The organism is Streptomyces sp. NPDC059743, assembly GCF_042732975.1.
Classification (GTDB): domain Bacteria; phylum Actinomycetota; class Actinomycetes; order Streptomycetales; family Streptomycetaceae; genus Streptomyces.
Window position 1 is genome coordinate 112595 of the sequence record NZ_JBHWGS010000002.1, and the last position, 112741, is coordinate 225335.

General features: G+C 69.7%; 103 protein-coding genes and 2 pseudogenes (2 of these 105 cut by a window edge). 47 read left to right on the plus strand and 58 right to left on the minus strand.

Features of this window, described 5'->3' with window-relative positions:
• The 3 genes and pseudogenes from ACFV6H_RS03630 to ACFV6H_RS03640 form a co-directional block, all read right to left on the minus strand.
• Positions 1-725, minus strand: partial view of an aldo/keto reductase gene (locus tag ACFV6H_RS03630; protein ID WP_093600813.1) — the 5' portion only. It extends 271 nt beyond the left edge of the window; only the first 725 of its 996 coding nucleotides appear in the window; its start codon is at positions 723-725; the stop codon falls past the left edge of the window.
• A gap of 354 nt (positions 726-1079) precedes the next feature.
• Positions 1080-1763 (minus strand): annotated as a pseudogene (locus ACFV6H_RS03635) (alpha/beta fold hydrolase); the annotation flags it as partial.
• A gap of 56 nt (positions 1764-1819) precedes the next feature.
• Entirely contained in the window at positions 1820-2509 is a 690-nt protein-coding gene (locus tag ACFV6H_RS03640) for a GDSL-type esterase/lipase family protein (protein ID WP_385538184.1), read from the minus strand.
• A gap of 155 nt (positions 2510-2664) precedes the next feature.
• Here ACFV6H_RS03640 and ACFV6H_RS03645 point away from each other — a divergent pair, with 155 nt between their 5' ends.
• A complete protein-coding gene (locus ACFV6H_RS03645; RefSeq protein WP_385538187.1) occupies positions 2665-3714 on the plus strand; it encodes a WD40 repeat domain-containing protein in 1050 nt (349 codons plus the stop codon).
• Between the two features lie 3 nt (positions 3715-3717).
• Here the strand turns inward: ACFV6H_RS03645 and ACFV6H_RS03650 are convergent, their stop codons facing one another.
• From ACFV6H_RS03650 to ACFV6H_RS03660, 3 genes are all read right to left on the minus strand, one after another.
• Complete coding sequence (locus ACFV6H_RS03650) at positions 3718-4203, minus strand: hypothetical protein (protein ID WP_385538190.1); 486 nt, start codon at positions 4201-4203, stop codon at positions 3718-3720.
• Positions 4204-4376: 173 nt separating this feature from the next.
• Entirely contained in the window at positions 4377-4604 is a 228-nt protein-coding gene (locus ACFV6H_RS03655; protein WP_385538193.1) for a DUF397 domain-containing protein, read from the minus strand.
• A 6-nt stretch (positions 4605-4610) separates the two neighbouring features.
• Positions 4611-5495, minus strand: coding sequence for a helix-turn-helix domain-containing protein (locus ACFV6H_RS03660; protein ID WP_385538197.1), 885 nt, complete (start codon positions 5493-5495; stop codon positions 4611-4613).
• 204 nt (positions 5496-5699) lie between these two features.
• On the opposite strand from ACFV6H_RS03660, the gene ACFV6H_RS03665 reads away from it, so the two are divergent.
• Together ACFV6H_RS03665 and ACFV6H_RS03670 are read left to right on the plus strand one after the other, a co-directional pair.
• Positions 5700-6134 carry an ATP-binding protein gene (locus ACFV6H_RS03665; protein ID WP_385538200.1) on the plus strand — a complete coding sequence of 145 codons (435 nt, stop codon included), beginning with the start codon at positions 5700-5702 and terminating at the stop codon, positions 6132-6134.
• Positions 6135-6670: 536 nt separating this feature from the next.
• Complete coding sequence (locus ACFV6H_RS03670; protein WP_385538203.1) at positions 6671-6961, plus strand: hypothetical protein; 291 nt, start codon at positions 6671-6673, stop codon at positions 6959-6961.
• An 85-nt stretch (positions 6962-7046) separates the two neighbouring features.
• Here ACFV6H_RS03670 and serC read toward each other — a convergent pair whose 3' ends face one another.
• Both serC and ACFV6H_RS03680 read right to left on the minus strand, forming a co-directional pair.
• Entirely contained in the window at positions 7047-8165 is a 1119-nt protein-coding gene (gene serC / locus ACFV6H_RS03675; protein ID WP_384982483.1) for a phosphoserine transaminase, read from the minus strand.
• Between the two features lie 176 nt (positions 8166-8341).
• Positions 8342-8977: an ATP/GTP-binding protein gene (locus ACFV6H_RS03680; protein ID WP_093600821.1), complete on the minus strand. Its 636-nt coding sequence runs from the start codon at positions 8975-8977 to the stop codon at positions 8342-8344.
• Positions 8978-9630: 653 nt separating this feature from the next.
• Here ACFV6H_RS03680 and ACFV6H_RS03685 point away from each other — a divergent pair.
• A complete protein-coding gene (locus tag ACFV6H_RS03685; protein WP_385538206.1) occupies positions 9631-12564 on the plus strand; it encodes an FAD-binding and (Fe-S)-binding domain-containing protein in 2934 nt (977 codons plus the stop codon).
• Between the two features lie 86 nt (positions 12565-12650).
• Here ACFV6H_RS03685 and ACFV6H_RS03690 read toward each other — a convergent pair whose 3' ends face one another.
• Positions 12651-13757, minus strand: coding sequence for an alpha/beta fold hydrolase (locus tag ACFV6H_RS03690; RefSeq protein WP_385538209.1), 1107 nt, complete (start codon positions 13755-13757; stop codon positions 12651-12653).
• Between the two features lie 223 nt (positions 13758-13980).
• Positions 13981-14856, minus strand: coding sequence for a LysR family transcriptional regulator (locus ACFV6H_RS03695; RefSeq protein ID WP_385538212.1), 876 nt, complete (start codon positions 14854-14856; stop codon positions 13981-13983).
• A 186-nt stretch (positions 14857-15042) separates the two neighbouring features.
• Here ACFV6H_RS03695 and ACFV6H_RS03700 point away from each other — a divergent pair, with 186 nt between their 5' ends.
• The 6 genes from ACFV6H_RS03700 to ACFV6H_RS03725 all read left to right on the plus strand — a co-directional run bounded on the left by ACFV6H_RS03700 (position 15043) and on the right by ACFV6H_RS03725 (position 23779).
• A complete protein-coding gene (locus ACFV6H_RS03700) occupies positions 15043-16062 on the plus strand; it encodes a DMT family transporter (protein WP_385538936.1) in 1020 nt (339 codons plus the stop codon).
• Between the two features lie 150 nt (positions 16063-16212).
• Positions 16213-17004 carry a TIGR03084 family metal-binding protein gene (locus tag ACFV6H_RS03705; RefSeq protein ID WP_385538938.1) on the plus strand — a complete coding sequence of 264 codons (792 nt, stop codon included), beginning with the start codon at positions 16213-16215 and terminating at the stop codon, positions 17002-17004.
• The gene (locus tag ACFV6H_RS03710; RefSeq protein ID WP_385538215.1) at positions 17001-18881 is read left to right on the plus strand and encodes an acyclic terpene utilization AtuA family protein; all 1881 of its coding nucleotides are present in this window, start codon (positions 17001-17003) and stop codon (positions 18879-18881) included. Before ACFV6H_RS03705 ends, ACFV6H_RS03710 begins: the two co-directional genes overlap by 4 nt.
• An 88-nt stretch (positions 18882-18969) precedes the next feature.
• Positions 18970-20568, plus strand: coding sequence for an acyl-CoA carboxylase subunit beta (locus ACFV6H_RS03715; RefSeq protein WP_385538218.1), 1599 nt, complete (start codon positions 18970-18972; stop codon positions 20566-20568).
• 23 nt (positions 20569-20591) lie between these two features.
• Complete coding sequence (locus tag ACFV6H_RS03720; RefSeq protein WP_385538221.1) at positions 20592-22643, plus strand: acetyl/propionyl/methylcrotonyl-CoA carboxylase subunit alpha; 2052 nt, start codon at positions 20592-20594, stop codon at positions 22641-22643.
• On the plus strand, positions 22640-23779 hold the full coding sequence (locus ACFV6H_RS03725; RefSeq protein WP_385538225.1) for an acyl-CoA dehydrogenase family protein: 1140 nt from the start codon (positions 22640-22642) through the stop codon (positions 23777-23779). The genes ACFV6H_RS03720 and ACFV6H_RS03725 overlap by 4 nt, the downstream gene beginning before the upstream one ends.
• A gap of 116 nt (positions 23780-23895) precedes the next feature.
• Here ACFV6H_RS03725 and alaS read toward each other — a convergent pair whose 3' ends face one another.
• The 6 genes from alaS to ACFV6H_RS03755 all read right to left on the minus strand — a co-directional run bounded on the left by alaS (position 23896) and on the right by ACFV6H_RS03755 (position 30359).
• Positions 23896-26553: an alanine--tRNA ligase gene (gene alaS, locus ACFV6H_RS03730; RefSeq protein ID WP_385538229.1), complete on the minus strand. Its 2658-nt coding sequence runs from the start codon at positions 26551-26553 to the stop codon at positions 23896-23898.
• A gap of 237 nt (positions 26554-26790) precedes the next feature.
• A complete protein-coding gene (locus ACFV6H_RS03735; protein ID WP_385538232.1) occupies positions 26791-27468 on the minus strand; it encodes an HAD family hydrolase in 678 nt (225 codons plus the stop codon).
• Complete coding sequence (locus ACFV6H_RS03740; protein WP_385538235.1) at positions 27465-28007, minus strand: phosphoribosyltransferase family protein; 543 nt, start codon at positions 28005-28007, stop codon at positions 27465-27467. Before ACFV6H_RS03740 ends, ACFV6H_RS03735 begins: the two co-directional genes overlap by 4 nt.
• Positions 28004-28579, minus strand: coding sequence for an LOG family protein (locus ACFV6H_RS03745; RefSeq protein ID WP_385538237.1), 576 nt, complete (start codon positions 28577-28579; stop codon positions 28004-28006). The genes ACFV6H_RS03740 and ACFV6H_RS03745 overlap by 4 nt, the downstream gene beginning before the upstream one ends.
• Complete coding sequence (locus ACFV6H_RS03750) at positions 28576-29472, minus strand: hypothetical protein (RefSeq protein WP_385538241.1); 897 nt, start codon at positions 29470-29472, stop codon at positions 28576-28578. The genes ACFV6H_RS03745 and ACFV6H_RS03750 overlap by 4 nt, the downstream gene beginning before the upstream one ends.
• Positions 29473-29519: 47 nt before the next feature.
• Positions 29520-30359: an aspartyl/asparaginyl beta-hydroxylase domain-containing protein gene (locus ACFV6H_RS03755; RefSeq protein ID WP_384982452.1), complete on the minus strand. Its 840-nt coding sequence runs from the start codon at positions 30357-30359 to the stop codon at positions 29520-29522.
• 339 nt (positions 30360-30698) lie between these two features.
• Here ACFV6H_RS03755 and ACFV6H_RS03760 point away from each other — a divergent pair, with 339 nt between their 5' ends.
• From ACFV6H_RS03760 to ACFV6H_RS03770, 3 genes are all read left to right on the plus strand, one after another.
• Positions 30699-32297, plus strand: a complete 1599-nt coding sequence (locus ACFV6H_RS03760; RefSeq protein ID WP_385538244.1) for a tetratricopeptide repeat protein — start codon at positions 30699-30701, stop codon at positions 32295-32297.
• Between the two features lie 12 nt (positions 32298-32309).
• A complete protein-coding gene (locus tag ACFV6H_RS03765; protein ID WP_384982446.1) occupies positions 32310-32669 on the plus strand; it encodes an ASCH domain-containing protein in 360 nt (119 codons plus the stop codon).
• Positions 32670-33475: 806 nt separating this feature from the next.
• On the plus strand, positions 33476-34012 hold the full coding sequence (locus ACFV6H_RS03770) for a hypothetical protein (protein ID WP_385538248.1): 537 nt from the start codon (positions 33476-33478) through the stop codon (positions 34010-34012).
• Here ACFV6H_RS03770 and ACFV6H_RS03775 read toward each other — a convergent pair.
• The 5 genes and pseudogenes from ACFV6H_RS03775 to ACFV6H_RS03795 all read right to left on the minus strand — a co-directional run bounded on the left by ACFV6H_RS03775 (position 33969) and on the right by ACFV6H_RS03795 (position 38008).
• The gene (locus ACFV6H_RS03775) at positions 33969-34172 is read right to left on the minus strand and encodes a hypothetical protein (protein WP_385538251.1); all 204 of its coding nucleotides are present in this window, start codon (positions 34170-34172) and stop codon (positions 33969-33971) included. The genes ACFV6H_RS03770 and ACFV6H_RS03775 overlap by 44 nt on opposite strands.
• A gap of 105 nt (positions 34173-34277) precedes the next feature.
• Entirely contained in the window at positions 34278-34889 is a 612-nt protein-coding gene (locus tag ACFV6H_RS03780) for an IS5 family transposase (RefSeq protein WP_385538254.1), read from the minus strand.
• A 207-nt stretch (positions 34890-35096) separates the two neighbouring features.
• The gene (locus ACFV6H_RS03785; RefSeq protein WP_385538259.1) at positions 35097-35567 is read right to left on the minus strand and encodes a hypothetical protein; all 471 of its coding nucleotides are present in this window, start codon (positions 35565-35567) and stop codon (positions 35097-35099) included.
• Positions 35568-35574: 7 nt separating this feature from the next.
• A pseudogene (locus tag ACFV6H_RS03790) lies at positions 35575-37082 on the minus strand (NF041680 family putative transposase).
• A gap of 242 nt (positions 37083-37324) precedes the next feature.
• The gene (locus tag ACFV6H_RS03795; protein ID WP_385538262.1) at positions 37325-38008 is read right to left on the minus strand and encodes a TetR/AcrR family transcriptional regulator; all 684 of its coding nucleotides are present in this window, start codon (positions 38006-38008) and stop codon (positions 37325-37327) included.
• Positions 38009-38168: 160 nt separating this feature from the next.
• Between ACFV6H_RS03795 and ACFV6H_RS03800 the strand changes: the two genes are divergently transcribed.
• Complete coding sequence (locus ACFV6H_RS03800) at positions 38169-38867, plus strand: MBL fold metallo-hydrolase (RefSeq protein WP_384976902.1); 699 nt, start codon at positions 38169-38171, stop codon at positions 38865-38867.
• Between the two features lie 239 nt (positions 38868-39106).
• Positions 39107-39961 carry a helix-turn-helix domain-containing protein gene (locus tag ACFV6H_RS03805; RefSeq protein ID WP_385538265.1) on the plus strand — a complete coding sequence of 285 codons (855 nt, stop codon included), beginning with the start codon at positions 39107-39109 and terminating at the stop codon, positions 39959-39961.
• A gap of 64 nt (positions 39962-40025) precedes the next feature.
• Here ACFV6H_RS03805 and ACFV6H_RS03810 read toward each other — a convergent pair whose 3' ends face one another.
• The 5 genes from ACFV6H_RS03810 to ACFV6H_RS03830 all read right to left on the minus strand — a co-directional run bounded on the left by ACFV6H_RS03810 (position 40026) and on the right by ACFV6H_RS03830 (position 42787).
• Positions 40026-40541 carry a 4-oxalocrotonate tautomerase family protein gene (locus ACFV6H_RS03810; RefSeq protein WP_384976913.1) on the minus strand — a complete coding sequence of 172 codons (516 nt, stop codon included), beginning with the start codon at positions 40539-40541 and terminating at the stop codon, positions 40026-40028.
• Positions 40542-40837: 296 nt separating this feature from the next.
• Positions 40838-41056 (minus strand): DUF397 domain-containing protein, encoded by a 219-nt coding sequence (locus ACFV6H_RS03815; protein ID WP_385538270.1) that lies wholly within the window; start codon positions 41054-41056, stop codon positions 40838-40840.
• A gap of 48 nt (positions 41057-41104) precedes the next feature.
• Positions 41105-41608 carry a GNAT family N-acetyltransferase gene (locus ACFV6H_RS03820; protein ID WP_385538273.1) on the minus strand — a complete coding sequence of 168 codons (504 nt, stop codon included), beginning with the start codon at positions 41606-41608 and terminating at the stop codon, positions 41105-41107.
• Between the two features lie 127 nt (positions 41609-41735).
• Positions 41736-41954: a DUF397 domain-containing protein gene (locus tag ACFV6H_RS03825; RefSeq protein WP_385538276.1), complete on the minus strand. Its 219-nt coding sequence runs from the start codon at positions 41952-41954 to the stop codon at positions 41736-41738.
• Complete coding sequence (locus ACFV6H_RS03830; RefSeq protein WP_385538940.1) at positions 41951-42787, minus strand: Scr1 family TA system antitoxin-like transcriptional regulator; 837 nt, start codon at positions 42785-42787, stop codon at positions 41951-41953. Before ACFV6H_RS03830 ends, ACFV6H_RS03825 begins: the two co-directional genes overlap by 4 nt.
• Before the next feature lie 194 nt (positions 42788-42981).
• Between ACFV6H_RS03830 and ACFV6H_RS03835 the strand changes: the two genes are divergently transcribed.
• The 6 genes from ACFV6H_RS03835 to ACFV6H_RS03860 all read left to right on the plus strand — a co-directional run bounded on the left by ACFV6H_RS03835 (position 42982) and on the right by ACFV6H_RS03860 (position 48878).
• On the plus strand, positions 42982-43443 hold the full coding sequence (locus ACFV6H_RS03835; RefSeq protein WP_385538279.1) for an ATP-binding protein: 462 nt from the start codon (positions 42982-42984) through the stop codon (positions 43441-43443).
• A gap of 568 nt (positions 43444-44011) precedes the next feature.
• Complete coding sequence (locus ACFV6H_RS03840; RefSeq protein ID WP_385538281.1) at positions 44012-45118, plus strand: hypothetical protein; 1107 nt, start codon at positions 44012-44014, stop codon at positions 45116-45118.
• 100 nt (positions 45119-45218) lie between these two features.
• Positions 45219-45602, plus strand: coding sequence for a hypothetical protein (locus ACFV6H_RS03845; RefSeq protein WP_385538284.1), 384 nt, complete (start codon positions 45219-45221; stop codon positions 45600-45602).
• A 186-nt stretch (positions 45603-45788) separates the two neighbouring features.
• Positions 45789-47531 (plus strand): AMP-binding protein, encoded by a 1743-nt coding sequence (locus ACFV6H_RS03850; protein ID WP_385538287.1) that lies wholly within the window; start codon positions 45789-45791, stop codon positions 47529-47531.
• A 16-nt stretch (positions 47532-47547) separates the two neighbouring features.
• Positions 47548-48294 carry an enoyl-CoA hydratase family protein gene (locus tag ACFV6H_RS03855; RefSeq protein ID WP_384976928.1) on the plus strand — a complete coding sequence of 249 codons (747 nt, stop codon included), beginning with the start codon at positions 47548-47550 and terminating at the stop codon, positions 48292-48294.
• Entirely contained in the window at positions 48282-48878 is a 597-nt protein-coding gene (locus ACFV6H_RS03860; protein WP_385538291.1) for a TetR/AcrR family transcriptional regulator, read from the plus strand. The genes ACFV6H_RS03855 and ACFV6H_RS03860 overlap by 13 nt, the downstream gene beginning before the upstream one ends.
• 130 nt (positions 48879-49008) lie before the next feature.
• On the opposite strand, the gene ACFV6H_RS03865 is transcribed toward ACFV6H_RS03860, so the two are convergent.
• The gene (locus ACFV6H_RS03865) at positions 49009-50121 is read right to left on the minus strand and encodes a citrate synthase 2 (protein WP_384976932.1); all 1113 of its coding nucleotides are present in this window, start codon (positions 50119-50121) and stop codon (positions 49009-49011) included.
• Between the two features lie 310 nt (positions 50122-50431).
• Between ACFV6H_RS03865 and pdxH the strand changes: the two genes are divergently transcribed.
• Together pdxH and ACFV6H_RS03875 are read left to right on the plus strand one after the other, a co-directional pair.
• Positions 50432-51073: a pyridoxamine 5'-phosphate oxidase gene (pdxH, locus tag ACFV6H_RS03870; RefSeq protein ID WP_385538942.1), complete on the plus strand. Its 642-nt coding sequence runs from the start codon at positions 50432-50434 to the stop codon at positions 51071-51073.
• Positions 51074-51572: 499 nt separating this feature from the next.
• Complete coding sequence (locus ACFV6H_RS03875; RefSeq protein ID WP_385538295.1) at positions 51573-53018, plus strand: PAS domain-containing protein; 1446 nt, start codon at positions 51573-51575, stop codon at positions 53016-53018.
• Between the two features lie 91 nt (positions 53019-53109).
• Here ACFV6H_RS03875 and ACFV6H_RS03880 read toward each other — a convergent pair whose 3' ends face one another.
• The 3 genes from ACFV6H_RS03880 to ACFV6H_RS03890 form a co-directional block, all read right to left on the minus strand.
• Positions 53110-54585, minus strand: coding sequence for a SulP family inorganic anion transporter (locus ACFV6H_RS03880; RefSeq protein ID WP_384976935.1), 1476 nt, complete (start codon positions 54583-54585; stop codon positions 53110-53112).
• 73 nt (positions 54586-54658) lie between these two features.
• Complete coding sequence (locus ACFV6H_RS03885; protein ID WP_093590194.1) at positions 54659-55246, minus strand: carbonic anhydrase; 588 nt, start codon at positions 55244-55246, stop codon at positions 54659-54661.
• Between the two features lie 686 nt (positions 55247-55932).
• Positions 55933-56685, minus strand: coding sequence for an SIS domain-containing protein (locus ACFV6H_RS03890; protein ID WP_385538300.1), 753 nt, complete (start codon positions 56683-56685; stop codon positions 55933-55935).
• A 335-nt stretch (positions 56686-57020) separates the two neighbouring features.
• On the opposite strand from ACFV6H_RS03890, the gene ACFV6H_RS03895 reads away from it, so the two are divergent.
• Entirely contained in the window at positions 57021-57713 is a 693-nt protein-coding gene (locus ACFV6H_RS03895; RefSeq protein WP_093590200.1) for a metal-dependent transcriptional regulator, read from the plus strand.
• Between the two features lie 740 nt (positions 57714-58453).
• Complete coding sequence (locus tag ACFV6H_RS03900; RefSeq protein ID WP_384976940.1) at positions 58454-59323, plus strand: alpha/beta fold hydrolase; 870 nt, start codon at positions 58454-58456, stop codon at positions 59321-59323.
• Between the two features lie 138 nt (positions 59324-59461).
• Here the strand turns inward: ACFV6H_RS03900 and ACFV6H_RS03905 are convergent, their stop codons facing one another.
• The 3 genes from ACFV6H_RS03905 to ACFV6H_RS03915 all read right to left on the minus strand — a co-directional run bounded on the left by ACFV6H_RS03905 (position 59462) and on the right by ACFV6H_RS03915 (position 62915).
• Positions 59462-61159 (minus strand): transporter, encoded by a 1698-nt coding sequence (locus ACFV6H_RS03905; RefSeq protein WP_385538304.1) that lies wholly within the window; start codon positions 61157-61159, stop codon positions 59462-59464.
• A complete protein-coding gene (locus tag ACFV6H_RS03910) occupies positions 61156-62142 on the minus strand; it encodes an ABC transporter ATP-binding protein (protein ID WP_385538307.1) in 987 nt (328 codons plus the stop codon). Before ACFV6H_RS03910 ends, ACFV6H_RS03905 begins: the two co-directional genes overlap by 4 nt.
• An 86-nt stretch (positions 62143-62228) precedes the next feature.
• Entirely contained in the window at positions 62229-62915 is a 687-nt protein-coding gene (locus ACFV6H_RS03915; protein WP_385538944.1) for a bifunctional DNA primase/polymerase, read from the minus strand.
• 325 nt (positions 62916-63240) lie between these two features.
• Here ACFV6H_RS03915 and ACFV6H_RS03920 point away from each other — a divergent pair, with 325 nt between their 5' ends.
• Positions 63241-64623, plus strand: a complete 1383-nt coding sequence (locus ACFV6H_RS03920; RefSeq protein ID WP_384976945.1) for a transcriptional regulator — start codon at positions 63241-63243, stop codon at positions 64621-64623.
• Positions 64624-64949: 326 nt separating this feature from the next.
• On the plus strand, positions 64950-66707 hold the full coding sequence (locus ACFV6H_RS03925) for a hypothetical protein (RefSeq protein WP_385538311.1): 1758 nt from the start codon (positions 64950-64952) through the stop codon (positions 66705-66707).
• A 38-nt stretch (positions 66708-66745) separates the two neighbouring features.
• On the opposite strand, the gene ACFV6H_RS03930 is transcribed toward ACFV6H_RS03925, so the two are convergent.
• The 6 genes from ACFV6H_RS03930 to ACFV6H_RS03955 form a co-directional block, all read right to left on the minus strand.
• A complete protein-coding gene (locus tag ACFV6H_RS03930; protein WP_385538314.1) occupies positions 66746-67174 on the minus strand; it encodes a VOC family protein in 429 nt (142 codons plus the stop codon).
• A gap of 269 nt (positions 67175-67443) precedes the next feature.
• On the minus strand, positions 67444-67701 hold the full coding sequence (locus tag ACFV6H_RS03935) for a hypothetical protein (protein WP_384779332.1): 258 nt from the start codon (positions 67699-67701) through the stop codon (positions 67444-67446).
• Between the two features lie 135 nt (positions 67702-67836).
• Complete coding sequence (locus ACFV6H_RS03940) at positions 67837-68406, minus strand: DinB family protein (RefSeq protein WP_385538946.1); 570 nt, start codon at positions 68404-68406, stop codon at positions 67837-67839.
• A gap of 110 nt (positions 68407-68516) precedes the next feature.
• Entirely contained in the window at positions 68517-69056 is a 540-nt protein-coding gene (locus ACFV6H_RS03945; RefSeq protein WP_385538317.1) for a GNAT family N-acetyltransferase, read from the minus strand.
• Between the two features lie 64 nt (positions 69057-69120).
• Entirely contained in the window at positions 69121-69660 is a 540-nt protein-coding gene (locus ACFV6H_RS03950) for a GNAT family N-acetyltransferase (RefSeq protein WP_384976954.1), read from the minus strand.
• Complete coding sequence (locus ACFV6H_RS03955) at positions 69645-70913, minus strand: XRE family transcriptional regulator (protein ID WP_385538321.1); 1269 nt, start codon at positions 70911-70913, stop codon at positions 69645-69647. The genes ACFV6H_RS03950 and ACFV6H_RS03955 overlap by 16 nt, the downstream gene beginning before the upstream one ends.
• Positions 70914-70972: 59 nt before the next feature.
• Between ACFV6H_RS03955 and ACFV6H_RS03960 the strand changes: the two genes are divergently transcribed.
• Positions 70973-71227 carry an ATP-binding protein gene (locus ACFV6H_RS03960; RefSeq protein WP_385538324.1) on the plus strand — a complete coding sequence of 85 codons (255 nt, stop codon included), beginning with the start codon at positions 70973-70975 and terminating at the stop codon, positions 71225-71227.
• Between the two features lie 119 nt (positions 71228-71346).
• Here the strand turns inward: ACFV6H_RS03960 and ACFV6H_RS03965 are convergent, their stop codons facing one another.
• Entirely contained in the window at positions 71347-72621 is a 1275-nt protein-coding gene (locus ACFV6H_RS03965; protein ID WP_385538326.1) for an ABC transporter substrate-binding protein, read from the minus strand.
• Between the two features lie 172 nt (positions 72622-72793).
• On the opposite strand from ACFV6H_RS03965, the gene ACFV6H_RS03970 reads away from it, so the two are divergent.
• Positions 72794-73240 carry a hypothetical protein gene (locus tag ACFV6H_RS03970; protein ID WP_093601953.1) on the plus strand — a complete coding sequence of 149 codons (447 nt, stop codon included), beginning with the start codon at positions 72794-72796 and terminating at the stop codon, positions 73238-73240.
• A 51-nt stretch (positions 73241-73291) separates the two neighbouring features.
• Complete coding sequence (purU, locus tag ACFV6H_RS03975; RefSeq protein ID WP_385538329.1) at positions 73292-74203, plus strand: formyltetrahydrofolate deformylase; 912 nt, start codon at positions 73292-73294, stop codon at positions 74201-74203.
• Between the two features lie 140 nt (positions 74204-74343).
• On the opposite strand, the gene ACFV6H_RS03980 is transcribed toward purU, so the two are convergent.
• Together ACFV6H_RS03980 and ACFV6H_RS03985 are read right to left on the minus strand one after the other, a co-directional pair.
• Positions 74344-75741 (minus strand): zf-HC2 domain-containing protein, encoded by a 1398-nt coding sequence (locus ACFV6H_RS03980; protein ID WP_385538332.1) that lies wholly within the window; start codon positions 75739-75741, stop codon positions 74344-74346.
• Positions 75738-76328 carry a sigma-70 family RNA polymerase sigma factor gene (locus ACFV6H_RS03985; RefSeq protein WP_384976966.1) on the minus strand — a complete coding sequence of 197 codons (591 nt, stop codon included), beginning with the start codon at positions 76326-76328 and terminating at the stop codon, positions 75738-75740. The genes ACFV6H_RS03980 and ACFV6H_RS03985 overlap by 4 nt, the downstream gene beginning before the upstream one ends.
• 251 nt (positions 76329-76579) lie before the next feature.
• Between ACFV6H_RS03985 and ACFV6H_RS03990 the strand changes: the two genes are divergently transcribed.
• Both ACFV6H_RS03990 and ACFV6H_RS03995 read left to right on the plus strand, forming a co-directional pair.
• Positions 76580-77092, plus strand: a complete 513-nt coding sequence (locus ACFV6H_RS03990; protein WP_093601947.1) for an EF-hand domain-containing protein — start codon at positions 76580-76582, stop codon at positions 77090-77092.
• 691 nt (positions 77093-77783) lie between these two features.
• The gene (locus ACFV6H_RS03995; RefSeq protein WP_385538338.1) at positions 77784-78317 is read left to right on the plus strand and encodes an ATP-binding protein; all 534 of its coding nucleotides are present in this window, start codon (positions 77784-77786) and stop codon (positions 78315-78317) included.
• Here the strand turns inward: ACFV6H_RS03995 and ACFV6H_RS04000 are convergent.
• A complete protein-coding gene (locus ACFV6H_RS04000) occupies positions 78281-79435 on the minus strand; it encodes a GlxA family transcriptional regulator (protein WP_385538341.1) in 1155 nt (384 codons plus the stop codon). The two genes, ACFV6H_RS03995 and ACFV6H_RS04000, sit on opposite strands and share 37 nt — an antisense overlap.
• An 82-nt stretch (positions 79436-79517) precedes the next feature.
• Here ACFV6H_RS04000 and ACFV6H_RS04005 point away from each other — a divergent pair, with 82 nt between their 5' ends.
• Both ACFV6H_RS04005 and ACFV6H_RS04010 read left to right on the plus strand, forming a co-directional pair.
• Positions 79518-80822, plus strand: a complete 1305-nt coding sequence (locus ACFV6H_RS04005; protein ID WP_385538344.1) for an MFS transporter — start codon at positions 79518-79520, stop codon at positions 80820-80822.
• Between the two features lie 90 nt (positions 80823-80912).
• Positions 80913-82289 (plus strand): MFS transporter, encoded by a 1377-nt coding sequence (locus ACFV6H_RS04010; RefSeq protein ID WP_385538948.1) that lies wholly within the window; start codon positions 80913-80915, stop codon positions 82287-82289.
• Here the strand turns inward: ACFV6H_RS04010 and ACFV6H_RS04015 are convergent.
• Positions 82243-82881 (minus strand): TetR/AcrR family transcriptional regulator, encoded by a 639-nt coding sequence (locus ACFV6H_RS04015; RefSeq protein WP_385538347.1) that lies wholly within the window; start codon positions 82879-82881, stop codon positions 82243-82245. The genes ACFV6H_RS04010 and ACFV6H_RS04015 overlap by 47 nt on opposite strands.
• A 132-nt stretch (positions 82882-83013) precedes the next feature.
• On the opposite strand from ACFV6H_RS04015, the gene ACFV6H_RS04020 reads away from it, so the two are divergent.
• Entirely contained in the window at positions 83014-83976 is a 963-nt protein-coding gene (locus ACFV6H_RS04020; RefSeq protein WP_385538350.1) for a zinc-binding dehydrogenase, read from the plus strand.
• Positions 83977-84098: 122 nt separating this feature from the next.
• Here the strand turns inward: ACFV6H_RS04020 and ACFV6H_RS04025 are convergent, their stop codons facing one another.
• The 4 genes from ACFV6H_RS04025 to ACFV6H_RS04040 form a co-directional block, all read right to left on the minus strand.
• Positions 84099-84398 carry a helix-turn-helix domain-containing protein gene (locus ACFV6H_RS04025; RefSeq protein WP_385538353.1) on the minus strand — a complete coding sequence of 100 codons (300 nt, stop codon included), beginning with the start codon at positions 84396-84398 and terminating at the stop codon, positions 84099-84101.
• A gap of 12 nt (positions 84399-84410) precedes the next feature.
• A complete protein-coding gene (locus ACFV6H_RS04030; RefSeq protein WP_385538355.1) occupies positions 84411-85586 on the minus strand; it encodes a flavin-containing monooxygenase in 1176 nt (391 codons plus the stop codon).
• A 136-nt stretch (positions 85587-85722) separates the two neighbouring features.
• Complete coding sequence (locus ACFV6H_RS04035; protein WP_385538950.1) at positions 85723-86334, minus strand: pyridoxal 5'-phosphate synthase; 612 nt, start codon at positions 86332-86334, stop codon at positions 85723-85725.
• 232 nt (positions 86335-86566) lie between these two features.
• A complete protein-coding gene (locus tag ACFV6H_RS04040) occupies positions 86567-87214 on the minus strand; it encodes a TetR family transcriptional regulator (RefSeq protein WP_384779399.1) in 648 nt (215 codons plus the stop codon).
• A 316-nt stretch (positions 87215-87530) separates the two neighbouring features.
• Here ACFV6H_RS04040 and ACFV6H_RS04045 point away from each other — a divergent pair, with 316 nt between their 5' ends.
• Complete coding sequence (locus ACFV6H_RS04045; protein WP_385538359.1) at positions 87531-88421, plus strand: VOC family protein; 891 nt, start codon at positions 87531-87533, stop codon at positions 88419-88421.
• Between the two features lie 159 nt (positions 88422-88580).
• Positions 88581-91211, plus strand: coding sequence for a PQQ-binding-like beta-propeller repeat protein (locus ACFV6H_RS04050; protein WP_385538362.1), 2631 nt, complete (start codon positions 88581-88583; stop codon positions 91209-91211).
• A gap of 57 nt (positions 91212-91268) precedes the next feature.
• Here the strand turns inward: ACFV6H_RS04050 and ACFV6H_RS04055 are convergent, their stop codons facing one another.
• A complete protein-coding gene (locus ACFV6H_RS04055; protein ID WP_385538365.1) occupies positions 91269-92039 on the minus strand; it encodes a hypothetical protein in 771 nt (256 codons plus the stop codon).
• Positions 92040-92245: 206 nt separating this feature from the next.
• On the opposite strand from ACFV6H_RS04055, the gene ACFV6H_RS04060 reads away from it, so the two are divergent.
• A complete protein-coding gene (locus tag ACFV6H_RS04060; RefSeq protein WP_385538368.1) occupies positions 92246-92788 on the plus strand; it encodes a hypothetical protein in 543 nt (180 codons plus the stop codon).
• A 184-nt stretch (positions 92789-92972) separates the two neighbouring features.
• On the opposite strand, the gene ACFV6H_RS04065 is transcribed toward ACFV6H_RS04060, so the two are convergent.
• The 3 genes from ACFV6H_RS04065 to ACFV6H_RS04075 form a co-directional block, all read right to left on the minus strand.
• Entirely contained in the window at positions 92973-93206 is a 234-nt protein-coding gene (locus ACFV6H_RS04065; RefSeq protein ID WP_385538371.1) for a hypothetical protein, read from the minus strand.
• 207 nt (positions 93207-93413) lie between these two features.
• Complete coding sequence (locus tag ACFV6H_RS04070; RefSeq protein WP_385538375.1) at positions 93414-96362, minus strand: BTAD domain-containing putative transcriptional regulator; 2949 nt, start codon at positions 96360-96362, stop codon at positions 93414-93416.
• A gap of 260 nt (positions 96363-96622) precedes the next feature.
• Positions 96623-97294, minus strand: coding sequence for a hypothetical protein (locus tag ACFV6H_RS04075; RefSeq protein ID WP_385538379.1), 672 nt, complete (start codon positions 97292-97294; stop codon positions 96623-96625).
• A 177-nt stretch (positions 97295-97471) separates the two neighbouring features.
• Here ACFV6H_RS04075 and ACFV6H_RS04080 point away from each other — a divergent pair, with 177 nt between their 5' ends.
• The 3 genes from ACFV6H_RS04080 (at position 97472) to ACFV6H_RS04090 (ending at position 102094) form a co-directional block, all read left to right on the plus strand.
• The gene (locus tag ACFV6H_RS04080; protein ID WP_385538382.1) at positions 97472-98686 is read left to right on the plus strand and encodes a HupE/UreJ family protein; all 1215 of its coding nucleotides are present in this window, start codon (positions 97472-97474) and stop codon (positions 98684-98686) included.
• Positions 98687-98906: 220 nt separating this feature from the next.
• Positions 98907-100883: a fibronectin type III domain-containing protein gene (locus ACFV6H_RS04085; RefSeq protein ID WP_385538385.1), complete on the plus strand. Its 1977-nt coding sequence runs from the start codon at positions 98907-98909 to the stop codon at positions 100881-100883.
• A 131-nt stretch (positions 100884-101014) separates the two neighbouring features.
• Positions 101015-102094: a WxL protein peptidoglycan domain-containing protein gene (locus ACFV6H_RS04090; RefSeq protein WP_385538388.1), complete on the plus strand. Its 1080-nt coding sequence runs from the start codon at positions 101015-101017 to the stop codon at positions 102092-102094.
• Positions 102095-102153: 59 nt separating this feature from the next.
• Here the strand turns inward: ACFV6H_RS04090 and ACFV6H_RS04095 are convergent, their stop codons facing one another.
• From ACFV6H_RS04095 to ACFV6H_RS04105, 3 genes are all read right to left on the minus strand, one after another.
• The gene (locus tag ACFV6H_RS04095) at positions 102154-102702 is read right to left on the minus strand and encodes a class IV adenylate cyclase (RefSeq protein WP_385538391.1); all 549 of its coding nucleotides are present in this window, start codon (positions 102700-102702) and stop codon (positions 102154-102156) included.
• Between the two features lie 27 nt (positions 102703-102729).
• Positions 102730-103824 carry a radical SAM protein gene (locus ACFV6H_RS04100; RefSeq protein WP_385538394.1) on the minus strand — a complete coding sequence of 365 codons (1095 nt, stop codon included), beginning with the start codon at positions 103822-103824 and terminating at the stop codon, positions 102730-102732.
• Between the two features lie 131 nt (positions 103825-103955).
• Positions 103956-104351, minus strand: a complete 396-nt coding sequence (locus tag ACFV6H_RS04105; protein ID WP_385538397.1) for an ATP-binding protein — start codon at positions 104349-104351, stop codon at positions 103956-103958.
• A 197-nt stretch (positions 104352-104548) separates the two neighbouring features.
• Here ACFV6H_RS04105 and ACFV6H_RS04110 point away from each other — a divergent pair, with 197 nt between their 5' ends.
• On the plus strand, positions 104549-105877 hold the full coding sequence (locus tag ACFV6H_RS04110) for a helix-turn-helix domain-containing protein (protein WP_385538400.1): 1329 nt from the start codon (positions 104549-104551) through the stop codon (positions 105875-105877).
• Here the strand turns inward: ACFV6H_RS04110 and ACFV6H_RS04115 are convergent.
• Positions 105874-106416, minus strand: coding sequence for an NUDIX hydrolase (locus tag ACFV6H_RS04115; RefSeq protein WP_093597109.1), 543 nt, complete (start codon positions 106414-106416; stop codon positions 105874-105876). The genes ACFV6H_RS04110 and ACFV6H_RS04115 overlap by 4 nt on opposite strands.
• A gap of 564 nt (positions 106417-106980) precedes the next feature.
• Here ACFV6H_RS04115 and ACFV6H_RS04120 point away from each other — a divergent pair.
• From ACFV6H_RS04120 to ACFV6H_RS04135, 4 genes are all read left to right on the plus strand, one after another.
• Complete coding sequence (locus ACFV6H_RS04120; RefSeq protein WP_385538403.1) at positions 106981-107847, plus strand: helix-turn-helix domain-containing protein; 867 nt, start codon at positions 106981-106983, stop codon at positions 107845-107847.
• A gap of 15 nt (positions 107848-107862) precedes the next feature.
• Positions 107863-108702: a helix-turn-helix domain-containing protein gene (locus ACFV6H_RS04125; RefSeq protein WP_385538406.1), complete on the plus strand. Its 840-nt coding sequence runs from the start codon at positions 107863-107865 to the stop codon at positions 108700-108702.
• Positions 108686-108901, plus strand: coding sequence for a DUF397 domain-containing protein (locus tag ACFV6H_RS04130; RefSeq protein ID WP_385538409.1), 216 nt, complete (start codon positions 108686-108688; stop codon positions 108899-108901). The genes ACFV6H_RS04125 and ACFV6H_RS04130 overlap by 17 nt, the downstream gene beginning before the upstream one ends.
• 105 nt (positions 108902-109006) lie before the next feature.
• Positions 109007-109480: a GNAT family N-acetyltransferase gene (locus tag ACFV6H_RS04135; protein WP_385538412.1), complete on the plus strand. Its 474-nt coding sequence runs from the start codon at positions 109007-109009 to the stop codon at positions 109478-109480.
• Here ACFV6H_RS04135 and ACFV6H_RS04140 read toward each other — a convergent pair.
• On the minus strand, positions 109452-111020 hold the full coding sequence (locus ACFV6H_RS04140; protein WP_385538952.1) for a CehA/McbA family metallohydrolase: 1569 nt from the start codon (positions 111018-111020) through the stop codon (positions 109452-109454). The genes ACFV6H_RS04135 and ACFV6H_RS04140 overlap by 29 nt on opposite strands.
• A gap of 177 nt (positions 111021-111197) precedes the next feature.
• Positions 111198-111428: an antitoxin gene (locus tag ACFV6H_RS04145; RefSeq protein ID WP_384977007.1), complete on the minus strand. Its 231-nt coding sequence runs from the start codon at positions 111426-111428 to the stop codon at positions 111198-111200.
• 178 nt (positions 111429-111606) lie between these two features.
• Between ACFV6H_RS04145 and ACFV6H_RS04150 the strand changes: the two genes are divergently transcribed.
• Positions 111607-112741 carry the 5' end (the start) of a bifunctional FO biosynthesis protein CofGH gene (locus ACFV6H_RS04150; protein ID WP_385538416.1) on the plus strand. 1637 nt of this gene lie beyond the right edge of the window, so 1135 of the gene's 2772 nt are visible here — the first part of the coding sequence; its start codon is at positions 111607-111609; its stop codon lies off the right edge, out of view.

Genomic DNA, 112741 nt, shown 5'->3' on the forward strand with positions numbered 1-112741 from the left:
GAACGGCCGGCGGTGGTACGGGAGCCGCCGCCCTCGCGCTCCTTGCGGATCGCGCCGCCCAGCAGACCACCGCTCAGCGGCGACCACGGGATGATCCCGAGGCCGTACTCCTGTGCGGCCGGGATGACCTCCATCTCGGCGCGGCGCTCGGCCAGGTTGTACAGACACTGCTCGCTGACCAGTCCGAACGAACCGAGCCGGCGGGCGGTCTCATTGGTCTGGGCGATCTTCCAGCCGGGGAAGTTGGAGGAGCCCGCGTAGAGGATCTTGCCCTGCTGGATCAGGGTGTCGATGGCCTGCCAGATCTCGTCGACCGGGGTGCTGCGGTCGATGTGGTGGAACTGGTAGAGATCGATGTGATCGGTCTGGAGCCGCTTGAGGCTGGCGTCGACCGCACGGCGGATATTGAGGGCCGAGAGCTTGTCGTGGTTCGGCCAGGCCGGATCGTCCGCGGCCATGTTCCCGTAGACCTTGGTGGCGAGGACGACCTTGTCACGGCGGTCGCCGCCCTTGGCGAACCAGGTGCCGAGGATCTCCTCCGTACGGCCCTTGTTCTCGCCCCAGCCGTAGACATTGGCGGTGTCGAAGAAATTGATGCCCGCGTCGAGCGCGGCGTCCATGATGGTGTGACTGTCGGCCTCGTTGGTGAGAGGACCGAAGTTCATCGTCCCGAGGACGAGTCGGCTTACCTTGAGTCCGGAGCGTCCGAGCTGCGTGTACTTCATGACTCCACAGCCAACGCGTTCGAGCGCACTCAAGGCAAGCCCGAATCGGCCTTGTGGCGGTCGGACCGCCCTCGTCGCTCCGGAAGCGGCGGATCCGCTGGCCCGCAGCCGGACCATCACCTCCCTCACCTACCGGGAGCGGTGGACCCACCGGCCTGCGGAGGGCGTGCGGCGGGAGGGGGTCGGGGTCGGAGGAGGTGCGTGTTCGGACACTAAAGCGTGATTTGTGCCGCACGCGAAGCCCGCACCCGACAACCGGCCCGCACGCGGCGTAAATCATGCCGTCCGGACATGTACCTCCGGAGGCCCCGGCACCCGCACCCACCACTGGCCCCGCGCCGCGAGGCGCACACCGCGCCCAGGCGCACTCGCGCCGTGCGGCTCCTGGGAGAGTACGGCGTCCTCCCAGGCGCACCAGTCGGCCGTGGCCCGTTCCCGTACGGCGGGGTCGGGGCTCTCCGTCAGCCGGGCGTAGGCCGCGACGAGATCGCCGTCGCGCTCGCTCTCCGGGACGCCCGCGCGGAAGCGGTCCCATGCCTCGGGAAAGATCCGTCCGGCGCCCTGGTACAGCCAGTCGATCTCGGAGCGCCGGGTCGTCGTGACTCCGGCGATGACGATCTCCGAGACACGCTCCCGGTGCCGTTCGGCGTACGCGAGGATCAGCGTCGATCCCCAGGAGCCGCCGTACAGCAGCCAGCGGTCGACTCCGAGACGGCTGCGCAGCCGTTCCATGTCGGCGATGAGACGCGCGGTGGTGTTGTGGCGCATGTCGGCGGCGGGATCGCTTGCGTGCGGAGTGCTGCGTCCGCAGTTGCGCTGGTCGAAGAGGACGATCCGGTAGCGCTCGGGGTCGAAGTACCGCCGGGCGTACGGCGAACGGCCGGAGCCGGGCCCGCCGTGGACGACGAGGGCGGGCTTGCCGCGTGGGTTGCCGCACACCTCCCAGTGGACGAGATTGCCGTCGCCGACGTCGAGCATCCCTTGCTCGTACGGTTCTATGGCCGGATAGAGCGGGTAGGGCGGATCGTCGTGGTCCATGGCGGTCATGGCGGTTTCCTCGCACGCGGTACGGACTTACGGGGTGTTGCCGGGCTTCAGCCGTGTGGCTCGTACGGTGCGCCCAGGCCCCAGGCCTGATGCATGGCGTCGGCGAACGCGGCGGCGAGTTTGTGTTCGCCCGAGGGCGCCGGGTGGGTGCCGTCGTAGGTGTCGCGGTGGATGTCGTACGTCGGCGGGCGCGAGGCGAGCAGCAGAGGCGAGGACGGCCGGTCGAGATCGGCGACGGCCTTGCCGAGCAGTTCGTTGAAGCGGTCGACCTCGGCGGCGAAGGCGCGGTCGGACTCGGCCCGGACATTCGGGATGACGGGCAGGAGCACGGCCCGTACGCGTGGGTTGGCCGCGCGGGCCTCGGCGATGAACGCGCGGGCGCTGCGCGCGGTCTGCGTACTGTCCGTATAGAAACCGAGGTCGATCAGGCCCAGCAAGATCAGCAGAATGTCGGCCTTCCCGGCCCGGACCGCCTCGCCGATCAGCGGACTCATGTGCTGCCACCCCACACCCCAGCCCGCGAGATGGTGGCGCGCATGGGCCGGGAAGCCGGGACCGGCGGCGTAGTCGTACGAGACGGGCGCGTCGGCCTCGCTGTCGTACAGCCCGGACCGTGGGCCGACGACCCGGAACGGGACGCCGAAGGACGCGTCGAGGTGCTGCCACATCCGATAGCGCCAGGTGAAGTCGCCGGCGCGCCCGATCGTCATGGAGTCACCGACGAAGAGGAAACGCATCGGGCCATCATGGCCGACGGCAGGTTCGGGCAGGAGCCGGGACACGGCAGGCGCGGGGTGTGACGACGCTCGGCCCGGACATGCCGGGCCCGGACATGCGTACGCATACGCGTACGGATACGTGACGCGCGCGGGCGGGATGGCAGGCTGGTGACATGCGTTCGCTTCCGCGCCATCTCGGCCTGCGTCTTTCCGGTGCCGTCACCGCCCTCGCCGCCGCCGTACTGCTGAGCGTGCCGACGTCCGTGGCCGGGGCTGTCGCCGCCGACGGAACACCCGACCAGACCTTTACGATCAAGGATCCCCGGATCGTCGAGTCCAGCGGGCTGGCCGCGAGCCGTCTCCACCCGGGCATCTACTGGACGCACAACGACAGCGACGATGGGCCCTATGTCTTCGCCGTGGACTCCAGGACCGGCGAGACGGTGGCGACGATCACCATGGAGGGCGTCGGTGAGCCCCGAGACGTAGAGGCCATCTCCATTGGTTCCGATGGAAATGTGTATGTCGGCGACATTGGCGACAACCTCGACGGGAGCTGGGACCATGTGTGGATCTACCGCTTCCCGGAGCCCAAGGAGCTCAAGGACATGAGGGTGCGGGCGACGCAGTTCACCGTCAAATACGCGGACGGTGCGCGCAACGCCGAGGCGCTCATGGTCGATCCCAAGACGGGCCGCGTCTATATCGCCTCGAAGAACGACAACGGCGGCGGACTCTACGAGGGCCCGGCGCGACTGACCTCGTCGGGCACGAATGTCTTCCGGCGGATCGGCGAGGTGCCCTGGGTGACGGACGGTGCCTTCTCGCCCGACGGCACGGAACTGGTACTGCGCTCGTACTTCAGCGCCCGGGCCTACGTATGGAAGAACGGCCGCCTGGGCGAGGACCACGCGGTCCAGGCACCGTTCCAGGGCCAGGCCGAGTCCGTGACGTACACGGCGGACGGCAGCGCGCTGATGTTCGGCTCGGAAGGCAAGGAAAGCCAGGTCGTACGCGAGGACCTGGAAAACGGCAAGGGCGAGGACAAGGCCAAGGACTCCGGCAACTCCCCATCGGACAGCGGCAGTTCCTCAACCGACCCCAACGGAGCCAGCACAGCCGACGGCACCGCCACCAAGGGCAACGCCACCCTGGGCGCGTTCATCCTCATCGGCGGCGCGGTGCTCTTCTTCGGCTTCAAACGCCTACGAAGCAAGCCCTGACAATCAGTCCCGCCGCGCGGCACCGTCCGGCCACACCACATCGACGGGCAGACCGGCCTCCCGCGCCTCGACCACAACGTCCGCCGTGCCGCCGCCCTTGCCCGACGGTGGCTCGCCGTTCCATACCGCGACCAGCCGGTCGGCCCGCGTCAGCAACTCGGCGTTGGCAGCCTCGTAGGCGGCCCGGTTCGCCGTCCCGTGCGGCATCACAAGGACCTCGACCGCCGCCTGCACCAAGCGGTCGAAGACCGGCGCGTGATCCGGCTTCACCTTCGTCTCCCGGTAGTCCTGCGAAGGGATCACCACCACCAGCCGGCCACCGATCGCGGTGACTTCCTCCGCGAACAGGCTGTCCGCTCCGGCCGCGATGCACGACACCCCGGTCAGGTCCTCCCGATAAGGCTCCAGCACCTCACGCAGCGCGGCCCGCACCAGCGGCACGGTCTCCTCGGACAGGTCCATGTGCCCGGTCACGGCCAGCGTCGTCATATGTCCACCCCTCAGCTCGACAGCAGATCGCGGATACTATCCCGCCAATTGATGGCCAAGCCAGGAAAGCGGTCGGCTCGGACCTTAAGCCCCGGAGCGCACACCAAAGGCGGACAGCAGAAGGGCCCCTCAGCCTTACCGAGGGGCCCTTCTGCTTGCTGTGACTTGCGAGCCTAGCGTGTCAGGTGATCGAACTCTCCGCTCTTGGCGCCGTCCAACCATGCAGCTATCTCGTCCCTGGTGAAGATCAGGGCCGGACCGTTGGGGACCTTGCTGTGACGAACCGCAATACCATCCCCGTGGGTCGCAACTTCGACACAGTTCCCGTCCCCGGTCGACGCGGAAGATTTCTGCCATTCCACGTCTAGCGTGGACGCGTCCGGAATGACAAGCTGAGACATTCCTACCTACCCTTTACGAATTTCGTCGAGATGATGCTGAATTAGCTCGATCGATTCGGGACCCCTTAGTGAGTCCGTCATCATCAATCTCCGGAAGAGTCGGCTGTATGCTATCACCTCCCATTCCTCTTCAAGAAACCTGTTGCCGGTCAAGCCGTCCAGATAGACGATGTCGGGTTCCCATCGTTTTTGAAACGAAAGAACGACGAAAGAGCTGAACAGTCCAGCATGTGAAGGCGAACCTTCCGGCAGTACGTGAATGTTGACGATGTGCGGGTATTGCTTGGACAGTGCCAGCAAGTGCTCAAGCTGTGCGGTCATGACGTCGGGTCCACCGATGATGTGACGGAATGCCGACTCTGATATAACACCCCAGAACACCAGCGGATTCGGCCGCTCGAACGCCTCTTGTCGCTTCGCTCGAATGCTGAGTCTCTCCCGTCTTTCTTCCTCTCCGATGTCCGGCATGTGCTGATCGAGAATCGCCGCCGCATAGTCGTGCGTCTGCAACAGGCCAGGGATCAGGACGGTTTCAGCGTTGTACGCCTCCAACGCATCGCCCTCGTACCCGATGTAGTCGGCGTACACGGCACTCACGACCGAGCGAATGTCGCTCTCCCATCCGCGCACGGCTCCCCGGGCCCGCAGGTCCAACACGTAGGCGCGGAGCGCGGCTTCTTCAACTCCGTATCGGTCCATCAGCCGGATGAGGTCTCGCTCCGAAATGCCGATGCGCCCGGACTCGATCCGGTTGAGCTTCGCTTCCGACCAGCCGAGTGCGTGCGCCGACGTCTCTTGACTGCCGCCCTGCGCTTGCTCTCTGAAGCCCCGAAGGATGCTTCCGAGCCGTACCTGACGTGCCGTCGGCTGATCAATGCGGCGTGCGGCCATGGCGCCCACCCCTCTCCTGTCCCTGCCTGCGTACCAGGATGCGCGGGGTGTCGCCCCCTGGACAAGCGACCCCTGCACTCGAACGGGCGAAGTTGGCGTGCAGGGTTGCATGTTCACCGCTGGAGAGTGCAGGGTTGCATCCCCGGAAGCGTCCGCAGGTGGGCGCCGGCCGTACTCCCTGGACGCCCAAAGGGGTTGTTCGCCATGCCCGACAACACAGTTCGACACCACTACCCCATGACTCCCGCTTCGGTCGGCCGAGCACGGCACGACTGCGAACGGACTCTGGAAGCGTGGGGATTATCCGCCGCTGACCCATCGGCGAGTGACGTCGTTCTCATGGTCAGTGAACTGGTGACCAATGCGATCACGCACGGCAGGGTCCCGCATTCCATCGGCAGACCTGTTGGTCTCGTCATGGAGCGCGACAACGACACCGTGCGCGTTGAAGTGACTGACATGCAGTCGGACAAGGTGCCTGAGCTTCACTCGGCCGGTCTCTCGGACACGGGCGGGCGAGGCTTGTGGATGGTCGCTGAACTGGCCGACCAATGGGGATGGCGCAGGAACTTCCTTGGAAAGGCGGTACGGGTTGAAAAGAAGATGAACGGAGGGGAGGAATCATGCCCTTCGCTTTGACATGGGGGCGCTGCCCTTATCGAAAGCGGAGCATCACAGAGAAAAGCCCTGGACCGGTCGGCCAACCGGTCCAGGGCGACGTCCACAGCTAGAAGGAGCCGGCGAGCATGAGCAACCCTATCGCCCAACTACTCGCATGGGTGATGGCACTGCTGTCCATTGCCCTGTTACTCGCATGGGTGAGGACGCTGTTGACCACGCGACCGCGACGCAAGCACGCGAAGCGTGGCGGATCGCGTGCGGTGCCTCGCCGACGTCCGGCCACTCCCGTATCAGCGGCCCCAGACTTGACAGCTTCCCTTGAAACTGCGCGATTCCGCAGCAGAGCGCCTCAGGGCGCGAACCCCGATGGCTGCCATACCGGGCAACGGCTGTGAACCACCACAAGAGCAGCCCCGTCCCTGGTGGACGGGCCCGCCCACCCCAAGCGAAAGACTTCGATGCACTGGCACGGTTACGCATGGACCGGCCCTCAATGTCTGCCCGGAGGTCTCCGGTTTCCCAAGGCGAACGCTCAGCCTCTCGGCTATGAGGAGGTGAAGAAGAGGGATGCCGAGACCGCATATGTGCTCACGACGTACCACGCCGCATGCGACGCGTACGCCTGGCTGGAGGCCACGGTCGAGGAGTACCCGCCGGTCTCGACGCACCTGCTGCCGGACGAACTGCTTGCCGCGGCGCGTCGACGGCTCGACAGTGGTGGGGAAGTGGACTGGTTCTACTACTCCTCACGCCGGCGCTACCTCACCCGCACCCTGGAGATCTGTCACGGCTCCAGACCTACGGAAAGATGTTCGCGGCCCTGCATCTGCCCGCAAGAACCATGAACGGGCCCGGGGCCGTGAACGACGAAAACGCCCCCTTGGGACCCAGGATCGGCTTGGGTCCCAAGGGGGCGTAAGGCCCGAGTGGTCAGAGGCGTTCGATTACGTAGTCGATGCATTCCGTCAGGGCCGCGACGTCTGTTGGGTCGACGGCCGGGAACATGGCTACGCGGAGCTGGTTGCGGCCGAGTTTGCGGTAGGGCTCGGTGTCGACGATGCCGTTGGCGCGCAGGGCCTTGGCGACTGCCGCCGCGTCGATCTCGTCCGCGAAGTCGATCGTGCCGATGACCTGCGAGCGCTTCGCCGGGTCGACCACGAACGGTGTTGCGTACTTGGAGGCCTCGGCCCAGCCGTACAGCGTGCGCGAGGAGGTGGCCGTGCGGCGGACCGACCAGTCGAGGCCGCCCTGCGAGTTGAGCCAGTTGAGCTGCTCGTTCAGCAGGAAGAGAGTGGCCAGCGCCGGAGTGTTGTACGTCTGGTTCTTCAGCGAGTTGTCGATCGCGGTCGGCAGCGAGAAGAACTCCGGCACATGGCGTCCGGAGCCGTGCACGCGGGCGGCGCGCTCCAGCGCGGCCGGCGAGAAGACACCGATCCACAGGCCGCCGTCGGAGGCGAAGGACTTTTGCGGAGCGAAGTAGTAGACGTCCGTCTCGGTGATGTCGACCGGCAGGCCGCCCGCGCCCGACGTCGCGTCGACCAGGACCAGCGCGCCCTCGTCGGCGCCCGCGACCCGCTCGACCGGCGCCGCGACACCGGTGGAGGTCTCGTTGTGCGTGAAGGCGTAGACATCGACGCCCGCCTCCGCGACCGGGTCCGGGTGCGTACCGGCGTCGCTGGTGATGACGGTCGGCTCGGCCAGCCAGGGCGCGAGCTTCGCCGCCTTGGCGAACTTGGAGGAGAACTCGCCGAAGGAGAGGTGCTGCGACTTGTTCTCGATCAGACCGTGCGTCGCGATGTCCCAGAAGGCGGTGGAGCCGCCGTTGCCCAGGATCACCTCGTATCCCTCGGGCAGCTCGAAGAGGCTCCGTACGCCGTCGCGCACCGAGCCGACCAGGTTCTTGACCGGGGCCTGGCGATGGGACGTGCCGAGCAGGGAGGTACCGGTGGCGGCCAGCGCGTCCACCGCCTCCGTCCGCACTTTGGAGGGACCTGCGCCGAAACGGCCGTCGGCGGGCTTGATGTCAGCGGGAATCTGGATATCGGCCACGGGCCGGAGCCTAGTCCCTTCCGATACACGGCGGGCAACGGTGTCCGTCGGATGAGACACCGCTTCCGGCCCCGGGAGGCGCTGGCAGCAGAGGAATGGAGGCCTCCGCCGTGGGCGCCTTGGCTTCACTCGATTGGAGGATGCCGCTACCTGGTGTGATGGCCGCCGTCTCTCAGTCAGCCGTCGCCCGGCTCCTCGGCCTTCTCGTTCTCCGCCGCCCGCTTCGACGCCAGCTCGTACAGATACTCCACCAGCGTGATCAGCACGTACTTGCTGGACGACCGGTCCCGCGCGTCGCACTCCACCAGTGGTACGTCCGGGGCCAGCGCCAGCGCCGTACGGATCTGGTCCACCGCGTGGAAGGGCCCGCCGAAGTCGTTGCAGGCCACGATGAAGGGCGTGCCGTGGTGTTCCAGCCGGTCCAGCGCGTACCAGGAGTCCGAGAGACGGCGGGTGTCGACCAGGACGACCGCGCCCAGCGTCCCGGAGAAGAGCCGTTCCCAGAGGAACCAGAAGCGCTCCTGGCCCGGCGCGCCGAAGAGATAGAGGACGGACTTCTCGTCCAGCGAGATCCGGCCGAAGTCGAAGGCGACGGTGGTCGAGGTCTTTCTTCGCAGTCCCTCCAGATCGGCGACCACGTCGATGTCCTCGCCCGCCCGGGACAGCGTCTCCTCGGTGTTGAGAGGACGGATCTCGCTGACGGAACGGACCATGGTCGTCTTGCCGACACCGAAGCCGCCGACGATGACGATCTTCAGACCGTTCTCGACGGTGCTGGCCAGCGAGGGCCCGTCCGAGGACCGCTGATCCACAGACGCGACGGCCGCGACGGCCGTGGTCGGGACGGCCATGGCCGCGCCCGTGGACCGGTCGGCGGGCGTTCCGGGGGGCCGTTCAGAGGTTGCGGAGTCCAACGCGCACCTGCTTCGGGAGGTCGGGATCGGGAAGTCGCGGAGCCGTACGGGCCGTACGAGGACGACGGGCGCCCCGGGAAGGTTCCCGGGGTCGGCCGGTTCATGCCCGTGCCCGTGGGCCGCTCTGTCCGTGTGCGTGTGCGGTGGTGTGCGAGGGAACGGGAGTGCCGGTTGTGGTGCCGGTCGTGGTGCCCGTCGTGGTGCCGGTCGTGGTCATCGTGGATCGCCTTCCGGATGTGTGGGGGTGGCCGGGTGCGGTGGAGCGGTTGGTACGACCTGCCGGAAGGCGCTGAACCGGGCTGCCGGTGGGGCGGCGGCGGGCACGGCGGGGATGGGGGCCCCGCGTCGCCCAACTCGGATGAGTCAGAGATGGTCCGGAGGTGACAGGCTCGGAATCTGTTGAATATTGCTCAAACGGTGGCCACTATATGAGATTTGACGATCAGTTTGGGAGCTTCCTGTTCGGTTTTCTTCCGTGCGCCGAGTGTGGTCGGCGGCGAAAAGCCTGGGTTGTGCCTGGGTTGTGCTGATGGCCGGGGCATCCTGGGCTCATGGCTGAGTCGGATACGTCGGATACGAAGGCACTCACGTCGGATACGAAGGCGCTCGCGCGGGCGCTGAGAGCGGCCGTGCGCGGCGAGGTGGAGTTCGACGCGGCGGCACGCGCGCTGACGACCATGGACGCGTCCAACTACCGGCGCGTCCCGGTGGGCGTCGTCGCACCGCGCGACGCGGCGGATGTGGCGGCGGCGCTGGCGGTCTGCCGGGAGTACGGCGTACCGGTGGTGCCGCGCGGCGCCGGGACCTCGATCGCCGGGAACGCGACCGGCGTGGGCGTGGTGCTCGATCTCACCCGCCATCTGCGGTCCATCGTGTCCGTGGACGCCCGGGCGCGCACGGCCGTCGTCCAGCCCGGTGTCGTCCTGGACGATCTGCGCGCCGCCGTACGCCCGCACGGACTGACCTTCGGGCCCGATCCGTCCACGCACAGCCGCTGCACGCTCGGCGGGATGATCGGCAACAACGCGTGCGGATCGCACTCCGTGGCCTGGGGCACGACCGCCGACAACATCCATGAGCTGTCGGTCCTGACGTACGGCGGTGACACGCTGCGCCTCGGCCGCGGCTGGGACGGCGCTCCCGTCGGACTGCGTGAGCTGGTCGACCGTCATCTCGCGCCGCTGCGCACGGGCTTTCCGGCCGGGCTGCCCAGGCTGATCTCCGGTTACGCGCTGCCCGCGCTGCTGCCGGAGGCGGGCCCTGACCTCGCCCGTGCCTTCTGCGGCAGCGAGGGCACGCTCGGTGTCGTCACCGAAGCGACCGTACGGCTGGTCGAGGCACCGGCCGCGCGGGCGCTCGCCGTACTCGGCTATCCGGACGAGAGTGCCGCCGCCGAGGCCGCGTCCGGGCTGTTGCCGTACGGTCCGCTGACCGTCGAGGGCATGTCCGAGGACCTCGTACGGGTACGCGAACGAAGCGGCGGCAGGGGCGCAGGCGGAGGCAGAGGCGGCCGTGGAGGGCCCGAGCTGCCGCTCGGCGGCGCCTGGCTCTTCGTGGAGACCGGTGGCGCGACGCCCGCCGAGGCACGGGCCGCCGCCCTGGAGATCCTCCGCGTGGCCGACCCGCTGGACGGCCTGGTGGTGGACGATCCGGCCGCGCAGCGGGCCCTGTGGCGGGTACGGGAGGACGCGGCGGGCACCGCGACCCGTATGGCGGACGGCAGCGAGGCATGGCCCGGCTGGGAGGACTGCGCGGTGCCGCCCGCCCGGCTCGGCGCGTACCTGCGCGACTTCCGCGCCCTGCTGGCCGAACACGGTCTGCGCGGCACACCGTACGGGCACTTCGGCGACGGCTGTATCCATGTCCGTATCGACTTCGACCTGCTGAGCGAGGACGGCGTACGGCGCTTCCGCCGCTTCTCCGAGGAGGCGGCAGCGCTGGTGGTCGCGCACGGCGGCTCGCTGTCGGGCGAGCACGGCGACGGGCTGGCGCGCTCCGAGCTGCTGTCGAAGATGTACGGAGACGAACTGGTCGGGCTCTTCCGGCAGTTCAAGGACGTCTGGGACCCGGCGGGCGGTATGAATCCGGGCGTGCTCGCCCGGCCCGCCAGGCTCGACGAGAACCTCCGCTTCTCCGTACTGCCGCGCGAGCGCGTCGACGTCGCCTTCGGCTATCCGCACGACGGACCGGGCGGCGGCGACTTCTCGGCGGCCGTACGCAGATGCGTCGGAGTGGCGAAGTGCCGTGTGGCGGGGCCGAGTTCGGGGCCGGGCGTGATGTGCCCCTCGTTCCGTGCGACGGGCGAGGAACAGCACTCCACGCGCGGGCGCGCCCGGCTGCTCCACGAGATGCTCGCGGGCGAGGTGGTCACGGACGGCTGGCGCTCGGCGGAGGTGCGGGACGCGCTCGATCTCTGTCTGTCCTGCAAGGGCTGCCGCAGCGACTGTCCGGTGGGCGTGGACATGGCCACCTACAAGGCGGAGTTCCTGTACCACCACTACCGTGGACGGCGGCGGCCCGCCGCGCACTACGCGATGGGCCGGCTGCCGGTCTGGCTCAGGGCGGCGGCGCCGTTCGCGCCGGTCCTGAACGCGGCGGCGCGGGTCCCGCTGCTGGCGGGCCTGGCCAAGCGGCTGGCCGGCATCGCTCCGGAACGTACGGTTCCACGGCTCGCGCCCGAGACCTTCGGACGGTGGCTGAGGCGCCGTATGAAGGGCAGGGCCGAGGTGTTCGACCACGGCCGTACGGTGATCCTGTGGCCCGACACCTTCACCGAGCACCTCGCGCCGTCGGTCGGACGGGCGGCGGTACGGGTACTGGAGGCGGCCGGTGTCGGGATCGTGGTGCCGCCGGGCGAGCGCGGCGGCCAGCGCGGGCGCGGCGGCCGGGTGTGCTGCGGGCTGACGTATGTCTCGACGGGCCAGCTCGATCAGGCCCGTACGGTGATGCGCCGCACGCTGGACCGGCTGGAACCGCTGCTCGACCTGGAGCTGCCGGTGCTTGTCCTGGAACCGAGCTGCGCCGCCACGCTCACGACCGATGTGCCGGAGCTGCTGCGCGGCGATCCGCGCGCGGCGCGGCTGGCCGCGTCCGTACGCACCTTCGCCCAGGCGCTGGAGGAGTGCGCGCCGGAGTGGGAGCCGCCTCGGCTGGACCGCCCGGTCGCCGGCCAGACCCACTGCCACCAGCACGCGGTCCTCGGTGACGCGGCGGACCGGCGGTTGCGTGAACGGGCGGGTCTGACCGGCGAATTGAGCGGAGGCTGCTGCGGTCTCGCGGGCAACTTCGGTTTCGAACGCGGCCACTACGAGGTGTCGGTGGCCTGTGCGGAGGACCAGCTCCTGCCCTCGGTGAGGGCTGCGGGGCCGGAGGCGGAGGTTCTCGCGGACGGTTTCTCGTGCCGTACGCAGCTCGACCAGCTGGGCGGGCACCGGGCACGGCATATGGCGGAGGTGCTGGGGGAGGCGTTGGGGGAGGCACCGTAGGGGCCGGGGGAGACACCGGGGGAGGGTCCGGCAAACGGTCCGGGCGCGGCGCGGTGACGGTGGGTCAGCTCGCCGTCAGCTTTCGGTCAGCTTTCCGTAGGACGGCGTCTGCGGACCACCGAGACCATGCCCGCGCCGGCGACGACGGCCGCACCGGCCGCACCGGCGGTGATCGGTGCCGTAGGGCCCGTAGAGCCGGTGGAGGCTGTAGAGCCCGTGGAGCCTACGGAGCCCGTCGCTGCCAGGGCCGTTCTGGACTGCTCCCTGATGGACGACCGGGATCCGGCCGCGTCCAGGATCAGATCTGTGACCGCCTTCGGATGAGCGAGCATCGCGACATGCGGCGAGTCGATCTCCACGGTGTGGGAGCGGGCCCGTCGGGCCTCGAAGCGCTGCAACTCCGGTGGGACGGCCCGGTCCTGGCGCGAGACCATGGCCCAGGACGGGATGGTCCGCCAGGCGACGGGACCGGCCGCGTCGCTGAACGCCCGGGCGTTGATGGGCCGTTGAGAGGCCGCGAGCACCGCTGTGGTGGCGAGCGGGAGCGAGGCGGCGAACACCGGGCGGTACAGCTCGGGCTTGACATAGAGATCGGTGCCGACGGATCCGTCCGGCCCGGTGAACGGCACCGACGTCAGTGCCGGAGTGAGTTCGCTGCCGGGAAACCTGTCGGTCAGGACCGAGAGGACCTCGCCCGTGTCGGGCACCAGCGCGTTGATGTACACGAGCGCCTTGACCTGGGGATTGCCGACCGCCGCGCCGCTGATCACCGCGCCGGCGTAGGAGTGGCCGACCAGGACGATCGGGCCTTCGATGCTTCTGAGGACGCTCGCGATGTACGCCGTGTCACCCGCCAGGCCCCGGAGCGGATTGGCGGGCGCCATGACGCGGTAGCCGTCGCTCTGGAGGCGCGGGACGATCTCGCGCCAGCTCGACGCGTCGGCGAAGGCGCCGTGCACCAGCACGATCGTCGGCCGGGCGGTGCCGCCGCCACGGTTCGTCGGCGCGATGGCCGCGGCGCCGACGGCGGGTACGGCGCTGGCCAGCGTGGTCGCGGTGAGCATCGCGGCGAGTGCGTAGCCACGGCGCGAACGTATCCGCGGGCCCGTACGCGGCCCTTTCCCGGGACCGGTACGCGAACGTATCCACGGGCCGGGAACGGAGGGCGAGCCAGGATCGGAGGGCATGGCCATGTCTCTCTCCTCTGACGGTCGGACGAGAACGGCATCAGTGTGGTCAACGCCCGGCGGCAGGGCGCGCGGCGAGAGCCATGCGGGTGAACGGAACCGCCATTCGAGTAGCGATACGCGCACAGAGGGTGAGTGCGCTTGCGTGGGTGTTGTGGGTCCATCTCGTGCCGGTGCCGCTCCTCGTGCCGGGACCGGTCCTCGTATCCCTACTCGTCCCTACTCGTCCCTACTCGGGCTTCCGCACTCGGGCTTCCGCTGCCAGTTCGTGTGCCAGGGCCGCGAGCCGAGGGATCGCCGGGTGTGCGGTGCCTTCGCGCCAGACCAGGAAGACCGGGAGCGGCGGAGCGTCGGAGAGCGGGCGGTAGGCGACGCCCGGGTGCGGATGGACGACGGGCGTCGAGGCGCCCGTGACACCGATACCGCGCGCCGCGGCGATCGCCGTCAGCCAGTCGTCGGTGTTGGTGACCGTGACGGTGGTCACGGGACCGGACTGCGGCGGCCACAGCGCCGGACTCGTCGTGCCCGAGACCCGGTTGACGATCAGCGGTTCCGACGCCAGGTCCGCCAGTGTGAGCGACGTACGCGCGGCCAGCGGTCCGTCGGCCGGTACGGCCGCCACCCGGCCCTCCGTGAACAGCAGCTCCTTGACCAGCCCAGGGATCTCCACCGGCCCGCGCAGCAGCGCCGCGTCGACCTCGCCACGGGTCAGCCCGGCCGTACGGTCGTCGATCCTGAGCAGCTCCAGCGGAGTCCCCGGCTGCTCGCGCTGCCAGCGCCGCAGCAGAGGTGTGGTGTACGGGCCGAAGGCCGACCACGGATGGCCGAGCCGCAGCGGCCGGCGGCGCAGCCGTCCCGCGTCGAGTGCCTCGTCGAACGCGGCCACCGCCGCGGCGGCCTTGTCACGGAAGGCGCGCCCTTCCGCGGTGAGCGCGAGATGGTGGGTGGAGCGCTCCGCGAGCCGTGTGCCGAGATGCTTCTCCAGCGCCGCCAGCGTGCGGGAGACGGCGGGCTGGGTGAGGTGCAGCCGGACTGCCGCCCTCGTCAGATTGGACTCTTCGGCGATGGCGAGGAAGCAGCGGAGATGACGCATCTCAATGCTCATGCGTCCGGAGCATAACGGCAGCGCAATCGGCATTTCACTGGGTGAGATACCGGGCCGTACGGTGAGCGGTGGAGCGGGCGGATGGAGTACGGTGTATTGGACTTCGAGTCCATTGAAGTGAACCGTGTGCGACTGTGTGCGTATGTGCGTCAGGAGAGAATTCCGGTGGAAGAGCCGCGTACCGCTATGGCCGAGGGCGTCTCGACGGCTGTGACCTCCGGCGTCCCTGTTCCTGTCCCCGCGTCCGCGTCCGTCCCTGTCCCCGTCTCCGATACCGCCCCCGAGGCCGGTGGCGGTGACGGTGGCAGCCCGGCCGGAGCCGGCCGGGCGCTGGGCCCGGTCGCGCTGGTCGTCGCCGGCGGGCTGTCCGTACAGTTCGGCTCGGCCGTCGCCGTGCTGCTCATGCCGCGCACCGGCGCCCTCGGTGTGGTCTCGATACGGCTCGTGCTCGCCGCGATCGTCCTGCTCGTGGTGTGCCGGCCCACACTGCGCGGCCACTCGCGGGCCGACTGGGGAACGGTCGTCGCCTTCGGCACGGTGCTGGCCGCCATGAACGGGCTCTTCTACCAGTCGGCGGACCGTATCCCGCTGGGCGCGGCCGTCACTCTCGAAGTCCTCGGCCCGCTCACGCTCTCCGTGATCGTCTCCCGGCGGCTGGTCAATGTGCTCTGGGCCGTGCTGGCGCTCGGCGGAGTGCTGCTGCTCAGCGGCGGCGGTTTCGACCGGCTCGATCCGGTGGGCGCGGCCTTCGCGCTCTCGGCGGGCGCCATGTGGGCGGCCTACATAATCTTCAGCGCGCGGACCGGCCGGCGTTTTCCGCAGGCCGACGGACTGGCGCTGGCCATGGCGGTGGGCGCGCTGCTCGCGCTGCCGCTCGGTGTCGCCGAATCGGGAACGAAGCTGCTGGTGCCGTCGACGCTGGGGCTGGGACTCGCGGTGGCGCTGATGTCCTCCGTCCTTCCCTACACGCTCGAACTGCTCGCCCTGCGGCGGCTGCCCTCCTCGACCTTCGCCGTGCTGATGAGTCTGGAGCCCGCCATCGCGGCGGCGGCCGGATTCCTGGTACTGAGCCAGGCGCTCTCCGGCACCGACGCGCTGGCGATCGCGCTGGTCATCGTGGCGAGCATGGGCGCGGTGCGGACTCAGGTGGGCGGGAGGAGCGCGCGAGCGGGCCGACGGGTGGACGCGCAGGCCGGCCGGCAGTAAAGCAAGCACGCTTGCTTGTTTCTGCCGGCGCTGCCATGCTCCGGGGCACGCACACCGCCGTGTCCCGAGGGGAGCGCACCTGTGTCCGCATCCGGTTCCGTACCTGACTCGGCGTCCGGTGCCGCGTCCGGTTCCGCTTCGGTGCTCGGGCTGCTCGGGCTGCTCGGGCTGCTCGGCGATCTGCGTGCCGAGAGCGAGGAACTCGACGCGCTGGTGGCTCCTCTCGACTCCGAGGGCTGGGCCCTCGCGACTCCTTCGCCCGGATGGTCCATCGCCCACCAGATCGCCCATCTCATCTGGACCGACCGGGCCGCGCTGCTCGCCGTAACCGATCCGGAGGCCTTCGCCGAGGAGTCGGAGAAGGCCCGCGCCGCGCGTGACTCCTTTGTGGACGAGGGCGCGGCGGCCGGCGCGTCGCTTCCGCCCGCCGAACTGCTCGCCCGCTGGCGCGACGGCCGCGTACGGCTCGGGAACGCCTTGCACGCGGCACCGCCCGGCGCCCGTTTTCCCTGGTACGGACCGCCGATGAGCGCCGCCTCGCTGGCCACCGCGCGGCTGATGGAGACCTGGGCGCACGGCCAGGATGTCGCGGACGCGCTCGGTGCCCGGCGTGAGCCGACCGCGCGGCTGCGGCATGTGGCGTGGATCGGCGTACGGGCCCGGGACTACGCGTATCTGGTCCGCGAGGAACGGCCGCCCGCCGAGCCCTTCCGGGTCGAACTGACCGGCCCTGGCGGCGAGTTGTGGACGTACGGTCCCGAGGGCGCGGCCCAGCGGGTGACCGGGCCCGCGCTCGACTTCTGTCTGCTGGCCACCCAGCGGGCGCACCGCGCGGATCTCGCCGTACGGGCCGAGGGCGCCGATGCCGACCACTGGCTGGACATCGCACAGGCCTTCGCGGGCCCGGCGGGCGCGGGCCGCGCGCCCAAGGAGGCCCGATGAGCGCTGCCACCGCACGGGGTGGACCTGGTGTGCCGGGTGTGCCCAGTGCGCAGGGTGTGACGGGTGTACCGCGCGTACCCGGTGTGCTGCGGATCGGGAACGCCTCCGGCTTCTACGGCGACCGCTTCGACGCGCTGCGCGAGATGCTCACGGGCGGTCCGCTCGACGTTCTCACCGGGGACTATCTCGCCGAGCTGACCATGCTCATCCTCGGCAGGGACCGGATGAAGAACCCGGACGCCGGCTATGCGAAGACCTTTCTGCGCCAGTTGGAGGAGGGCCTCGGGCTCGCCCATGACCGTGGCGTGAAGATCGTCGCCAACGCGGGCGGACTGAATCCGGCCGGGCTCGCCACCGCCGTACGCGAGCTGGCCGAGCGGGTGGGCGTACCGGTACGGGTCGCCCATGTCGAGGGCGACGATCTGCTGGCAGGCGATCCGTCGCCCCGTGCGGCTTGGGGCGAGGGCGTCCTCACCGCCAACGCGTATCTCGGCGGCGCCGGGATCGCCGCGTGTCTGCGCGCCGGAGCCGATGTGGTGATCACCGGCCGCGTCACCGACGCGGCGCTGGTGACCGGACCGGCCGCCGCCCACTTCGGCTGGGACCTCCGGGACGCCCTTGGCGCGGACGATCCCGAAAGCTCCGGAAGCCTCGAAAGCTCCGCGGGCCCCGACAGCCCCGACGGCGCGCACAGCCTGCACGCTCTCGCCGGCGCCGTCGTTGCCGGGCACGTCCTGGAGTGCGGCACCCAGGCGACCGGCGGCAACTACTCCTTCTTCACGCACTTCACGCACCACGACATACGCCGCCCGGGCTTCCCGCTCGCCGAGATCCACGCCGACGGCTCGGCGGTCATCACCAAGCATCCCGGTACGGGCGGGACCGTCGATGTGGGCACCGTCACCGCGCAGTTGCTGTACGAGACCGGCGGCGCCCGGTACGCGGGCCCCGATGTGACCGCCCGGCTCGACACCGTACGGCTGGCCCAGGACGGGCCCGACCGCGTCAGGATCACCGGCGTACGCGGCGAGCCGCCGCCTCCCACGCTCAAGGCCGGACTCACCCGGATCGGCGGCTGGCGCAACGAGGTCGTCTTCGTCCTCACCGGTCTCGACATCGACGCCAAGGCCCGGCTGGTGCGCGAGCAGTTGGCGGACGCGCTCGCGAAACGCCGTCCGGAGCAGGTGAGTTGGGAGCTGGCCCGTACGGACCGGCCGGACGCCGACACCGAGGAGACCGCCAGCGCCCTGCTGCGGCTCGTCGTACGGGACAGCGATCCCGAGGCGGTGGGCCGAGCGGTCGGCACGGCGGCCGTCGAGCTCGCGCTCGCCAGCTATCCCGGTTTCCATGTCACCGCGCCACCGGGCAAGGGCGCGCCGTACGGAGTCTTCGAGGCGGTGTACCTCGACGCGGCCGAGGTCACACAGGTGGCCGTACTGCCGGACGGACAGCGGATGACGGTGCCGCATTCCGTCCGTACCAAGGCACTTGAGCCGGTTCCGGAGACGGCCGAGCAGCTTCCGGAGCCGCTTCCCGACGGACTGCCGACGCGGCGCGCGGCTCTCGGCCTTGTCGTCGGCGCCCGTAGCGGTGACAAGGGCGGCGACGCCAATGTCGGTTTGTGGGCGAGGGAAGAGGACGGCTGGCGCTGGCTGGCCCATGAGCTGACCGTCGAGCGCTTCCGGCAACTGATCCCCGAGAGCCGGGAGTTGACGGTCGTCCGCCATCTCCTGCCCAATCTCCGCGCCCTGAACTTCACCGTAGAGGGACTGCTCGGCGAGGGCGTCGCGGCCCAGGCCCGGTTCGATCCTCAGGCCAAGGCCCTCGGCGAGTGGCTGCGCGCCCGGCACCTGGACATCCCGGAGGTACTGCTGTGACCGTGGAGGCGCTGGTGACGGTGGAAGCGCTGGTGACCATGCAGGTGCTCGTGACTGTGGAGGCGCTCGTGACCGTGGAGGTACTGCTGTGACCGTGCTCCCTTCGGCCCTCGACACCGCGTCGCCCGACTACGGCGCCCACCGCGAGGCCATGCTCAGCAAACTCGCCGAGCTGGATGCCGAGCACGCCAAGGCCCTGGCAGGCGGCGGTGAGAAGTATGTGGCCCGCCACCGTGCGCGCGGCAAACTCCTTGCCCGAGAGCGGATCGAGCTGCTCCTCGACCAGGACACGCCCTTCCTTGAGCTGTCGCCGCTCGCCGCCTGGGGCAGTGACCATCCCGTCGGCGCGTCCATGGTCACCGGTATCGGTGTGGTCGAAGGCGTCGAGTGCCTGATCACCGCCAACGATCCGACCGTACGCGGCGGCGCCTCCAACCCGTGGACGCTGAAAAAGGCACTGCGCGCCAACGAGATCGCGTTCGCCAACCGGCTGCCCGTCATCAGTCTGGTCGAGTCAGGCGGCGCCGATCTCCCTTCCCAGAAGGAGATCTTCATCCCTGGCGGAGCGCTCTTCCGCGATCTCACCCGGCTTTCCGCCGCCGGAATACCCACCGTCGCCGTCGTCTTCGGCAACTCCACGGCGGGCGGAGCGTATGTGCCAGGGATGTCCGACCACACCGTCATGATCAAGGAGCGGTCGAAGGTCTTTCTCGGCGGGCCGCCGCTGGTGAAGATGGCCACGGGCGAGGAGAGCGACGACGAGTCGCTCGGCGGCGCCGAGATGCACGCCCGTACGTCGGGGCTCGCGGACCACTACGCGCTGGACGAACAGGACGCGGTCCGTACGGCGCGGCGGATCGTCGCGCGTCTCAACTGGCGCAAGGCGCACGCCGATCCGGGTCCCGCGGAGCCGCCGAAGTACGACGAGGAAGAGTTGCTCGGTATCGTCCCGGGCGATCTGAAGATCCCTTTCGATCCGCGTGAGGTCATCGCACGCGTCGTGGACGGCTCGGACTTCGACGAGTTCAAGCCGCTGTACGGGCCGAGCCTGGTGACGGGCTGGGCCCGGCTGCACGGCTATCCGGTGGGCGTGCTGGCGAACGCGCAGGGCGTACTGTTCTCCGCCGAGTCGCAGAAGGCCGCGCAGTTCATCCAGCTCGCCAACCAGCGTGACATTCCGCTGGTGTTCCTCCACAACACCACCGGATACATGGTCGGCAGGGAGTACGAGCAGGGCGGGATCATCAAGCACGGCGCGATGATGATCAACGCGGTGGCGAATTCCCGAGTGCCGCATCTGTCGGTGCTGATGGGAGCGTCGTACGGGGCCGGGCACTACGGTATGTGCGGCCGGGCCTACGATCCGCGTTTCCTCTTCGCCTGGCCGAGCGCCAAGTCCGCGGTGATGGGCCCGCAGCAACTCGCCGGAGTGCTGTCGATCGTGGTGCGTGCGTCGGCGACGGCGAAGGGACAGGTTTACGACGAGGACGGTGACGCGGCGCTGCGGGCGATGGTGGAGCGGCAGATCGAGTCCGAGTCGCTGCCGATGTTTCTGTCGGGACGGCTGTACGACGACGGAGTCATCGATCCGCGCGACACCCGTACCGTGCTCGGGCTGTGTCTGTCCGCGATCCATTCGGCTCCGGTCGAGGGTGTGCGCGGCGGCTTCGGCGTCTTCCGTATGTGACCTGTATATGAGCGGTGAGGGACATGTTGATCACTTCTGTTCTGGTCGCCAACAGAGGCGAGATCGCCTTCCGTGTCTTCCGGACCTGCCGTGAGCGCGGGATCGCGACGGTCGCGGTGTACTCCGACGCGGACGCGGGCGCGCTGCATGTACGGGAGGCCGACGCGGCGGTACGGCTGCCGGGAGCCGCGCCCGCCGACACCTATCTGCGCGGCGATCTGATCGTGAAGGCGGCGCTGGCGGCGGGCGCGGACGCCGTGCATCCCGGCTATGGATTCCTGTCCGAGAACGCGGAGTTCGCGCGCGCCGTGCAGGACGCAGGGCTGGTGTGGATCGGGCCGCCGCCGGGCGCGATCGAGGCGATGGCGTCGAAGACACGGGCGAAGGAGCTGATGGGAGCGGCCGGTGTGCCGCTGCTCGCGCCGGTGGATCCGGCCTCGGCCACGGAGTCGGATCTGCCGCTGCTGCTGAAGGCGGCGGCGGGCGGCGGTGGGCGCGGAATGCGGATCGTCCGCGAACTCGCCGCGCTCGGCGATGAGTTGACGGCAGCGTCGGCGGAGGCGCGGTCGGCCTTCGGTGACGGTGAGGTCTTCGCGGAGCCGTACGTGGAGCGCGGCCGTCATGTCGAGGTGCAGATCCTCGGCGACACGCAGGGCACGGTCTGGGCGCTGGGCACCCGGGACTGCTCCCTCCAGCGCCGTCACCAGAAGGTCATCGAGGAGTGCCCGGCGCCCGGTCTGCCGGCCGCGCTCCGTACGGTCCTGCACGAGGCGGCGGTCACGGCGGCGCGGGCGGTCGGCTATGCGGGCGCGGGCACGGTCGAGTTCCTGGTCTCCGCCGAGGGCCGTCCGTACTTTCTGGAGATGAACACGCGCCTCCAGGTCGAACACCCGGTGACGGAGGAGGTGTTCGGGCTGGACCTGGTGGCGCTGCAACTGTCGGTCGCGGAGGGCGCGGCGCTCCCGGCCGAGCCGCCGCCCGCGTACGGCCACGCGGTGGAGGCTCGTCTCTACGCGGAGGACCCGTCCCGGGCGTGGGCGCCGCAGACGGGCACGCTGCACGCCCTGGAGTTCCCGTACGGCCCGCAGGCGGGCATCGGGGGCATCGCGGGCAGTGAGGGCATCGCGGACGCCACTGCGCCACGGCTGCGCGTCGACACCGGTTACGCCGGCGGCGACACCATCGGTGTGCACTACGACGCGCTGCTCGCCAAGGCCGTCGTCTGGGCGCCCACCCGGGACGCGGCGCTGCGCGCCCTGCGGTACACCCTGCGGCGGGCGCGGGTGCATGGGCCCGGGACCAACCGGGAGCTTCTCGTACGGTCGTTGGAGCATCCGGACTTCACGGGCGGGCGGTTCGACACCGGGTTCTACGAGCGCCATCTCGACGCCCTGACCGGGCCCGCGCCAGGGCCCGCGCCCGGCGAGCGGCACGCCGCCATCGCCGCCGCGCTGGCCGACGCGGCGGCCAGAGGGACCGGCTCCACGCTTCCCGCCCGGCTCGGCGGCTGGCGCAATGTCGGCGCGGGCACACAGAGCAAGACGTACGGCGAGCACGAGATCCGCTACCGGACCGGCCGGCACGGCTTCGCTGTCGAGGGCGACGAGGTACGGGTCGTCGCCGCCGGACCTCACCGCGTCAGCCTCGAAATCGAAGGCGTCGTACGGCACTTCGAGATCACCGCGTACGGCGACGAGGCCGACGCCGAGGTCCATGTGGACAGCGCCCACGGCGCGTACCATCTCACCACCCGGCCGCGCTTCGCCGATCCCAGCCGGCACACCGAGCCCGGCTCGCTGCTTGCGCCCATGCCCGGCACCGTCGTACGGATCGCGGACGGAGTCGCCGAAGGCGCCCATGTCACCGCCGGGCAGCCGCTGATCTGGCTGGAGGCGATGAAGATGGAACACCGGATCACCGCGCCCGCCTCCGGCACGCTCACCGCACTCCATGCCGCGCCCGGCCGCCAGGTCGAGGTAGGCGCCCTGCTAGCAGTGGTCACCGATACAGCACAGGCCGCACGTACCGAACAGACCGCACAGGCCGAACGGACCGCACAGGAGGGACCATCATGAGCGGCAGCTTCCTGATCGAGACCGAGGAGCAGAGCGCGCTGCGCGCCGCCGTCGCTGCCCTCGGCCGCCGCCACGGCCGTGGCTACGACCGCGAGAGCCTCTGGCGCGAGGCCGGAAAGCTCGGTTACCTCGGAGTCAATCTGCCGGAGGAGTACGGCGGCGGAGGCGGCGGGATCGCCGAACTCTCCCTCGTACTGGAGGAGTTGGGCAGCGCCGGCTGTCCGCTGCTGCTGATGATCGTCTCGCCCGCCATCTGCGGCACGGTGATCGCCCGCTTCGGTACGGACGAACAGAGGCGGCGCTGGCTGCCCGGCCTCTCCGACGGCTCCCTCACCATGGCCTTCGGCATCACCGAGCCCGACGCGGGATCCAACTCACACCGGCTCACCACCACCGCCCGCAAGGACGGCGACGACTGGGTGCTGAACGGGCGCAAGGTCTTCATCTCCGGTGTCGACATCGCCGACGCCACGCTGATCGTCGGCCGCACCGAGGACGCGCGCACCGGCCGGCTCAAGCCCTGTCTCTTCATCGTGCCCAGGGACGCGGAAGGTTTCCACCGCTCGCCGATCGACATGGAACTCACCGCCGTGGAGAAGCAGTTCGAGCTGGTCATCGACAACGTACGGCTGCCCGCCGACGCACTCGTCGGCGACGAGGACGCCGGACTGCTCCAACTCTTCGCCGGACTCAACCCGGAACGCATCATGACCGCTGCCTTCGCCCTCGGCATGGGCCGCTACGCCGTGGACCGGGCCGTCGAGTACGCCAAGACACGCCAGGTCTGGAAGGAACCGATAGGCGCCCACCAGGCTATCGCCCACCCGCTCGCCCAGGCCCACATCGAACTCGAACTCGCCGCCCTGATGATGCGCAAGGCCGCACACCTCTACGACGCGGGCGACGACACCGCCGCAGGCGAGGCCGCCAACATGGCCAAATACGCCGCCGCCGAAGCCTGCGTACACGCCGTGGACCAGGCCGTCCACACACTGGGCGGCAACGGCCTCACCCACGAATACGGCCTGGCGTCCCTGATCACCGCCGCCCGCGTGGCCCGCATCGCGCCCGTCAGCCGCGAGATGATCCTGAACTACGTATCCCACCAGTCCCTGGGCCTCCCCAAGTCGTACTGAACCCGTCACCTGCGGCGGCAAGAAGCCCTGTGGTGCTTGCCGGCGCCGAAGATGTCGGGTCTTCGCGAGCGGAGAGGGCCCGCCCGGGGTTCGGGGCGGGCTCATCGATCCTTCCGTTATCGGTCGTTGAGCAGAGTGGTGGCGTCCTCGGCCGCGAGGGCGATGGCCTGGTCAAGGTGTTCGGGGAGGCGTCCGCCGGCGCTGGCGAGGGCCCCAGTGCCACCGCCTCCGCCGCCCACCGCCTTCGCGGCGCGGCTGATGACCTGGACGGCCTGGACACCATGGCTGAGCAGGTCCGGGGAGACGGCTGCGACGAGGAGGGCCTTGTCGGCGTGTTCCAGGGCAAGGACCACGATCGCCGGGCCGGAGTGGATGCGGCCGACGGTATCGGCGGCCAGCTGCCGCAGCTCGTCCGGCGTGATGCCGGTGACCTTCTCGGCGACGACCTGTCCGCCGCTGACTTGGCGGCCTTTGTCGGCGAGCTGGGCGGCCCGGGAACGAAGTTCGGCGGCCCGCATCCGTCCTAGTTCCGCTTGGGCGGTGGCAAGAGCGTCCAGCCGCTTGCGCAGAGCGTCAGGGGCGTCGGCGGGGCGGGCACCGAGCAGTCCGGCGACCTCGTTCAGCAGACGCCGTTCAGTGTTGGTGTGGCCGAGGGTGCCGTGACCGGTGAGGGCTTCGACACGGCGGAGGCTGGAGCCGATCGAGGACTCGGACAGCAGCCGGAAGGCACCGACCTGGGAGCCGTGGGCGACGTGGGTGCCGCCACACAGTTCGCGGGAGAAGTCGCCGATGTCGACGATGCGGACGGTGTCGCCGTACTTCTCGCCGAACAGGGCGATGGCGCCCGCCGCTTCGGCCTCGGCCCGGTCGGCGTACCAGGCTCGTACACCGGGGTCGTCCAGGATGTGGCCGTTGACGGCCTGCTCGATCTGGCTGAGCTGGTCGGGGGTGAGGGCGGCGAAGTGCGCGAAGTCGAAGCGGAGCCGGTCCGGTTCGACCAGGGAGCCCTGCTGGGAGGCGTGGTCGCCAAGGGTGGCGCGTACGACAGCGTGCAGGATGTGGGTGGCGGAGTGGGAGCGCATCAGGCCCTTGCGGCGGTTGCCGTCGACGGCGGCTTCGCCGCCGGCGCCAGTGCTCAGTTCGCCTTCGAGGACGCGGGCGGAGTGGACGCGGAAGCCTTCCAGCCCATAGCGGGTATCAGTGATCCGCACGCGGGTGCCGTCACTCGTGGTCAGCGTGCCGGTGTCGCCGATCTGGCCGCCGGCCTCGGCATAGAACGGCGAGCGGTCCAGCACCAGCTCGACCTCCGTACCCTCTCCGGCGGTGGTGACGACCGTGCCGCCGGAGATGAGCCCGGTGACGGTGGTCTCGGCGATCAGGTGCTCGTAGCCGAGGAACTCGGTGCGGGGCAGGCGGGCAGCCAGCTCGCGGTAGGTGTCCATCTTCTTGAGAGCCTCGGCGGTTTTGGCCCTTCCACCCGTCTTCGCGCGCTTCTTCTGCTCGTCCAGCAGGGCGGCGAACCGGTCCTCATCGACGGTCAGGCCCGCGCCGCGGGCAGCCTCGACGGTCAGTTCCAGGGGGAAGCCGTAGGTGTCGGCGAGCTCGAAAGCCGTCTCGCCGGGCAGCGCGGCCGATCCGCCGCTCTGGGTGCGGCTGATCGCGGCGTCCAGCAGCCGGGTGCCCTGGGCCAGAGTGCGGGTGAAGGACTCCTCCTCGGCGGTGACGACCTGCTCGATCAGGGTGGCCTGGGCCGTCAGCTCCGGCCAGACGCTGCCGAGGTTGGTGATCACGCTGGCGGTCGCGGCGGGCAGCACGGAGCCGTCGATGCCGAGCAGACGGGCATGGCGGATCGCGCGGCGCATCAGGCGCCGCAGGATGTAGCCGCGGCCGTCCTTGGCGGGCAGGACGCCGTCGGCGATCAGGAAAGCGATGGAGCGTGCGTGCTCGGTGACGACCTGGAAGGACACCTTCTCCTCGCCTTCGCTGGGGCAGGCACGTCCAGCCAGGTCCTGGACGGCGTGGAAGGTGGGCAGCAGCAGGTCGGTGGTGCAGACGTTCTGGGCATCCTGGAGGATTGCGGCGAGCCGGTCCAGACCGAGGCCGGTGTCGATGCTCTTGTTCGCGAGCTCGCCAAGGATGGGGAGGTTGCCCTTCTTGTCGCCCTCACCGCGCTGGAACTGCATGAAAACCAGGTTCCAGATCTCGACGTAGCGTTCGCCGTCGATGGCTGGGCCGCCCTCCTTGCCGAAGGCGGGGCCGCGGTCGTAGTTGACCTCCGAGCAAGGCCCGCAGGGGCCGGGTACGCCCATGGACCAGTAGTTGTCTTCCATGCCGAGCCGTTGGATGCGGGAGGCGGGGACGCCGATGCGGCGCCAGAGGTGCTCGGCCTCGTCGTCGTCCTCGAAGACGGTGATCCAGAGCTTGTCCTTCTCCAGCCCGTAGCCCTGGGTCAGGAGTTCCCAGGCGAAGGCGATGGCGTCTTCCTTGAAGTAGTCACCGAAGGAGAAGTTGCCCATCATCTCGAAGAACGTCGCGTGCCGGTTGGTGCGGCCGACGTTGTCGATGTCCGAGGTGCGAGCGCACTTCTGGATACTGGTGGCACGGGGGAAAGGCGGGCTGGTCTCACCCAGGAAGTAGGGCTTGAACTGATTCATCCCGGCGTTCGCCAGCAGCAGGGTGGGGTCGTCCGGGATCAACGGGCTGGACGGGACCGGCTGGTGGCCCCGGGAGGTGAAGAAGTCGGTAAACATCTCGCGGATCTGCGTCGAGCGCATGGCGGCATGGCCTCACGGAAGAGTCGTGGAAGGTGGGGGAAGATCACACGCCGAGCCGGGCCGAGAACAGGGACTGAGGTGTTCTCAGTTCTCCAGCTCGACGCAGATAGCTCGCGCCCCCACGGTGAAGACCATGACTCCAGATCCGTTGATCACATCGGTGGCGCAGCAGACCATCAGAACTGCTGTCCTGGACTGCTGCACCACCGACTGTAGCGGGTCCGGCGTCAAGATCGCTTAGCGTGTACGCGTGGTTGCCGTGAGCCCGGACGGCGGACAGGATGCGAAGTCCAGCAGGCCAGGCCCGATCAGGGCCGCATCGTTCAGGACGGCCGCGGCGCCGGCCGCCTTCAAGGCGGCGGGTCCGGCATAGCCCCAGCCCGCTCCGAGCGGGGCGACCCCGGCCGCGCGGGCGGCGGCGATGTCACCCGGGGTGTCGCCGAGAAACACCGCCTTGAACGGGGCGGCGCCGAGCTTGGCCAGGGCGAGCAGGAGCCCATCCGGGGCCGGTTTGGGCTCCGCGTCCTCGCGGCAGACGGTGACGTCCAGCAGCGCAAGGGCGGCCGGAGGCAGCAGCCAGGGCAGCCGGGCCCGGGTCTGCAGGGTGACCAGGCCCGTCGAGATCCCGGCGTCCTTGATCGCCATCAGTCCGTCCAGCACCCCGGGGAACAGGGCGGTGCCGGCTGCGGTGGCCAGGGCCGGATCCCACCACACCTCGCAGAGCTCGTCCGGCTCGGCAACCCCGAGCCTGGTCAGCACCTCGGCCCTCGGGGTCGTCGCGGCGTCCGGCGGCAGGTCGGTGACGGTGACCCGCCGGCTCAGCGATGCGGTGGCGATGCCGGCGAGGGTGGCCAGCATCGCGTCCCGGCTGTCCAGCAGCACCCCGTCCAGGTCGAACAGCACCGCACCGCTCACGACGTCACCTCCGGGGCGGGAAGATCGGCCTCGGCCAGTAGCGGCCGCAGGACAACGCCGTGATCGTCCAACAGCAGCCGCCCGCCGAGCGGTCGTTCCAGCACGCAGAGTGCGTCGGTGACCGAGGCCCCGGCGACCCGCAGTATCCGCGTCATAGCCACAAGCTGCCCGCCCGAGCGGACCACGTCGTCGACCAGGACGACGCGCCGCCCTTCGACGCTTATGCCCTCGATCTGCCGCCTGGAGCCGTAGCGCTTGGGCAGACGCCGAAGGAACGCGGCCGACAACCCGGTTGCCGCCGACAGGGCGACGACCAGCGGGACCCCGCCCAACTCGATTCCGGCCAGCACCTCGGCGCCCTCGGGGACGAGGGCGGCCATCGCGTCGGTGACGTCGTACAGCAGCTGCGGGTCGGCGGCCAGCCGGTACTCGTCGAAGTATGAGTCCAACACCCGGCCGTCGGCCAGCGCGAACGCATCGGTGACGCAGGCCGCTTCGGCGAGCCGGGCCGCCAAGGTCGTCGTGGTGGTGACGGTCATGCGTCGGCCTCCTTCTTGTCGGTCAGGTCGCGGAGCTGGGCTGCGAACGCCGCCGCCGACGCGATCGGGCTGAGGAATTCCAGCGGCCGGGTCGGCGTCTCCAACAGCCACCTCTCCCGTCGTAGGAAGGTCAGCAGCCCAAGCGCGGTGGTGCCGGTGATCCAGACCGGGACAGGGCGGATGTTGCCCGCGTAGTAGATGGCGGCGGTCAGCTCGTGCAGGGTGCCGACCCCGCCGGCCATCACGACCACCAGGTCCGCATGGCCGAGATAGTGGTTGAGGCGGGCGCCGAGGTCAGGCAGGTGAACCTCGTCGGTGACGTACCGGTTGAAGTCGCCCCACTCCTGGTGCTTGTCGGCGAGGGTGACCGCAGTGACCATGCCGCCCTTGGAGGCCGCTCCGCGGGCACAGGCTTCCATCAGCCCGTTGTAGCCGCCGTGAAGCAGTGTGAACCCGGCCCCGGCCAGGGCCATGCCGACCTCCTCGGCGAGCCGTTCCTCATCAGGTGAGGCCGGGACGACACCGCCGAAGAACACCGCCGTCCTCGCCAAGGTGCGGCACTGGGGCTTCACGCCAGCTCCAGGTAGGTGCGGTAGGCGGTGATGGCGTCCGCCAGGCCGTCCAGGGCATACGGGCAGGCCCGCTCGGTCAGCGCAACCACCCGGTCCAGGGCGGCCTCGACGTCAGCGGCGTCGGGGACGGCCGGGGAGGTGATCGCCGCGTCCAGGTCGGCCAGGCAGGCCCGGCCGATCGGGGTGAGCGCGATCTCCTCGCGCAGCTGATACCAGCCCCAGAACCGGGAGGCCGGCGCGAGGGCGGTCTTGATCAGGTCCTTCGTCGCGGTGTGCAGCATGTGCCATTCGGCGTAGGCGACGAACCGCTGACCGCGCTGAATGCGCTTGTGCAGGAGGACAGCCAGCACCAGGTGCTCGATCAGCAGCTCGGTGCACGACCTCGGCCGGGCCAGCAGCCCGGCGACGTGGGACCGGGCATGTTCGATCTGCGACGTGGTGATCTCGGCCGGAGGCCGATCCAGCAGCACCTTGCCCGCCACCTTCCGGCGGACGATGGTCATCTGCGAGGCAGGCGCGAGGTAGAGGTCGACCTGCCGGAGCTTGCCCTCGTGCTGGACGAGGAAAACGAACCCGATGCCGCCCAGGTCCGCGACGATGGTGTCGCGCCAGCCCGGCAGCAGAGCCCCGCCCTCAACCGTCATCAGGTCGTCCTGGGCCGCGACGAATGCGGGCAGGTCGCGGTCGTGGACGCCGACGACGAAGTCCACGTCCGAGAGGCGGTCGGCGGTGCCGGAGGCGAGCGAGCCGCGGACCAGCAGGTGGGTGACCGCCCTGGAGGCGGAGAGCAGTTCGGCGACGTGAGTGAGAAGCGGCAGCTGGGCGGGCCGGTTGGCCTCGGTGAGCTCGGCCAGGTGCAGTTCGGCCGGGGCCAGGGACACTGCGGCGGGCATGTGCAGTCCTTCCGGGCTGGGAGTAGCGCGAACAGAGGCGGGCGACATCAGGAGACGAGGGCGAGGAGCTTGGACTTTGCGGCCGTCCAGCGCTCGCCCGCCTCGCTGTCGCCGAGCGCGGTGTGCAGGCCGACGATCAGGTCATAGGCGGTGCCCTCGGGAAGGGCGAAGGAGTAGAACAGCCGCAGCAGCAAGCCTTCGGCCGCGTCGATGTAGCCGAGGTCGGCCAGGCGCCGGGCGGCGGCGAGCCGCTCGGCCAGCACCGCCTCCGACGCCTGCGGCAGCGGTTCGGCGGCCGAGGGATGCGGCTGGGTCCGCCCGGCGAGGCGGTCGTAGGCGTCGTCCGCGTAGACGTCCGCGATCAGGTGGATCCGGTCCGGCCCGAGCAGGTTGCAGACCCCGTGCGCGTAGGTCGGGGTGAGTCGCCAGATCCGCCCGCCGGTCATGTGGACCTTGGTGCCGCCGGTGACCAGGAACGCGGAGGAGTTGGTGTGCAGCGGGATGTGCAGGCGGTGGCGTTCGACCTGGTCGAGCTCGTCGTAGTCGCGGTGTTCCCAGAGGAACGCGTTCGCCTCCAGGCGGGCGAGTCGAACCCACATGTAGGACAGCCCGAGGTCGGCCAGCAGCCCGGCGGTGGCGGGCATGTGTCCCAGCAGGGCGGTAGGGCGGGCGGTGCCGTCGGTGATCCTGACGTCGCCCGCCTCGCCGGAGGCATTCATCAGCGACGTGGTCCACCAGCCGCCGGACTGAAATTCACCGTACTCGGCCTTCCAGGGCGCCGGAGCGGTCAGGGCCTCGTGCCGCATCCGCTCGATCAACTGCCCGTCCAGCCGGTCCAGCTGGGCGATCTGCCCGGACAGGGCATTGAGCGGCTGTGCTTCTTCCATGGTGTCCCTCTCGATCTCTCGCCCCGGGACAGGCCCGGGAGAGTACGGACGGGGGTGGAGGCGCGACGCGTCCGGCCGGAGGCCCTCGCTTCGCGTGGGGGAGTCGGCCGACATCGAAGGGTCCATCGGCCGGACGCGGCGCCGTCATCAGAGTGATCCGCCGGCGTTCTCGCAGGTAGTGAGAGGTGCCCGCCCGCAGTGGGCGGCGGCGCCGCCCATGGAGGGCGGCCATCCCGCCCCCGGACGGGGGGTTTGATCCCGTCCTGGGACAGGCAGGCAATCTTCGGCAGCACGGACTGCGCATCCGGCGCCGAGTTCGTGACTTTGGGGGAGGCACCCGTGAGCATCCAGGCGACCAAGCGTTCAAGAACGGTGCACGACGTCTCCTGCGGCCGGGCCCTGCGTGAACGCGCCCTCGGCCAGGCCGGCTCACCCGATCCCGTGCCGATGGCGCTCATCGCGCCGATCGCCGCGACGATCGCAGAACACTGCGGCCACCGGCTCCTCAAGTGCCGCCGCCTGGCGATGGGCTGGACCGTCGCCCAGGCCGTCAGGTCCGTCCACGATCTCGTCGAGGCCGAACAGCTGGGCAAGGTCGGGCTGAGCGAACGCTCCTGGAAGGACTGGGAATCAGGCGTCCTGCCCAGCCCTGACTACCAGGACCTGCTGTGCCGCCTGTTCACCACCAACCCCGTCGGTCTCGGGTTCGCCCACGACTACTCACTCCCCGCCGAGGCGGACGAGGGTGGTCCGCTTTGGAGCGCGGGGCAGGGCGGTGGAAGACTTCGGGAAGGAGAAGCGGCCGGCGCCGGTACGAGGCCGTGGACCTTCACGGAGGTGGAGGAGACGAAGCGTCGCGATGCGGTGAAGCTCGCCGGACTGGCCGTGGCCTCCCCGGCCGCCGCAGCACAGATCCTTCAGCAGGCAGCCGCCGAGGCCATGGAGTTCACGCGGCAGGCCGAGGCGACCTCACTCGGCTCCGGCACCCTCGACCACCTCGATCTCGCGATCACCGAGTTCAACCACGCGTACTCGCTCAAGCCTCCCAAAGCGGTCTTCGACTCCGTGCTGGACTACCGGCGCAAGGTCGACGCCCTTCTGAAGGCCAGACACACCCACGGTCAGGAACGCGAGCTGTTCGCGTTCGCCGGGTGGATGTCCGAACTGCTGGCCTGGCTCGCTCACGACCTCGGCAATGCCCGCACCGGCCTCGCGTTCGCCACTGACGCGTTCGTCCACGGCCAGCAGGCCGGACACGGACAGCAGGCCGGACACGGACAGCTGTGCGCGTGGGCGATGGACGCCGCTGCCTCCATCAACCTGTATGAACAACGGCCCGCCAAGGCCCGCGAAGCCGCCCTCAAAGGCCTGAGCGAGGCCCCTGCCGAGCACCCGCTGACCGTGCGGCTGCATGCCCAGGCCGCCCGCGCTGCCGCCGCCGACGGCGACGCCGAAGGGTTCACCGCCGCCTTCAGAGCCGCCGAGGACGCCCATCGGCGCCTCCCGCCTCGTTCAGCCCGCCGGTTCGGCATGGACGTACTGCCACTCGCGGACTACGCGCTCACCTCCTATCCGGCCACCTCCTTCATCTGGCTCGGGCAGGCCGAAGCCGCCCGTCGGCACGCGGAACACGCGCTGGCGACCTATCAGTCGGCCCCCGAGGCATCCCGCTCACCCAGCCGGGAGGCCATCGCCCGCATCGACCTGGCCCTCGCCCATGCCCAGCTCGGCGACCCCGACGACGCCGTCACCCTCGGCCACCAGGCCCTCGACTCCGCCCGCGTCGTCGACTCCGTACTGGGCCGGGCCGGCGACCTCACCTCGTTCCTGACCCGCCGCTATCCTCGCCAGGCAGCCGTCGAGGGCCTGCGCGAACGCCTGAGTGCGGCGAACGACGCCGCTCACCCGGCCCTCCCCGCAGCCCCGCCCGGAGCGTGAAGGAGATCCGTGATGACCACTCAGCAGCCGCCGTCCGGCGAGCACTCACTCAACATCCGCAGGCCCTACTTCGACCTGATCGCGGCCGGCGGCAAGACCATCGAGATCCGAGTCGGCTATGCCAAGATCCGCAAGATGGCTGCCGGGGACGGCCTGCGGTTCAACTCAGGTGACAACTCCCTGCTCACCCGCATCACCATGGTCAAGGAGTACAAGTCCTTCGAGGACATGCTGGACGCCGAGGACAACACGGCCATCGGCGAACCAGGCATGACCCGCGACCAACTGCTGACCGCCTGCCGCGACATCTACCCGCCCGAGAAGGAAGCCCTCGGCGTCTTCGCCATCCATCTCGCACCACAGCCGCAGTGACCGGACCGTACGTTCTTGCACGGGGTAGCGAAGAGCCCCGCCGACTGAAAGAAAGGAAGGGCGGGGCTCAGCGCAGAGGCGCGCGGATCACGCGTCGAGGGTACGGCCGAGCTCGCCTGCCTTCATACCCAGCACGGGCGTGCCCAGATGGAGCGTCACGACTGGAACACCCCCGCCTGCGCGGGGACCACGCCTCCCGGCCCTTCGCCTCCCTGGTGAGCCTCGGAACACCCCCGCCTGCGCGGGGACCACCCTTCCTGAGCTGCGGCGTCAGAGGGGCTTTGCCATTGCTTGACCGAAGCTCGTGCGCATACCTCCATGGTGTAAGAGGCATGCGGTGAAGTCCCCGTCACTGGGAGAACGGATCGGTGCGGGTGGAATGGTGTTCCCCGCAGTCGAGGGCTGAACCGAGCGTCTGCCGGATCACACGCCAGCCAGTCGGTCTGGTCCGGTCGGGAGAGATGCCGCGTTGTCGGCGGAGCCAAGCGGCCTGGTCAGAGCGGCAGTTTGCGTGAGCGGTGCGTTAGCGGATGGGGTGGCACGGGGTGTTCGGGCGCGTACCTCGCGTCAGTTTGATGTGCCTTGAACAGGCAGTCCTGGACAGCGATCACCACAGGGAGCCGTCTGCCACGGCCTAACAGGGTCTTTTAATCCGTTGGTTGTGGGTTCGAGTCCCACGCGACCTTACCCCTAAGAAGCTGTTGTCTTTTCGGGCGTGATCGGTGCGTTTCCGCTGGTCGGGGATAGCAGTGGTGATTCCGTGGGAGTTGTGGCCTGTCGGGTCGTCGCTTCCCGGGAGGTCATGAATGCCGTCAGTCGTCGGGCTGCTGGAACAGCACGAGCTCGCCGCTCGCCGTCGGGTCGACGGGCTGCGGGAGGAGGCCGACCGTATCCAGGTCGAACTGGCGGCGGCCGAGCAGGAGTGGCAGGAGTGGGCGATTGCTCGCAGGCGGGTCGGCACGGTGCTGGCTTCGGACGACGGCAACACCGCCGGCACGGAGGTCGCTGAGGATCTGCGGGATGCGGACGCATCGCCGGAACCCCGGGATGCGGCGAAGCCGAAGTCGCAGGTGCCGGTGTGGCGTGAGGGGCTGGCCTGGGCGGTGCTGTCGGTGGACTACCAGCGCATCCTTACCGCGCTCGCGGACCGGCAGCGGCTCCGTCAAGGGGCGCTGATCTGCCAGGAGTTGGCCGTGATGTCCGGCCTGGACGCGGTGCCGGCGAAGGTGGAGGCGCTGCGGTCGAAGGCGAAGCGCCTGGTCGCGCGGGGCCGGCTGGCCGGGCAGCAGCCGGGCCGGTTCACTCTCGCCCCGGGGCTGGCCGGGCAGGACGGCGCGTCATGAGCAGGGTCATCGGCCAGTAGACCATCGCTTCGGCGCTGGCGGTGCGGCGTTCGAAGTCGCGCACCGGACGGCGGCTTCGCATCAGGTGGGCGAAGAGGCGCCCGACGATCCACCGCTTGGGCAGCACCGTGAAGCCGCGCATGTCGTCGTTGCGTTTCACAATCGCCAGGACCAGCGCGAGCGTGGTGAGGCAGTGGGCGACGAGGCTGCCGGTGCAGCCGCCGCCGGCCCAGACCAGCTACAGCCGGTGGTGCACGTCGGCGACCTACCCGAGCAGCACGCGAGCGGCAGTTCGGTCGCCGGTGTCCGCAGCGGTGACCATCACGCCCAGCAGCAGGCCGAGCGTGTCGACCACCACGTGCCGCTTGCGGCCGTTGACGAGTTTGCCGCCGTCGAAGCCGCGGCTGTCCGTTCCGACGACGGCGTCTGCCTTGACCGACTGCGAGTCGATCACACCGGCCGTCGGCTCCGCATCCCGCCCCAGCTCCTTGCGGACCCGGCCGCGCAACCGGTCGTGGAACTCCTTGACCAGGGAGTTGTCGCGCCAGCGGCGGAAGAATGCGTAGATGCGGTCCCATGGCGGGAAGTCGGCAGGCATTGCCCGCCACTTGATCCCGTTGTCCACGAGATACCGGATTGCATCGAGCATGGCCCGGTGGCAGTACCCCTCCGGCCGGCCGCCCCGGCCACGCATCCAGCCCGGCACCGGAAGCAGCGGGCGGACCACGGCCCACTCCCCGTCCGTCATGTCCGTCCGGTGGCGAGGCTGCCGCGTCCCGTTGTCGGCGGCGTTTCCGAACCGGTGAGCCAGACAGTCACACTCCCAGGTGACCGCACTGGACTGCCCGGCCATCGGCACGCAAGACTGCTGCACCACGGCCTCCTGCTGCTCGGTGATTCGACACCAACGAGCTGTTCAGGAGGCCCTGTTCGTATGCGCCCAGCGCCCCGCGACCACCCGACTCGGGACTCCCGTTCGACGCGCATCTCTCAAAATCGGAAAAGACAACAACTTCTTAGCTAGACGTTTAACCAGTTGTCTTCAGGCTGGCATCATCGGCGCACGGTTTCCGCTGTCGGTGGCTCAGCGGAGATGCGCTCGTTCGTCAACACGGTGTGTCGGGGTGCCCAGGAACACTTCGGGTGACGCGGGACAGTAGGCGACATTGAACGTGTCGAGCCGATAGGACCAAGGCCCACCCCATGTGCCTACGAACCGGTAGTTGATCTGCCACTGCAGCCATTGCCCGGGAGCGAGTCGGACGGCTGGCGGGCGTCGGTTGCGCCGGGGCATGCTGAAGATCGTCATTTCCGGCCTGTGCACTCGCAGTAGGCCGTCCGACTCCCTGAACACCAGCCCGGGATCCGACAGATCCCGCACGTTCATGTACGGCACGAAGAAGTCCGACTCCTGCATGGAGACATCGTGCAGGGCCGATGTCAGGCCGGTGGGCAGTATGAACGTGGTGGGAGCCGCGTTGCGCATCGCGGCCCCGGCGCCGCCCCGCGACGCCCTGGTCCACGATGTGCGCACGCGCTGGACGACGACTCTCATGGATTGATCATCGGTTACTTGGCCGTGACGTGGCCATCGTGTTTGTGCTGACTGCAGCTGGGCTTGCCCTCCGCGGCTTGGTTGCGTGCCGGTGGTGGGCAGGGCGGGCGTATGCCTCGCCGGTTGCAAGAACCCTGCCGACGTCGTGACGGGGTGCCAGGTGGCGGTTCTTGGAGCCGGGCGGTCGGCCGGGGCCGGGCTGGGTCGGTTTCGGTGCACCGGCCGGGGAGCCGGCCTTCGTGCACAGGTTTCTGAACCCTCTCCGGACGCGGGCAGGGGTGAGCTTGTTCGGCTCGGCCGGCTTCTCCCAGGGGCGCCGGAGGTCGGTGGCCAGCGGGCGGGCGAGCCGGAGCTGGGCATAGGCGGCAATCACCAGCCAGGTCCACCGGTCGGCATCTTCCGAGCTGCGAAGCCGGGGCTTGGTCCACCCGAGGGTCTGCTTGAACAGGCGGAATGTGTGCTCGATGTCGAAGCGACGGAGGAAGGACTGCCGGCATCGGTCGACGTCTGCCGCGGTGGCGCCGGTGCCCGACCACCACAGCCAGACCGGCTTGTTCACCTCGCTGCTGGGCAGTTTCTCCACGACCAGGCGGATGACGGTTCCCTCGATGATGGGCAGTGGCCCTTCGTGGTCGAGCCAGGCCGCCCGGCGGGTCAGCCGCGGGTGAAGTCGGTCCCAAGCCTGCGCGCTCGCCTGCCCGTAGAGCCGGGTGTCCGTGGTCGTCACAGCCTGCTCGACGCCCCAGGTTCCGGGGGCGCCGAAGACGAACTCGCCGCCGTGCTCGGGCGGTCGGCCGCCCTTGGGGTCGTGGATCTGTGGCGGCGTCGGCCGACGCATCACGCGATCCGAACGGAGCCGGCCGAGGATCTCGACAGGCAGACCGTCCAGCAGGTGGGCGATGCGCGGGGCGTCATATCCGGCGTCCAACACCACCAGGACCTCCGGGTCGCCCTCCTGCCACTGGCCAGCGGCCACCAGCCGCTCGACGGCCTCGCGAATCTGCACCGTGGTCACCGCGGCGACGTCGGCGCCGGGCGGACCGCGTCCAGCACCGCAGTCCAGGACGTGCGGCCGGTTTCCAGTGCGGCCACCATCGAGTACGGCCAGCCGGGCACCATCTGGTGTTTGCCCTCACCACGGCCGAACGTGTGGCAAAAGGCCCGATCCGCACAGGTGTTGGCATCCGGCCGCAGCCACGGCGAGACATCCACAGCCAACACCAGCCGGCCATCGGCCGCCCTCGGCAATGGCACCCCCGCCAGCGCGCGACGCAGACGGACAACATCGATCCGCCCCCGGTTCAGCCCGCCATACAGAGCACCGTGACCACGGCGGTGTTCAGGCGCAAGAGCGAGCTCAACCAGTCTCCGCACCGGACCCTCCGTGCACAACAAAGCGTCGCACAGCTCGAACAACGCGTCGCCCCGTGCTGTCATGCACGCGTACAGCTCCGCCCGGAAGTGTGACACTTCCGCGAACGCATCCCGCAGGACGCCCTGACGCACCAAACTCACGACCACGGCCTTCGCGCTGATCCACTCTGTGACGGAGCACAGGATCAGACGAAGGCGGCCTACATGTCCGCTGAACTGCGAAAGCACTGATCAAGTTCGAGTCACGTTCGACGCCGGACGATAAATGACAAGCTTAGAGAAAGTTCCTTGCCCGTCGTCCTGCCCTCGGCTCACCTGTGCGTCCCGCTGCGGCCCAACGAATCCGGCCCTGACGATCTGGCAGCGTCGCGCCGAGCAAGCGGTCATCTGGGTGCAGGGCCGTGCGGGAATGCGAGCCGGCTGATGATCTCCTCCTCCAGCGGACCGGGTGGCGGCCATGGGAATCGGGGAATGTGGGCGCGGAGCAGGATGAGGCCGTGCAGGGCCGCCCAGAGAGCGGTCGCCGTGGCGAGAGCATCCTCTGCACGGGACGTGCCGTCGTGCATCGCATCGGCGACGTCGCGCAGAAGTATCGAGAATGCTTCGGCGGGAGCGAGCTGACTCGCGATGGGCTCGCCGACAATGGGCGCGAGCCGGCGTACCGCCTGGTCAACCTGTTCTTCTGTGGTGCTGCTGCCCCTGGGCCGCGGCCGGGAGAACAGAAGGGCGTAGAGCTCGGGCTGCTCGGCACCGAAGACGAGATAGGCGTGGCAGTCGGCCAGAAGTCGTTCACGCGCGCCTTCTGCTCCCGCCCGGGCGGTCTCAAGATGACGCACCAGGAGTGAGCGGGTTTCGGTGACCACGGCCTCCACGATCTGGTCGGGTGTGTCGAAGTGCGCGTAGATCGACGGTGGCGCGATGCCGACCTTGCGGGCGATCGCCCGCAAGGTCACCGCGCTGTCCGATCCGGTCTCGACCAGCAGCTCGCGGGCTGCGGTCACGATCTCGTCGCGGAGTTGCGCTCCCTGACCTCGGGGGTTGCGTCTCCGTGCTGCCGCTGGAGCCATGACAAAGACTTTACAGGCGTAAGTTCTCATGCTCTACTTACGGCCGTAAGGTTACAGGGATGACGCGAGAGAAGATGATCATGGACGTTTCCGTTCGTATACGCACAGTCGACGGCCGCATGAACGTCGGTGCCGGCGCCGAAGCGTCGCGGTGCACCGCATGAGCACCACGACCGTCACCCCACTTTCCATGGGCCGCAGCAACGCCTACCTCCTGCGTGGCGAGCAGGCGATCCTCGTGGACGCGGGCGGACCGGAGGACGGCGACCGCCTGCGCGACGCGCTGTCCGCGCAGGGCCTTCAGCCTCGCGACATCGCCCTGGTCCTCCTGACCCACGGCCACAATGACCACAGCGGCACGGCGGCGTCGTTCGCGGATGCCGGCGTTCCGATCGCGGTCGGCCTGGGTGACGAACAACTCCTGCGTACCGGACGCATCGGCGTACTCCCGATCAGTCATCCAGCCGGTGCGATGTTGAGGCCCCTGGTGCTCCGCGCGAGGGCCCAGCCGGTCGAAGCCGACATCCTGGTGGAGGACAAGTTCGACCTGAGTCCCTATGGCGTCGACGCGCACGCCGAGCGGTTCGGCGGCCACACCCCCGGGTCGCTCGTCGTCCGCGTCGGCGACGACACGCTCGTCGGCGACCTGGTCCGCGGTGGCGTGCTGCGCCCCCAGAGCCCGAAGCGCCATTTCTTCACCGAGGACGCCGCCGGAGTGCGCAGGGCACTCATGACCGAGCTCGACCGCCGTCCGCAGCGCCTGCTCCCCGGCCACGGCGGGCCCCTCGACGCGGACGAGACCCGACGACGCCTCGACAAGGTCGCTCCGGTGCCCAGTCGGCTCGCAGCATCCGGGTGAGGCAGGTGGTGCTACGGTCCGCGTCCCGTTGTCGGCGGTGTTTCCGAACCGGTGAGCCAGACAGTCACACTCCCAGGTGACCGCACTGGACTGCCCGGCCATCGGCACGCAAGACTGCTGCACCACGGCCTCCTGCTGCTCGGTGATTCGACACCAACGAGCTGTTCAGGAGGCCCTGTTCGTATGCGGAACGGGCCATCCGGCACGACGAATACGAGATCAGGTAGCCCACCCCACCCATGCCCCTCTCACCATCGTCCAGCGCGCATCAGGCACGGGCAGCTCTCGCGGAGCGTCTGCGGGAGCTGCGTCTGGACGCCGGGATCACGGGCAAGGAACTGGCGGCACGCTGTGGTTGGTCCGTCGCCAAGTCGTCCCGCATAGAGAACTCCCGAACGGCCCCTTCGGACGCCGATATCCGAGCCTGGTGCACGGCGTGCGGGGCGGATGCGCAGGCACCTGATCTGGTGGCCGCGAATCGGCAAGCCGACTCCGCGTACGTACAGTGGAAGCGGCTCCAGCGCAGCGGCCTCAAGCGTCTCCAGGAGTCGAGCATCCCACTGTGGGAGCGAACTCGCCTGTTCCGCACCTACTGCTCCCATGTGGTGCCAGGCATCCTTCAGACGCCCGGCTACGCCACGGCGATGCTGGGCACCATTGCGCACTTCCGGGGCACCCCTGACGACGTAACCGAAGCCGTTGACGCCCGCATGCGACGCACACATGTGATGCGCGAAGGAGACCACGTCTTCGCACTGCTCATCCAGGAGTCCGTACTCCAATACCGCCTCGGGAACACGGACGTCATGGTCGGCCAGATGGGTAACCTGCTTGCGGCGATGTCGCTGCCGTCCGTATCGCTGGGCGTCATCCCTTCCACTGCCGCCCGCGAGCAGGTCATGTGGCCGTTGGAGGCGTTCACCATCTTCGATCACGACCAGGTCCAAGTGGAGCTGCTCTCTGCATCGGTGACGGTTACCGCTCCGGGCGAAATCGAGCTCTATGTGCGGGCATTCGAGGAACTGCGGAGCATGGCCGTGCACGGGGCCGAGGCCCGGGCGCTGATCGTGAGGGCCATCGACGCCCTGTCCTGACCCCGGGCATGACGAAGAGCCCCGCCGCTCCGAACGGCGTCACCTGGTCGCTGGCCTCATCAAGCTATGAGGCGCGCCACGTCGCTGCCGTGTGACGCCCGGGCCCGTAAATCTGGGCCAGTGCCTCATCGGCTTTTTCCGGGCTGCCGGCACGCAGGAGGGCCCGGAAGCCCTCCCAGTCGGGAACGCGGCCGTCCTGTCCCCACTGATCGTTCGGGATGGTGTAGACGTGCACCCACGGCCCGTGTGCCGGCAGCGGACCAGAACCGAACACCGATCGCACGGCTTCGGCAGACTTGATCAGCATGGCACGGGTGTCTTCGGGCGTGGGGAGAAGTTTCTGAGGCGCAATCACGTCGAGTTGAACTCGGGAGTTGGGATCCGCACCGGCGACATTGGCCGGTGCGTACCAGTTCTCGGGCTCAAACTCGTAGAACTGCACCCAAGAGGTCTCCTTGTGAGTCTGGTTGTTGACCAGGTCCTCGACGTCAGCCACGGCCTGAATGAGTTTCGCGCCGAGTTCCTCCTTCTGCGCGGCACTCAGATGGCCCTTCATTGCATGCACGCGAACGAAAACCATGTGTGTGGGTCCTTCCCAGTCGCTGGTCGACGGCCAACCCTGAGCCGGAAAGGCGGCCGGTCTCAACAGGCACGCTGGCCCGTGGCCATCCATCACCTGAGCGGGCGAGGCGGTGCCGGTTCAAGCAGGCGCGTCGACCGGCCGGGCGACGTCGCATGTGCGGGCCAGAAAGGGGGCGAACTTACAGGTCCTGCCGGGCCAGGTCGAGATAGCCGTCCGCCCGTGACCGCGGGTACGACGAAGAGCCCCGCCGCTCCGAAGGGGAGGTGGCGGGGCTCAGCGCTGGGGCGCGCGGGTCACGCGTCGAAGGTACGGGTGAACTCGCCTGCCTTGACGCCCTCCACGAACGAGGCGAACGCACCGGCAGGGAGGTCCAGAACCGGACCGCTCGGGTTCTTGGAGTCACGGACGGGAACCACGCCGCGCGTGGCGACGAGGTTGGCGGCCACCTCGATGCACTGACCGCCGTTCTGGCTGTAGGAGGACGTGAACCAACGGGGGGACTCGGTCGTCACGGGATGCCCTTTCGTAACTGCTCAATCATGGCCACAGATGCCGCCTGCTCACAGTTTTCGGACCATGACGGCATACAGCGGGGAGTCGTCGGAGGGCTTTGCCTCGCCTGCCTTGCTGTAGTTCCAACGCTCGTACAAAGCCTGGACTCTGGGGTGTTCAGTGTCTACCAGGAGCGTAACCATGTGGGCCGACACCGATCTGAGTAGCGCGTCGTGGATCTGCTGCGCGCGTCCAGTGCCGCGCCATTTGGGAATCACCATGAGTTCGGACAAAGCAAACACGGGGCCCCTGAGGTCGGAGGGACGCCGGTGCCCCTTCCACCAGCCACCCGGCTTGAACATCGAGCCGTACGCATAGCCAACGGGGCCACCCTCCTCCCAGCCGGAAACGCACTGCCAGTCTTCTCGTGAGGACCAGAGGTCAACGAAGTAGGAGAAGCGCTCACGCAAGTGGAACGGGTCCGGATCGTCGGCGTATGCCTCGTCGTGGATGTCCAGTAGCAGCGAACGCACGTCCCGTGCGTCTGCGTGCGTGTAGCGCTTCAGATCCATTGGGCGGATTCCTCAGTCCACTTGGCGTCTTCGCCATCCGTCTCGCACCGCAGCCGCAGTAACCAGTAGCGAAGAGCCCCGCCGCTCCGAAGGGGAGGTGGCGGGGCTCAGCGCTGGGGCGCGCGGGTCACGCGCCGAGGGTACGGGTGAACTCGTCTGCCTTGACGCCCTCTACGAACGAGGTGAACGCGTCGGCGGGGATGTTCAGAACTGGGCCGCTCGGGTTCTTGGAGTCACGGACGGGGACCACGCCGCGCGAAGTGGCGAGGTTTGCGGCGACCTCGATGCACTGGCCGCCGTTTTCGCTGTACGAGGACGTGAACCAACGGGGGGACTCGGTCGTCACAGTGTGCCCTTTCGTAACTGCTCAATCATGGCCACGGATGCCGACTGGGAGAGTGCTTCGGCCTGTAGCTGATGGTAGGCCGTCAGTATGGGCAGTACAGACTTGCTGTCCCGTTCGAGATGGCCCCGCTGCGCAGACTCGGCGTACGACATGAGTGAGCGGTCCTGCATCGTCAGCACGGTGATAGGCAGCGTGATCGGGCGACGGTGGCCCATGGTGAACTCCGCGATCTGAAAGACGGTGTTCGGCAGCTCGGCGAACTCGACCAGTCGCGCCAACTGTGCGTCCATGACAGCGGGCTCACCGATGGGCCGACGGATGCAGCTCTCGTCCAGCACCACAAACATCATGGGTGCGCGTTGCCGCTTTAGTGCCTGCTGCCGCTCCGCCCGGACTGATAGTTGCTCGGTCGCTTGCTCGGGTGTGATCGCCCCCCGCTGTACGGCGTTGTCCGCCAACACCTGTGCGTACTCCACCGTCTGAAGCAGGCCGTGAATAACGCCCACTTCGTACAGCCGGATCTCCGCCGCCCGTGCCTCATGTCCGACGTATTCGGGGAACCCCTCCAGCAGGCTGCCGTGCCGGATCTTGCGCCACTCGCGCTCGAACGAGTCTGCCGTGCCTTCGGTGCCGAGGGCACGGTCGGCACTGCGCGCAAATCGCAGAGTCGGAGGCTTGCGACCAGTTTCCACGGCCGAAATATGGACACTGGAATATCCCATGCGCCCCGCCAGCTCGTCCTGCGTCCAACCGCGCTTCTCCCGTGAGCTGCGGAGACGTGCCCCGAAGGCCGCTTGAGGTCCGCTGTCGGGATGTAACTCCTTGCGATTCAAAGGGGTTTCACCCACCCTTCCTTCGCTGCTGAAACGTTGAAGACGTCCCAACTCTACGCCACCCTGAGTGCCCCCGGTAGTCGTTTCGCTACGGAGAGGAGTCGGCCTTGCCCTGGAAGCGCACTCCCCTCAAGTCCCGTAGCGACACAGCCGAGTTGGCCGAAAGCGAAATGGGCGGATGGAGGGCGTGTGACATGTACGGGAATCGCAGGCCGGACTCAACGGAGTGCAGCGTTGTGCTGCGGTGGAGCAGTCACCCGAGGTGCGTGGCGCTGGCGCGGCTGGAGTTGCGTAAGGCGCTGGCCGGTTGGGGGCTGTCGGAGCTGGAGGACTCGGCGGTCCTGATCGTGTCGGAGCTGCTCAGTAATGCCGGCCTGCATGCGAAGGTGACGCCGGAGCAGATCATCGAGACGCGTTATTTCCGCAGCTCGGGTGCTCTGCGGATCGAGGTTCACGACGGTTCGTCGGACCGCCCGCAGCCGCGTACGCCGGACCCGGAGGCGCCGGACGGGCGGGGGCTGCTCCTGGTCGACGCGTTGGCGGACGAATGGGGAGTGGCCGACCGGGCCGGGCCGGGGAAGATGATCTGGGCAGCGTTGTCGTTGCGGGGCGCGGCGGAGCGTAATGCGCCGGACGGCGGGCGCGGGCGTGGCTGAGCCGTCGATGAGCCCACGCATCGCCTTTCATGACGGGACGCCACGCTGCTACGCGTGCCACTGGCCCGTAAAACCGGATGAACCTCAGCGCAAGGCGTACTGGGATGCTCCGTCCGGTACCGGATCGTATGCATCCGTGCATGAAGGCTGCTTCAACGCGATGGGACGCGAGCAGCGTCGCGTATTCCTGGGAAGGAGCGGCTATGAGACCGATCCGTGAATTCCCTTGGGTGTCCTTCGTGCTCGGCGTTGCTGCCCTGAGTCTCTGGGTTGTCGCACTCGCGTCCACCGGCAGTTTGTGAACGGTCTCCTGGCTGTCCGGATGCCGACGCCTGCACCGACGGCTATGAACGCAGAGCCGAACACTTCCTCGCCTTCGTCGGCATAGCCGCAGCGCTCATCTGCTGGCGCAGACTCCGCAGACTCACCAACTGGAACGACGTCTTAGGATCACTGGGCCGACGGCCCGAGCGGTGACGATCACCGGATCAGGCCGAGCGGTACTGCGATGGCGTACGAGACAAGCTCGACCCCGGACGGGGCCGGTTGGGGAAGAGGGGGGGCCAGCATGGGCAAGGGTGGGGAGTCCATACCGGACGAGGAGTGGGAGCGCTTCCTGCGTGAGGCCGAGGCCGGGGACAAGGCCGCGCCCAAGGAGCCGTCCGCACGCGCCCGGATGGTGACACAGCGGCTCCAGGAGGAGGGCGGCCGACCGGAGCCATGGCGGAGTCACCAACCGCCCCGGCGTCGGGTGGGCAAGGGCTGGTACGTGGTCGGCCTGCTGGCCCTGGCCGCCCTGCTGGTCGTGGCGCTGGATCCCGGACGGGTCACCGGATGGTTCGGGGGCGGAGACGGAAGCGCGGACGGCGCAGGCGCGCCGCTCGCCGCGGAGTCGCGGCGTCCGGACCAAGCGCCGCCGACCGGCCCGGCAGGCCAGGGACCGACCATGGAGGAGCCGTTCAGAGGCTCGCCCGCGGCGCGGTGGGCCGACGGTACGGCCGGGATCAGCCTGCCCGAAGCACGGGCCACCGGCTGGATGGACAAGAAGCAGGTCGCCCAGGCGCTGGAACGGACCCGCGACTTTCTCGCCGCGTCCAGCCTGAACTCCGGTGTGCTGCGCGGCGACCGGCCGACGAAGGCGATCTCGCTGATCAATCCCCATCAGCAGGACGTACAGGACTACCTGTCGGACGCCTTCCGCGCCCCCGGCGAGGAGAACGACCCCCTGCTGTTGTTCAGCCGGTTCGAGGACACGAAGATCCGGCTGGTCGGCGATGTGATCAAGACACGCGGACGCCTCACCTACCGGGAAGGCGAGCGCGGCGCGGTCGAGGTGACCACCGATGTCACCTACGTCTATCCGTTCACACGTGCCGCGAAGGGGAGCGACGAAGTCGCCCGTACGGTCGTGCGCCGCGAGATCGTTGTGAGCTGGGACGACCCGGATAAGATCATCATCGAGCCGGGCACGTTCTCCCTCGTCTCCTACAAGGTGGACACCGCCAACGGCGGCTGCGACACCTTCACCGGCTACCTCACTCCCAAGTTTGACTCAGAACTCGCGGAGTCCCAGGGAGACGGCCCCGAGGTCGACCCGTACGACCGGAGCAAGTCGATGGAATCGCGTATGCGGGACGCCGACGGCGCGGGATGCGGGACCGCCACCCGATCCTGAGCTTGTTGTTCAACGTCCTTCTCGGAAAGGGCAATTGGGGCCGCGCGGTCGACGATGACCAGTGCGACAGCCGCGCGGTCCTGGCAGGCAGACTGTGTCCATGGAGCTTCCCGCACAAGCCGTCGCGGCCACCGCGCTGATCGAAGTCGTAAGGATCTCCTTCCTCCCGGCCGAGCCGGGCACCCCGTACCCCGGCGAGGTGCTCGCCCACTGGGTCGGGAAAGAGGCCGCTGACGCCTTGGCCTTGATCGAGAGCCTGCCCGGCAGCGAACAGCACCGCTGCGGCTTCTCGCCGGGCTGGAGCATCCGGGCATACGAGGAATCCCTCGACCTGCCGTTGTTCGAGGCGGCATTCTGCTTCAGGTGCCACCAGGTCCGGATGCATGGAACGGCTGTGCCACCCGCGCCGGCCACGCAGTTCTTCGACGCGGATGCCCCGTCGGCCCAGAGCCTCCTGGTCCTCTTCCGCGAGACGGCCCTGTGACCAGCGGGCTTCCGGATCGGAGACGATCGGAGGCGACGGCCGAGAGACAGCCGAGAGGTCGCATCTGTCCCTGACGCGCGCGTGATCCGTTGCGGGGCCCGGGAGTTGTGTTGGTCCGGGTCTCCCCAAAACCCGTCGGCGCACGCGATTCTTGCTGTCCCAACGCCGCGTCGAAGGGGTCGACCCATGGTGTTCCGCAGCGAGTACGAAGATGTCCCGGCCGTCGAACTGCCCATCCACGAGGCCGTGCTCGGCCGCGCCGCCGAGTTCGGTGACACCGTCGCGATCGTCGACGGGACAGGCGGGAGGGGCGGGAGGAGCGGGACGGGCGGCGCCGGGGGTACGGCCGGTGCGGCCGGCGGAGCCGGTACGACAGGGGCGGCCGTTACGAGCCTGACCTATGCCCAGCTCGATGTCTTCCACCGCCGTATCGCCGCCGCCCTCGCCGACGCCGGTGTGCGCAAAGGCGATGTGCTGGCCCTGCACAGCCCCAACACCGTCGCCTATCCGGCCGTCTTCTACGCGGCCACCCGCGCCGGCGCCTCCGTCACCACCGCGCATCCGCTCGCCACGGCCGAGGAACTCGCCACCCAGCTCCGCGACTCCGCCGCCCGCTGGATCGTCACCGTCTCGCCGCTGCTCGACGTGGCACGGCGCTCCGCCGAACTCGTCGGCGGGATAGAGGAGATCTTCGTCTGCGACCGGGCCGAGGGCCACCGCTCCGTCCTCGACATGGCGCGCTCGACCGCGCCCGAACCCGCCGTCACGATCGACCCGGGCGAGGACATCGCGGCCCTGCCGTACTCCTCGGGCACCACCGGCGTCCCCAAGGGCGTCATGCTCACGCACCGCTCGATCGCCACCAATCTCGCGCAACTCGAACCGGTCATGCCGATGCGGCGCGGCGACCGTATCCTCGCCGTCCTGCCGTTCTTCCATATCTACGGGCTCACCGCCCTGATGAACGCGCCGCTGCGCCACGGCGCGACCGTCGTCGTACTGCCGCGCTTCGACCTCGACCAGTTCCTCGGCGCCATCGAGAAACACCGCATCAACGGGCTCTACGTGGCTCCGCCCATCGTGCTCGCGCTGGCAAAGCACCCGGCCGTCGCCCAGTACGACCTCTCCTCGCTGGAGTACGTACTGAGCGCCGCCGCGCCGCTGGACGCCCGGCTCGCCGCCGCCTGTTCGGCCCGGCTGAACCTGCCGCCCGTACGGCAGGCGTACGGCATGACGGAACTGTCGCCCGGCACCCATGTCGTACCGCTCACCGCCGCGAGCCCGCCGCCCGGCGCCGTCGGCAAGCTCCTGCCCGGCACCGAGATGCGCATCGTCTCCCTGGACGATCCGGACAAGGACACCGGTCCGGGTGCCGAGGGCGAGATCCTCATCCGGGGCCCGCAGGTGATGAAGGGCTATCTCGGCCGGCCCGAGGCCACCGCCGAGATGATCGACGCCGACGGCTGGGTGCACACCGGCGATGTCGGCAGGACCGACGACGACGGCTGGCTCTTCGTCGTGGACCGGGTGAAGGAGCTCATCAAGTACAAGGGCTTCCAGGTCGCCCCGGCCGATCTCGAAGCCCTGCTGCTCACGCACGAGGCGATCGCGGACGCGGCCGTCATAGGTGTCCACGACACGGACGGCAACGAGGTGCCGAAGGCATACATTGTTCGCCAGCCCGGTGCCGAAGCGCTCACCGAGGGCGATGTGATGACGTATGTCGCCGAGCGTGTCGCTCCGTACAAGAAGGTCCGCCGGGTGGAGTTCATCGGAAACGTCCCACGGGCCGCCTCCGGCAAGATCCTCAGGCGTGAACTGAGGGACCGCGAAGACCGCGAAGACCGCGAACACCATGAACACGAAGACCGCGAAGACCATGCGGTACGGGAGCGCGAGGCGCGTCCCCGTGAAAGGGAGAACACGTGACGGACCGGGAGAACACGTGACGGATCACGCGAGGCTGGTCGCGACCGCGCACGAGCGGGGCATCACCACCTTGACCCTGGACTCACCGGCGAACCGCAACGCCCTGTCGGCGCGGCTCGTCCGCGCGCTCGGGGACGCCCTCACCGGCTGCGCCGACGATCCTTCGGTACGGGCCGTGCTGCTCACGCACACCGGCACCACCTTCAGCTCGGGCGCCGACCTCAAGGAACCGGCCAACCCGTACACCTTCATCGCCCTGATGCGGCAGATCATCGAACTGCCCAAACCGGTCGTGGCACGCGTCAGCGGCCATGTACGGGCCGGCGGGCTCGGTCTCCTCGGCGCCTGCGACATCGCGATCGCCGACCGTACGTCCGACTTCGCGTTCACGGAGGTACGGATCGGAGTCGCGCCCGCCGTGATCTCGCTGCCGCTCCTGCCACGGATCGAACCGCGCGCGGCGGCCCGCTACTACCTCACCGGCGAGCGCTTCGACGCGCGGCGCGCGGCCGAGGCCGGGCTGATCACCGAGGCCGCCGAGGATGTGGACGCCGCGCTCGCGCCCGTACTCGACGGACTGCGCAGGGCCTCGCCGCAAGGGCTCGCGGAGTCCAAGAAACTGCTCACCGTCGGTGTGCTGGACGCCTTCGACCGGTACGCCGAGGATCTCGTCCAGCGCTCGGCCTCGCTCTTCGTGACGGCGGAGGCGCGCGAGGGCATCACGGCGTTCATGGAACGGCGGGACGCCGCGTGGGTGCGGTAGCCGCGCCCAAGCAGGACCGCGGCCGAGCCACCAGACGGCGGCTGCTGGAGGCCGCCGTGGCCTGTCTGGCCGAGTACGGCTGGGCGGGCTCCACGGTCTCCGTCGTCGCCGAGCGGGCCGGAGTCTCGCGCGGCGCGGCGCAGCACCACTTCCCGACCAGGGAGGATCTGTTCACCGCGGCGGTCGAGTATGTGGCGGAGGAACGGTCCTCCGCGCTGCGCGCACTGGTTCCGGCAGGGCCCGGACACCGGCGCGAGGCGGTGGCGGGGATCGTCGCGCTGTATACGGGACCGCTCTTCCGCGCCGCCCTGCACCTGTGGGTCGCGGCCTCCGACGAGGAACAGCTACGGCCCCGGGTCACCGAGCTGGAGGCCCGGATCGGCCGCGAGGCCCACCGGACGGCGGTGGAACTGCTGGACGCGGACGAATCCGTACCGGGCGTACGGGAGACCGTCCAAGGGCTGCTGGACATGGCACGCGGACTGGGCCTGGCGACGCTGCTGACGGACGACAGCCGACGGCGGGAGCGGGTGGTGGCGCAGTGGTCGAGGATTCTGGACGAGGTGCTGAGCAGGCGGTCGTGAGACCGGCACGCTGTGAGACCGACGGCCGTGAGACCGACGGCGCCGCGCGTCCCGGACCTTCCGGGGCCGCGCGGCGCGTCATGCGTCATGCGTCACGAGGGAGCCGGTCGCCAGGACCGGTCGCCAGGACCTACTCGCCCAGTCCCTCGAAACCTTCGATCTCGCGCGGGTCCCGGCTCCCGGGACCGACGTACCGGGCCGACGGACGCACCAGACGGCCCGTGCGCTTCTGCTCCAGGATGTGCGCCGACCAGCCGGCCGTACGGGCACAGGTGAACATCGACGTGAACATATGCGCCGGGACCTCCGCGAAGTCCAGCACGATCGCGGCCCAGAACTCCACGTTCGTCGCCAGCACCCGATCGGGCCTGCGCGCGTGCAGTTCCTCCAGCGCGGCCTTCTCCAGCGCCTCGGCCACCTCGAACCGCGGCGCCGCCAGCTCACGCGCCGTACGCCGCAGCACCCGCGCTCTCGGGTCCTCGGCCCGGTAGACCCGGTGGCCGAAGCCCATCAGCCGCTCGCCTTGGTCCAGCGCGCGCTTCACATACGCGGTGGCGTCGCCCGTACGCTCGATCTCCTCGATCATCCCGAGGACACGGGAGGGCGCGCCGCCGTGCAGCGGGCCCGACATCGCGCCGACCGCGCCGGACAGCGCCGCCGCCACATCCGCGCCGGTGGACGCGATGACGCGGGCCGTGAACGTCGACGCGTTCATGCCGTGCTCGGCGGCCGAGGTCCAGTACGCGTCGACGGCCTTCACATGCCGCGGATCCGGCTCTCCGCGCCAGCGGATCATAAAGCGCTCGACGACCGTCGTCGCCTTGTCGATCTCCCGCTGCGGCACCATCGCCAGCCCTTGGCCACGGGCCGACTGGGCGACGTACGAGAGTGCCATCACGGCGGCCCGCGCCAGATCGTCACGGGCCGTGCGCTCATCGATGTCGAGCAGCGGTTTCAGGCCCCACACGGGCGCGAGCATCGCCAGCGCGGACTGCACGTCCACCCGGATGTCACCGGAGTGGACCGGGATCGGGAAGGGCTCGGCGGGCGGCAGCCCGGGATCGAACGCGCCGTCGACCAGCAGGCCCCACACATTGCCGAAGGAGACCTGCCCGACCAGGTCCTCGATGTCGACGCCGCGGTAGCGGAGCGAGCCGCCTTCCTTGTCCGGTTCTGCGATCTCCGTCTCGAACGCGACGACTCCTTCGAGACCGGGTACGAAGGAGGGATCGATGTCGGACATCAGGCGGCTCCTCATGATGTGTGCGACGGATGGTCACCCCGGGTGGATGCCTCCGTACGGCAGCGGTCCGAGAGGCAGGAACGATAGCCTCTGGTGTACGAAGGCCACAGAGGCCCACCCCAAGATTTTGGCGAGTTCCGCTGATGCGGGGAAGCGTGATAACCGGCACACTGCCAGACTTCGTCCGCCGAGGATTGGCGGCACTCAGTGCCGGGCAGACTCGCCCCTACGGCAGGATGGCCCCGTGCCCCACGACAACCCCGTGCCTCACGAGAACTCCGTGCCTCAGGAGAATCCAGATCCCGCCGCCATGCGCGAGCAGTACCGCAGCACACCGCTGCTGGAGGCGGACCTCGCGCCCGCGCCCATGGAACAGTTCGCCCGCTGGTTCCAGGCGGCCGTGGCCTGCGATCTGTACGAGCCGAACGCGATGGTGGTCTCGACGGCGACGCCCGACGGCCGTCCCTCCTCCCGCACGGTGCTGATGAAGGCCTACGACGAGCGCGGCTTCGTCTTCTTCACCAACTACACCTCGCGCAAGGGCCGTGAGATCGAGGCGAACCCGTATGTCTCGCTGCTCTTCCCGTGGCACCCGCTGGCCCGCCAGATCATCGTGACCGGCACGGCGGCGCGCGTCGGCCGCGACGAGACGGCCGCGTACTTCCGCACCCGCCCGCACGGCTCCCAGCTCGGCGCCTGGGCCAGCGACCAGTCGGCCCCGGTCGACTCCCGCGAAACCTTGCTCCACCGCTACGAAAGCCTCTCGACCCGCTATCCCGAGGGCGAACAGGTCCCGGTCCCGCCACGCTGGGGCGGCTTCCGCGTCACTCCGGAGACGGTCGAGTTCTGGCAGGGCCACGAGAACAGGCTCCACGACCGCCTGAGATACGTCCGCGAGCAGCCCACGGAGGGCACGGCGGAGGCCTGGCGGACAGAGCGGCTGTGCCCGTAGCCGTCGGCCTTCCGCACCGGCCGCACACGCAGACGACCCGCGGACCATGGTCCCTCCGGAGAGGGAGCCGGCCGGACATACCGGCGGTCCGCGGGTCGGGTGACTGCTTGGGATTTCGGCCTTCGACCCGGCCGAGTACTGCGGAGAGTACGACGGCGAGCGTTAGCCCGCAGCCACCTCACTTGTCCGGACTGAATACATCTTCCGGATCACCTCCTTTCGGTGTGGGCCACACGTTAGGCGTCCCCGCGGAGCGACTCAAGGGATTTTCGGAGATATTGACGCGCCCGGTTCGCGGCCTTGGTCCGCCGCCCGGGTCGCGCCCGGCCCGTGCCCGGTCCGCGCGCCTGGTGTGCCCGGTGGTGCGGCAATGGCGTGCGGGGCGGAGAATTGTTCAAAGCAACGATTTCGGGGAACCTTGTGTGTGCTGGGTCACGTTGAAGTTCAATGGCCGGACGTGCGTCAGCACAGGCGGAGACGCCCTGCAGGGGGTGCCAGGATGAGTGCTTCTCGGAGTGAGACCACCGACGCGCGAGGTCCGGACGAGCCGGAGCCCGGTGCCGGGGCGCGGGGCCCGGGGGTGGCCGGGGCTGAGGGTGAGCGGGACGGGGCCGGGTCGGATCTGCTCGCGGCTCTGCTCGACGGGATGGACGCCGCCCTCTGCGCGTTCGACGCGCAAGGTGTGATCACGCACTGGAACCGCGAGGCCGAGCGCATACTCGGCTGGTCCGCCGAGGAGGCCGTCGGGCGGCGGGGCTTCGCCGGATGGGCGGTGCGGACCGCCGACGCCGACGAGGTGCAGGCACGGCTGATGGCCGTGATGGAGACGCCGGGTCGGCAGGTTGACGAGTTCGCGCTGCTGCGCAAGGACGGCGGCCGGGTCCTGATCCGTACGCAGTCGGCAGGGATGCGCGGTCCCGACGGCAAGCCCGCAGGCGTGTACAGCGCGTTCAGCGAGGTCCATGAGCAGATCGATCTGGAGCGGTCCATCGCGCTGAGCGAGGCGCTCTTCGACGACGCGTCCTGGGGAGTCGTCCTGGTCGATGTCGATCTGCGGCCGACCGTCGTCAACAGCTACGCGGCCCGCGCGCTCGGTTCCGGGCGTACGGCCGTGCTGGGACGCCCGCTGGGCGAGCTGGTCGTCCAGGGCGTCGAGGAGCTGGAGGCCGCGCTCCACCATGTGCTCGCCGAAGGCGCGCCGAAGTCGCCCGCCGAGCTGTGGGTCACGGTCCGTACGCCCGAGGGCGACCGGCGGCGCTGCTGGCGCAGCGGCTTTCTGCGGCTGGCGTCGCCGCTGGCGGAGGAGCCGGTGCCGCTGGGCGTGGGCTGGATGTTCCAGGACGCGACGGAGGCGAAGCTGGCCTCGCAGGAGGCGGACCGGCTGCGGTTCCGCGCCAGTCAGCTCCACCGGGCCGGGCGCGCCGCCGTCGAGTGCGAGGATCCGATGGAGGCGGCGACGGTCTATCTGGACTTCGCGCTCGCGGGCTTCGCCGATCACGCGCTGATCGATCTGGTGGCGGGCGAGCCGAGGGCGGGCTCGTTCTCCTCGGCCCCGGAGGCTCCCGTACGGCTGGTACGGGCGGTGGCGACACCGGCCGGCGGCGGGTCCGGGCCCAGTACGCAGGTGACCACCGGCGGTATACCGGTGCGGTACGCGGGCGGGCATCCGGCGCTCCAGGCGATGGACCGTACGGGCTCGGTGCGCGCGAGCGCGCCCTCGGGCTCGCCGCCCTCACCGACATGGGCGACCTCGCGCCAGTGGCCGCCGGATTCGGTGCACGCGCTGTGTACGGTGCTGCGCAGCCGGGGCCGGTCGCTGGGCGTGGTGACGTTTCTGCGAGGTGCGAGCAGGTCCGCGTTCGAGCGTCCCGACGCGGTGTACGCGGAGGATGTGACGATTCGGATGGCGGCCTCGCTGGATCTCTCCAGGGCGCTGTCCGACTGAGCTGGCCGTCCATGGATAGCGGGCGGATGGCGCCGGGCGGCTGAGTGGGACCGCCGCCCGGCGCCGACGTACAACCGGCGTACAGCAGATCTCAGCTGACGTTCGGCGGATGCATTCTCACCGGTTCCGTCTCCGCGTCGTTGTGCCGCAGCGCCCAGTTCTCCAGGGCGATCCGGCACGCGTGGTCGACATGGCGCAGTCCGGACAGATCCAGTTCGATCGGACGGTCCTTCGGGAGCGCCTCCAACTGCTCCAGCGTCCTGGGCAGCCTGAGGAAGGTCGCGTTCCCGGTGAACGACACCACCAGCCGGCCGCCCGTCAGTTCCCGTACGTCGAGATGGAGATGGGAGATCTCCCACGCCGTCTTGACCACCGCGAGCAGCAGCCCCAGGATCACGCCCTCGAAGAGGTTGGTGACCAGGATCGCCACCGCCGTGACCGCGAGGATCACGGCCTCGCCGCGGTGCTCCCGCCACAGCGGCACCAGATCCCGTACCGGGACCAGCTTGCAGCCGGCGTGCACCAGGACGGCCGCGAGCGCCGCGAGCGGGATGACGCCGATCGCCGCCGGCAGCAGCGCGGCGAACAGCAGCAGCCACAGGCCGTGCAGAATCCGGGAGAGCGGCGTCCGGGCGCCCGCCTGGACATTGGCGGCGCTGCGCACGATGACCGCGGTCATCGGCAGCGCGCCGAGCGCTCCGCAGACCGTGTTGCCCACGCCCTGCGCCATCAGTTCCTTGTTGTAGTCGGTACGCGGTCCGTCGTGCATACGGTCGACCGCGGCGGCGCTGAACAGACTCTCCGCCGAGGCGATCAAGGTGAAGGCGAGGACGGTGCCGATCGCGGCCACGCCCACGAGCTGCCCGAAGTCCTCGAAGCCGGGCGGCTGTATGGACTCCAGCAGTCCCTTCACCTCTACTTTGGCGAGCGGCAGGTCGAACAGCAGAGTCGCTCCGGTGGCCAGGGCGACCGCCGCCAGCGCGCCCGGGACCACCCGGACCCGTGCGGGAAGTCTGGGCCAGACCACCAGTACGGCGACGGTGCCGGCCCCGACGAGGAACGCGGTCAGCGCCGTACCGTTCGTGACGATCTCACCGATCAGTCCGGGCAGCCCGGCTATCTTGCCGAGTCCGCCGGACGGCTGGGCGGTGTCGGCCATGGCGTACACCTGGCCCAGGACGAGCACGAGCCCGATGCCGGCCAGCATTCCCTGGACCACGGCGACCGAGATGGCCCGGAACCAGCGGCCGAAACCGAGGGCTCCGAGCGCGAGTTGCAGCAGTCCGGACGCGAGGACGATGGCGCCGAGCGCGCCGGTGCCGAACTCCTCGACCGCTTCGTAGACGAGTACGGTCAGTCCGGCCGCCGGGCCGCTGACCTGGAGCGAGCTGCCGGGCAGGAAGCCCACGACGAGTCCGCCCACGATGCCGGTGACCAGACCGAGTTCGGCGGGCACACCGGAGGCGACCGCCACCCCGACACACAGAGGCAGCGCGACGAGGAAGACGACGAGGGACGCGAGTATGTCGCGCCTGAGGACACGTTGGTCCTTCAACTGGGAGAGCATGAGGGTAGTTCCTAGGGGTGCGGTCCGCGCGCACGAGCGGACGTGATGGGGAGTGAGGTGGTCGGGACCGCTGTCACAGTGGTCTGAACTCCCCGCCCAGGTCGGGCCGGTGGACGCTGATGGCGCCGGTGTCCACTTCGTAGTACCAGGCGTGCAGGGAGAGCCGGCCTTCGGCGTGGCGCTCCCATACGGCGGGATAGCCGCGGAGTGTGTTGAGCTGGGCCGCGGCATGGTGGCGTACCGCGTGCGCGAGGCCGCGGGCGGCCGGCAGCGCGGGTACGCCGAGGTCGAGCCAGCCGCGGACGGCCGGCACGGCGGACAGGTCGTCGCCGCGCACGAGCGCGCCCACGGCCCCGCAGTGCGAGTGACCGCAGACGACGATGTCGCGGACGCCGAGCACACGGAGCGCGTACTCGATGGTGGCGGCCTCGCCGCTGGGCCGCTGAGCGTCGTACCGCGGGACGATGTTGCCCGCCGTACGCAGCTCGAACAGCTCACCCGGGCGCGCGCCGGTGATGAGGGACGGGATGACTCGGGAGTCCGAGCAGGTGATGAAGAGCGCCTGTGGCTGCTGTCCCGCCGCGAGTTCGCGGAACTCCTCGTGACGCTCCGCCACCTGGACGGAGGAGAAGGTACGGGCGTGGTCGATGAGTGACTTCATGATGGCCTGCCTCCTGCGCCCCCGGGCTCTCCGGGGCGCGGTGTGGTCGGGTCAGTGGGGGGTGGGGGGCCGAGCGGGCAGCCGTACGGGCGTCACCTCTGCCGGATCGCGGCAGTTGAGGGTGGCCTACGGCCGGCCGGCGTGGATCGGCCGGAAAGACCGTTCAGAGGGCGGGCATTCCAGGTCTGACGGTGGACTCGCGGTCCGGTCGGATTCTCACGGCTCGCCCTTTCCGTCGTGCGGTCTTTCGGTGGTGCGGTGGTGCGGTTCTTTCGGTGGTGCGCTGGTGTGGCAGTGCGATGCGGCGGTGCGGTGCGGCGGTGCGGTGCGGTGGTGCGGTGCGGTGGTGCGTCGTCCGAACTGCCGTGCAGGGCACGGTTGCAGGCGCCCAGATGGCGCCCACATGCCGACAGCTCCGATGATGCAACACCGCAGGTTCCCTTACTTTGCACGAACATTACCTTCTCGTGAAAGATCAGAATTCCGCCAACCGGGGCTTTCGTGACGCAAAGTCGCGCATCGAGGGCGCGCATACGACAGAGGCCCGCGGGAGGTGTTCCCGCAGGCCTCGGGCGTCAGTTCTAACTGTTCGACTGTTCCGGACGCCGCTTCATCTGCCGTTGCTTTGGCTACTTCCGTACGTTCACTGTTCGAACAGGGCCACGGCTCGGCGACTGTAGAAGAGCTCAGTGACGGTAGAAGATACGATCGGAGTACTCCGTCATTACGCGGCGATTCCATTCGGTCCCACCGTCCACATTGCCCGACCGCAGCAAGGGCGGTTCGATGCCGCGGTGGACGAGTTCCTCCGCGGCGGCGGCCATCATCGCCTGCATCAGGGCGCTGGTGACGACCGTGGAGGCGGGCGCGAACGGCGCCTCGATGCCGTCGGCGGTCAGCTCCGCGTCGCCCACCGCGATCCCGCTGTCGAGGACGATGTCGCAGTGGTCCTTGAGATAGGTGCCCGAGCGGTTCCGGGCGGTCGTCTCCGTCGCATAGGCCACGGAGGTCACACCGATGACCGTCAGTCCCAGCTCCCGCGCATGGGTCGCCATCTCGACGGGCAGGGCGTTGCGCCCGGAGAGGGAGATGATCACGAGTACGTCTCCGGCGGCGGCCGGGCTGGAGTCGAGCACGGCGGTCGCCAGACCGTCGACACGCTCCAGCGCGGAGCCGAGCGGAGCCGGTGTCTCGACGCCCACCGCGCCGGGCACGGCCAGCAGATTGGCCAGGGCGAAGCCGCCCGCCCGGTAGACGATGTCCTGCGCGGCGAGCGAGGAGTGCCCGGCGCCGAAGGCGAAGATCCGGCCGCCGGCGGCGACGGTGTCGGCGATGGCCCGGCCGGCCGCGGCGACATGGGCGGACTCCTCGTCCCTCACGCGTTGCAGCAGTCCGATCGCGGCATCGAAGAACTGACCGGCCAGCTTGCTCTCGCTCATTGAGGAGGCCCTCCCAGGCGTGGGGTTTCCGGGGGTTTTCGTGGGGTGTTTCCCGAGGTGTTCCCGGGAGTGTTCCCAGAGATGGGAATCTCTGTGCCGCGGATCACGTTGAGGTCTGGACCATTGCTCTGTCAATACGGCTGCTTCTCTGCCGATACGACTGCCGGACCGCCCGGCGGGCGCCGCCCGGCCGGCACCGTCCGGCTGGTTCTTCCGGCTGTTCTCCCGGCCATTCCATGGTCGCGCCACTTCGGCGTTCTCCGGCGCGGCACGGTTGTCGGTGGTATGCGTCAGAATTGGTTCAGGGCCAGCGCACGATTTATCGAGGGGCACGTATGTCCGGACTGATCGACACGACGGAGATGTACCTCCGCACCATCCTTGAGCTGGAAGAGGAAGGTGTGGTCCCGATGCGCGCCCGGATCGCGGAGCGGCTCGACCAGAGCGGGCCGACGGTCAGCCAGACCGTGGCCCGGATGGAGCGGGACGGGCTCGTGCAGGTGGCGGGCGACCGGCATCTGGAGCTGACCGAGGAAGGGCGCAGGCTGGCGACCCGCGTCATGCGCAAGCACCGGCTCGCCGAGTGTCTGCTGGTCGATGTGATCGGCCTGGAGTGGGAGCAGGTGCACGCCGAGGCGTGCCGCTGGGAGCATGTGATGAGCGAGGCGGTGGAGCGCCGGGTGCTCGAACTGCTGCGTCACCCGACGGAGTCGCCGTACGGGAACCCGATCCCGGGCCTGGAGGAGCTGGGCGAGAAGACGGAGGCCGATCCGTTCCTCGACGCGGGGATGGTGAGCCTGGCGGAGCTGGATCCGGGCACCGAGGGCAAGACCGTGGTGGTACGGCGGATCGGTGAGCCCATCCAGACCGACGCCCAGCTCATGTACACGCTGCGGCGCGCGGGAGTGCAGCCCGGGTCCGTGGTGAGTGTGACGGAGTCTCCCGGCGGGGTATTGGTGGGAAGCAGCGGCGAGGCGGCGGAGCTGGTCTCCGAGGTCGCGTCGCATGTCTTCGTCGCCAAGCGCTGAGGCGGTACGGGGTACGGGGGTACGTGCGGCTTAGCGCGGTCGGCGTCACGCGGGCGGCTTCGCGTAGGCGATGGCGGGAGCGGTACGGGTGCGGGCGCGGGGGCGCTCGGGGGCGCGCCCGTGGCTGGGGGCGCGCGCTTTCCGGCGGAACGGCAGCGGCGGGGCGCGTCGCGTGCCAGGCTGTCGCTGAGGCATGTGACCTGAAGGCGGCCGGGGCCCCGGCCCCACGCCCGGGGAGGGGAGCAGGGTTATGCGCCTGTGTGGGGGTGGGCACGGCGGGGACGGACACGAAGCGTCGCGGCCGTCGTACGGCCTGTGTGTCCTGGGAGCGATGAGCCCGGACGCGATGCGAGCGACGAGCCCGGATGCGATGCGCGAGGGCGGCTCTGTGATGCGCGAGGGTGGCTCCGGCGCCTCGCGGCGCCGGAGCCTGTCCTCCCCTTCGCTGACCCGGAGCCCCGAGCTCCCAGGGTCATTCCCCTCGGACCGTCATCCCCGAGCGGTCCGCCTCCCGGTGAAGACCTCCCCATGGCCGCGTCCGGCAATCCTTGATCGTGGTCACTCGAACGAGCGGTGTTGCTCAGGGGGAACGTGTTTTCGAACGAGAGTTCGATAGTCTGGCTTGGCTGGACGTGCGCACATCGGGCCGGAAGCGGAATCCGACGGCTGACGGCCACCGACGATCACTCAGGGACGACCACTCAGACGACCACTCAGGACCGAAGGGGGTGCCTGGACGCATGGTGCGGCGTATCGATGTGACCGGAGCGGACGGTGTACGTCTCGCTGCCTGGGAGTTTGCCGGCCCGCCCGAGCGGCATGAGGAGGCGGGTCCGGAGAGGACCTCCGGCGCCTTACTCCTGCATGGGCTCATGGGCCGCGCCTCGCACTGGTCCGCCACGGCGCGCTGGCTCGCCGAGCGGCACCGTACGGTCGCGCTCGACCAGCGGGGACACGGTCTCAGCGACAAGCCGGCGGAAGGGCCGTTCACCCGTGAGGCGTATGTCGCCGACGCGGAGGCGGCGATCGAACAGCTCGGGCTGGCGCCCGTGACGCTCATCGGCCACTCGATGGGCGCGCTCACCGGATGGCAGCTCGCCGCCAGGCGGCCCGATCTGGTCCGGGCCCTGATCATCTGCGATATGCGGGCCTCGGCGCGGGGCGTGGCGTCCCAGCGGGAGTGGAGCGACTGGTTCCGGTCGTGGCCCGTACCGTTCGCGACGCTCGCCGATGTACGGAAGTGGTTCGGCGAGGACGATCCCTGGGTGGAGCGTCCCACACCGGCGCGCGGCGAGTTCTTCGCCGAGATGATGACGGAACGCGCGGACGGCTGGCATCCGGTCTTCTCCCGCCACCAGATGCTCACGGCCCGGGAGACCTGGGTCTATGACGCCCACTGGGAGGAGCTGGCCCAGGTCCGCTGCCCGACGCTGGTGGTCCGCGGTCTGGACGGCGATCTGGGGCGCGCGGAGGCCCAGGAGATGGTCCGGGTGCTGCCTCGCGGCCAGTACGCGGAGGTGATGGACGCGGGACACCTGATCCACTACGACCAGCCGGAGGCCTGGCGGGCGGCGATCGAACCGTTCCTGGAAGGCGTGCTGACCTCGTGAGAGACGGTCCGGCACGGAACGCACACGCGCCGGACCGCTCAGCCGGCCAGCCCGCTCGCCCGGGACGCCCAGCCCGCCCGGGACGCTCGGCCCGCCCGGGACGCTCGGCCCGCCCAGGACCGTTCTGCCTCGGGCCGCTCAGCCCTTGCTGACCGCCGTCAGGATCTCCGGCAGCCGGGCCGCCGTGCGCGGCGCCGCCAGCCGCAGGCCCAGGGCCGCCGTCAGCGCGCCGTACACCGTGCCCACCGGGAACAGCAGCCACGTCCAGCCGTCGGCGCCCGCGACATGGAGCCAGATCGTCACCGCGATCACCGGCGCGCAGATCAGGGCCGCGCCGATCATGCCGCCGAAGATGGAGATCCAGGCGAGACCGGCCTGTCCGGGCGCGACGTTCTTGTAGCCGCTGTCCTGCGGTATCGAGTACGGGAAGCGGGCCGAGGCCACCGCGCCCGTCGCCAGCATCGCGCCGAGCAGCGCGAACGACAGGCCCAGCGCCTCCGGCAGGGCGTGCCAGTCGCCCAGCAGGGCGGCCGTCGCCACGGTCACCACGGTCGAGTACGGCAGCGTGATCACCAGCAACGCCAGGGCGCGGGCGCGCAGTTCGAGATAGGCGTCCCGTGTCGAGGAGATCGTCAGCGCCACCATCCAGAAGGCGGAGGTGTCCTGGCCGAACTGGTTGTACATCTGGATACCGAGCATCCCGGCCGCGAAGCACGCGAAGTAGATCGTGCCCCGGCCCTGGAGCGCGTTGAACAGCGGCACGATCAGACCGATGGCCAGCGAGGTCACCCACGCCGCCTTTGTCTTCGGATCGCGCCACACATAGCGCAGACTGCGCAGCATCACCGTGCCCGTACGTCCCTCGGGCAGCAGCCGTCCCAGCCGTCCCGCCGCCGACATGGACTCCTTGCGGGACGGTTCCGCCGCCGCGAGCGTCGAGCCGTCCGGCGACGTCATCAGCTTCACGAGCGACCGCTGCCATACGTAGAGCAGCGCCGCCAGCGCACCGGCGGACAGCAGCAGTTGCGCCGCGGCCGTGCCGTACGCGCCCTCGCTCGCCGAGTCCACGGCGCCGATCGCGGACGCGGGCGGCACCCATCGCAGGACCTCCGCCGTCGGATCGAGCGCCGAGAGCCCGCCCGCGTCGCCGAGCCGCTGCGCGCCGAAGTTGACGACTTGGATGCCCACCGCGACCACCAGACCGCTCAGCACCGCCAGATCGCGGCCCTTGCGCGAGGTCAGCAGCCGGATATTGGCGGTCGCGACGGCCCGCGCCAGCGCCACACAGATCAGCAGCACCAGTGGTACGGCGAGGACCGCGACGGCGGTGGCCGCCGCGCCGTGTCCCACCGCGATCGCCGAGCCGACCGCCAGACAGAGCGAGAACAGCGGCCCGAGGCCCACCAGCGACGCCACCAGCAGCGCCCTGACCAGCGGTCGTGGTCGCAGCGGCAGCATCACCAGCCGCGTCGGGTCCAGCGTCTCGTCACCGCCCGGGAAGAACAGCGGCATCACCGCCCAGCCCAGCGCCAGCACGGCGGCCAGCAGGACCACGACCGTGCCCGCATGATCGTTTCCGCGCAGCAGCACCAGCCCGAGGAGCTGGCCCGCCGCGACCAGCAGCGCGAAGACCGCGGAGACGACATACGCGACGGTACGTCCCGACGACTGGCGCAAGCCGTTGCGTAGGAGGGCGAGCTTCAGCCGTACGAAGACGGGCGTGAGCGAGGGAGTGCTCCGTGGACCACCCCCGCCGGCCCCGGTGGCGCGGGTGGCGCTGTCGGGCGTACCCGTCACGCCGGCCGCCGCCGCTATCGTCCCGTCCGTCCCGCTCATCGGGCGCCGCCCAGCCAGTCCAGACTCTCGCCGGTGTCGCGGCCCTGCGCGCCGACCAGTTCCAGAAAGGCGCTCTGGAGGGACGGCGCGTTGCCCCGTACCTCCGCGAGCGTGCCCTGCGCGCGGATACGGCCCGCCGCCATCACCGCCACCCAGTCGCAGAGCGACTCGACCAGCTCCATCACATGGCTGGAGAAGACGACCGTCGCGCCCGAGTCCGTATAGCGCTCCAGAACACCGCGGATCGTCTGCGCCGAGACCGGGTCGACGCCCTCGAACGGCTCGTCCAGGAAGAGGACTTCCGGGTTGTGCAGCAGCGCCGCCGCCAGGCCGATCTTCTTCCGCATGCCCGTCGAGTAGTCCACGACCAGCTTGTGCTGGGCGCCCGCCAGGTCCAGTACGTCGAGAAGCTGGGTGGCGCGCTTGTCGACCTCGGCACCGGGCAGCCCCCGCAGCCGCCCGGTGTAGCCGAGGAGTTCGCGCCCGGAGAGCCGCTCGAAGAGCCGCAGTCCCTCCGGCAGTACGCCGATCCGCGCCTTGACCTCCACGACCTCCGCCGGGTCGCGCCACACGTCGTGCCCGGCGACCAGGACCCGTCCCTGGTCGGGTCTGAGCAGGCCCGTGATCATGGAGAGCGTCGTGGTCTTGCCGGCGCCGTTCGGGCCGACCAGACCGATGAACTGGCCCGCGGGCAGTTCGAGATCGATACCGGCGACGGCGATCTGCCCGCCGAACCGTTTCCACAGCCCTTCGACACGGACGGCGGGAACGTGAACGGCGGGGACGGCTGGGACGTGAGCGGCTGGGACGTGAACGGCGGGCGGCAACGTCCCCGCCGCGCCCGTCACCCGGCCTGCGCCTTCCGTCCCCGCCTTGCCCGCCCTGTCCGCCCCGTCCGTCCCGGCCGTTCCGGGTGCCGCCTCCGCCCTGTCCGCCCCGGCGGCTTGCTGCCCTGGTGCCTCTTCCGGTGCCTGGTCCGGCATCGCGTACTGCCTTTCGGTGTCCGTACAGCTACGGCACCACCCTACGTACGGCCTCCAAACCGCGTACCGCCTCCGTACCGCGTACCCTACGTACGGCGCGTGCGCCGCGCGGCGGCCTCCCGCCCGCACGCGTAGGCCAGCGGGCTCATCAGCTCGTCCACATCCGGCAGCCAGCGGTTCGCGAGCGTGGGCCGGCGGGCCCACTGCACCGCGCCTCTGCCGCCGATCCGCGTCGGCGGCGCCGCCACGTAATGTCCCTCGCCGCGCGCGACCAGATCGATCGCCTCCGGCGCCCAGCCCTGCCGCCGTACCAGCCCGTCCGTCTTCGCCGCCGCACCGGGCAGGACGAAGAACAGCATCCGCCGGTCCGGGGTGCAGGTCACCGGGCCGAGCGTGACATTCATCCGCTCCATCCTGGCCAGCGCGAGGAAGCCGGCCGACTCCGGTACGTCGAGCGCGTCGAAGGTGCGTCCCGTCGGCAGCAGCACCGACGCCTTGGGCTGCCTCGACCACAGCGCGCGCGCCTCGGCGGCGCTCCCCGTCGCCTGTGTCGGCCATCCCGGTCCTGTCGCGTGCGCCCCCGGCACCGGGCAGTCCATCCGGCCGCACGAGCACCTCTCCGCGCCGCCCACCGCCTCCAGCCAGGTGCCGGGGAACACGTCCCAGCGCCTCTCTTCCGTGTACCGCACCGCGCTCTCCAGCAGCAGGTCGCTCCGCTGCTGAGGGATCCGCGCGGCGTCCCTGACTCCGATCGTCTCTTCCACGCACAGCACAACTCCCGCCGTCACCACGGGTTACGGGCGCACGGCGCGGCACCGCGGGAGGCCGAAACCGCATGTGGGGCGCATCGATGCATGGGCGGGGGCGCGCGTGAAGGCGTGGAGCGGTATCCGGGTAGCCACCCTCGGGGGTCCGACACCATGGGGGGACGCGGTGGAAGCACAAGACCGGCCCGACCGTGTTCACCGCTGTTCCGTGTTTACCGCTGTTTCCCGAGAATCATCGAATACTTCCGTTATCTCCGAACATGCGCATTCTCTGCAGATCTGCCGGGCATTGGTCACTTAGCTGATCACTGCGGCCACAGGGGGTATCCAATTGGCAGCCAGGCCTCTCGTCGCGCGCCAGCCGAACGAACGGCTCCAGGCGCTCATCCAGGAAGCCGGGTGCTCCAACGCCGGGCTCGCCCGGCGCGTCAACATGGTGGGTGCGGAGCGTGCGCTCGACCTGCGGTACGACAAGACATCGGTGGCACGCTGGCTGCGTGGACAGCAGCCACGCGGCCGGGCACCGGGCATCATCGCCGAGGCGTTAGGCAGGAAGCTGGGCCGTACGGTCACGATCGACGAGATCGGGATGGCGAACGGCAAGAATCTCGCCTCGGGCGTCGGCCTTCAGTTCTCACCGACCGTCCTCGGCGCGATCGAGCAGGTCTGTGAGCTCTGGCGGAGCGATGTGGGCCGCCGTGACTTCCTCTCCGGCTCCGCCGTGGCGTCCTCGGCGCTTGTCGAGCCGAGCCGGGACTGGCTGATCACGGCCGCCGATCCGGCCGTGGCGCGCAACACCGGTGCGCGGGTGGGGGATTCGGATGTCGAGGCGGTGCGGGCCATGACGCGCGCGCTCATCGATCTGGACCACCGCTTCGGCAGCGGCCATGTCCGTCCGGTCGTCGTCCACTATCTGAACAGCGTGGTGGCGGGCCTGCTCTCCGGCTCGTACCGCGAGGCGGTCGGCCGCCGGCTCTTCGCGGCCGTCTCCCGGCTGACGGAGCTGGCCGGCTATATGGCGGTCGACACCGGACAGCCCGGGCTCGCCCAGCGCTACTACATCCAGGCGTTACGGCTGGCCCAGGCGGCGGGGGACCGCGGCTACGGTGGCTATGTGCTGGCCGCGTCCATGAGCCATCTCGCGGCGCAGCTCGGAAATCCGCGGGAGATCGCGCAGTTGGCGCGGGCGGCGCAGGAAGGAGCGCGCGGCCAGGTGACTCCGCGCGCACAGGCCATGTTCTACGCGGCGGAGGCGCGCGGCCACGCGCTGATGGGCGACGGCCGCACGTGCGAGGCGGTGGTGGGCCGGGCCCTGACGGCGCTGGAGCACGCGGAGGCGGCCTCCGGCGACGATCCGGAGTGGATCGCCCACTTCGACCAGGCCTATCTCGCCGACGAGTTGGCGCACTGCTACCGCGATCTGGGACAGCCGGAGGCGGCCGGCCGGCATGCCTCGGAGTCGCTGGAGGGCCATCCCGAATCCCGGGCGCGGCGGCGGGCGATCGGACTGGTCCTGCTCGCCATGGCCCAGGTCCAGCAGCGCGAGGTGGAGCAGGCGTGCCACACCGGGACACGGGCGGTGGAGCTGCTGGGTACGCTGCGTTCCAGCCGGGGCGCGGAGTATCTGGACGATCTCCAGCAGCGGCTGGAGCCGTATGCCAACGAGCCCGCGGTACGGGAGTTCGGGGCGCGGCTGGAGATCCAGGCGGCGTGAGAGCCCGGACGGCGAGGGCGTGCGGGCGGTTTGGGTTCCGTGCGGCGTGAACGGCCTGGGCGGCGTGAGGGTTCTGTGTGGGTGCCTTACGGGCAGGTGTCGGGCCGGGGGCGTCCGTGAGAATGCCGTGCGGAGCTCGTGACCGTGCCGTGTCGGGCGTATGGCCATGACCAAGTCGGTGGCGGTACAGGTGAATTCGACCCCAATACCAGCGTCTTGAGGGGACGAGCCGTTACTGGATCCGGGCGCGTGGCAGAGGCCGCGATTCACCCGGTAGCGTGAACCGACGTTCGGTAGGTCAACACGTTCCACATGTAGGAGTCCCGGTGACGCACAGCGGACAAGGGGATGAGCAGCAGCACCCTGCCGCTCGGCCCGCGCACGAAGGCGTTGTGCTGCCCGGTGACGGCAGCGCGCCCTGGGTTCCCGGGCAGTCCGCGGACCCGCCCGCGCAGGGCCCTGCGGGCGGGCAGCCGTGGGGACAGCCCTGGGGGCCGCAGGACGGCTCCCAGGAGCAGTCCGGGTACGGCGAGGTGCAGCACGGCGGGCCGCAGTCGTACGGGCCTCAGCCGGGCGCCCAGCCGTACGGACCGCAGGACGGCGTCTCGTACGGCGGCCAGCTTCCGCAGCAGCTCCCGGGCGGCCAGCCGCTTCCGCAGGCCCAGGCGCAGGCGCAGGGGTATGGACAGGGCTACCAGGAACAGGGCCTCCAGGGACAGGGCCTCCAGGGACAGGGGCCCGGGCAGCCGTTCCCGCAGCAGGAGCAGCAGCAGTCGTACCAGCCGCAGGGACAGCCGCCGCGGCACGCGCAGCCGCAGCATGCGCAGCCCTTGCCGCTGCCCGCGGAGGCGACTCCGCAGGGCAGCGCGGACGCCACGCAGTATCTGCCGCCGGTGGCCGCCATGCCGGGCATGCCTGGTATGCCCGCCATGGGGGACTCGGACGCGACGCAGTTCATCGCGCCGATCCCGGCAGGATCTGGCCATGGTCCCGGTGCGGGCCCCGGCATGCTGCCGCCGGAGAACGCCGCGGAGGCCACGCAGTTCCTGCCGTCGCCCATCCCGGGCACGGGTTCGGACGCGGACGCCACGCAGTTCATCGCGCCCGTACCGGCCCAGCAGGGCCCGGCGCATGCCGCTCCCGCGCAGCTGCAGGCGCAGTCCGTACCGGCCGCGCCTCCCGGTGCGCCGTACGGCATCAGGCCCGGCGCTCCCGGCGACCGCCAGCCGCCCGCGGAGTTCGACAGCCTCTTCCGTACGGACGCGCCCGGCGGCGGCCAGGGCGCGGACTCGACGCAGCCGCTGCCGCAGTTCGACCCGGCGCACGGACCTCAGGCGCCCGCCGCCCACCGGGCCGCCGCCGCGCCGTACGCGCCGCCGCAGCAGACCTCGTACGATCCGCCGCCGGGCCGAGCGGCGGCGCGGGAGGCCCAGGGCCGGTCCGCCGGCCGCCGTAAGTCCTCGCCCGTCCCGCTGATCGCGGCGGTCGTGGTCGGCTGTGCCGTGCTCGGACTGGGCGCGGGCGCGCTGATGAGCGGTGGCGGCGACAGCCCGACGCAGGACGACAGCAAGCCGGTGGCCGCGGCGAGTTCGCCTCCCGCCGAGTCTCCCGAGCAGGCCGCGTCCGATCCGGCGAAGCCGCAGGCCGAGGCGCTCGACAAGCTGCTCGCGGACAGCGGCAGCAGCCGTGCGACGGTCATCGCGGCGGTCGAGTCCATCAAGTCCTGCGACAACCTCGACCAGGCGGCCACGGATCTGCACGGCGCCGCGGAGCAGCGCCGTGATCTGGTGACCCGGCTGAAGGACCTGACACTCGACAAGCTCCCGAACAACGGCGAGCTGACGTCGTCACTCACCGACGCCTGGCAGGCGTCCGCCTCGGCGGACGACCACTACGCGAACTGGGCCAAGCAGGCCAAGGGCAAGAAGAACTGCAAGGGCGGCCAGGCCCGTATAACCCAACAGGCCGCCGAGGCCAACCGCGCCAGCGGCGAGGCCACGGCGGCCAAGCAGAAGGCCGCGCAGCTGTGGAACGGCATCGCGGCCAAATACAACCTCACCGAACGGACCCCGACCCAGCTCTAGGGCGTTCGTCCCGTCCCCGACAACCGCCAGGCGGCCTGCTAGGGGCGGACGTAGGGCCGAGTCATGATCTCCATGTTGTGGCCGTCCGGGTCGTCGAAGTACGCGCCGTGACCGCCGAAGAGACGGTTGATCCGGCCGGGCTCGGTGTGGCCGGGGTCGGCGTAGTAGGTGGCTCCGACCGCCTCCAGACGGGCGATCATGGCGTGGAACCGCGCGTCGGGCACGAGGAACGCGTAGTGCTGCGACTGGATCGGCTCGTCCCGCTTCTCGTAGTAGTCGAGCGTCACGCCGTTGCCGAGGTCGACGGGCAGGAACGGCCCGAACGGAGCACCGACCTTGAGCCCCAGGATCGCGGCGATGAACTCGGCCGACAGGTGCCGGTCCCTGGCGTAGACGGCGGTGTGGTTCAACTGGACGGTGGTCGCCGACAGTTCGGATTCGTACGGGTACCGCTGGTCGTATGACATCAGTGAGGTGTCTCCGGGTCTTTGATCCGCTGGGATGCGGCGCCGCGCGCGGGCGCCTGAGCAAAGACACGGGGAAGGGGCGGGCCTCTTGCCCGCCTCGCGCTCACGCCGAGGCCGGGAACCTCACTCGTGCATGGCCCAAGGCCGACCCGGCAGTCACCCGACCGACCTTAGTGGCCGATCACGGGCCGCGACAACGCCGTTTCCCGGCGGTGCACCGGCGGCCGTCCGCCGTGGGAAACGCGGGCGACCCGACCGTACAGCCGTGGTCAGGCGTCTTCAGGATCCAGCTCGAACGTGAAATAGACGCTCAGCGTGCAGGGCTCGTCCTCGTCGTGCATGAAATCCCATGACACATCCACCAGGAAGACTTTCTGTTCCGCCACCCACTCATGGGCTTTCCTGAAGACTTCCGCGGCGGTTGTGCCGGTGAACAGCTTCCTGGCCATCGGATGCACCTGAGTCTCGGCATCCGTATCGTCGAAACCCTCGGGTACGTCCAGGCAGAGGCCGGGATCGAGCTCCATGGACTACGCCCTTTCCAGTCGTTACGCCGGTACGAGTCGAGTCGAGTCGGCAGAGGCCGGCCCTCTGGCCAACCTGCCCAACCCGACCACGACGCCCGATAAGACCGCCGCACCCCCGGAAGGGTTGCCTCCGCGTTACTGGCCGACCCTTCCGTCGATGCACTCGCGCAACAGGTCGGCGTGCCCGCAGTGACGGGCGTACTCCTCGATCCTGTGCACCATCAGCTCCCGAACCGCGATCCCGTCCCTCCCCAGACGCTCGCCCAGATCCGGATGCTCGGCCAGCGCGGCGTCGGTCGCGGCCTGCTCGCGCTCCAGAGCGGAGTACGCGGCGTCGGCCTCGGCCTGCTCGGCGACAGCTCCGTCGAAGTCCGCGTCCCTCGCGCCGTACAGCTTCGGCAGCGGATCACCGTCGCTGATCCAGTTGCGCCAGTCCCGTTCCACCTCGGCGAGGTGCCGAACCAGGCCGAGCAGCGACATCGTCGACGGCGGAACCGACCGACGTGCCAGCTGCTCCGCGTCCAGGCCCTCGCACTTCATCCGCAGAGTCATGCGGTAGTTCGCCAGGAAGTCGTCCAGCGTCGCAAGCTCGCCGTCCGGACTGACACCTTCGCTGTTGCGCGGATCGTCGTCCGGGTCAGCCCACATATCGGGGTAGACGGTCGCCCGGCTCCATCGTGCGGGTTGGTCACTCATACGCCCCATGTTCGTCCGCGAGGCCTCAAGCACGCCAGTGAGTTTCGGTGTCGTGGAAGCGGCGCTCGGCCGGTGTAGTTGTCCGCACCAGGTGCAGCTCGCCTTCGGACGTCCGGGGTCTACGGCAGCGGCAGTTCCGCCAGCATCACGGCGAACAGCGGTGAGTCCGGGAAGGGCTGGTCCTCACCGACCTTCCGGTAGCCCCACGACTCGTACAGGGCCTGCACCTTGGGATGCTTGGTGTCCACCGTGAGGACGGCCAGGTCCTCGTCCCGGCCGTCCAGCAGCGCGCGGTGCAGCCGTACGGACGCTCCGGTCTTACGCCACCGTGGGCGGACCATCAGCTCGGACACGGCGAACGTACGGCTCCTCTCCGGCGCGGGATCGAGGTGCGCGCGCCACCACTCCCGCCCCGGTGTGGCCGGGGCCCCGTACGAATAGCCGACCGGCTCGTTCCCGTCATAGCCGACCATGCAGGAGAACCCGGGCCTGCCGCCCCAATGATCCACGAACCAGGCGAAACGCTGAGTGAACGGGTCATCCATCGCGTCGGCGTAGGCGTCGGCATGCACGTCCAGGAGGGTCTGCCGGATCTCCGGCAGGTCCTGGTGCGTGTAGGCGCGCACGTCCAGGGAGGCGTTGATCACGCTCGGATCCATTCCAGTCGGTAGCACGCCCGGCCTCACGGGCGGGCAGGCCGTGCGACTTCGGGGCGTCCGGGGTTTACGGCAGCGGCAGTTCCGCCAGCATGACGGCGTACACCGGGGAGTCCGGGAAGGGGCGGCGCTCACCGACCTTGCGGAAGCCCCATGACTCGTACAGGGCCTGCACCCTGGGGTGTTCGGTGTCCACCAGGAGGACCACGAGATCCTCGTCCCTTCCCTCGAACAGCGCGCGGGACAGCCGCTCGGCCACCCCCTTCTTGCGCCACTTCGGGCTGACGGCCAGCTCCGAGTAGGAGTACGTACGGGTCTTCTCCGGCGCGGGGTCGAGGTGCTCGCGCCACCACTCGCGCCGAGGGGTGGCCGGGGCCCCGTACGCGAAGCCCACGGCCTCCGCGCCGTCGAACGCGATCACGCAGGTGAAGCCCGGGTTGCCACCCCAGTGGTCGACGAACCAGGGGAAGCGCTGCTTGAACTCGTCATCCCGTGCGTCACCATGGGCGTCAGCGTGCACATCAATGATCATCTGCCGGATCTGTGGCAGATCGTCATGGGTGAAGTGACGGATGTCCAGGTCGGTGTCGATCAAAGTCGGCTCCATTCGGATCGGTAGCGATCTCCCCACTCCTGGGCGACGGTCGCATCGGGCGCGAGGGTGATCAAGTCCCGGTAGAAGTCCCCGAGTCGGGACCGCATGCGGCCGGGAATCGGGTTCCCTGACATCAGTCCGAAGACAGTCTCCGCCGTGGCGCACGCCTGATCGATGTCGCGCTGGTGGAGCTGGGCGAGGGCGAGCTGCGCCGTGGCGAGGGCCCGGTTGCGCCGGAACTGAACAGGGATGGCGGACAGGGCTTGGTGCGAGGCGGCCTCGGCCTCCGCGGGATCGCCGATCCGGTCGCGGACGACAGCGGTGATGGCGGTTAGTTCAGCGGGGCCGTAGAAGGCCACCCAGCTCGGGCGTGGCTCGGCCGTGGACGCCTTTCCGAGGAACTCCTCGGCGTACCCGAGGGAGCGCAGGGCGGATTTCCGGTCACCGAGATTCGAGTGGCCGATGGCGGTACGGGCGTGAGCGAGAGAGGCGTACAGCGGATCCCGGCGGGTAACGGCCGTGGTCTGTGCCGCGTACCCGGAGTCGATGGCCTGGGCGTGCTCGCCCCGCTGGCGCGCGAGCATGGCGTACGCGTTCCAGATGCGCAGCTCGGCGACGGAATCCATGGCCATCCCGGCCAGGTACAGCGCGCGGTCCAGGAGGCTCTGGGCCCGGTCGAGCTGACGGGTGTCGACGGCGGACCAGGCGGCGGTGGCGGTGTAGTCGGCTGCCACGCTGAAGAGACGCCGGCGGATGCGCTGGGAGGCAGCCAGTTTCTGTTTGTCCAGGGCGTCCTTGGCCCCCGCCAACGCGGCCTGCTCCAAGCCCACATGACCGCCTCGGGAGTTGTCCAGGGCCGTCAGTGCGTCCAGGCCGCTTCGGAGCCGGATGACGTCCGACGTGCCGACAGCGGTCGGTCGGCTCGACAGGACGGGTGCCACGACGGCGGCCGTCGTACCGGTGGTGGCAGTGATGAAGTCACGTCGCCGCACGGGTTGCTCCTGGGAGGTGGTGGGGGCGCGTCCGGCCGCCGGGGGAACGAAGCCCAGGTCCTCGGCGGTACATTCGAATACTGCCCTTAAGGCTTCCCGCTGCCGGGGGTGCGGCCACCTCGTTTTTCCGGTCAGCCAGTTGCGGACCGTGCGGTCGCTCACCGTTCCCTCGTGGCCGCGCGAGCGCAGATGCGCGTTCACTGCGTCGGCCAGCTCGGCCTGGGTGCAGCCGCGTTCGTGCATCGCCTTGTTGAGGCTCTCGTTTTCGCCCACACCACCGTTCACCTACCCACTGTGACCACGCCGTTCCCATCCTGATCGTCACCGAGCTGGTGGCCAACGCGGCCGAGCACTCGGGCAGCCGTCTGATCCGGGTCGTGATCTTGCGGTCGCCCGAAGGCTTCGTCCGGCTGGGAGTCGTGGACAGGTCCAGGACCATCCCGGTGATACGGACGGACTCCAACGGCGATCAGACCCGAGGCCGCGGCCTGCTGATGGTCGACGCGCTCACCGACCGCTGGGGAACGGACCTGTACCGCTGGGGCAAGCAGGTATGGGGCGAGCTGAAGTGCGAGGTGCGGCCATGACCTGCGGCTGCCGCACCGCGAACGCGACGACCGCCGGGGAGTGGGCGTGACCGTACGGCCCCCCGTCGGGTCCGCCGCCCTCCGTACGCACTGGCACGGCTAAGCGCGTCGGGAAGGCGTCACGACGCCGTGTTGCCCAGTGTCTGGCCCACGTCGATGAAGCCCTTTTTCTGGGATATCAGGCGGCCTTCGCGGACCACCTGGAACGTTACGTCCCTGTTGACGATGCGGGGGAAGCCCGGGGCGCCCAGCATGTCTTCGTAGCGCCAGCGCAGGGGTGGGGTGAGGCCGCCGGTGGTTACCTGGAGGCCGCGGTCCAGGGTGTCGGCGATTTTGCCGGCCGTGATGGTGTTGTCGTTGATCGACTCGATGACCTGCTTCAGCGCGGTGTACGCGATCCAGGTGGTCTGCGGGCCCGGGTCGGCCGGGTCGATGTCGTTGTCGCCGAAGGCGTATTTGTCGATCACGTTCCGCATCGAATTCCAGGCCGGATCGGTCTCGACCGGATACCAGCCGGTCAGATACGCGCCCTCGAAGGGGCCGTTCTTGCCGCCCGTGCTGTTGATGAGCGGCTGGCCCACACTGCCGAGGACCGAGGAGACGCGGATGCTCCGGCCGTCCTCCGGCACTCGGCGGTAGGAGTCGAAGAAGGTCTCCGTACGGTCGCCGAGCACCGCCGTCACACAGCCGCCGTCCTCCGCCGCCGCGCGTGCCTGCTCGGCCTGCCGGGTGTAGTCGGTGGCGTCCTCCGCCGCGCGGATGTCGCTCGCGGAGCCGCGACCGCCCTGGCCCAGACCGGCGTTGAGCAGTTCGGGCAGATCGTCGCCGGTGATGGTGTCGGGCCGTATCAGCGCCGTCCGCTCGCACTCATGGGCCAACTGCCGTCCGTTGCCCGCGAGAAGAGTCGCCTGGCCGCCGTTGACGGGATAGGAGAGGAAGCTGTTGAACTCCTCCTCGGTGAGCCCGTACCCGCCCAGGAACGGGATGGACGCGGCCTCCAGCGGCGCCATGAACTCACGGCCGTGCTGGCTGTACGAGCCGACGACCGCGACCGCGTTCTCCTTGACCGCCCTGCGGGCGCAGTCGGCGGCGCCGCCGGACTCGTTTTTCTCGTCACAGGTGAGGATGCGCAGGGTATGGCCGTCGATACCGCCGTTGGCGTTGACCCAGCGCGCGTACGCCTTCGCCATGGCCGGCATTCCGGGCTGATTGGTGGCGTTCGTACCGATCGGCGCCCAGGTCATCACCGTGACGGGCTCCCTGGAGCCCCCCGAGCCACCAGGGAGAACACCGCAGCCGGCGAGCAGTGACGCTCCCACCACCGCGCTGAAAACGGTACGAATCGCACCGGACTGGAAAGGGCGGGAGAAGGATGAGCGTCGCCAACCGGTCATAGCTATGCAGGCTGCCGCCTTCAGGTAACGCCGAAGTGTGGAAGCTTCAACGTTTAATGACTTAGGGGTGAATTGCAGGGGCCCCTCGGGCCGCCGCGCGCGGACCGTAGAGTCAAGGACTGTGCAGCAAGGTTCCGAGAACTCTTCCCGTCGTGCCCGTCACTCCCGCACCATGGGCGGCATGCCGCTCAATGACATGCCATGGTGGCGCTGGCGCAGCAATGTGCGCTCGGCGCTGCACATGCTTTCCGATCCCGTGTTCCACCAGGAGTACTGGCTGGCCGGCCGCGAAGGATACGGCGACGTCACGGACGCCGTGTACCGGCTGGTCGAGGACACCTGGCTGGACAACTGGTCCGCCGAGAAATACGTCGGCACGATATTCCGTGACTCGGGAGAGGCCGCCCTGGTCGATCTCGCCGTCCTGCGCGTACTGCGCATCATGCACCAGGTCGGCCCGGACGCGCCCGTGTCCGCCTATCTGGAGCATCACGGCTGGCCGGAGGCGGTACGAGCGGCCCGTGAGGCGCATGTGCGGCTGGCGACCAGCGACGGGGACGATCCGGACACCGTGCCGAGGTCGTTGGACGTACTGCGGATCATGACGCGGTCGGCGTGAGTGCCGCGGTGTCCCGCGGTGTCCCGCGCCGGTGTGGGATCCTCTGAGGTCATGAGCACCGCGCCGCAGCAGTCCGCCCCGCAGCAGCCGCCCGCCGTGAACGCGCCCGCCGCACCCGAGCAGTACGTCCTGACGCTGTCCTGCCCGGACAAGCAAGGGATCGTGCACGCCGTGTCGAGCTATCTCTTCATGACCGGCTGCAACATCGAGGACAGCCAGCAGTTCGGCGACCACGACACCGGTCTCTTCTTCATGCGGGTGCACTTCTCGGCCGACGCGCCGGTGAGCGTGGAGAAGCTGCGGGCCAGTTTCGCCGCCATCGGGGACGCCTTCCGGATGGACTGGGAGATCCACCGCGCCGAGGAGCGGATGCGTGTCGTCCTCATGGTCAGCAAGTTCGGCCACTGCCTGAACGATCTGCTCTTCCGGGCCGGGACCGGCGCGCTGCCGGTGGAGATCGCGGCGGTCGTCTCGAACCACACGGACTTCGCGGAGCTGGCCGCCTCGTACGGCATTCCGTTCCACCACATCCCGGTGACCAGGGACACCAAGGCCGCGGCCGAGGCGGAGCTGCTGGAGCTGGTCCGCGCGGAGCGCGTGGAGCTGGTGGTGCTGGCCCGCTACATGCAGGTGATCTCCGACGATCTGTGCAAGCAGCTCAACGGCCGGATCATCAATATCCACCACTCCTTCCTGCCGAGCTTCAAGGGCGCGAAGCCGTACCACCAGGCGCACGCGCGCGGTGTGAAGCTGATCGGCGCGACCGCGCACTATGTGACGGCCGATCTCGACGAGGGCCCGATCATCGAGCAGGAGGTCGAGCGCGTCGGCCACCAGGTCACTCCGGAACAGCTGGTGGCGATCGGCCGGGACGTGGAGTGCCAGGCGCTCGCGCGCGCGGTGAAGTGGCATGCGGAGCACCGGATTCTGCTCAACGGGCACCGTACGGTCGTCTTCGGCTGACCGAGGCGCGGGATACGGTCGGCCTGTGCCTGTGCCTGTGCCTGCGGGCTACGGTCGGGTCGCCCGTCCTGTACGGTCCCGGCCGCCCCCGTGCGAGTCGTACGGGCCCGGCCTCGTACGGTCCGTACCGTACGCATCCCTCAGAGGCGGCTCATCGAGGCCGCCGCGAACAGGACGTCCCTGATCGCCTCGCGGTCGCCCTCCTGTCCGGCCGCCGCTTCCTCCGGCGAGACATGGCCCGCCACGAGCTGGCAGAACTCGACCGCGTCCAGCGCGATCTGGCCCACCGAGCGCTCAGGGCTGCCGAGCGCGGCCGGTGAGTCCAGGGCGATGTACCAGCTTCCGCCGCCCGCGCCCTCCACCTCCAGCCGCAGCGACCGGCCGGGCGCGCCCGCGGCCACCAGATCCCTGGCCGGCCCGGCGAGACCGTTACGGCGTCTGGTCGCGAGCGCCGACGGCAGCACCCGGGCCGCCAGATCGATCATCCGGTGCAGATGGGCGCCGGCCGGCGGCTCGTACGGATAGGACACCGCCTCCGCGATGTCCGCGCCGTGCACCCAGCACTCGAAGGCCCGGTCCAGCAGCGCGTCGCGCAGCGGCAGGGCGAAGAAGTCCCCGTACGACACGGAGAGTTCGGCGACGCCGAGGCCGGCGAAGGACACCGTACGGATCAGGGTGTGGCTCTGTTCGCGCCAGGGCTCGTGGACGGCGCGGGTGGGCGGCGACGTCGCGGTCCGCCAGGAGAGCTCCGTACGGTCGGTGGGATCGTCCGGCGCGTCGGGGCCGAGCGGATCGTCGAGGCCGAGGGAGCCGACGACCAGGCCGTCCACGGTCATCAGATGGCCGATGACCCCGGCGACGGTCGTTCTGCGCGAGACGGGCCGGTCCTCCACGAACCAGCTCAGCCGTACGGGCGCGTGCCACTCCGCGTCGCCGAAGTCGCGCAGCAGCGCGTCGAGCCGGGCGGTCTCGGCGTCGTACGGAGCGGCCCAGTCCGGCACGGGTATCCGGGCGGGCCTGCGGCCGAGACAGCTCTCCAGCACCCGGGAGCGCAGCAGCGGATCGAGGTCCAGGCTCCGGTCGGCGTGCAGCAGTCCGACGGCGTCACGGAGCCGGAGCGCCTCCTCGGCGCAGGGCGCGCACTCGGTGAGATGTTCCTCGACCAGCGCGGTCTCCTCCGCGGAGCAGGCGGCGAGCGCCCAGGCGCCCAGCAGCGAGGTGAGCACCTTGTGCGTCAGCTTCTCCGTCGGGATCTCGTTCCCCGCCGGAATCTCGGACTTCTCCGTTGGGATCGCGGGCTCCTCCGGGATCGCGGGCTCCTCCGTCGGGATCTCGTGGTCCTCCGCCGTGGCCGGGGACACGTCCGGGTTCAGGTCCGGCTTCGGCGCCGGGTCGCGCGCCGGCTCGCGCCGTGGCGCCGCGAACGGCGCGAGGTCGTCCGCGGCCGGCCTCGGGCCCGGTATGCGCGGATGCGCCGGCCGACCCTCCCAGCCTTCCCGGCCGCGCTCGGAGAAGTCGCCGTCCTGAGGGCCGGTCACAGGGAGCGTCCGTTGCCCGGCGGCGGGAAGCCGTCCGCCGCCTGGGTGTTGGCCGTCGAGAGGAGTTGCAGTCCGAGCCGGAGCCGACGGCGCGCCTCGTCCTCCGAGACGCCGAGATCCGCCGCGGCCTGGCGGTAGTTCCTGCGCCGGAAGTACGCCAGCTCCAGTGCGGCCCACAGCGGTGTCGGCATCGACCTGACGATGTAGTCCGCGCGGGCCGCCGCCGAGGCCCTGCGTATCTTCTGCTCCAGCTCCTCCGCCTCCTCCGCCGTGCCCTCGCCGTTCGCCTCGTAGGCCTTGGCCTCGGTCCGCCGGAATCGCTCCACCGCCATCTCGCGTGTGATATTCGCCACCCAGGACCTCATCGAGCCCTGCTTCGGGTCGTACGCGCCCGGGTTGTCCCAGACATGGCTGAAGACTTCTCGGGTGACGCGGTCGGCCGCCGCGCTGTCGTCGAGCACGCGGTGGGCGAGGCTGTGCACGAGCGGTGCGAACCGGTCGTACAGCTCACCGAGCGCGGCGGCCTCGCCCCGCGCGAGCCGCTGCTGCATCCTGCGGTCCCAGCGAGGTGGTGTGTCCTTCGCCATACGACCCCCAGCCCTGTTCCTGCGCCCGTCCGTCCGCCCCTGCCACCATCATGCGAAGCCCGCCGTTCCTTCGAATGTAGTGGGCGGTGCCGAGGACACACGCCCCTTTGTGGCAAGTGCGCCCCCACAGCACTCATCACGTTTCGGACGAGCACAACGGGGCAGACGCGACGCGGTCGTGGCCGACGGGCCGTACGTGCTCTCCGCGTAACGGAGCACACAGGAGCCGTCGGCCGTCGTACCCTCCGGGAATGGACAGCGCAGAGTACGAGGCCAAGATCGCCTCCCGGTTCGCCGCCTTCGACCAGGACGGCAGCGGCTATATCGATCGCGAGGACTTCAGCGGGGCGGCGGCGGCACTGCTCGCCGAGTTCGGCACGACCGCCCGTTCCGACAAGGGACAGGCGCTCTACAACGGCGCCGAGGCGTTCTGGCAGGGCATGGCCGGCATCGCGGACGTGGACGGCGACCAACGGGTCAGCAGGCAGGAGTTCGTGACGGGCGCGGTGAAGCGGCTGCGCGACAACCCACTGCGGTTCGCGGAGATCGCCCGTCCGTTTCTACGCGCGGCGATCGCCGTCGCCGACGAGGACGGCGGCGGAGTGACTCCGGCGTCGGCCCAACGCGCGCTGCTGGTGCTGGGAGTCGCCGCCGAGGCGGCGGCTCGGGTGGCCGTGGAGCTGGACGCGGACGGCGACGGCAGGATCCACGAGGAGGAGATCCTGGCCGGCTTCGCCGCGTATTACGTGACTCCTGAGCCCTGATCGCGCCCGGGGCCGGTGATCCGGCCCCGTACATCCCGGCCCGTCCGTTCCGGTGCCGTGGCGCCGGCCCCGTACGTCCCGGCCCCGTACGTCCCGGCCCCGTACGTCCCGGCCCCGTACGTCCCGGTCCCGTACGTCCCGGTCCCGTGACGCCGGGCTCCGTACGTCCCGATGTCCGGTGGCCGTGCGCCCGCTCATTTGGTGATCGTGCGCCGCTCGTCCGGTGATCCGGTCCCGTCCGTCCGTTCTTGCCGGGAAAGTTCTGGCCTTGGCCTGCTGCTGCGTCACCGTGCGTGGCGAGAGGTGCCCTCTCGCGGTCGATACCGGGTTGTGTCCTTACGGCGGGCCGTCACAGGCCGGAGTCGCTCTTGCCTCCGGTACCCTCCATGGGGTGCGAGAGGTTGTGAGGCGCGAGGGTTGCGGTGTCGCCAGGACGGCGGCTCCGGGACCGAGAATGTGCGCCGCTCGCGCGGTACGAAGGCGCCGTGCGCGCCCATGTTCGACTCCCCGCGGCGCGCGTCGCACAGTATGCAGCACGCGTACTCCTTCGCGCTGGAATATGCCCGAAGCGCTTGTTGCGGTGACTGTACGTCAACCATGCTGTGTCGCAAGGAAATCACGTTCAGTGATCCTTTCGAGGACCTTGTCGAGGCGCGAGGCGATGTGTCCGCCGGTTCGGATGGTGTGAGCGGTGCAGGTGCTTCAGGTTCAGTTGGAGGTCGGGGCCGATCCGGCCGAGGTGGGCCGTGCCCGTCGTTGGGCGCGCTCCCGGCTCGTCGGCTCCGGTATAGGGGACGACGAACCGGTCGCGGAGACCTTGATCCTGCTCATCTCGGAGCTGGTCACCAACGCCGTGGTGCACACCGGCTGTCCGGCCGTGCTGCGGATGCTCTTCGGACTCGGCGCGGCCGAGGCGGGCACCGTACGGGTCGAGGTCGCCGACACCAGCGCAGCGCCGCCGCGTCCGCGCCACGCGGACGGTGAGGACACCAACGGGCGCGGTCTGGAACTGGTCGACGGACTCGCCGACCGATGGGGCTGGCAGCCGGAGGGCGCGGGCAAGCGCATCTGGTGCGAGGTGGACCGGCGTACGCCGGAGGCCGCGTCGGGCGCATACGCTCCGGCCTCCTCGGTCTCCTCGGCCTCCTCCGCTCCCTCCTATGAGTCGTCCTCCTACAAGCCGGCCGCCTACAAGCCGTCCCGCGCGGTACCGCGTCCCGCGTGACGCGCGAGCCCTTCGACCGTAGGCCCTTTGGCCGTGAGCCCTTCGACCGTGAGTCCGTCTACGGTGAGCCCTCCGACCGCAGTTGACGGGCTCCCGCCCTCCGCCGCCGCGCGGAACGTACGCCGGTAGACCGTCGGCGGCACGCCCAGCGCCGACTGGAGGTGCTGGCGCATCGACTGCGCCGTACCGAAACCCGCGTCCCGCGCCACCTGGTCGACCGAGAGATCGGTCGACTCCAGCAGCTGTCTGGCCCGTTCGACGCGCTGCTGCACCAGCCACTGACCGGGGCTGACGCCCGCCTCCTCACGGAACCGGCGCGTGAACGTCCGTACGGACATGGACTCCTGCTCCGCCATGTCACGGAGCTGGATCGGCTCATGGAGCCGGGCGAGCGCCCAGCTCCTCGCGGTGGCGGTGGTCGCGAGCTGCGGTTCGGGAATCGGGCGCCGGATGTACTGCGCCTGGCCGCCGTCCCGGTGCGGCGGTACGACCGTACGGCGCGCGACATCGTTGGCGACCGCCGTGCCGTGGTCGCGGCGCACCATATGCAGACAGAGATCGATCCCGGCGGCGACTCCGGCCGAGGTCAGTACGTCACCGTCGTCCACGAACAGGACGTCCGCGTCGACCTTGATCCGCGGGAACAGCCCCTGGAAATGGGCGGCATGGGCCCAGTGGGTGGTCGCCGGGCGGCCGTCCAGAAAGCCCGCGGCGGCCAGCACATAGCTGCCGGTGCAGATGGAGACCATCCGGGTGTCCGGCCGCAGATGGGCGAAGGCGGCGGTGAGTTCCTCGGTGAGCACGCCCTCGGTGTAGACGGGACCGAGTCTGTGAGAGGCGGGCACGATCACGGTGTCGGCGGTGGCGAGCGCCTCGGGACCGTTCTCGACAAGGATCGAGAAGTCCGCGTCGGTACGGATCAGGCCCGGCGAACGTACCGAGCAGGTGACGATCTCGTACAGCGGCCTGCCCTCGGAGTCGCGGGCGCGGCCGAAGATCCGCTGAGGGATGCCCAGTTCGAAAGGGATCAGGCCTTCGAGGGCGAGGACGACGATCCGGTGCGACGGGCGGTACGGGCCGGACGAGTCCTGCGGCGGGTTCTGCGGCGAGTCCTGCATGGGCGCTCCTGTCGGATGGCGGCGGTCCGCTTCGTGGATGCTTCTTGGAGGTCCAGACCACGTCTTGATAGGTGTCACCTCTGTGACACAAAAGCGCGCGGCGGCAGAGGCCGTTCCCGAACAGGCCGTTCCCGAACGGGCCGTTTCCGAAGAGGCCGTTCCTGAGTCCGGCATCCCGGGTGACACCGCGAAGGCCGCAGGACTCACCCTCTGGAACCCCAACTTCCGGCTCTTCTTCCTCGCCCGTACCGTCGCGCGCTTCGGCGACGGCATGGTGCCGGTCGCCCTCGCCGCCGGACTGCTCGACGCGGGATACGGCGCCTCGTCCGTGAGCTTCGCGCTCGGCGCGTGGATGGCGTGCTTCGCCGGCTTCGTGATCGTCGGCGGAGTGCTGGCGGACCGGTTCACACCGCGCCGGATGATGGTGCTGGCGGACGCGATACGGCTGGTCGGTACGGCGGTGCTCGCCGTCGCGTTCGTCATGGGACCGCCGGCGCTCTGGCTGGTGTACGCGCTGAGCGCGCTCAGCGGGCTGGGCGCGGCGGTCTTCCAGCCGGGTGTGGCCAGCATGCTGCCGCTGATGGCGCCCGACGTACAGCGCGGGAACGCCGTCCTGCGGGTCGCCGAGTCGCTGACGGCGATGGCCGGTCCCGCGGTGGCGGGCGCGCTGGTCGGGCTCGGCGGTCCCGGGGTGATCTTCGGAGTCAACGCGGCGACCTTCGCGGTCAGCGGGATCTGTCTCTTCCTGATCCGGATGCCCTCCGTCGCGCCGGTGACCGGTGAGTCGATGCTCTCCGAACTGATCGGCGGCTGGCGGGAGTTCCGGGCGCGGTCCTGGCTCTGGGGAGTGATCGCGGTCTGGTCGGTGTACGGCATCACGGTGCTCGGCCCGATCACTCCGCTGGAGGCGGTCGTCGTCACCGAGCGGCACGGCTCGGCGATGTTCGGGGTGATGATGACGGTGACCGGCGCGGGCAACGCGGTGGGCGGGCTGATCGCGATGCGGCTGCGCCCGCGCAGACCGCTGTTCGCCGGGACGTTCGCGCTGTTCGGCGTGGTCGCGAACGTGCTGGTGCTGGCGTACGACGTGCCGGTGCCGCTGCTGGCCGCGGGCTTCTTCCTCGGCGGTGTGTCCCTGGCGTTCTGGCTGGTGATGTGGTCCACGACGGTCCAGACGCAGGTCCCGGCCGAGGCGCTGAACCGGCTGCACGCGTATGACGTCGCGGGCTCGCTGATCATGCTCGCGGTCGGGCGGGCGCTGGCGGGTCCGGTGGCGGAGGCGGTGGGCGTACGGGAGGTGCTGGTGGCGGGCGCGGTGATCAATGTGGCGGTGTGCGGTGTGCTGCTGGCGGTACCGGCCATCAGAGGGCTGCGCAGGGCGGAGTAGCGGTGCGTGGGGTGCCGTGAGGACGCATGGCCCGATCGTAGCGAATGCTGTCCCTCGGGCCACTCGTAAGGACTGTTCCGTCCATCGATCCTGTCTGACGTGACACAGTCAACCGAACTTCCCGCCCAGGACGACGCGGCGCGGTCATCCGGCGCCCCGGGCGCTTCCCGTACGCCCGGCGCGTCGCGTACGCCTCGTACGCCTCGTACACCCGGGCGTATCCACCGGGCGTGGTTCGTCGCCGTCGTCACCTTTGTGACGATCATCGGCGCCGCGGCCTTCGCCTCGCTTCCCGGTCTGCTGATCGAGCCGCTGCATACGGAGTTCGACTGGTCCCGGGGCACGATCGGCTTCGCGGTCTCGGTCAATCTGGCGCTGTACGGGCTGACGGCGCCGTTCGCGGCGGCGCTGATGGACCGGTTCGGCATCCGCCGGGTCGTGGCCGTGGCGCTGACCGTCATCTCGGCCGGATCGGTGCTGACGGTCTGGATGACCGCGGCCTGGCAACTGGTGCTGTACTGGGGCATTCTGGTCGGCCTCGGCAGCGGCTCGATGGCGCTGGCCTTCGCGGCGACGGTGACCAACCGCTGGTTCGTGGCGCGGCGCGGTCTGGTCACCGGGATACTCACCGCGGCGGGCGCCTCCGGGCAGCTGGTGTTCCTGCCGCTGCTCTCCTGGCTGGTGGAGCACCACGGCTGGCGGCCGGCCGCGGTCACGGTCTCGCTGGCGGCGCTGGCGGTGGTCCCGTTCGTCTGGCTGCTGCTGCGGGACCATCCGGCGGATGTGGGCCTGCCCGCGTACGGCGCGAAGGAGTTCGTGGCCAAGCCCGCGCCGGTGCCGGGCGCGGCGCGGCGGGCGGTCTCGGTGCTGGTGTCGGCGGCGCGTACGGGACCGTTCTGGCTGCTGGCCGGTACGTTCGCGATCTGTGGCGCCTCCACGAACGGCCTGGTCAAGACCCACTTCGTACCGGCGGCGCACGACCACGGCATGCCGATCACGGCGGCGGCGTCGCTGCTCGCGGTGATCGGTGTCTTCGACGTGGTCGGCACGATCGCCTCCGGCTGGTTCACCGACCGCTTCGAGGCGCGCCGGCTGCTGGCGGTGTACTACGCCCTGCGCGGTGTCTCGTTGCTCTTCCTGCCGATGCTGCTGGCGCCCTCGGTCCATCCGCCGATGCTCTTCTTCATCGTCTTCTACGGCCTGGACTGGGTCGCGACGGTCCCGCCGACGATCGCCCTGTGCCGCGAGCACTACGGCGAGGACAGCGCGATCGTCTTCGGGTGGGTCCTCGCCTCGCACCAGGTGGGCGCGGCGGCCGTGGCCTTCGCGGGCGGTCTGGCCCGGGACGTCTTCGGCTCCTACGACGTGGTCTGGTACGCCTCGGGCGCGCTGTGCGCGGCGGCGGCGCTGATGGCCCTGGTCATCCGCCGCCCTCTTCCGCTTCCGCGGATGCCGGCCACGCCGTAGGCGGCAGCGGCGAGTGCTGGTCGGAGGCTTGGAATGCCTGGATGACGAAGCCCGCGAAACGTCTGGAGGCCATGACCCGGGTCGTGGTCGTGGCGGTGTGGATCCCCTTGTTCGCCATGAGCATGAGAATCAGATCGTCCAGGACGAAGTCAGGGCGCAGGCGTCCGGCTTCCTTGGCGCGGTGGGCCAGTCCGGCAACTGATTTCAGTGTGTATTCACGGCCCGCGGCGATGTCCGTCACGCCCGGAAAGGCCGACATGAAGGCTTCGGTGAAGCCCCGGTCCCGTGCGTGCAGCTCGCAGATCTTTTCGATCACCAGGCAGAGGCCACGCCAGGGATCAGGATCGGCGCATCCTTCGTCGACGATGGCGCGACACGCGCGCATCTGGTCCGCGAAGGCTTCGGTGACCAGCATCTGCTTGGTCGGGAACCGGCGGTACAAGGTGGCAGGTCCAACCCCGGCGCGCCGCGCGATCTCCCGCATCGGCACGTTCAGACCCTGGGTGGAGAACAGCGCACGGGCCGCGTCAAGGATGCGTTCGCGATTGTCCATGGCGTCGGAACGCAGGGGGTGAGGCAAAGGGTCGGTCACCACTCTCACTTTACCTAAGCGGACGGGGGCGTCCGTTAGCGTTCCGGACGCAGAGATTTCGCAAGCCGGTGAGGGCCGTTGGCGTGTGCGGTGCATGGCCGCTCCTGCCCGATCCGAGAAGTGGAGACCACGTTGAAGGCAGTTCTGATCCGAACGTACGGAGGTCCCGAAGGCCTGGCGGTCGTCGACCTCCCCACCCCCGTACCCGCTGCCGGACAGGTGCTGATCGCCACCGAGGCGGTCGGCGTGGGCGGTGTCGACACCGTGATCCGGAGCGGGGCTCTGGCCGCCTACGGCTTCAAGGAGGGCCATATTCCGGGCGGTGAGGTGGCGGGCACCGTTACCGCGGTCGGTGACGGCGTCGACGCGTCGTGGATCGGCCGGCGGGTGTGGGGATTCACCGGCACGGGCGGAGGCTATGTCGAACAGGCCGTCGCGCCGGTTGAGGAGGTGCTTTCCCTGCCCACGAACCTGTCCGCCGTCGACGCGGTGACGCTCGGCAGTTCCGGTGTGGTGGCCCACTTCGGGCTTCGCCACGCCCATTTCGCTCCCGGGGAGACAGTCCTGGTGCGTGGCGCGGCCGGCAGTATCGGGATCATGGCAGTGCAGCTCGCGGCTCACGGTGGTGCCGCCGCGGTGGCGGTCACGACGTCGTCGGCCGAGCGCGGCGAGCGGCTGCGCCGTCTCGGTGCGACCCATGTGCTGGACCGCTCCGGCGAAGGAGGGAAGGAGGCTCCTGCGGGCTATGACGTCATCATCGACGTTGTGGCCGGTGGGGACATGCCGTCGTTCTTCGACAGGCTCAACCCGAACGGCCGCATGGTGGCCGTGGGCGTGGTCGCGGGTCAGCCGCCGGCGGACTTCGGCACGAGGATGATGGCGGCGTTCCAGAAGTCGATGTCTTTCGCGACTTTCAGCACCGACACCGTCACCGGAGCCGACCGGCATGCCGTGCGGAGCGAGCAGTTCGCCGCAGCGAGCCGCGGTGAGATCGAAACAGTGGTGCACGAGCTGCTGCCGCTGGACGGAGCCGTGCTGGCGCACCAGAAGATGGACGCGGGCGAGGTCTTCGGACGGATCGTCCTGACGCCGTAGCCCCCGCGACCGTACGGCCCGGTCGGGAGCAGCCCTGCGGTCCACGCTGAGCGCTGTGGCCGGAGTTGAAAACTCCACCGGCATGAGGCGGACGTAACCACCTGCCCGCGCCCCGAGGCCGGTCAGCTCGCCCGGTCGAGCGGCTCGAAGGCGACGTTCAGCCGCAGGTGGAGCGCGGAGGCGAAGCGTTCGAGCAGGGGCAGGGTGGGCATCGTGCCGCCCGCCTCGAACCGCGCCACAGCGGGCTGCCGCAAGCCGGCCGCCTCGGCGAGCTGGGCCTGTGTCATCCCGAGCGCCTCACGGCGTTCCCGTACGGCACGGCCGAGTTCATAGCGGATCCGTGTCGCCTCGTACGCTTCCTGAGCCTCCGGCCGAGCCAGGGTTTCCTCCCTCAGCTCGGCCCAACTCTTCCGGCCGCTCATCCCGGTCACTCCTCATCGGCTGTACTTCTGAAACACGGCCTGGCGGGACAGGGCTTTGGCTATGCGGTGGGCGTCGATGGAGAGTTCTCGGAGCATGCCGCTGATCGGGTTGGTGAAGCCTGTGAAGTAGAGGCCCGGGGCGTGGGGCGGGGTGTGGGGGCCTTGGGTGAGGGGGCGGCCGGTGGGGGAGAGGACGTTCAGTGGGCCCAGCAGAGGCTCCAGCGCGCGCTCGTAGCCCGTGGCCGCTATGACCACCTCCGGTGTGATCCGGGTGCCGTCGGCCAGGACGACCTTGTTCTGCTCGAAGGACTCGACCGCCGCCACCGGCTCGACCCGTCCCTCCCGTACCGCGTCGATCAGCCCTACGTCCTGCACCGGGATCGCGCCCTGGCGTACCCGCGTGTACAGGCCCGTGTCCGGGCGTGGCAGGCCGTGGGACGACAGGTCCGGGACGGCGATCCGGGCCAGCACCCAGCTCGCGCCGTCGACCAGCCAGGCCGGCAGCCGGCGGACCAGGATGCCCGTCGACTGGGCCGGCCAGCCCGCCGTGGAGCGCCGCACGATGTGCGGGACCGTACGGACGGCGAGGCGCACCCGTGCCGCGCCGCCCTCCACGAGATCGACCGCGATCTCCGCGCCCGTGTTGCCGACGCCCACCACCAGCACGTCCTTGCCCGCGTACGGCCGCGCGTCGCGGTACTCGCTCGCGTGCAGCAGCTCGCCGTCGTATGTCTCACGGCCGGGCCAGGACGGCACCTTCGGCGTGTGGTTGTAGCCGGTCGCCACGACGACCGCGCGCCCGGTCAGCTCCCGTCCGCCCGTCGCGTGCAGCAGCCAGCCGGAGCCGTCCGGTGAGCGCTCGACGCGGGTGACCTCGACACCGGTGACGATCTCCAGCCGGTGGAACTCCGCGTACTTCTCCAGATAACGGACCACATCCGCGCGGGCCACCCACCGTCCGAAGGAGCGCGGCATCTTCAGTCCCGGCAGGGCGGAGTGGCGGCGGGTGGTGTGCAGCCGCAGCCGGTCGTAGTGGCCGCGCCAGGAGGCTCCGACGGCGTCGGACTTCTCCAGTACGACGGCCCGTACGCCTCGTTCGCGCAGTACGGCGGCGACGGCGAGCCCGCCCGGGCCGCCGCCGATGACATACACGGGACGGTCCTCGGTGCGGTCGAAATCGTCGGGCATGAAAGCTGAGCGTAATCGGAACATCACATGGTGGGTATCGGTCAAGACGGGAAATCGGTTGCGAATCGATCACGCTCAACGGGGATGCGGGGAGGTCGCGGCTGTTCCGGTGCCGTGCCGACCTCTGGCGTCGGAGTTACGGCCAGAGCAACTCCCGTACCCAGCCGTCCCCTTCGCGCCGGTAGCGCAGCCGTACATGCCGTCTGCGCGCGTCCCCCTGGAAGAACTCCACCTCGTCCGGCACCAGAACGTACGCCGTCCACGACGCCGCCTCCGCGTCCGGCTCGTGCCGCGCCCGCTCCCATGCCGCCTCGCTCGCCCGCGCCAACTCCTCCGCCGAGCCCAGCACTTCGCTCTGCCGTCCCACCAGCGCGGAGGCCAGCGCGCCCGTCGAGCGCACCCGCAGATCCGCGACGCTCTTCTCGCGGCCGGCGCTGTGGACGGTGCCCCGGATCCGTACGGCGCGGGCCCGGGCCGGCCAGTAGAAGCCGAGCGCGGCCTCGGGACGGGCGGCCAGCTGCCGGCCCTTGCGGCTGGTCGCGTGCGTGGCGAAGTGCCAGCCGCGGCCGTCCGCGTCGTGCAGCATCAGCGTCCGTACATCGGGCCGGCCGTGCTCGTCGGCGGTCGCCAGCGTCATGGTGTGCGGCTCGGGCTGCCCGGCCGCGACCGCCTCGGTGAACCATCGCCGGAACAGCGGCAGCGGCTCCTCGGGCGCGGCGGCTGGATCGAACACGGGCAGCCGCTCCATGTCCCAGACCGGCTGGTCGCGCAGCAGGGCGCGGAAGGCCTCCTGCTCGTGGTCGTTCACGGGCGCCGTTTCCCCCCGGCTCTTGGTGCGTAAGAAACGCTAAGAAACAGAAGTGGTCCGGATACGGGAGCGCCGACAGGGATCAGAGGTCTGATCCGCCGTCGGCGTGACAGGACAGTGAGGGCACGCCCGTACCGTGCCCGCCGGCCGATGCGCCGGCTCGCTCGGCGGCCTACTTCGTGGGCTTTCTGCCGGTGATGCCGAGATGGACCAGGAGCGCGAGATTCGGCTTCAGTTCGGCCTGCTTCACGCCCCAGCTCTGGAAGTTCTTCTGGTGCGAGGCCACCGAGGCGAGCATCACGACCAGCGAGCCCGCCAGCGCCGCCGGGCTGACGTCCTTGTCGATCCTGCCCTTCGACTGGAGCTCCTTCACGGACTCCGTAAGGGAGTTGGTGACGGAGTTGAGGATCTTCAGGCGGATCTTGTTGAACCGCTTGTCGCCCTCCGCCGCGCCCAGATCGACGACCCGGAGGATCGCGTCGTGCTTGCGCCAGAAGTCGAGGAAGCCCTCGACCAGGTCCTCCGACGTCTGCCAGCCGGCCTTGCCGGCCCAGGAACGGCCGGAGACCAGCGCGGTCAACCCGGTGCCCTCCTTGGCCATTTCCTCGGCGATTTCGAGGACGGCGCCCTCGACGTCCGGAAAGTACTGGTAGAAGGTCGCGGGTGAAGTCCCCGCCCGCCGGGCCACGTCGATGACTTTGACGTCCCGGTACGGTGAGGAGCTGAGCATCTCGCCGAGGCAGTCGAGCAGCTTCTGCCGCGTCGCCTGCCCGCGCCGACCAGCCACTCGGCCGTCGACGGTGCGCACTTGTCCTGTCATGCCGTCAGCTTACCGAGGGGTGATCCGGGCGCGATTTGGCCGAGTGCAAATGGGGATCCGGCCATCTCTCGCACGGGTCGTGCGCGCGGACTGTCATCCCCAGGAGTGGACTGTCATCCCCAGGACTCACGTGCGGGTGAATAGTGTTATCAACAGCCTGTGGATAACTTCGGTGGATAACTCGGGGTGCCGAGGGCTTCACGCTGCGATAATCGAGCAATTGCACTATTTCATCCGCTGCGGCCCGGGTCGCGGCCCATTAGGTTGACTGTGACGGGCACCACACGGCAGGTGCCATGCGCGGAAGGAGCCGGACATGGCCGCGTTCGCGGAATCCACGCCGTGCTGGGTGGATGTGTCGCTCCCCGATCTCGAAGCGGGCAAGCGCTTCTACGGCGAACTGTTCGGCTGGACCTTCGGCCAGGACAGCGGTGCGGCGTACGGACACTACCGCGCGGCGTACGGGCACTACACGGGGGCGTTCAGCGGCGGCAGGCGCGTGGCCGGTCTCGCCGCCAAGAAGGACGGCAGGATGCCCACCGTCTGGGGCGTCTACTTCGCCACCTCCGACGCCGTCGCGCTGATGGACCGGATCACCCGGGCGGGCGGCCGGACCGTACAGCCGCCGACGGCCCTGGGGCCGTTCGGTGTGATGGCGCAGGCCGCCGATCCGGCCGGCGCGGTCTTCGGGCTCTGGCAGTCGGAGGAGGGCTGGGGCTTCGAGAAGACGGGCCTGCCGGGCTCGTTCTGCTGGACCGAGCTCTATACGCGGGACAAGGAGCGCGTCGATCCGTTCTACGAGACGGTCCTCGGCTTCCGTGGGACGGATCTGCCCGACTCCTCGGTCGACTTCCGCATATGGTCCCTGGCCGGTACGGAAGCTGCGATGGTCGGCGGTGGGGCTGACTCCGAGCCAGGGCAGGCTGACACCGGACCAGGGCCGGGCGGCGCGGAACCTGGGCCTGTCGGCGCCATCGGCGGACGCAGCGTCATCACAGATGCCTTTCCCGCGGAGATGCCCGCCCACTTCCTCGTCTATTTCTCCGTCAGCGACTGCGATACGACGGCGGGTACGGTCGTCCGGCTCGGCGGCCGGATCACCACACCGCCGTTCGACATCCAGTACGGACGGATGGCCGCTCTGATGGACAACCAGGGCGCCGCTTTCGCCGTTCTCGCCGAGCCGGAACGGTGGCCGGAACGGTGATAAACGGGCGATCAGCGGTGAAGGTGTGACACATGTGGTGTCCGGATCGAGGTGAGACACCCCGATCCGCCCCCGGGTTCGCAACCGTTGCCTCAGGCAGGAAGAATCAGGGGGCACGGGGCCGTACCTTGGTGGCCCGTACGGGGAGGTGGCAGGCAAGTGGAGCAGCTTACGCAGCACGATCCAAGACGCATCGGCCCTTTCGAGGTGCTGGGACGGCTCGGGGCCGGCGGCATGGGGCTGGTCTATCTCGCGCGCTCGGCGTCGGGCCGCCGGGTGGCGATCAAGACCGTACGTACCGAGCTTGCCGAGGACCAGCTCTTCCGGGTCCGCTTCACGCGCGAGGTGGAGGCGGCGCGGGCCGTCAGCGGCTTCTACACCGCCGCCGTCGTGGACGCCGATCCCAGGGCCGCGGTGCCCTGGCTGGCCACCGCGTATGTGCCCGCTCCCTCGCTGGAGGAGATGGTCAACGAGTGCGGTCCGATGCCGGCGCAGGGCGTGCGCTGGCTGGCGGCGGGCATCGCCGAGGCGCTCCAGTCGATTCATGGCGCCAATCTCGTCCACCGCGATCTGAAGCCGTCGAACGTCCTGGTGGTGGAGGACGGGCCGCGCGTCATCGACTTCGGTATCGCCTCCGGTGTCTCCAACACCCGGCTGACGATGACCAATGTGGCTGTCGGCACTCCGGCGTACATGTCGCCCGAGCAGGCGCGGGACTCGCGGAGTGTGAAGGGCGCGAGCGATGTCTTCTCGCTCGGTTCGACGCTGGTGTTCGCCGCCACCGGACACGCGCCCTTCCACGGGGCGAATCCCGTCGAGACCGTCTTCATGCTGCTGCGCGAGGGACCGGATCTGGAGGGCCTGCCGGACGAGCTGCGGCCTCTCATCGAGTCGTGCATGCAGATGGACGCCGCGCGGCGCCCTTCGCCCGCCGATCTCCAGGCCCAGCTCGCTCCTCATCTCTTCGCCTCGGGCAGTGACGACAGCGGTACGGCGTCGGCGTGGCTGCCGGACCTCGCCACGGCGATGATCGAGCGGCGCAGGGCCGGCGGGCGGGTCCCGGCGGGAGCCGCGCGCCCGGCGGCGCCCGCCGCGCCCGCGCCCGTGCCCGTACCGCCGCCGCCCGCGCACGAGCCGCCCAGGCCCGCGCAGGCTCCGGACTGGGACGCCGCCTGGCGCCCGGACGGCGGCGGACAGCGGGACGGCGGGCACGCGGGCGGCGGGCAGCAGGGCGGTGGTCATCCGGGCGGCGGGCAGCAGGGCGGTCGGCACGGTGGCGGGCAGCGCGGCGGTGGCCATCCGGGCGGCGGCGGGCGGCACGGCGGACGGCCCGAGGCGGTCCCGTCTCCCGCGTCCGCCGCGTACGCCTCGGCGTCCCCGCCGGTCGCTCCTCCTCGTACGCCACCGGACGGTCCCGTACGGCTGCCCGGTTCGCCGGTCCCGATCGGTCCCGGTCCCCGGGTCGCGGACACGCGCGCGGCGGTCGCCGTGGGCCCGGGCGCCGGCGCGGGCCCCGCCACCGGCTGGATCCGTCCGCCGGCCGGGCTGAACGGTACGGACGCGGTGCCCGGCGCCGTAGCGCCCTCGGCGGCTCCCGCTCCGCCCGCCCTGCCCGCGCCCACCCAGCCCCAGCCGCCCGACGGCGCCGGCGCGCCGGCCCGCTGGCGGCCCTGGCGGTTCCGGATGTCGAACGACGTCTGGGGCACTCCGGTCGTCGACGGCGAGCTGCTCTATGTCACCTCCTTCGAGGTGCACGCGCTGGACGTGGGCACCGGGCGCCGCCAGTTCAAGACCAGGGACGTGGCCTGGGCGATGGCCGTCGCCGGAGGCCGTATCCACGCCTCCGACGGGCCGACGCTGTACGCGCTCGACGGCAAGGACGGCAGCGAGCGCTGGCGGCTGCGGACCGACGCCTGGGTGTACTCCCTCAAGGTCGACCGCGGCACGGTCGTCACCGGTACGCGCGGCGGCGGTGTCCAGGCGTGGGAGGCGTCCACCGGCGAGAAGCTGTGGGAGACCACCGGGGCCCAGACGGACTTCGAGACGCCCGAGGCCGGGCCCGCGGTCTTCGACGGCACGGTGTACGTGTGGAAGGAGGCCCGGCTGCTGGCGCTGGACGCGCGCTCGGGCGCCGAGCTGTGGTCGTATCCCATCGGCGACGCCGCCTCTTGCGGCGGCGTGCCCGTACGGGTCAGGCCCGCCTCCGACGGCCATCTGTATGTCTCCGCCGGTACGCGCGTCCTGTCGGTCGAGATCGGGACCGGCCGGGTGCGCTGGCACTTCGAGGCGCCCGCGGTCTTCCTCTCGCCGCCGGCCTTCGCGCCCGGTCCCGCGGTCACGGGCGGCGGTGTCTATCTCGCCGACTATCTCGGCACGGTGTACGCGCTGGACGCCGCCACCGGCAAGGACCGCTGGCGTATCGCGACGGAGTCCCGCCAGTCGATCGAGCCGGTGCTGGTCGCCGACGGCAATGTGCATGTCGGCAGCGGCAGCGCGCTGTACACGCTGGACGCGGTGACGGGCACGCCCAAGTGGCGCTTCGCGGCGGGCGGCGAGGTCATCGGCGCTCCGGTCGTCGCGGACGGCAGGCTGCACTTCGGCTCGGCCGACCATGTGCTGTACACGCTGGACGCGAGCGGCGGGCAGCTCCGCTGGAAGCTGGCGACGGGCGGCGAGATCACGGGCTCGCCGGTGGCGCGGCGAGGTGTGGTGTACGCGTGCAGCAAGGACCGGTGTGTGTACGCGCTGGACGCGGTGAAGGGGACGGCGACGGGGCGCGGGTCGCGGTAGCGGCGGCTTGCGGGCTTGCGGCTGGGGCGACTGTGGCTGGGCGGCTTGCGGCTGGGCTCAGTGGCGCGGGGGATCGTCGTCCCGGGGCTCGGTGCGGCCGTCGTTGACGGGCAGGGACTGGGTGTCGCCGTCCTGGGACTGGTTCTGCTGGTTCTGCTGGGGCTCGTCGTACTGCGGAGGCCCGAACTTGTGGGGCCCTTCCCATGGATGCCCGTACACCGGTGGCTGGTAGGGCCGGGGATGCGTGCCGTACTGCGGTTGCTGCTGCTCCTGGTCCTGGTCCTGGCCGTACGGATGCGCTCCGTACGATTCCCAGTCCTCGTCCTGCGGCGCGGGCTCCTGCTGGACTTCCTGCTGGACGGGAGCCGGGTACGGGTACGGGTACGGGTACGGCGCCTCCGGGGCCGGGTAGTGCGCGCGGCGACCGCTCATCACCAGCGCGGCCAGCAGCAGCACCACTCCACCGCCGAGGGCGTACGCGACACCGAGGCCCAGCCCGGTACCGCCGCCGCTGATACTGAGCCCGTTCGACACCTGGCCCTGGCGCACCATCCACAGGACCGTGAAGCCCAGAACGATCAGCCCGGCGAGCGCCACCAGCAGCCGCGACCGCAGTACCAGCCCGATCAGCGTGACGAGCGCGGCGAAGGCGAAGGGCAGCAGCAGCGAGACCGCGACCGCGGAGCTGGTGGCGGTGATGCCGTTGAACAGGTCGGCGACGCGGTAGTCATGCCCTCGACGGCCGTCGAACCAGATGAGGAACGGGCTCAGTACGGCCGCCGCCGCGGCGGCGAGAGCGAGGATCGACCCGATGATGTTGCGGACCATCGCCGCCTCCTGACCACGGGTGTACGGATCCCGCTCCCGGTGCACGACGCTACGCCGGGTGCCGGAGGCGCGCCATGCGACGGCTGGGGCGTGCGGGCAGGTGCGGGCAGGTATGGGCATGTGCAGGCGCGCTGTTAAGGTGTCGCGCGCGATTGACAGGTTCATGGGCGACAACGGGGGAAGGCACGGTTTTGCTGCGTCGACGGATGAAATTCGCGGCCGTACTGGTCGTGGTGATGCTGGCCCTGACGGGATTCTCGTCGGGCAAGGGATCCGGCTCCGGCAAGGGAAAGAGCAAGGGATCGAGCAGCAGTGGAGGCGGCGGCTGCTCCAGCTCGAAGAAGTCGAACGGCGGCTATGTGGGCGCGGGCACGAGTTCGGGCTCGGACTACGACTCCGATGACGACTACGGCTCCGGCTCGTCCAGCGGCTCGACGGCCAATCCGTACGCCACGTCCACCACGTCCGGCACCGTCCAGGCCCGTATCGTCACCTGCGTTCGCAAGGCGAGCGGCAAGCGCAAGGCCGTCACCTACGCGACAGTGCGCGTGGAGACGCCCTCGGGCACGACAGGCCTCTACGAGATAGACGTCGACTTCAAGGACGCCTCGGGCACGGTCGTCGACAACGCCGACACGGAAGTGACCTTGGAGAGCGGCGAGTCGGAAACACTCCGCATCCCGATGGACTCCCCGAAGCAGATAACCCGCGTACGCACCTGCGAAGCAAGAGCCACAGCCCAGAGCTGACCGCCGGGCGGACACGGACGCCGGTCGGACACGGACAGAGGGGCCGAGCGAAACGCTCGGCCCCTCTGTCGCTTCCCCCGGATCCCCCCGGATCCCCCGTGTTGTGCGCTACTTCCCCCGTAAACCTCGCGGCCGCGACGGCTCCCCCTCCGCGCCGTCGCGGCCGCTCCCCGTCGGGAACTGGTCAGGGCTTCGGCGGCGCCGGCGAGTGGCTGTCCATCGTCGTGATCTCGGACTCGCCGACCGGTGTCGACGGCGAGTGGCTGTCCTGCGTGGTGACGTCCGCTTCCTTCGCCGGCGTGGACGGCGAGTGGCTGTCCTGCGTGGTGATGTCCGTGGGCTTCGTGGGCTTTGTGGGCAGGATCGGCGAGTGGCTGTCCAGAGTGGTGATGTCTTCGTTCTTCGTCACGTCGCTCATATCTGGAACTCCCGTAAAACTTCATGGCGTGCACTGGCTGAAATCGCCCGTTCGGCGGCTCCCCCGGAGGTCGCCGAACGGGCGATTCGGGCGCTCACCCAGAGGGTGTAGCGCGTGGCAACCCGTCTGCCCCCCGAGGCGACGGATCGATGTACCGAGGCTCGCAGGTGGGCATAAACAATCGATGAACGCCCTGACGGGCAGCGCTCAGGCGGCTTTGAGGGGTGAGAGGAGCAGCCGTACCTCGGCGGCGCCCGCTCCGTCTACACGTTCGTGGATGGCCAGCGCCTCCTGCCAGCAGACCTGCGCGCGGTCGAGCTGGCCGAGGCTGCGCAGCGTTTTCCCCAGCAGCGTCAGGGCCTTGGCGTGCATCCAATCGCCGCCGATGAAGCCGGTCGTGAGCGCCTGCTCCGCGTGCTGTGCCGCGTTGGCGGGACGTCGCGCCAGCAGATGGACCTCGGCGATACGGAAGTGGGTCGTCCCTTCCCACAGGCGCTGCCGGGTGTCCACGAAGACCTTCAGCGCCTCGGAGAGCTGCTCCAGCGCCTCCGTGAGGCGCCCGGACTGGGTGAGGACGATGCCCAGCGCGTATCTGGCGTTGGCGAGCCGCAGGGTGAGTCCCAGCTCGTCGTATATGGCGACGCCCTGGTGCGCGAGTTCCACCGCGTCGGAGGTGCGGCCCATGGAGGCGACGACCCGGGAGAGGTTGCACAGGGCGCTCGCCTCGCCGGGCCGGTTGCCGTCCGCGCGGAACGCCTCGATCGCCTTGAGCAGATACCTCTCGCCCGCCGCGTACTGATGGGTGCAATTGGCGACGATTCCGAGCTCGTTGGGCGCGTTGCTGGCGATCCAGGCGTCCGGCGACTCCTGCTTGAGCTCGGCCGCGCGGCGTGCCTCCGTCCCGGCCAGTTCGAACCGGCCCGCGCCGTTGTGCACCTGGGCGAGCGTCACCCGGGCACGGGCCTCCGCGTGCGCGTCCCGCGCGGTGGCCGCGGCGTCCCGCGCGGCGGTCGCCGCGGCCTCGTACCGCTTCGAACTGGCACCGGACTCGGCGAGGTCCTTGGAGGCCAGCAGGAGATCGACCGCCCGCCGCAGCATGGTCGCGTCGAGGGACTGCTGTACACAGGCCAGGATCGAACCGGCCTCCGAACGCAGCCAGTCCAGCGCGAGGGCGGCGTCGCCGAACTCCAGCGCCGGGTAGCGCGTGACCTCCAGATGGTCGACGGTACGGTCCCCCGGCCGCTCCAGTGCGTACACCCGTGCCGCCGTCGCCAGGTAGAAGTCCAGCAGCCGCGACATCGCCGACTCGCGCTCCGACGGCGGCTGTTCGTCGCGTTCCGCGCAGGCGCGGGCGTAGAGGCGTACGAGGTCGTGGTAGCGGTAGCGGCCCGGGGCCGCGGATTCCACGAGGGAGGTGTCGACCAGCGACTCCAGCAGGTCCTCCGTGGCCTGGATCGGCAGGTCCAGGACGGCGGCGGCAGCGGCCAGGGAGAGGTCCGGGCCGTCCGCCAGGCCCAGCAGCCGGAAGGCGCGCGCCTGGGCCGGCTCCAGCGCGCCGTAGCCGAGTTCGAACGTCGCCTTGACCGCGAGGTCGCCCGCCTGGAGCTCGTCCAGGCGCCGCCGCTCGTCCGCGAGCTTCGCCGCGAGGACCGAGACCGTCCAGGTGCGGCGGGCCGCGAGCCGCGAGGCCGCGATACGGATCGCCAGCGGCAGGAAACCGCACGCCGCGACCACATCCAGCGCCGCCTTGCGCTCCGAGGTGACGCGCTCCTCGCCGACGATCCGGGTGAAGAGCTGGAGCGCCTCCTCCGGCGACATCACATCGAGGTCCACGAGATGCGCGCCGGCCAGATCGACCATCCGTACCCGGCTGGTGACCAGCGCCGCGCAGCCTTCCGTACCGGGCAGCAGCGGGCGGACCTGTGCGGCGTCGTGCGCGTTGTCCAGCAGGACGAGGATGCGCCGGCCGTCGAGCGTGGAGCGGTAGAGCGCGGAGCGTTCGTCCAGCGAGTCCGGGATGTCGGCGTCGGGCGTGCCGAGCGCCCGCAGGAACGCGCCGAGAACGGTCTCCGGCTCCGCCGCGCGCGTACCGGCGCCCTGGAGGTCCACGTACAACTGGCCGTCCGGGAAGTGCGATCGCGCCGCGTGCGCGACATGCACGGCCAGCGTCGTCTTGCCGACACCGCCGATGCCCGCGAGCGCCGAGACGGCCATCACGGATCCGCCGGCGGCGGCGAGCCGGTCGCCCAGCTCCCGTACGAAGGAGACACGGCCGGTGAAGTCCGGCACCGTGGCCGGGAGCTGGGCGGGCCGCCGGACGGTATGGACGGGCGCGGGCTCTTCCACCGGCCGTGCCAGTTCGGCGTCGGCCTGGAGTATGCGCTGCTGGAGCTGGGAGAGCTCCGGGCGCGGGTCGACGCCCAGTTCGTCGGCGAGCAGCCGCCGGGTGTCGGCGTACGCGGCGAGCGCCTCGGCCTGCCGGCCGCTGCGGTAGAGGGCGAGCATCAGCAGCTCGCGGAGGCGTTCGCGGAGCGGATGCGCGGCGGTGAGCGCGGTCAGTTCGGAGACGGCCTCCGCGTGGCGGCCGACCTCCAGATCCAGATCGAGCCTGGTCTCGGTGAGCTGGAGACGCCATTCCTCAAGCCGGGTGCGCTGGTTGTCGGCGTACGGGCCCGGTACGGAGGCGAGCGCCTCGCCGTCCCACAGGCCGAGCGACTTGTTGATCAGCGTACGGGCCGTATAGCGGTCACCGGCGGCGCGCGCCTTGTCCGCGTCCGCGGCCAGCTCCTGGGCCACGTTCAGATCGAGGGAGCCGGACGGCGTCCGCAGGGCGTAACCGCCGGCCTCGGTGATCAGTACACCGGGACTGAGCACCTTGCGTAGGCGCGAGGCATATGTCCGTACGGCGGCGAGCGCCTGCGACGGCGGTTCGTCGCCCCAGAGCGCGTCGATGAGCTCATTGGCGGTCGCGGTACGGCCGTCACGCATCAACAGGGCGACGAGCAGGGCACGTTGCTGAGGTGATCCGGACGGCAGCGTCTCGCCGCCGCGCCAGGCGCGAACGGGCCCGAGCACGCTGAAACGCAGTTCCGCGGTGTCCCCCGGCACCTCCGGAGCCCGCTGCTCCGGTACGCGCGGCCCGCCGTCACGGTCCATAGCTCCCCCTGCTCCCGGTGCTGCCGGTATCGCCCTCGACAGTCTGCCTTGTCGGAGGCGGATGCGTCAGCAGTGAGTGAGGGTCTGCACAAGGCTGCGACAGGATCGGGACGGCACGCGCCGGGCAGGCGTCGGCGCCGCCGTCGGCCTGATCCGGACGAGAAGCTTCAGCGGCGGTCGAGCCGGTGGGCCAGTGGCCGTCAAGCCGAACGGGCCAGCGGCGGTCAAGCCGGTGGGCTAGTGGCGGTCGAGCCGACGGGCTAGTGGCGGTCGAGCCAGATCACGATCCCGGTCAGGTCGTTGAGCACGGCCGCGACGCCCGCCCTGATGGCCGCCGCGCAGCGCTCGGCGGTGAACGAGCCCGGATCGTACGTCGAGGACGCGCCCAGCCCTTCGCCGCGGAACGACGCGCCGGACCAGTCGACCGCCGTGACGTTGTGGGTGGGCTCGGCCAGCTCCGCGCCCACGACGAGGAACCGCTGCTCCAGGTGGTTCGGAGTGACCGTCGCGAGCGGATCGATCAGGTCGTTGCCCGCGCTGACGATCAGGTCAGGGCCCAACTCGCGGGCCCTGGTGATGCTGGGAATGAGGTCGTGCGGGCCGTCGGCGGCCACCGTTCTGAGGTCGACGTGCTCCTCCTCGGCCCACTCCTCGACCGCCTTCACCAAGGCCTTGGTCGGGCGGTCGTCGCCGGAGGTGAGCAGCACCACGCGGTAGTCCTCCGACGGGCGGACCCCGCTCCAGGAGCCGGGCGACGGCGTGACGGTCGACTCCGGCGCGGGCGTGGCGGAGGGAGCGAGGAATCCCGGGCCGAGAGTGCCGATGGGAGTGGGCTTGGGATGCGGCTGGGACCAGTCGTCGCCGGAGCTGCATCCGGTGACCAGCGCGGCGACCGCGGCCAGCGTGGCAGCGGCCCGAAGCGGGGTGCGCAAGGCGATCTTCCTCCGAGTGATGGTGGATAGTGCGCCTACATCCTCCTATCCCAGGTTCTGCCGTCTTCATCCACGGGTGTCGTTCTAGAGCTTGTTTTTCCGTTCTTCGCCGATGGGTCGTGCCGTGTTCACCCGTGACATGGACCGTGCACAGGCAACCTGAAGGAGCCACTCCACATGTCACAACCGGTCCGCCGTGCCCTAATTCTGATCACCGCGGCGGTGATCGCTCTGCTGAGCGCCGGTCCGGCGCTCGCCCATGGATTCACCTCGGTCGTGTACGCGCACGTCACCGCGGGCGAAGAAGGTCATATACGGACGAAACTTGAGCTGGAATACGACCTCTTTGTCGTATCCGCCGCCGACTCAGAGGGCGACGATCCTCTCTTCCGTACGGGAAACGCCGCGTTCGAGGACGGTGACACCGCCGCGCAGGCCGCGGCGCTCAACGCCCATGCCACGTCGGCCGTCTCGTATGCCACCAAGCGCTTCTCGGTCACCTCGGGCGGCAATGCCTGCACACCGGCGCAGGCCGGCGACTTCACGATGGGCCGGCGGGAGGGCGTGCCGTACGCCGATCTGCTGCTCGACTGGGCCTGCCCTGAGGGCGGTGGCGATCCCGAGGTGCGCAGCGGGCTGTTCCCGGACTCCGAGACATACGTCAAGGGCACCAAGACGATCGTCACGTACGAGATCGACGGCCGCTCGGGCAGTGCCGCGCTCGACGCGGCCCATCCGTCCTTCTCGATGGGACAGTCGTGGTACGAGCGGTTCTGGGAGTTCTTCCGGCTGGGCGCCGAGCATCTGCTGGGCGGGATCGACCACATCCTGTTCCTGCTGGCGCTCATCGCCGGGTCACGGCGGCTGCGTGAGATCGTGCTCGCGGCCACGAGTTTCACGCTGGCGCACTCGGTGACGTTCATGCTCGCCGCCCTCGGCGTGGTCGATGTGCCCGCGAGTGTCGTGGAGCCCGTCATCGCGCTGTCGATCGCCGTGGTCGCCGGCTGGTATCTCTGGCGGGTCTGGCGGCGCGGCGGCCATGCCGCCGATCTCGACCTCGAAGAGACGGCGGGACGCGGTCACTTCAGCCTGGACCGTGCGGGCTGGATCCGCCTCGGCGTCGTGTTCTGCTTCGGCCTCGTACACGGTCTGGGCTTCGCGGGCGCGCTGGGAATCGACGAGGCGTGGTCGTGGACGCTGCTGTGGTCCCTGCTGGTGTTCAACGTCGGCATCGAGGCCGTGCAGTTGGCCATCATCGCCCTCGTCTTCCCGCTGCTGACCGTGCTGCGTCACCGTGCGCCGACGGCCGGTCTCTGGGCGACCGGCGCGATTTCCGCGGGTGTGTCCGTCATGGGACTGGTGTGGTTCGTGCAGCGGGTGTTCGGGCTGTGAACAAGAACGGTGTTCGGGCTGTGGAGCCGGAACGGCGCGCTGTGGAGCCGGAACGGCGGGCCGTGAAACCGGAACGGCGCGCCGTGGAACCGGAACAAGGCCCTTCGGAAGTGCAGAAGTTCAACTGGCCCGAAGGTTCCATCTATGTCCGGTTCACCCGCGACAGAGACCTTGAGGGCCCTGTTACATGCACCCATGTGGGTAAAAGGAACGTAAACTGATGACATTGAGACCTTCGGCACAGGCCCCCGGGCTTGTGCGACGCCGTGTGGCCACAGGGGCCGCTGCGGCAATCCTGAGCCTGTCCGTGGCTCTCGGTGGAGGCCTGGCGTCTCCCGCCGCCGCCGCTGACCCCGCCGCGCTCACCGGTATCATCCTCGGTGTAGGCGCCAACGAGTCCCAGCGCACGGTGACCTGGTACTCGTCGGCCGACACCGCGCAGAAGCTCCAGGTCGCCCCGACCGCCGAGCTCGTCAACGGCGAGTTCCCGGCCGGCGCCGCCTCCTTCGACGCCATCGGTGGTGCGAACATCGCGACCAGTGGCGGCTTCAACCGCCACGCGACGATCACCGGCCTGAAGGAGAAGACGCAGTACTCCTACCGCGTCGGCACCGAGGGCAACTGGTCCTCGCCGTACTCCTTCAAGACGCAGGACTTCGAGGGCGACTACGACTTCCTGTTCTACGGCGACCCGCAGATCGGCTCCTCCGGCGATGTCGCCAAGGACCAGGCCGGCTGGCAGGACACCGTGGACGTCTCGCTGGCGGCCAACCCGAACGCCGAACTCCTGGTGTCCGGCGGCGACCAGGTCGAGACCGCCAACACCGAGTCCCAGTGGAACGCCTTCCTCGCGCCCGACAAGCTCCGTCAGTACCCGTGGGCTGCCACCATCGGCAACCACGACGTCGGCGGCAAGGCGTACGAGCAGCACTTCTCCACCCCGAACACGGACCGCTCGGCCCCGCTGTACTCCAACGGGAACCCGGCGTCCAACACGTCCGGCGGTGACTACTGGTACATCTACAAGGATGTGCTGTTCATCAACCTGAACAGCAACAGCTACGCCACCTCCCAGGGCGGCGGCGGTGACGCGGCGCACATCGCCTACGTGACCGACGTCATCAACAAGCACGGCTCCGAGGCCAAGTGGAAGGTGCTCACGTACCACCACGCGATCTACTCGCCGGCCGACCACGCCAAGGACAACGACAACAAGGTCCGCCGCGTCGACTTCCCGACCACGTTCTCGAAGCTCGGCGTCGACCTGGTGCTCCAGGGCCACGACCACAGCTACTCGCGCAGCTACCTGATCAAGAACGGCGAGAAGGCGAACCCGGCCGAGCAGCCCGGCGCCTCCGACGTGTACGCCGGTCCCGGCGGTGTCCTCTATGTGACGGGCAACTCCGCCTCGGGCTCGAAGTACTACGACATCACGAAGCCGGACAGCAGCGGCACGAGCGGCGCCGGCAACGGTGCGGACCCGCTGAACCCGGACAGCTACTGGTACAACTCGGTCCAGAACCAGGAGCACGTCCGCACCTACGTCAAGGTCCAGGTGCGCAACGACAAGCTCGTCGTCGAGAACGTCCGCAGCGGCACCTGCGCCGCTCCGAACGCCTCGGTGGAGAAGGGCAACTGGTGCAACAACACCCCGGAGGGCCAGCCGGTCGGCTCGCTCGTCGACAAGGTGACGGTGCACCCGTACCACGGTGACGGCCAGGACCTCCAGGTCAACGTGCCGAACGCCGCTCCGGGCGAGTTCGGCTGGACGATCGACGGCTACAACGGCCTGGTGGACCTCGGCACCGCCGAGGAGACCAACGGCGACCACTTCGAGGCGGACGGCAAGATCAACCCGATCGTCGTCTCGGACAGCCGCCGCTCGCTCGCTCCCTGGTCGATCTCGGCCAACGTGAGTGACTTCAAGGACGCCGGCAAGACGTTCTCCGGCTCCTACCTCGGCTGGACGCCGCGCGTGCTCGTGAACGGCGCGGGCTCCAAGGCCGGCCAGTCGGTGGCCTCCAGCTATGTCGACCAGGGCCAGGGCCTCGCCATCTCGCGCGGCCTCGGTTCGGCCGACCAGGGCCACTCGCGTGGTACGGCCAAGCTGGGCGCCGACCTGGATCTGCGGATCCCGGACAGCGTCGAGAAGGGTGGCTACCGCGCCACTCTGACGATCACCGCGCTCAGCAGCTGATCAGATCTGATCAGTCGGCCGACTGACTGATCCGCTCAGCCGGCCGAGTAGCTGATCGGACCCGTTTCACCCGGCGGGGCAGGCGCCGTCCGGTGCCTGCCCCGCCACTTCGTTTCCAGGAGAACCCCGACATGCACGTGCCCGTAACGCGCCGGAAGACCACCGTCGCCGCCCTCGTCCGTACCGCCGCCCTGGCCCTGCTCATGGCCTTCGCGATCGCCGGCCTGCCCGCAGGTCCCGCTCTGGCGGCCGACGGCGATGTCACCTGGACGGTCAGGACGGCCGCGAACGGGTACGGCGACGACCGCTCCAGCTACACCTACGGCGTCAACCCAGGCGGACAGATCAAGGACGCCATGGTCGTCGCCAACCACAGCAAGTCCCCGCTCGAACTCGCGGTGTACGCCTCCGACGGCTACACGACCGACACGGGCCAGCTCGACCTGCTCACCAAGGACAAGAAGTCCGTCGGAATCGGCGCCTGGGTCCATGCCGGCCGCGCCAGCGTCGTGATCAAGCCCGGCAAGTCCGCCGAGGTGCCCTTCACGGTCAGCGTTCCGGCCAATGCCACGCCCGGCGACTACGTGGGCGGCATCCTCACCTCACTGAAGCAGGCCGACGACGCCGAGGGCATCAACGTCGACCGGCGCCTCGGTATCCGGGTCAAGCTGCGGGTCAGCGGCGAGCTCAAGCCGAAGCTCGCGGTGGAGGACCTCCACGTCGACTACGACGGTACGTTCAACCCGTTCGCCAAGGGCGACGCCACCGTCACGTACACGATCCACAACACCGGCAACGCCCTCCTGTCGGCCCGTCAGGCGGTCTCGGTCTCGGGCCCGTTCGGCTGGCTGCGGACGGAGGCGGGCGACATCGCCGCACCGCCGGAGCTGCTCCCGGGCGAGAAGTGGAAGGTAAAGGTCCCGGTCCACGGCGTGACCCCCGGAGTAACCCTGGCCGCCACCGCAACACTCACCCCTCTCCTCACCGACGCCTCGGGCTCCACCACTTCCCTCAAGCCCGTCGAGTCCACCACCCACGGCTGGGCCGTCCCCTGGACACTCTTCCTGCTCCTGCTCCTCCTGCTAGCGGCCGCCACCACCACCTACCTCCTCACCCGCCGCACCCGAGCCCGCCGCAAACTCCGCGAGGACGCCCGAGTCCGGGACGCGGTCGAGCAGGCACTCCGCGACAAGGAAACACAGCAGAGCTGACGGGCCGCGTGGGTGGGCCGTCAGCCCCGCAGGACAACGGCCCACCCGCTGCACATCGGTCACACCGTGAAGAGCAGCGTTGGCTCGGCGAGGATGTCCCGGTTCAGTTCGCTCTTGTAGATGAGGTCGATGCTGCCGTAGCGGGCCTGTTCGTAGTCGAAGCCGAGTGCGGCGACTGCCTTGCGGACTGCTTCTTCCGAGGGGCCTTCGATTTCGATGAAGGTGGGGAGGTCGGGCCAGGTGTCGAGGTCGTAGGTGATGTCGCCGAGCTGCCACTCCTCGCGGTAGTTCTGCTGGTACCGGACCTGGCGGAGTCCGAGGGCGGTGAGGAGTTCGGCTGTCTTGTCGAGGTCGTTGACTTCGATCTCGATTTCGGTGGTGCCGTTGATGGTGGTGGCGTCGCCGACCTGTTTCAGGGTGAGGGTCTTCTTGCCTCCCTCGTCTCTCAGCCGTAGCCACTGTTCGCCGTGGACCGCGTCGTTCTCGAAGATGAGGCGGGTGAACAGGGTCTTGTCGAAGGCTTGTTGTGCGCCTGCGGTGCGGAGTTGGTCGCGTACCGCGTCGACGTCGATGCTGAGGAATTTCGCCTCGTACTCGTGCTGAGCCATCGCTGTGCTGCTCCTGGTGATCGGTTTCTAGGCGGTCAGGTCTCGGAGGTCGTTCTCGCGTAATCGGAGGATCTCGTCGCATGCGCCGCCGGTTACGAACTCTTCCACGGGCCGGCAGAGGTCCATGCGCTGTATGCAGACCCCGACGTGAAAGCGCCCGGCGGTGTCTCGGTACAGGCGCACCCCGTAGTAACCCTCCTCGCAGTCGGTGCTGTTGTTGAAACGGCAGCCGGCGCAGGTCGTCGGCAGCCTGACGGGCCGGATGTGCTTGACGATGAGCGGACGGCCGTCGGGCAGCCGGTAGGACATGCGGAAGCCCGAGGTGCCCGCGATGAGGCGGACTTCTTCGAGTTCGGCGCCGAGCTGGTCGAGGAGGATGTCGATGGCGTTCAGGGACTCGTCGCCGTCCGCCAGCGAGGAGAGGATCCGGACCGACAGGGAGGAGGAGTATTTGGCGAGCAGGCGGTGAACGCGCGGCACATGGTCCCGGTGCGGCAGGACGATGTTCGCGCGTGCGTCCACGCCGAGTTCCGTGGCGAGCCTGATCGACTCGTCCAGTGCTGCGATCTTGCGTTGAGCCAGGGCCTTGTTCCGGAATCGCACGTGCTGCACCTGCACCAGTTCTTCGGGAGTGGTTCCGAAGACGGAGAAGTTGACGCGCCCGAGCCCGGCCAGGGCGCAACTGGGCAGTATCCGGGCCCCGTTCTCGCCGTTCGAGGTGATGCTCACCGCGTAGCCGGCCTCCCTGGCAGTGGCCACGATCCCGGGGAGCCGGGGGTGGAGGGTCGGTTCGCCTCCGGTCAGGTGTACCTCGTTGAAGCCGAGGGCGTTCCGGAGCTGTTCCAGCGCGCGGCGGAAGGACTCGTCCGGGAAGACGGGTGCACTGAGGAAGTTCGCGCCGTTGGTGGCCACGTAGATCGATACGCGTCCGGAGCTGCCCGAGCCGGTGAATACGCCGATGGTGTCAGCACGGTTGTCGACGCTGACAGGGGTGCCTTCGTTGTGGCAGAAGGTGCAGGTCATGCCGCACGAGTCGATGACCTTGACGCGGAGGGTCCGGTCAGTGGTGACCGTGATCGGGACCGCGCGGTCGATGTTCTCCAGAGCTGGGTGCTGAATCACTCGTCCCTACTTCTTTTCGGATCGAAGCGGCTCGCAGTACGGGGCCGTGGGGCGGAGCGGTGGAAGCGTCCGCCCGGGCTGACACGGCACAGCCGACCTGTGGGGAGGCACTGGCCCTGGGGCGGGCCGGTTTATGGCGTCGGCGCCGGGGCGTTGGACGTGCGCGGGATGTGGGCCCAGACCGTTTTGCCGGTCGGTTTGCGCGTGTGGTGGCCGACTCGTGCGGCCAGGGCGCTGACGAGCGGCAGTCCGCGACCGTGTTCTTCCTCGGTCGTGGCCCGGCGTGCCACCGGAGTGTGGGGGCTTGCGTCCGACACCTCGATCAAGCAGGCGTCGTGTGTCGAGGTCAGGGTGACTTGGAAGGGATGCCCGGGGACGTGTCCGTGCTGTACGGCGTTCGTCGCAAGCTCGCTGGAGACCAGGACGACCCGGTCAATGTCATCGAGTACGTAATCCCACTTGCTGAGGGTCTTCTCCACTTGGTGCCGGACGAGGGCGACGGATGCGGCGGTTGAGCTGAACCGCATGCGCCACCTCTTGGCGGCCTGCTGATCGTGCGTGGCCATTGCGTGCATCGCGTTCCCTCGTCGCGGGCGGTTGGGGAACCAGCTCACCGCGAAGGGCCGTCACGTAATCAGGTCACGGTGATTACCCAACGTGGGTAATATCCGCAATGGCTGACCAACCGCCGGACGCCATCGCCTGATGCGGCAGAGGAGCCCAAGTGCCCGGACCACAGCCTCATCGAGGACTCCCGCCGGAGCTGCTCGCGAGCCCCGAGTGGCAACAGGCCTGTCGGCAGCGGGACTTCGCGAAGGTGTTCCACCTCGTGAAGGTGAAGGCGGGCATCTATCCGTCCCGCGTGGCCGCCTTGTGCGGCATGACGCCGAGCCGGGTCGGCGAAATCATGTCGGGGAGGCGCGGACTCGCCCACATCGATGTGATCGAGCGGGTCGCCGATGGACTCCGTATCCCCGGCGCCATGCTCGGGCTCGCCCACCGGCCCTGGGAAATCCCGTCGCCCGCGATCACCCGGCAGCGGACTCCTGACAGTTCGGCGCGGACATCTACGGCCGCCACCGGCTCTGAACAGAACCTCGACGCGGAACCGCGCAGCGATCTCGATGACTTACTGACGCTCGCCGACGGAAGAGTGACGCGATCAACGCTCCTCGCCCTACGGTCATCGGTCGAGGACTACTGGCGCCGTGACGACGAGCACGGCGGCGCTTCCCTGCGCCCAGCGGTCGTGGGACACCTTCGGTACGTGACACAGATGATGCGCAGCGTCCGCGCCCCTCTGCGCCGCGATCTTCAGTCACTCGCCGCGGAACTCGCTCGGCTCGCCGGGTGGGCCTGCTTCGATGCCCGCCAATACAGCACCGCACGCACCCACTTCACCCAAGCACTGCGGCTCTCGCACGGACAGGACGACCATCTCTTCATGGCCAACGTCCTGTCCTGCATGAGCCTTCAGGCGACGTACGACGGACAGCCCTCCGATGCGGTGGCGCTGGCCTGCAAGGCCCAGGACAGCGCCCGAACCGCAGGCGGACAGCCGCTGGTGATGTCCATGCTCCACATGCGGGAAGCCTTCGCCCACGCCGCACTCCGCGACGCCGCATCCTGCCACCAGGCCATCGGCCGGTCCCGGGACGCGTACGAGCAAGCCCGCGGCCAGGAAGACGAAGCGCCCTCCTGGGTCCGCTACTTCGACGAGACGAAACTGATCGTCGACACAGGAATCGCACTCGCCAAGCTGGGCGAGTCGGAACGCGCCGAGCCGCTGATCGCCGAGGGCCTTCGACGGGAAACAGGCGCACAACAGCGTGGCCGCGCGTTCCACGCCTTCTGGCTGGCCACGGCCCAGCTCCAGCAGGGCAAGCTGGATGCCGCGTGCCACAGTGCCGGGCTCGCTCTGGACCTCAGTGCATCCCTCGACTCACCCCGGGTCGCGGGCCACGTCCACGAGTTCCACCAGCGCCTCGCCCCCCACGCCCGCGAGACGCCGGTGATCGCGTTCGAGCAGCGTATGCGCGAGGCACTCGGCTAACTCGTTGCGCTGGTGGCCTCGTCCAGCAGGAGGTACAGCAGCCCGACCAGGCTGCCACTGCTGACCACCTCACGACGGTCGATCATGCCGCGAATCTCGGACATCGGGATCCACTCGATACGGTCCGACTCGTTCAGTTCGGTCGGCGGGCCCGCGTAAGCGGCAGCCTGAGCTCGGAAGACGTGATGTTCCGAGTCGGTGATGCCGTTCGCCGGCTGCGCGTACACCAGAGGCTTCAGGCCCTCCACCCGCCAGCCGGTCTCCTCCTCCACCTCACGAGCCGCCGCCTGCTCCGGCGTCTCGTCGGCCTCGATCAGGCCCATCGGCAGTTCCCAGCCCCACGTGTCCGTGATGAACCGGTGGCGCCACATCATCAGCACCCGCTTCTGCTCATCCACCACGGCGGCGACCGCGAGATGCCGCATCCGCACCACATGGTGCTCCCAGCGTCGGCCGTCCGGCTGCTGGACATCCACAAGCCACAGATTCACCCACGGGTTGCTGTAAATCTGACGCTCGCCATGAACCGTCCACCGCATGAGCCCACTCCTCTTCGCCGCCGTGCAGCTCCAAGAATGTCACTTGGACGAGAAGCCGTCTGCCCCGTCAACGACTTCCGGCCCGTGCCCACGTGACCCGGCCGAAGTCGCCGAGCTGCCACTCCGGGCGAGAGCGGCGCGTGATCGCTTGTCCGGTTGGCAGGCGATACGCCATGTGAGGACTTCTGCCTGCTGCCAGGGACGAGCACATGCTCGCCGCGCTGGAATGGGCCACGGACACCACCGGGTCGTGGGATTCCGCGACCCGGTGGGCCGGGATCCGGTGTACGGGGACGCGGGGGCCCGCGACGTAAGAAGCGTTAAAGGATTTTGGGAGAGAACCTTTCCCAACCAACCCTCAACCCACGCCCGTTTCCACTCACTCGGGCGGGTGAAAACCGCAACATCTGGTCGGAGGAGTGGGGTTGGTGTGGTTACGCTCGGCAACGTAACCCCGAACACGTAACGGCCCCCGGTCGGGACTCGCAATCCCGGTCGGGGGCCTTGCCACCTAGGAAGTAAGGCCTTCCGGTGGCTACCACCTAGGAAGCGAAGCTCTTCCCGATGGCTCTTCAGCAGCTTAGCGCGCCTTCGTGCGCTCCATCCGGCATTCCGTCGACCGGCGTACGGCATGTCCGGCACCGGCACACCGAGCGGTTCACCGTGGTCGGAAACCATCTCGCCCAGCACCGTGAACTGTCGCTGACCGCGATCGGCCTCGGCGTGCACATCCAGTCGTTGCCCGACGGCGCGAAGATCGGCATCAAGGCTCTGGCGGCGAGATTCGCCGAGGGCGAGGTCGTGATCGCGCGGGCGCTGCGGGAGTTGGAGGCGTGCGGCTATCTCAGCCGTACGAAGGAACGGACGTCGGGCGGGCGTTGGGTGACACGGACGGTGGCGTACGACGATCCGTCGGCGGTGGCGCCCGGGCCGGGTTCAGTGCCACCGCCGAAGCCGAAGCCCAGGCGGAGACCGGAGCCCGGGGTGGACCGGGGACCGCTTCCTGGGCCGACGCCACCGAAACCGCCTCAGGCCCCTGTTCCGGCGCTTCCAGAACCTGACCACCCCGACCTCGCTCGCCATCGCACGGCCACCGAGATCCTCGCCGGGCTGCGGCGTGATGCCCCGGGTCTGGTGCTGTCCGAGCGCGATGTGCGCCGTCTGGCGCCCGCCGTATCGGCCTGGCTGGAACGGGGCGTAGCCCCCGACGCCGTACGCCGCACCCTGACCGCAGCGCTCCCGCAGGACCCGATCAATCACCCGGCGGCATTCCTCGCCCACCGCCTCACCGAACTGCTCCCGCCGTCCCTCCCCGCCGTACCGGCGGCGCCACGTATCGTCCCGCTCCAGAACTGCGACCGCTGCGACCACGCGTTCCGTGCCCCAGAGCCAGGCAACTGTCCCGCCTGCCGCCTGTTACCACCGAGTTGAAGGGCTGTTCGATCAATGGAGCTGAACAACAACGAGGACAGCAAGGCCACGCCACGCAAGATGCTCGCCCGGACGCTGCTCCGCATGCGAACCGACGCGAAACTGTCACTGCGGGCACTGGGAGAACGGGTGGGTTACCCACATTCCTATCTCGGCAGGGTCGAGCAGGGGAACCAACTCCCCTCGAAAGCCCTGGCCGAAGCACTGGACACGTATTTCGGTACGAGAGGCCTCTTCGCCGACCTGCTGGAAATGGCGCAGGACGCGTCGATTCCCGATTACGGTCGCGCTGTCGTGCACAGTGAGGAAAAGGCTGCGCGTATCCAGGTGTTCAACAGCAGCCTCATTCCCGGTCTGCTTCAGACGGAGGACTACGCCCTGGCGCTCTTTCGTGTCAGCCTCGTTGGGGAGTCGGAGGAGCGGTTGAGTGAGCACGTCGAGACACGCATGCGCCGTAAGCGTGTTTTCGAGAAGGAAGAACCATCATTTTTCTGGGCGATTATTGACGAGGCGGCACTTAAGCGCCCTGTGGGGGGCGCAAAGTGCATGCGGGATCAGATCGCATCCATGCTTGAGATGATGCGGACACCTCATGTCACCGTTCAGGTGCTTCCGTTCACCCAAGGCGAGCATCCCATGCTGGGCGGGAGCATGAGCCTGCTGACTCTCCAGAGCGGGGCTACGATCGGGTACGTAGAGAGCTTCGCATCAGGGGAACCGGCCGAGTCGCCGAGGATGATCCTCATGCTTACGCAGATGTTCGACATGGCTCGTTCAAAGGCGTTGCCTGAGAAGGAATCTCTCGCCCTGATCCACGCATACCTGGGAGAGTACGAGAATGCAGAAGGTTCCTGACGCGTCTGTTTTCACCGAGTGGCGCAAGAGCAGTTACAGCAATGGGCAGGGCGCCGAATGCATCGAGGTGGCCGACGGCTTCGACGGTATCGTTCCCGTCCGCGACAGCAAGGCTCCCCACGGCCCGGCGCTGGTCTTTTCGGCGGATGGATGGTCGTCGTTCGTTTCCGCCGTCAGGCGCGAGGATTTCCCGGCCTGAGTGAACGCAATTCCCGTCTTCTCGATGCGCCCAGCCACGTCGGCCGACCGTTCCGCCGTGGCGGAGCTGATCCATGCTCGGTGTACGTGGATGGAGCAGCGGGGAATGCCGAGTTGGCGCGAGAGCGCGGACGATCTCGCGTCCCAGTGCGACAACCCGTACGGCGATGTCTGGCTCCTGGAGATGGACGGCTCCCGGATCGTGGGCCGTACGACCGTTCAGGACCAGGGACCGCCGTGGGGGTGGACGGCGGAGGAGCGGTCCGAGTCGGCGTTGTATCTGAATACATCGGTGACTGATCCCGCTGTGCGCCATCTGCGGCCAGGCACGCTGATGGCCTGGTGGGCCGTGGACCGCGCGGCCCGCGAGGGCCGGGCATGGGTGCGCCGCGACTGCCTCTGGCCGGACCTGGTGCGCTACTACCAGACGCAGGGCTTCACTTTGTTCCACGAGGTGGAGCGCACCACGTACCGCCTCTACATGCTCGGCCGCCGCGCGGAACGGATCGACGGCCTGGCTGGCTGGTCCGGTCCGCCCCAGTCCGCCCGTACTACTCGCCCAGGAAGATCGGGTTGGTGAAGGCCGCCAGGGGGCCCGGGAGGCCTGGGGTTGTGGGGGTGTGGCGGACTTCTGCTCGTACGTACGTTGCGTACGCCGGGGTGGTCTGCCAGTCGACCGTGGCGGTGCCCGAGGGCGGGAGTGTGGTGGTGTGGAGGGTGCCCTGGTCGGTGATGAAGTGGGTGGTGCAGCCGGGGGCGCCGGTTACGTCCAGGCGGACCGTCACCGGGGTGTCCGACGGGACGTGGAGGCGGTCGCCCATGCCCGCGTGGCGGCCTCGGCCGCCTGCCGCGCCGAAGCTGAGTGAGACCTTGGAGGACTCGGCGACATAGCTGTGGCCCGCGCGGATGCCGGCCAGGATCGCGTCCCGGGTGAGGTCCTCGGCCAGGACCACCGTCTGCGGGGTGCCGATGGGGTCCGGGTCGCGGTGTGCGTCGCTGTTGCCCATCGCGGGGGTCCAGGCGCGGCCGGAACGGGCCGCCGGGACCAGGGTGTTGTCCCACTCGGCGAGCGAGACCTCGTCGTCCACGGTGTACGGGCCGTTCCAGACCTCCACCGCGTCCGCGTCGGCGAAACCGAACTTCCAGTTGCAGCCGATACAGGTGGCGTGCGGATGCGCGGGAACGACCAGTCCCTCGGCGCGGCGGATCTCCCGCGCGTAGTGGCCGAAACGGTTGTCCCGGGCGCGGTAGCGCCAGTCGACGAAGGTGCCCGGGTCCGTACCGATGGCCAGCACGTGGCCGTTACGGGTGGTGACCTCCTCGCCGGTGAGGATCAGCAGGTCGTCGCCCCACAGGCCCTCCCACGCGCTGTGCCCGGTGTGCGTGTTGTGCTCACTGGTGTTGATGAAGTCGAGGTCGGCGGCGCGGGCGAGCGCGGCGATCTCGGCGGGAGTGCGCCTGCCGTCGGAGTGCACGGAGTGGATGTGGCAGTCGCCGCGGTACCAGGCCCGGCCACGGCCCTTCGCGCGCTCGGGCGGATGCACGGGCGTCGGCGTCCTGCCCGGGTCGCCGAACTTCAGCGTGATGGTGACCTGGTACGCGAGGCCCTGCGGCGCGACGGTGTACGGGCCGAGCACGATGTGCCAGGTGCCCGCGCGGACCGGGCCCGGGACATAGCCGGGAGTCGCCGCGTCGGCGCGCAGGAAGAACTCCGTACGGGCGCCGCCCGACCAGCCGCGGAAGCCGCGCCCGCCGAGGGCCGTGCCGCGCTCGTCGAAGATGCCGATGTCGAGGGCGTTGCCCTGGGTACCGGCCGGCATCTGGGGCCGTTCGTAGCTGTACGAAACATGGAGCTCGGCGACTCCGCGCGGCACCTCGACGGGCAGATAGACGAAGTCGGGAGAGCCGGTCGGCAGTGTGCCGGTGACGGTTCTGGTCTGCTCGTTGTCGCCGACGGTACTGTCCCCGCCTGCGGGCGCGGCGTTCGCGAAGCTCACGGTACTCAACGTCAGCGCGGCGGCGGCTCCCGTCGCCAGGAGCCCGCGTCTGCCGAGCCCGGCCGGCCCGGCGAGCCCGTGGTTCTCGTCCTCGTGGCGGTGGTCTGTGTGATCCTTGCACATTCCGGCGGCTCCCAGGGTGCCGAGAGGGATACGAGCGGTCACATCAGCGGTCACACGAGTCGTGCCTTCGCACCCTGGTATCGAGCCGTGAACCGGTGCGCAAGGGAAGGGGCTTGAAGGATGGCGGGAAAACGGCCAGGACATCGCGCCGCCCGGCCCGCCCGGCCGCCCGTGCGATCACCGGGCCGCTCGTGCGTCATCGATCGCCGCCCGTACGTCCGCGGCGGTCAGTGTTGTACTCGCTTCCGCTTCGGCGAGGGCGGCGACTTCGGCGAGTGTGGGTGCGGTGGCCGCGCCGACGAGGAGTTCCCATGTGTAGGCCTGGAGGGACTTTCCGGCTCGGGCGGCGCGGGCCTTCAGTACGGCGAGGGCGCTTTCCGGGACGTCCCGGACGGTGAGAGCGGGCATGACAGCAATATGGCATCAGTGCGTTCGATACGCAGGCGGCCTCTCGGGTCACCTCGCCGTACCGGCGCGCCAGGCTTCCCGCCTCACCCCGTACCTCCGCCCGGGCTCCCTCCGTGACCTGTGTCTCGTGCGTCTCACGGCCCCCGGTGGGGCCCGTGGGCGAACGTATCCTCAAAGGATGACGACGCGCGTGCCGCAGGAACCCGGGACCGGACGATCCGCCGAACGGCCGACCGGACGGTCCGTCGAACAGCCGGCCGGGCAACCCGTTGAACGGTCGGCCGAACGCCCCGCCGAAGGACCCGCCGAGGCCGAGCCGTCCACCGAAGCCGCCGAACGCCCCGCCCAGCCGCCCACCGGGCGCCCCGCCGAAGCCACCCAAGCCCTCACCCGCCCCACCGCCAGCTCCATGCGCCGGGCGCTGAAGCGGGCGCGGGACGGGGTCGCTCTCGATGTCGGTGAGGCGGCCGTGCTGCTTCAGGCCCGTGGTGACGACCTCACCGTTCTCGCCGCCTCCGCCGCGCGCGTACGGGACGCGGGACTCGCCGCGGCCGGGCGGCCCGGGATCATCACGTACTCCCGCAAGGTTTTCATCCCGCTGACCCGGCTGTGCCGCGACAAGTGCCACTACTGCACCTTCGTGACCGTGCCCGGCAAGCTGCGCCGGGCGGGCCATGGCATGTTCCTGTCGCCCGACGAGGTCCTGGAGATCGCCCGCCGGGGAGCCGAACTGGGCTGCAAGGAAGCCCTGTTCACACTCGGCGACAAGCCCGAGGACCGGTGGCCCGAGGCCCGCGAGTGGCTGGAGGCCGAAGGCTACGACGACACCCTGGCCTATGTCCGGGCCATGGCGATCCGCGTCCTGGAGGAGACCGGCCTGCTGCCGCATCTCAATCCCGGCGTCCTGTCCTGGACCGACTTCCAGCGGCTCAAGCCCGTCGCGCCGAGCATGGGCATGATGCTGGAGACCACCGCGACCCGGCTCTGGTCCGAGCCCGGCGGCCCGCACCACGGTTCGCCGGACAAGGAGCCCGCCGTACGGCTGCGGGTGCTGGAGGACGCGGGCCGCTCCAACGTCCCGTTCACCAGCGGCGTGCTGATCGGGATCGGTGAGTCGTACGAGGAGCGCGCCGACTCCCTCTTCGAACTGCGGCGTGTCCAGCGGGCGTACCACGGCATCCAGGAAGTCATCGTCCAGAACTTCCGTGCCAAGCCCGACACGGCGATGCGCGGGATGCCCGACGCGGAGCTGGAGGAGCTGGCGGCGGCCATCGCCGTGGCCCGGCACATCCTCGGTCCGTCCGCGCGTATCC

Excerpts from the sequence above, each read along its gene's own strand:
- purU (WP_385538329.1), top strand. The coding sequence starts at position 73,292 with ATGAGCACCGCGCCGCAGCAGTCCGCCCCGCAGCAGCCGCCCGCCGTG.
- ACFV6H_RS03885 (WP_093590194.1), bottom strand. The coding sequence starts at position 55,246 with ATGAAGTCACTCATCGACCACGCCCGTACCTTCTCCTCCGTCCAGGTG.
- ACFV6H_RS03665 (WP_385538200.1), top strand. The coding sequence starts at position 5,700 with ATGCCCGACAACACAGTTCGACACCACTACCCCATGACTCCCGCTTCG.
- ACFV6H_RS03660 (WP_385538197.1), bottom strand. The coding sequence starts at position 5,495 with ATGGCCGCACGCCGCATTGATCAGCCGACGGCACGTCAGGTACGGCTC.
- ACFV6H_RS03805 (WP_385538265.1), top strand. The coding sequence starts at position 39,107 with ATGCCCCTCTCACCATCGTCCAGCGCGCATCAGGCACGGGCAGCTCTC.
- ACFV6H_RS04035 (WP_385538950.1), bottom strand. The coding sequence starts at position 86,334 with ATGGAGCGGCTGCCCGTGTTCGATCCAGCCGCCGCGCCCGAGGAGCCG.
- ACFV6H_RS03640 (WP_385538184.1), bottom strand. The coding sequence starts at position 2,509 with ATGCGTTTCCTCTTCGTCGGTGACTCCATGACGATCGGGCGCGCCGGC.
- ACFV6H_RS04135 (WP_385538412.1), top strand. The coding sequence starts at position 109,007 with ATGCCGAGTTGGCGCGAGAGCGCGGACGATCTCGCGTCCCAGTGCGAC.
- ACFV6H_RS04125 (WP_385538406.1), top strand. The coding sequence starts at position 107,863 with ATGGAGCTGAACAACAACGAGGACAGCAAGGCCACGCCACGCAAGATG.
- ACFV6H_RS03650 (WP_385538190.1), bottom strand. The coding sequence starts at position 4,203 with ATGACGACGCTGGCCGTGACCGGGCACATGGACCTGTCCGAGGAGACC.
- ACFV6H_RS04045 (WP_385538359.1), top strand. The coding sequence starts at position 87,531 with ATGGCCGCGTTCGCGGAATCCACGCCGTGCTGGGTGGATGTGTCGCTC.
- ACFV6H_RS03890 (WP_385538300.1), bottom strand. The coding sequence starts at position 56,685 with ATGAGCGAGAGCAAGCTGGCCGGTCAGTTCTTCGATGCCGCGATCGGA.
- ACFV6H_RS03800 (WP_384976902.1), top strand. The coding sequence starts at position 38,169 with ATGAGCACCACGACCGTCACCCCACTTTCCATGGGCCGCAGCAACGCC.
- ACFV6H_RS03970 (WP_093601953.1), top strand. The coding sequence starts at position 72,794 with ATGGGCGGCATGCCGCTCAATGACATGCCATGGTGGCGCTGGCGCAGC.
- ACFV6H_RS04140 (WP_385538952.1), bottom strand. The coding sequence starts at position 111,020 with ATGTGCAAGGATCACACAGACCACCGCCACGAGGACGAGAACCACGGG.
- ACFV6H_RS04065 (WP_385538371.1), bottom strand. The coding sequence starts at position 93,206 with ATGAGCGACGTGACGAAGAACGAAGACATCACCACTCTGGACAGCCAC.
- ACFV6H_RS04060 (WP_385538368.1), top strand. The coding sequence starts at position 92,246 with ATGAAATTCGCGGCCGTACTGGTCGTGGTGATGCTGGCCCTGACGGGA.
- ACFV6H_RS04090 (WP_385538388.1), top strand. The coding sequence starts at position 101,015 with ATGCACGTGCCCGTAACGCGCCGGAAGACCACCGTCGCCGCCCTCGTC.
- ACFV6H_RS03875 (WP_385538295.1), top strand. The coding sequence starts at position 51,573 with ATGAGTGCTTCTCGGAGTGAGACCACCGACGCGCGAGGTCCGGACGAG.
- ACFV6H_RS03935 (WP_384779332.1), bottom strand. The coding sequence starts at position 67,701 with ATGGAGCTCGATCCCGGCCTCTGCCTGGACGTACCCGAGGGTTTCGAC.
- ACFV6H_RS03905 (WP_385538304.1), bottom strand. The coding sequence starts at position 61,159 with ATGAGCGGGACGGACGGGACGATAGCGGCGGCGGCCGGCGTGACGGGT.
- ACFV6H_RS04115 (WP_093597109.1), bottom strand. The coding sequence starts at position 106,416 with ATGCGGTGGACGGTTCATGGCGAGCGTCAGATTTACAGCAACCCGTGG.
- ACFV6H_RS03655 (WP_385538193.1), bottom strand. The coding sequence starts at position 4,604 with ATGTCTCAGCTTGTCATTCCGGACGCGTCCACGCTAGACGTGGAATGG.
- ACFV6H_RS03700 (WP_385538936.1), top strand. The coding sequence starts at position 15,043 with ATGGCCGAGGGCGTCTCGACGGCTGTGACCTCCGGCGTCCCTGTTCCT.
- ACFV6H_RS04080 (WP_385538382.1), top strand. The coding sequence starts at position 97,472 with ATGTCACAACCGGTCCGCCGTGCCCTAATTCTGATCACCGCGGCGGTG.
- ACFV6H_RS04130 (WP_385538409.1), top strand. The coding sequence starts at position 108,686 with ATGCAGAAGGTTCCTGACGCGTCTGTTTTCACCGAGTGGCGCAAGAGC.
- ACFV6H_RS03795 (WP_385538262.1), bottom strand. The coding sequence starts at position 38,008 with ATGGCTCCAGCGGCAGCACGGAGACGCAACCCCCGAGGTCAGGGAGCG.
- ACFV6H_RS03810 (WP_384976913.1), bottom strand. The coding sequence starts at position 40,541 with ATGGTTTTCGTTCGCGTGCATGCAATGAAGGGCCATCTGAGTGCCGCG.
- ACFV6H_RS04085 (WP_385538385.1), top strand. The coding sequence starts at position 98,907 with ATGACATTGAGACCTTCGGCACAGGCCCCCGGGCTTGTGCGACGCCGT.
- ACFV6H_RS03785 (WP_385538259.1), bottom strand. The coding sequence starts at position 35,567 with ATGAGAGTCGTCGTCCAGCGCGTGCGCACATCGTGGACCAGGGCGTCG.
- ACFV6H_RS03645 (WP_385538187.1), top strand. The coding sequence starts at position 2,665 with ATGCGTTCGCTTCCGCGCCATCTCGGCCTGCGTCTTTCCGGTGCCGTC.
- ACFV6H_RS03710 (WP_385538215.1), top strand. The coding sequence starts at position 17,001 with ATGAGCGCTGCCACCGCACGGGGTGGACCTGGTGTGCCGGGTGTGCCC.
- ACFV6H_RS03940 (WP_385538946.1), bottom strand. The coding sequence starts at position 68,406 with ATGGGGCGTATGAGTGACCAACCCGCACGATGGAGCCGGGCGACCGTC.
- ACFV6H_RS04025 (WP_385538353.1), bottom strand. The coding sequence starts at position 84,398 with ATGAGCGGCCGGAAGAGTTGGGCCGAGCTGAGGGAGGAAACCCTGGCT.
- ACFV6H_RS03985 (WP_384976966.1), bottom strand. The coding sequence starts at position 76,328 with ATGGCGAAGGACACACCACCTCGCTGGGACCGCAGGATGCAGCAGCGG.
- ACFV6H_RS03990 (WP_093601947.1), top strand. The coding sequence starts at position 76,580 with ATGGACAGCGCAGAGTACGAGGCCAAGATCGCCTCCCGGTTCGCCGCC.
- ACFV6H_RS04055 (WP_385538365.1), bottom strand. The coding sequence starts at position 92,039 with ATGGTCCGCAACATCATCGGGTCGATCCTCGCTCTCGCCGCCGCGGCG.
- ACFV6H_RS03930 (WP_385538314.1), bottom strand. The coding sequence starts at position 67,174 with ATGTCATACGACCAGCGGTACCCGTACGAATCCGAACTGTCGGCGACC.
- ACFV6H_RS03690 (WP_385538209.1), bottom strand. The coding sequence starts at position 13,757 with ATGGCCATGCCCTCCGATCCTGGCTCGCCCTCCGTTCCCGGCCCGTGG.
- ACFV6H_RS04030 (WP_385538355.1), bottom strand. The coding sequence starts at position 85,586 with ATGCCCGACGATTTCGACCGCACCGAGGACCGTCCCGTGTATGTCATC.
- ACFV6H_RS04105 (WP_385538397.1), bottom strand. The coding sequence starts at position 104,351 with ATGCGGTTCAGCTCAACCGCCGCATCCGTCGCCCTCGTCCGGCACCAA.
- ACFV6H_RS04070 (WP_385538375.1), bottom strand. The coding sequence starts at position 96,362 with ATGGACCGTGACGGCGGGCCGCGCGTACCGGAGCAGCGGGCTCCGGAG.
- ACFV6H_RS03770 (WP_385538248.1), top strand. The coding sequence starts at position 33,476 with ATGCCGTCAGTCGTCGGGCTGCTGGAACAGCACGAGCTCGCCGCTCGC.
- ACFV6H_RS03945 (WP_385538317.1), bottom strand. The coding sequence starts at position 69,056 with ATGGATCCGAGCGTGATCAACGCCTCCCTGGACGTGCGCGCCTACACG.
- ACFV6H_RS03910 (WP_385538307.1), bottom strand. The coding sequence starts at position 62,142 with ATGCCGGACCAGGCACCGGAAGAGGCACCAGGGCAGCAAGCCGCCGGG.
- ACFV6H_RS03750 (WP_385538241.1), bottom strand. The coding sequence starts at position 29,472 with ATGCCCGCCGCAGTGTCCCTGGCCCCGGCCGAACTGCACCTGGCCGAG.
- ACFV6H_RS04000 (WP_385538341.1), bottom strand. The coding sequence starts at position 79,435 with ATGCAGGACTCGCCGCAGAACCCGCCGCAGGACTCGTCCGGCCCGTAC.
- ACFV6H_RS03765 (WP_384982446.1), top strand. The coding sequence starts at position 32,310 with ATGACCACTCAGCAGCCGCCGTCCGGCGAGCACTCACTCAACATCCGC.
- ACFV6H_RS03740 (WP_385538235.1), bottom strand. The coding sequence starts at position 28,007 with ATGACCGTCACCACCACGACGACCTTGGCGGCCCGGCTCGCCGAAGCG.
- ACFV6H_RS03950 (WP_384976954.1), bottom strand. The coding sequence starts at position 69,660 with ATGGAGCCGACTTTGATCGACACCGACCTGGACATCCGTCACTTCACC.
- ACFV6H_RS03880 (WP_384976935.1), bottom strand. The coding sequence starts at position 54,585 with ATGCTCTCCCAGTTGAAGGACCAACGTGTCCTCAGGCGCGACATACTC.
- ACFV6H_RS04145 (WP_384977007.1), bottom strand. The coding sequence starts at position 111,428 with ATGCCCGCTCTCACCGTCCGGGACGTCCCGGAAAGCGCCCTCGCCGTA.
- ACFV6H_RS03965 (WP_385538326.1), bottom strand. The coding sequence starts at position 72,621 with ATGACCGGTTGGCGACGCTCATCCTTCTCCCGCCCTTTCCAGTCCGGT.
- ACFV6H_RS03900 (WP_384976940.1), top strand. The coding sequence starts at position 58,454 with ATGGTGCGGCGTATCGATGTGACCGGAGCGGACGGTGTACGTCTCGCT.
- ACFV6H_RS03850 (WP_385538287.1), top strand. The coding sequence starts at position 45,789 with ATGGTGTTCCGCAGCGAGTACGAAGATGTCCCGGCCGTCGAACTGCCC.
- ACFV6H_RS03685 (WP_385538206.1), top strand. The coding sequence starts at position 9,631 with ATGGCTGAGTCGGATACGTCGGATACGAAGGCACTCACGTCGGATACG.
- ACFV6H_RS03695 (WP_385538212.1), bottom strand. The coding sequence starts at position 14,856 with ATGAGCATTGAGATGCGTCATCTCCGCTGCTTCCTCGCCATCGCCGAA.
- ACFV6H_RS03755 (WP_384982452.1), bottom strand. The coding sequence starts at position 30,359 with ATGGAAGAAGCACAGCCGCTCAATGCCCTGTCCGGGCAGATCGCCCAG.
- ACFV6H_RS03865 (WP_384976932.1), bottom strand. The coding sequence starts at position 50,121 with ATGTCCGACATCGATCCCTCCTTCGTACCCGGTCTCGAAGGAGTCGTC.
- ACFV6H_RS04095 (WP_385538391.1), bottom strand. The coding sequence starts at position 102,702 with ATGGCTCAGCACGAGTACGAGGCGAAATTCCTCAGCATCGACGTCGAC.
- ACFV6H_RS03820 (WP_385538273.1), bottom strand. The coding sequence starts at position 41,608 with ATGGATCTGAAGCGCTACACGCACGCAGACGCACGGGACGTGCGTTCG.
- alaS (WP_385538229.1), bottom strand. The coding sequence starts at position 26,553 with ATGCGCTCGACGCAGATCCGCGAGATGTTTACCGACTTCTTCACCTCC.
- ACFV6H_RS03895 (WP_093590200.1), top strand. The coding sequence starts at position 57,021 with ATGTCCGGACTGATCGACACGACGGAGATGTACCTCCGCACCATCCTT.
- ACFV6H_RS03720 (WP_385538221.1), top strand. The coding sequence starts at position 20,592 with ATGTTGATCACTTCTGTTCTGGTCGCCAACAGAGGCGAGATCGCCTTC.
- ACFV6H_RS03725 (WP_385538225.1), top strand. The coding sequence starts at position 22,640 with ATGAGCGGCAGCTTCCTGATCGAGACCGAGGAGCAGAGCGCGCTGCGC.
- pdxH (WP_385538942.1), top strand. The coding sequence starts at position 50,432 with ATGCGCGAGCAGTACCGCAGCACACCGCTGCTGGAGGCGGACCTCGCG.
- ACFV6H_RS03840 (WP_385538281.1), top strand. The coding sequence starts at position 44,012 with ATGGGCAAGGGTGGGGAGTCCATACCGGACGAGGAGTGGGAGCGCTTC.
- ACFV6H_RS04040 (WP_384779399.1), bottom strand. The coding sequence starts at position 87,214 with ATGACAGGACAAGTGCGCACCGTCGACGGCCGAGTGGCTGGTCGGCGC.
- ACFV6H_RS04120 (WP_385538403.1), top strand. The coding sequence starts at position 106,981 with ATGGCTCTTCAGCAGCTTAGCGCGCCTTCGTGCGCTCCATCCGGCATT.
- ACFV6H_RS03845 (WP_385538284.1), top strand. The coding sequence starts at position 45,219 with ATGGAGCTTCCCGCACAAGCCGTCGCGGCCACCGCGCTGATCGAAGTC.
- ACFV6H_RS03835 (WP_385538279.1), top strand. The coding sequence starts at position 42,982 with ATGTACGGGAATCGCAGGCCGGACTCAACGGAGTGCAGCGTTGTGCTG.